The organism is Pseudomonas sp. KU26590 (assembly GCF_026153515.1).
In the GTDB taxonomy this organism is placed as follows: Bacteria; Pseudomonadota; Gammaproteobacteria; order Pseudomonadales; family Pseudomonadaceae; genus Aquipseudomonas.
This window is the reverse complement of record NZ_CP110644.1, coordinates 763,187-878,529: the sequence shown is the minus strand read 5'-3', so window position 1 is coordinate 878,529 and position 115,343 is coordinate 763,187. Positions and strand designations below refer to the sequence as shown.

The window sequence follows — 115,343 nt, the reverse complement described above, 5'->3', positions numbered from 1 at the left end:
CACCCGCTGCTGACCGCCACCCAGGAAGGTAACTACAACAGTACCGAAGGCCTTGGTGCGATTCCGTTCACCGGTATATTGCTGGCTCACTCCAACGAATCGGAATGGCACAGCTTCCGCAACAACAAGAACAACGAAGCCTTCATCGACCGGATCTACATCGTGAAGGTGCCGTACTGCCTGCGGGTCAATGACGAGATCAAGATTTACGACAAGTTGCTGTTCAACAGCTCGTTGGCCAAAGCCCACTGCGCGCCGGACACCCTGAAAATGCTCGCGCAGTTCACCGTGCTTTCGCGGCTTAAAGAGCCTGACAACTCCAACATCTATTCGAAGATGAGGGTCTACGACGGCGAGAACCTCAAGGACACTGACCCGAAAGCCAAGTCGATTCAGGAATACCGCGACAGCGCCGGTGTCGACGAAGGCATGAACGGACTCTCGACCCGGTTTGCGTTCAAGATCCTGTCGAAGGTCTTCAACTTCGACCCGCACGAAATCGCCGCCAACCCGGTTCACTTGCTGTACGTGCTGGAGCAGCAGATCGAGCAGGAGCAATTCCAGGCTGAAACCCGCGAGCGGTACCTTCGCTTCATCAAGGAATACCTGGCACCCCGCTACATCGAGTTCATCGGCAAGGAAATCCAGACCGCCTACCTTGAGTCTTACAGCGAATACGGTCAGAACATTTTTGACCGCTACGTGCTGTACGCAGATTTCTGGATTCAGGACCAGGAATATCGCGACCCGGAAACCGGCGAGATCCTCAATCGCGTGGCGTTGAACGAGGAACTGGAGAAGATCGAAAAACCCGCTGGCATCAGCAATCCGAAAGACTTCCGCAACGAGATCGTCAACTTCGTGCTGCGTGCCCGCGCCAACAACAACGGCAAGAACCCGACCTGGCTGAGCTACGAGAAGCTGCGGGTGGTGATCGAGAAGAAGATGTTCTCGAACACCGAGGACTTGCTGCCGGTCATCAGCTTCAACGCCAAGGCCAGCAAAGAGGATCAGCAGAAGCACAACGACTTTGTCACACGAATGGTCGAGCGGGGCTATACCGATAAACAGGTAAGGCTTCTTTCCGAATGGTACCTACGGGTCCGGAAATCGCAGTAAGGCAGCTGCAAGCGTCAAGCTACGAGCTGCAAGAAGAAAGCACGTCTAATCTGACATCCGGGTGATTGCTTCTCCTTGCAGCTTGCAGCTCACAACTTGAAGCTCCCCGGAGGGGCCTATGAGCTATGTGATCGACCGACGTCTCAATGGCAAGAACAAGAGCACGGTAAATCGGCAACGCTTTCTTCGCCGTTACCGTGACCACATCAAGAAGGCAGTTGAAGAAGCCGTCAGCCGGCGCTCCATTACCGACATGGAGCACGGCGAACAGATCAGTATTCCGGGGCGGGATATCGACGAGCCGGTGCTGCACCATGGTCGCGGCGGCAAGCAAACGGTGGTTCATCCGGGTAACAAAGAGTTCACCACCGGTGAGCACATCGCACGTCCCCAAGGTGGTGGCGGCGGTAAAGGCCCTGGCAAGGCGGGCAATTCCGGCGAAGGCATGGATGAGTTCGTGTTCCAGATCACCCAGGAAGAATTTCTCGAATTCATGTTCGAGGACCTGGAGCTGCCCAATCTGGTCAAGCGCAACCTGAGCGGCACCGACACCTTCAAGACTGTGCGCGCGGGTATCAGCAACGAAGGCAACCCTTCACGCATCAACATCATCCGCACGTTGCGCTCGGCACATGCGCGGCGTATCGCGCTGTCCGGCAGCAGCCGGGCCAAACTGCGGCAAGTACAGGCTGAACTCGAACGGCTGAAGATCGAAGAGCCGGACAACTTCGGTGACATCCAGGAGCTGGAAATCGAGGCCGCGAAACTGCAGGCGCGCATTCGCCGCGTCCCTTACCTGGACACCTTCGACCTCAAGTACAACCTGCTGGTCAAACAGCCGAACCCCAGCTCAAAAGCCGTGATGTTCTGTTTGATGGACGTTTCCGGGTCGATGACCCAGGCGACCAAGGACATCGCCAAGCGCTTCTTCATCCTGCTGTACCTGTTCCTCAAACGTAACTACGACAAGATCGAAGTCGTCTTCATCCGCCACCACACCAGCGCGCGGGAAGTCGACGAAGAGGAGTTTTTCTATTCACGGGAAACCGGCGGCACCATCGTTTCCAGCGCATTGAAGCTGATGCAGGAGATCATGGCCGAGCGCTACCCCACCAACGAATGGAATATCTACGCAGCGCAAGCCTCGGACGGCGACAACTGGAACGATGACTCGCCGATTTGCCGCGACATCCTGATCAAACAGATCATGCCGTTCGTGCAGTACTACACCTACGTCGAAATCACCCCGCGCGAACATCAGGCGCTGTGGTTCGAATACGAGCGCATCGGCGAAGCCTTCGCCGACACGTTCGCCCAGCAGCAGCTGGTCTCTGCCGGTGATATCTATCCGGTGTTCCGTGAACTCTTCCAGCGCAGGTTAGTGACATGACCGCTAGAGAGCAGAAGCGCCAACCCCTCTCCACGGGTTCAGAGTGGACGTTCGAGCTGATCCAGGCCTACGACCGGGAAATCAGCCGCATTGCCGAACGTTATGCGCTGGACACTTACCCCAACCAGATTGAGGTGATCACTGCCGAGCAGATGATGGACGCCTATGCGTCCGTCGGCATGCCGCTGGGTTATCACCATTGGTCCTACGGCAAGCACTTCCTCAGTACGGAGAAATCCTACTCGCGCGGGCAGATGGGTCTGGCCTACGAGATCGTCATCAACTCAGACCCGTGCATCGCCTATCTGATGGAAGAGAACACCATCTGCATGCAGGCGCTGGTTGTGGCCCATGCCTGCTACGGCCACAACAGCTTTTTCAAAGGTAACTACCTGTTCCGCACCTGGACCGACGCCAGTTCGATCATCGATTACCTAGTCTTCGCCAAGCAGTACATCATGCAGTGCGAAGAGCGCCACGGGATCGACGCGGTTGAGGACCTGCTCGACTCATGCCACGCGCTGATGAACTACGGCGTCGATCGCTACAAGCGGCCCTACCCGATCTCGGCGGAGGAAGAACGCCGCCGCATGAAGGACCGGGAGGAGCACCTGCAGAAGCAGATCAACGACCTGTGGCGCACGATCCCGAAAAGTGCGAGCAAAAACGACAAAGAGGATTTCTCGCGCTTTCCCGCCGAGCCTCAGGAAAACATCCTCTACTTCATCGAAAAACACGCCCCACTGCTGGAGCCCTGGCAGCGTGAGGTGGTGCGCATCGTCCGCAAGATCGCCCAGTACTTTTACCCGCAGCGTCAGACCCAGGTCATGAACGAGGGCTGGGCAACGTTCTGGCATTACACGCTGATGAATGATCTGTATGACGAGGGGCTGGTGACCGATGGCTTCATGCTGGAATTCCTGACCTCCCACACCAGTGTTGTCTACCAGCCGGGCTTCGACAGCCCTTACTACAGCGGTATCAACCCCTACACGCTGGGGTTTGCGATGTATCAGGACATCCGGCGGATGTGCGAGCACCCCACCGAAGAAGACCATCACTGGTTTCCTGATCTGGCCGGCACCGACTGGCTGACGGCGGTCAAGTTTGCGATGAGCAGCTTCAAGGACGAGAGCTTCATCCTGCAGTACCTGTCGCCCAAGGTGATCCGTGACCTGAAGCTGTTCAGCATCCTCGACGATGATCAGAAGGACGATCTCCTGGTGCCCGCCATCCACGATGAAACCGGCTACAAGGTGATTCGTGAAACCCTCGCCGCGCAGTACAACCTCGGCAACCGTGAACCCAACGTGCAGATCTACAGCATTGACCGTCGCGGCGACCGCTCCCTGACCCTGCGCCATCAACAGCACGACCGCAAACCCCTCGGCGACTCTACGGACGAAGTGCTGAAACACCTGCATCGACTGTGGGGTTTTGATATCCATCTGGAAACGCTCCAGGGCGACCAGGTGATGAAAGTCCACCATGTTCCGCCGAGAAGCGAACACGCTGACAGTGAATATCCCCGGCTGGACCTGGCGGTCGTCCACTTATAAACCATGAGCGTTTCCAGCCTCCGCGATCGCGACTTAAGGTTTATCCTGTCGCCCTCACGGAGGCTTTTTTATGCAGATTTATAAAGTTGGCGGCGCGGTACGCGATCGCCTGCTTGGCAAACCGGTCACTGACATCGACTGGGTAGTAGTGGGTGCGTCGACCGAGGAAATGCTGGTCAAAGGCTACCGGCCAGTGGGAACGGACTTTCCCGTCTTCTTGCACCCGCTGACCGGTGAGGAATACGCGCTGGCCCGTACCGAACGCAAGACCGGCAAAGGCTATGGCGGCTTTGTTTTTCACGCCCATCCGGACGTCACCCTGGAGCAGGACCTGATCCGCCGCGACCTGACCATCAATGCAATTGCCGAAGACAAGAACGGCAACCTGACTGATCCCTATCAGGGCCAACAAGACCTAAAAGACCGGATTTTACGTCACGTTTCCCCCGCGTTCGCCGAAGATCCATTACGCCTCCTGCGCGTGGCCCGCTTCGCCGCGCGCTATGCCCCCGATGGCTTTACCATCGCCCCGCAGACCCTCGAACTCATGCGTCAGCTGAGCGGCTCGGGTGAGCTGGAAGCGCTGACACCGGAACGCAGCTGGAAGGAAATTTTCCGCGCTCTGATGGAAAAAGAACCCCAGGTGTTCATCGACGTCCTGCGTGAATGCGGCGCACTGAAAGTGCTGATGCCAGAAGTCGACGCGCTGTTTGGCGTGCCTCAGCCGGAAGCGCATCACCCTGAAATTGATACCGGTTTGCACGTCCTCAGCGTGTTGCATCAGGCTGCCGTGCACCGTCAGCCGCTAAGCGTGCGTTGGGCGTGCTTGCTGCACGACTTGGGCAAGGGACTCACCCCGCAAGAGGAGTGGCCGCGTCATATCGCCCACGAACACAAAGGTCTCAAAGCGATCAAGGCGGTGAACCAGCGTTTCAAGGTGCCAAGGGATTGTCAGGAACTGGCGCTGCTGGTGGGCGAATATCACACCCATGGCCATCGCGCGCTGGAATTGAAGCCGTCGACACTGCTGGATTTGCTGCAGAGCTTTGACGTGTATCGCCGACCGCAGCGTTTCGAGGACTTCATCGCCGCCTGCGAAATGGACGCCAGAGGCCGCAAGGGGCTCGAGGAGCGCACGTATCCGCAAGCCGAATATCTGCGCGGCGCTGCCGAAGCGGCGCGGCAAGTGGCGGTAAAGCCGCTGCTGGAGAAGGGTTTTCAGGGCCCGCAATTAGGCGAAGCGCTCAAGCGAGAGCGGCTGGATACGCTGAAGGTGTACAAAGCGTCGTATCAGCTCTAACCCGCCAGGTTGGTCGCGGCTGACCGGGCGGCCTGTCGAACGCCTGTTACACCGCAGCCAGCAGGGTGGCCGGGGTGAGTGGCTCGCTGCGCCATTCGAATGCAACCGGCCAGAGTTTCTGATCGATGTTCGCTTCAGCCCACAGCCGGGCAAACGGCACGCCGGCTTCAGGGTGCATGCGCTGCGGCGCGATCAGCGACAACGGCCACAGCACGAACGCGTTTTTGAGGATTTCGGCGCGGGGCAGAATCAGGCCGTCGAAGTTGCCGACCTGCTCGTCATACAGCAGGACATCAATGTCCAGCGGCAGACCCTTGCGATCGGGGGCATAACGTCCGTTATCGGCTTCAATGAATTTGAGGCGACGGTCCAGTTCGGTCAGCGGAAGGTCGGTCAGCGCGGAAACCACCAGATTGAAAAACGGCCCGCTCTTGATCCCCACCGGATGACTTTCGAACACCGGCGAGCAGGTCATGTCGATGAGAAAGCCGGCAAGGGCGTCGAGGCCGGCGCACAGATGGCGCTCCCGCTCGATATTGCTGCCCAGCCCCAGAAAAATCCGTGTCAGCGACATCCGCGCTCGATCTCCACCCCAACGCCCTTCGCCGCTGGCACGGCTCCCGGCTTGGTCAATTTGAGGTGCAGCCAGGGAATATTGAACTCGCTCATCAGCACTTCGGCCAGGCGCTCGGCGAAGGTTTCGACCAGCTGGAATTGAGACGCTTCGGCGAACGCCTGAATCCGCGCGGACACACTGGCGTAATCGAGCGCTTTGCTCAGATCATCGCCTGCGGCTGCAGGCCGATTGTCCCAGGCAAAACTCAGGTCCAGACGCAGGCACTGGCGAATGCCACGCTCCCAGTCGTAGGCGCCGATGACGGTATCGACCTCCAGACCTTCAATGAAAACTCTGTCCAAGCCTGTCTCTCCGCTGCACGACAAGGGCGCAATGCGCCGTTAGAATCAAGGCATCCTCGCCCGGAATGGTTAGCATGTTTTGGTTACTGGCGGTCCTCGCCTACCTGCTCGGCTCACTGTCCTTCGCCATCCTGATCAGCCGTATAACCGGCCGCCCGGACCCGCGCGCCAGTGGCTCAGGCAACGCCGGCGCGACTAACATGCTGCGCCTGGCCGGCAAGAAACTCGCTGTGCTGACCCTGATGGGCGACGTCTGCAAAGGCATGATCCCGGTGCTGATCGCCCGAGGTCTGGACCTCGACCCACGCCTGCAAGCCTGGATCGGACTGTGCGCCGTGTTGGGGCATCTGTTCCCGCTGTACTTCCGCTTCCGCGGCGGCAAAGGCGTGGCCACTGCTGCCGGCATGTTGCTGGCCTTGTATCCGCCCGCCGCCCTGCTCGCTATCAGCGCCTGGCTGCTGACGTTCTACCTGACCCGCACCAGCTCACTGGCCTCGTTGATCGCCACGCCGCTGACGCTGCCGCTGCTCGCATGGCAGGAACCCCACGCGTTACTGCCGATGAGCGTGTTAACGCTGCTCATCGTCTGGCGCCATCGGGGCAATCTACGCGACCTGTTTGCCGGGCGCGAACGGCATTTCTGAAGCGACACTCCGTCACAGCCCCAACCGGGCGCTTACACCACTTTGCCATCAAAGACCGGGCAATTGCTCCATCGGCCAGCGCGCCTGCACGGTGATGCTCAGGCTTTCCCTCTGCCCTGCCTGCAAACGCTGGCAGCCGGCAAAGGCGATCATCGCGCCGTTGTCGGTGCAGAACTCAGGCCGCGCGTAGTACACATTCCCGCCCAGGCCACTGAGCATCTGTTCCAGCGACAGGCGCAACGCCTTGTTCGCACTCACGCCGCCGGCGATGACCAGACGCTTGAGCCCGGTCTGCTTCAGCGCGCGCTTACATTTGATGGTCAAAGTGTCCACCACCGCCTGCTGGAAGGCCAGCGAGATGTCGCAACGGGTTTGCTCGCTGTCGTCTCCAGCGCTCTGGCACTGCTGCCAGGTGTTCAAAGAGAAGGTCTTCAAGCCGCTGAAGCTGAAATCAAGGCCCGGTCGGTCCGTCATAGGACGCGGAAAGACGAAACGCCCGGCTACACCGGATTGCGCCAGCCGGGAAATTTCAGGGCCGCCGGGGTAATTCAGGCCCATCATTTTCGCGGTTTTGTCGAATGCTTCGCCGGCAGCGTCGTCCAGGGTCTCGCCAAGCAACTCGTAAAGACCAATGCCGTCGACACGAACCAGCTGCGTGTGGCCGCCGGAAACCAACAAAGCGACGAACGGAAACTCAGGGGGATTTTCCTCCAGCATCGGTGCCAGCAAATGCCCTTCCATGTGGTGAACACCCAGTGCCGGGATGTCCCACGCGAAGGCCAGCGCCTGCGCGCACGAAGCCCCGACCAGCAGCGCTCCGACCAATCCAGGGCCCGCGGTATAAGCGATGGCATCGATCTCGGTCACGGCGCAGTCGGCCTCGGCCAACACCTGACGAATCAAGGGCAGCATGCGTTTTACGTGGTCACGCGACGCAAGCTCCGGCACCACGCCGCCATAGACCTGGTGCAGGTCGATCTGGCTGAATAATGCATCGGCAAGCAACCCGCGTTCGCTGTCGTACAGCGCTACGCCGGTCTCATCGCAGGAAGTTTCCATTCCCAGTACTAGCATGGGGTACGCCTTGTGGAGGCTGAATTCGAAGGCGCGCATAATAGTCGCCGCTCATGCCTGCGACCAGTGCTTTTCGATCAGAGGCTTTGCATTCCGCGAAGCAAGGGGTTAACATCCGCAACCCTTAAAAACCGACGTACTTAGTGCAAGTGTTGCAGTAAGCGTTGACCCCGGTAATGAATGAAGGTAGCTCTGGATGCCAGCCGTCAAAGTTAAAGAGAACGAACCCTTCGACGTAGCTCTGCGTCGTTTCAAGCGCTCCTGCGAAAAAGCCGGTGTTCTGGCTGAAGTTCGTAGCCGCGAATTTTACGAGAAGCCGACTTCTGAGCGTAAGCGTAAAGCAGCAGCTGCTGTTAAGCGTCACGCCAAGAAAGTACAGCGCGAACAGCGCCGCGCCGTTCGTCTGTATTAATACAGACGTCTGACGCAAGCTTCTGCCTTGCCCGGCCTTCAAAGCCGGGCTGTCGGCAGTTGCAGTTCTAGCCTCAAGCAACACCGATCAAGCAACACAAGACAGAGGCTGTTGACGCCGCAGATGCGACCGAGACAAACCCCGTCAATTTCTTCCAGCCTGATTCAGGCCGCGTTGACCCGTCTACACTGACCAAGCAACCGTCGTTACGGTTTGGATTCGCCACGATCTTTCTGGCGGGGCGCCTGATGATGAGAACGCCATGGCCGGACTGATTCCCCAAGGTTTTATTGACGACCTCCTGAACCGCACCGACATCGTCGATGTTGTCAGCTCACGCGTTCAATTAAAAAAGACCGGCAAGAACTTCAGCGCCTGTTGTCCTTTCCATAAAGAGAAGACACCGTCGTTCAGCGTCAGCCCGGACAAACAGTTCTATTACTGCTTCGGCTGTGGCGCGGGTGGCAATGCCCTCGGCTTCATCATGGACCACGACAACCTGGATTTCCCCCAGGCCGTCGAAGACTTGGCCAAAGCCGCCGGGATGGAAGTCCCACGCGAACAAGGCGTCAAAGGGCAAAAGCCCCGGCAGCCTACCGATTCGCCGCTCTACCCTCTATTAACAGCCGCTGCCGATTTTTACCGGGCCGCGCTGAAAAGCCATCCAACGCGAAAATCCGCGGTGGAGTACCTGAAAGGCCGCGGTCTGTCAGGCGAGATTGCCCGCGACTTCGGGCTGGGCTTCGCCCCTCCTGGCTGGGACAACCTCTACAAGCACTTAAGCAGCGACACCCTTCAACAGAAGGCGATGATCGATGCTGGCCTGCTGATCGAAAACGCCGAAACCGGCAAACGCTACGACCGCTTTCGCGACAGGGTGATGTTCCCCATTCGCGACAGTCGCGGCCGTGTGATCGCATTTGGCGGGCGCGTGCTGGGTGACGACAAACCCAAATACCTGAACTCTCCTGAAACCCCGGTGTTTCATAAGGGTCAGGAGTTGTACGGTTTATTCGAAGCTCGCAAATTTAACCGTAACCTGGACGAGATTATCGTCGTCGAAGGCTACATGGACGTCATTGCACTGGCCCAACAAGGCTTGCGCAATGCCGTCGCGACGCTGGGTACGGCGACCAGTGAAGAGCATTTGAAGCGGCTGTTTCGTGTGGTACCGAACGTGCTGTTCTGCTTCGACGGTGACCAGGCTGGCCGAAACGCCGCCTGGCGTGCACTGGAAGCGACGATTCCTGGCTTGCAGGACGGCCGGCGCGCGAGGTTTCTGTTTCTGCCCGAAGGGGAAGATCCCGACACCCTGGTGCGCGCAGAAGGCACCGACGCGTTCAAGGCGAGAATCAACCAGCACGCACAACCGCTGGCTGACTATTTCTTCGAGCAGCTGACCAAGGAGGCCGACCCGCGCTCCCTGGAAGGCAAGGCGCACATGGTGACACTGGCCGCGCCGCTGATCGAAAAAGTGCCGGGCGCCAATTTGCGCGAGCTGATGCGTCGACGCCTGAAAGAGATCACCGGGCTGGACACCGCTGCAGTCAATCAGTTGATGCAGTCCGCTCCGGCGGAAGCTCAGCCCAATTACGATCCGGGGTTCGATTACGAGGCCGTGCCGGATTACGGCGATTACCAGCAGCACGATTACCAGGCGCAGCCGGAATGGACACCGAACGCCCCGGGCGGTCAGCAGAAGAAATGGGACAAGAAGCCGTGGGACAAGGGTAAGAAATGGGACAAGAACGGTAAGCGTCCTGATTTCGAACCTCGTGGCCCACGCACACCGGCGACGGTCGAACCACCGGCACTGACAGCACTCAGAACGTTGCTGCATCACCCTGAGCTGTCAGCGCAGGTCGCCAACGCCAGTACGTTTGCCGATGAAGAGAATGTGTATTCGCAGCTTCTGGTGGCACTGATTGACGCTACACAGAAAAACCCGAAGCTGCGCACGATGCAGTTGATTGCCCGCTGGCATGGCACCGATCAAGGACGATTGTTGCGTCAACTGGCGGAAAAGGAATGGCTGATATCGGCCGATAACCTTGAACAACAGTTTTTCGACACTATAACTAGCTTGTCTGCCCGCCAACGCGAGCGACATCTGGAGCAACTGATCAGGAAGGAACGGCAGTCAGGCCTGAGCGCAGAAGAAAAAGTTCAGCTGCTCAACCTGTTAAATCGCAAAGTTCCTGCACAAACCCCGACCTCAACTGGCGCGTGAGGTCATAGCTCGGGTATAATCCCCGGCTTGTTTTTTGCCCGCCAAGACCTTCAGTGGATAGGGTGTTATGTCCGGAAAAGCGCAACAGCAGTCTCGTATCAAAGAGTTGATCACCCTGGGTCGTGAGCAGAAGTATCTGACTTACGCAGAGGTCAACGACCACCTGCCTGAGGATATTTCAGATCCAGAGCAGGTGGAAGACATCATCCGCATGATCAACGACATGGGGATCCCCGTACACGAGAGTGCTCCGGATGCGGACGCCCTTATGTTGGCCGACGCCGATACCGACGAGGCAGCCGCTGAAGAAGCCGCTGCTGCGTTGGCCGCGGTTGAGACCGACATCGGTCGCACGACTGACCCTGTGCGCATGTATATGCGTGAAATGGGTACCGTCGAGCTTCTGACACGCGAAGGCGAAATTGAAATCGCCAAGCGTATCGAAGAAGGCATCCGTGAAGTGATGGGCGCCATCGCGCACTTCCCTGGCACGGTTGAGCACATTCTCTCCGAGTACACTCGCGTCACCACCGAAGGCGGTCGCCTGTCCGACGTCCTGAGCGGCTATATCGACCCGGACGACGGCATTGCGCCGCCAGCCGAAGTCCCGCCGCCCGTCGACCCTAAGGCCGAGAAGGTCGAAGGTGCAGATGAGGAAGAGGAAGACGCCACCGACGATGAAGAGGACGAGGTCGAAAGTGGCCCGGACCCAGTCATCGCCGCGCAGCGATTCGGTGCGGTCGCAGACCAGATGGCTATTGCCCTCAAGGTTCTGAAAAAACACGGTCGTGGCAGCAAGCAGGCCAATGCAGAACTGCTGGCTCTGGCAGAGCTGTTCATGCCGATCAAGCTGGTTCCCAAGCAGTTTGAAGGTCTGGTTGAGCGTGTTCGCGGTGCCCTTGAGCGTCTGCGTGCACAAGAGCGCGCCATCATGCAGCTATGTGTTCGTGATGCACGCATGCCGCGCGCCGACTTCCTGCGCCAGTTCCCGGGCAACGAAGTTGACCAGAGCTGGACCGATAGCCTGGCAAAAGGCAAAAGCAAATACGCTGAAGCCATTGGTCGTCTTCAAGCCGACATTCAGCGTTGCCAGCAGAAGCTGACCGCGCTGGAAGAAGAAACCGGCCTGACCATCGCGGAAATCAAGGACATCAACCGTCGGATGTCGATCGGTGAGGCCAAGGCCCGCCGCGCGAAGAAAGAAATGGTTGAAGCCAACCTGCGTCTGGTGATCTCGATCGCCAAGAAGTACACCAACCGTGGCCTGCAATTCCTCGATCTGATCCAGGAAGGCAACATCGGTCTGATGAAGGCGGTGGACAAGTTCGAATACCGTCGTGGTTACAAGTTCTCGACGTACGCCACCTGGTGGATTCGTCAGGCGATCACTCGCTCGATCGCTGACCAGGCACGCACCATCCGTATTCCGGTGCACATGATCGAGACGATCAACAAGCTCAACCGCATTTCCCGTCAGATGTTGCAGGAAATGGGTCGCGAACCGACGCCGGAAGAGCTGGGCGAACGCATGGAAATGCCTGAGGATAAAATCCGCAAGGTATTGAAGATCGCTAAAGAGCCGATCTCCATGGAAACCCCGATCGGCGATGACGAAGACTCGCACCTGGGTGACTTCATCGAAGACTCGACCATGCAGTCGCCAATCGATGTCGCCACGGTAGAGAGCTTGAAAGAAGCGACGCGTGAAGTGCTGTCGGGCCTCACCGCCCGTGAAGCCAAGGTCCTGCGTATGCGTTTCGGTATCGACATGAACACCGACCACACCCTCGAGGAAGTCGGTAAGCAGTTCGATGTTACCCGTGAACGTATCCGTCAGATCGAAGCCAAGGCGCTGCGCAAGCTGCGTCACCCGACGCGAAGCGAGCACCTGCGCTCGTTCCTCGACGAGTAAGCGACACGTCATACCAAAACCCCCGGCATCGCTGGGGGTTTTGCGTTTTAAGGAATAAATTTCCGGCAGAGTGCCACTGCTGTCCAGCCCGGCTACACTCGATTGATTCTCTTCAATGAATCACCGAGGCTGCCATGATTTGGATGCCGGCCATTGCTCTCTTGTGCTTGCTCGCCCCCACTGCTGTCACCGCCCAAACAATGCCTGGCGTGAGTGAAAACGGTCAAGCGATGCATCAAGAATGGCTGCCCGGCGAGGAGACCGAATCCGGGAATGCAGCCGGGATAAGCCGCTACCTTTCCACAGTGTTGATCAGCGACCGATTCGCAGGTGCCGATCAACGTCCCCAACCCGAGCAATTCAGCGGACTGGACGATCCGCCTTCCGCATCGCAGGCGGCCACTCACTCCAGTGAGCGAAGCAAGCTCTGGCACGAATTCCTGCTCATCGGACTCCCCGGATTGCTGTTCCTGACGACGGTGCTGGCCATTGTGGTGCGGATCAATCGCCGTCTCAGTTCGGAAATCTCCCGCCGAATAGCGCTCGAACAAGAGCTACGCAGCAGTGAATATCACTATCGCGGCATGATCGAGAGCCTTTCGGCCATCGCATGGGAAGCCAATACCCACGACTACTCCTACAACTACGTCTCGCCCCACGCGCAGGACTTGTTGGGGTATCCGCTGCACCAATGGCGAAGGCCCGGATTCTGGCGAAGCATCGTTCACCCGGAAGACATCGACTACGCCCAGGCCTACTGCGACCGCGAAATGGCGGAGGGCAACGATCACAGCCTCGATTATCGGGTCCTGAGCGCCGACGGCAGGGTGGTATGGATTCGTGACATCGTGAGCATGATCGGCTACGGCCGAGAGCCCGTGATGCGCGGGCTGATGATCGACATCAGTGAAGCCAAGCAAACCGAAGAAGCGCTGCGTCTGTCGGAAGGAAAGTTCGCGTCGGTGTTCGCGCAATGCCCTGACATGCTGGTCATCGCGCGTCTTTCCGACGGCTGCTTTCTGGAGGCCAATCCGGCATTCGCGGAGCAGATCGGCGTCAGCCCGGCCGATGTCGTAGGACGCGTGCCTTCAGAGCTGAATATCTGGGGGATTCCCGACATTGGGCACAGTCTGCTGCAACGCCTTCAGAAGGGCAGCATACGCAACCTGGAAATGCCGTTTCGGCGCAGTGATGGCCGCCTGTTCACCGGGCTTCTGTCTGCCGAGCCCTTCGATCTGGACTCCACTGCGGCAGTCGTTCTGGTGGTGAGGGACATCACGCCGCTCAAGGAGGCCCAGCAGCAACTGCAGATGTCGGAGGAGAAATTTGCCAAAGCGTTCCACTCTTCCCCCGACGGCCTGCTGATCACACGGCAAAGCGACGGGCTGCTGGTGGAAGTGAACGACGGTTTTAGCCGTATCACCGGTTATCACAGCTCGCTGTCGCTAGACCGCACCACCCTTGAGCTGGGCATCTGGGTAGACCTTAACGAGCGACAGCAATTACTTGAGCAATTGAGCCGCGATGGCTTCGTGAAGGACTTCACCAGCCACATCCGTCGCAGGGATGGTCAGATTCGCCGGTGCGAAATTTCCGCGCGGCCACTGCCGATTGCCGGTGAAGACTGCATGCTCACTATTGCGCGCGATATCACTGACCGCCACCAAATGCAGGAGAAACTGCAATTGGCCGCGACGGTATTTGAGAGCACAGCGGAGGGCGTACTGATCACCGACACACGGCAGCGGATCAATGCCGTCAACCGCGCCTTCAGCGAGATCACCGGCTACAGCGAAGTGGAAGCGCTCGGCGACACGCCTCGATTGCTGGCGTCCGGACTCCACGACAGCGCGTTCTACGCCGCCATGTGGTACCAACTGACAGCAGAGGGTCACTGGCAGGGAGAGATCAGCAACCGGCGCAAAAATGGTGAGATCTATCCGAGCTGGCTGACCATCAGTGCCGTGCGCAATCGCGACAAATTCATCACCCACTTCGTCGCGGTGTTCGCTGATATCTCCAGTTTGAAGCAGGCTCAGGCCCGGCTGGATTATCAGGCGCACCACGACCACTTGACCGGCCTGCCGAACCGGACGCTGTTCGAAAGCCGGCTGCACGCCGCGCTGGCTCACTCAAGAGCGGCTCACAGCGTTGGCGCGGTGTTGTTTCTGGACCTGGACCGCTTCAAGCACATCAACGACAGCCTCGGCCACCCGGTCGGCGATCTGCTGCTGAAAAGCATCGCGGTACGCCTGAAGGAGAACCTGCGCGACATCGACACCGTCGCACGACTCGGTGGCGATGAATTCATCATCCTGCTGCCTGGCCTGCAGAACCCAAGTGACGCCGAAGCAGTTGCAACCAAGCTGCTCAACAGTTTTTCAGCGCCGTTTCAGGCCGGCGAACACGAATTCTTCATGAGCACCAGCATCGGCAGCGCGCTCTTCCCAACCGATGGCACCGATGTGGCCACGCTGATCAAAAATGCTGACGCGGCGATGTATCGCTCCAAGGCGAAGGGGCGCAACCGCGTCGAGCACTACACGCGGGATCTGACCGCTCAGGCCAGCGAGCGGATTGCCCTGGAGCACGAGCTGCGGCGCGCCATCGAGCGTAACCAGTTCACCCTCTCCTACCAACCCAAAATCAGTTTGCTGACGCACCGGTTGGTCGGCGCCGAGGCGTTGATACGCTGGTTCCACCCCGCCTTCGGCGATGTACCGCCCGAGCGGTTCATCCCGCTGGCAGAAGAAAACGGCATGATCCTGCAGATCGGCGAATGGGTGCTGGATACGGCCTGTCAGCAATTGCAGGAATGGAACCAGCGCTACGACGTGTTCGGCCCCTTGTCGGTGAACCTTGCCGGCGCCCAATTGCGTCAACCCAACCTGGTAAACAGGATCGAGCGTCTGCTGCTCCAGCACCAGTTACAGCCAGGGTGTCTGCAGCTGGAGATCACCGAGAACTTCATCATGTCGCAGACCGAGGAAGCGCTTTCAGTGCTGCATCGCCTGAAAAAACTTGGCGTGCAACTGGCGATTGACGACTTCGGCACCGGCTACTCCTCGCTCAGTTACCTCAAACGCCTGCCGCTGGACATCCTCAAGATCGACCAATCATTTGTGCGCGGTTTGCCTGATGACCCCCATGATGCTGCCATTGTCCGCGCAATCATCGCGCTAGGACGCAGCATGCAACTGACGGTCATCGCGGAAGGCGTCGAGACCCTTGAGCAACAGCAATTCCTGGCAGACGAAGGCTGCGAACAAATCCAGGGCTACCTCGTCAGCCTGCCCCTGCGCGCGGAGGAATTCTGCACGACATTTCTTCGTACAACCGTTTCAGACGTTTCGGATAGCACAGCGCGCAAACCGTCGTTATAATCCGCCGCCTACTGAGGGCCTATAGCTCAGTTGGTTAGAGCAGGGGACTCATAATCCCTTGGTCCACGGTTCGAGTCCGTGTGGGCCCACCATACTCAAAGCCGCGCATTGCGCGGCTTTCGCGTTTCTGGCGGAACCATCGCGGACACAGTCCTATGGTCCAAGGTTACAATTTAGGTACAGTGCTGGTTCGTCAGCCGCCTACGAGCCCCTCTCATGGCTACTCTCGTCAAAACCCCTTCCGGCACTTGGAAGGCACTAATTCGTAAAAATGGCTGGCCCACTGTCGCCAAAACCTTCCGCACAAAGCGTGATGCGGAGGACTGGTCGAGGCGTACCGAAGAAGAAATGGTGCGTGGCGTGTACATCCGGCGCAGCGGCTCGGAGAAAATGACGCTAGAGGCCGCACTCAAGCGCTATCTGAGCGACATAACCCCAACTAAAAAGCCCACTACTCAGCGTGGCGAAACCTCGAAAGCCAAGAAACTCATCGAGCACCTGGGCAAATACTCACTGGCTGCCCTCTCCGCTGAAATCATCGCCGGCTATCGTGACAAGCGCCTGAACGAACCCAGCCGTGGTGGGACCATCAGCAACAACACCGTGCGCCTTGAACTGGCCTTCAATTGATGCCACCTGAAGGACGCCACACCGTACTCCCGTAGCAGCGTCACCGAGGTATAGGGTCTCTGGAGTACTTGCAGGTATCGCCCATCTAACAGAGCGAACCACTCATCCTGTCGCTTTGCTGGTTCTATGAGCTGAATTCGTTCGGGAGCAGGATAATTCTGCTTATCAACCCAGGCAGCAATGGGTTTATTACCATGCGTACGCATGAATGCAACACGATGCTTACCTTCATGCGCAGTCAATATAGCCAAGGGCTTGTACCAAGTATAAAGAGCCTTGTTGGACCATGTGAAGTTAGTCGAGTAGCTCTCAACTCGCGCCCTTCCCGCTCGCGGGAAGGGCGGGGGGATGGGCGACTCTAAAAACCGTTAACCGATTGTAAATAAACGACTAATACCAAAAACAAGACAGTTTCAGCGCGCCTCTGATTCATGTTTAGTCATAAGGCGCATTGAACCCGCCCCGGACACAAAGCTCACGGCAGGCGAATGCACACGACTACGAAAACTCCGCGCTCCGCTTGGGCAACCCCTTCGGTTGCATCCCGTGTCCGAACTTGCCGGACTGGCTGCGGGGGCAGGTACGGCGGGCAGAGCCCTTGACCTTCCCCTTACCATAGGCTCAGCGCTTCCCGTGGCATCAAGGGTCCGGCTACGCCCGGCATCCTCACCCGTTCGGTGCTCGCCTTCGGCTCCGCTCCGCATGCGGCCTCCGGTGCCGCCCTTGACACCACATCCAGCAAAAACCTTGGTACTTTGGTACGCACCTAAGACTAGAGCGGATGCGCTCCTGCGTTCAACCAAACAGCGAGAAACCCACATGACCTCAGAAAACCAAGAGCCAACGCAGCATCAAGGAAGCACCGAAATCTTAGCCGGTGATGGGAAGACCCCGGAGCATCAGATTTCTGAGGCAGAGCAGAACCAGCGTAAGAAAGCTGTCGCCCTCGCCGATGCGTCCATTGGTCTTTCTGGATTCAAAACCTCAGAAGGAATGAAACACCTTGGTCAGCGCTACATCACCGGCGAAATTGACCTATACGAATTCGTGATGCTCTCGCAGAAGATGCTTCCTGACACGGGCGATTCTCAGCCATCAGGAACGCAGTGAGCTTTGCTAAAAGCTTGTTCATGAAAAAGAACTAAAGCGAGTGGAGATCTAGCGCAGGATAGGCTTCCACCGGTAATATGACACCCACTACGCCTGCCTTCGCTCTACCCCAACTATCCGACATACCGCATCAAGGAAAGCTTGTTCATGAACAAATGTTTGGGGGATATGAGACCTAGTGCAGGATAGGCTTTCACCGGAAAGCTGTATTACACAACGCCATCTCCACTACGGTTTTTCCTTGTTCATGAACAAATTTTAAAGACGGTGAAGCACTAGTGCAGGATAGGCTAACCTCCGGTAAACTACCCCGGTAGTTTGTTTCTGCCCCTTGGGGCGCTGGTGTTTAGAGGGGACGTAGCTTGTTATGGAGAAATCGAAGGTATCTAAGGCGAACCAGTACATGGACGTGTACTTAGGTGCGCTCAAAGAACCGTGGGCCGAACACTGCAAGGCACTGGGCAAGAAGCCCGGCGCAGCAATCAAGGAAGCAATAGAGCTACAGCTAAAAAAACTCAATCGCTCCCACCCTCGAGAACCTACCAGCAAACAAAGCCCATCCCATATGAAGAGCCAAAGGTTCGGTTTGAGATCCTGCTGACACCATCCGAAAAGGCGGCTCTTACAGAACGGGATGAGGCCGAACGATGCTCACAACGTCGATGGATCATTGATGCAATTCGGGCCGGACTGACAAATGAAGCGCAGTTCGGCATGAGTGATATTGAGGCACTGGGTGAGTCCAATTACCAACTGCTTGCTATTGGACAAAATTTGAATCAAATCGCGAGAAAGCTAAATGAGGGTGTCCATGATCCTGTTCAGACAGAATTGATAAAGGGGTTAAGTGCAATTATCGACAGGCACACGCATATCGTGAACGTAGCTATCCGAGCCAGTCTTGAGCGTTGGGTTCTTGAATGAGTATGCTCACAGTGCGATCACCGACCCACAAGTCACTACTCGTAAACTGGCCGAGGCGTTGGTTACCGTATTGGTCAGGCACACACGTAAATTAGTTACCAAGGAGCGTCAATGTCACGTTACAGTTTTTTTAAGATCATCAGCGCACCGGATGAAGATAGCGATCTTGAAGACTTGCTGGGTTACGGTTTGTATGACTGGCTTAATCACGGAGTCGTCGGCCACGATACTGATCTCCAGACATATTTCTTCAACTTGGAAGGTTCGTGGATATCCGGAACTACACCGAGTGAAATCCTAACCATTTCCGACTTACAGTCCATTCTCTCTGCCATATTCGATGGCGCTAAGCTTCCCTTCAACCCTGAGGGATTGTTACGAATCGCTGAGGATGGAGAGAGCAATCCAGTTATTCTTACTCCGGCTGAGGCTGCGGCGCAATCGAGTCAGGTCAGCAAGCAATACCTCGCGACCCTGCTTACTTTGGCGAAAACCTGAAATAGGAAAAAACTGATGACTTGTGAAAACGCACTACCTTTGAACAAAGAAATACGCGATTGCACAGACGTCGAACTAGTAGCACTCCAGAACGCGACTACTGTCGAGTTGAAACGCCGGGTACGTGAAAACTTAGAAAGCGTTGCCGATCAATACATCTATTTGTTTGGAAAAAAAGAGGGGATGGAGGAAATAGGAGAAGACCTGTGCCGATTGGTTGCGCCTAACAGACACCCCGGCGGCTGGTGCGGCCTCGTGCAGCACCTGGTAAAAATTAGCGGGTAGACAAAAGCGCAGGGGGCGTTATCAGCGGAAGATACGTAGGGCACTCACTGATTCGTGAGAAGGCTCAGCTACCCACGGGGTAAATATCTAGGAAAATTTCGTTATCCTCGGATGCTGCCGGGAATGTGACGCTCACTACGCCAGCATGAAGAAATCAGACCTGCTGCGGGATAGGTTTTCACCGGAAAGCTGTAGTACTCAACGGCTTCTCAAGGAATCCGGGATTCAACAGCATTAAATGGGGTAAAGCACTAACCAAATACCCTGTTATGCATTAGGATCACCCCATTAGAAAGACAGGGACGCCTGATGCACTCTCTTACACCCGACTTCCTCTCAGGGCTACGCTATAACGGTCTTCAGATTGCTACGTTGCGCTCACTCGGCGAGCTTCGGGGCAAGCAACAGCTATTCGTAGCTCACCGTCCACGGATTCTCAAAGGCCTCAAACAACTCGCGGCCATTGAGTCCTCCGAGTCATCGAATCGCTTGGAAGGTGTGGTTGTAGCATCTGGGCGGCTGAAATCGCTCATCATGAAAAATGCGGAGCCCAAAACCCGCTCAGAACAAGAAGTAGCCGGATATCGCGATGCTCTTGCTTTAATCCACGAAGCAGCAGCCGTATCGCCGTTATCTGAGGGTATCATCCAGCAGCTAAATAATATGCTTTGCCGGTATCTGCCACAGGAAGAGAACTATGGGAAAGCGACAACAAACAACACAATTGATTGTCCCCCTGCTGGCAGCTCAACCGTTGGCTCACATCCGCTCGAAGGACATTTTCGGCCAATGGCGATGGCCGATACGATCATTCGCTACCAGACTGCGTTAGACCAGAATCTAGCCGACCCGTTGGTCCTAGTACCACTTAGTATCCTCGATTTTCTCTGCATACATCCGTTTTCAGATGGGCATGGCCGCGTAGCGCGACTGCTTACCTTGCTACTGCTTTACCAGCTTGATTATTCCGTAGGCCGCTTCATCAGCATTGAGCGTATTTTCGAGGACTCTAAGGAGAGCTACTACAGAACCCTTGAAACAAGCTCACAGGGCTGGCATGAAGGTGAACACGATGTCCAACCATGGCTCAACTATTTCTGGGGAGCTTTGCTACGTGCTTACAAGGAGTTTGAGGTGCGCGTAGGCACTATTGACTACCTTCCTAGAGGAAAGAGCGCCAGAGTTCGAGCTGAAGCACTTAAGCGCACCGGACTATTTTCGATTTCAGAGATCGAAAAGTCTTGCCCCGGCGTGAGCCGGGACACCGTACGTTTGGTTCTCCGCTCATTAAAAGCAGGCGGTTTAATTGAGCCTACAGGAAAAGGACGTAATGCAAAGTGGAAAAAACTAAGCAGTATGCATTCGACACCTAGCGATTGCCCCGCAACCACCGCCCTAATACTGACGCCTCCGCGAGAAACACATGAATAACAGCGACATCGTCCAGAAGCTATGGACTCTCTGCGATATCCTCCGCGATGACGGCATCAATTACAGTGATTACGTTACCGAACTTGTGCTACTTCTATTCATTAAGATGGAATATGAGCAAGTCCAGAACAATGTTGATTTCAGCCACAAGCTACCGGTCGGTGCCCGATGGCCAGATCTAGCAGAAAAAACTGGACAACAACTGCTCGACCATTACAGGCAGTTGCTAGTTGATCTTGGAAATAATAAGGACCCATTGATCGCGGCCATTTATGCCGAAGCTCAAACGCGCCTGAAAGAGCCACATCACCTTGAGCAACTGATCAAGAGCTTGGACAGCATTGACTGGTTTAGCGCCCGAGAGGATGGGCTTGGCGACCTCTACGAAGGATTGCTGGAAAAGAACGCCAATGAAACCAAATCAGGAGCAGGTCAGTACTTCACGCCGCGCCCACTGATTGACAGTATTATTCGATGCGTACGACCACAAGCCGGCGAAACTATTCAAGATCCAGCATCGGGAACCGCTGGCTTTTTAATCGCCGCCGACGCTTATATCAAAAGCCAAACTGACGATCTCCAAAAGCTGAGTGAGAAAGCACGTAATTTTCAGAGGTCTCGCGCATATTCTGGCATCGAACTAGTACCAGGTACACGCCGATTGGCACTTATGAATACATTGTTGCACGGTATGGAAGGTATTGTACATTTGGGCAGCGCTCTCGGCCCAACCGGTGCGAATCAACCAAAGGTCGACATAATTCTTTCAAATCCCCCATTTGGTACTGCCAAGGGGGGCGGGGGCCCGACTCGCGATGATCTCTTATTTAAGACCAGCAACAAGCAATTAGTTTTTTTGCAGCACATCTATCTAGGGCTTAAACCCGGCGGGCGTGCTGCCGTTGTACTACCGGATAACGTATTGTTTGAAGCAGGCGTCGGGACCGACGTTCGCCGCGACTTGTTAGAAAGGTGCAACCTACACACCATATTGCGTCTTCCCACCGGCATATTCTACGCTCAAGGTGTCAAAACAAATGTGCTCTTCTTTCAACGAGGTACTGTCAACAATCCACGACAGGAAAAGAGTTGCACTAAAAGGGTTTGGATATATGACCTTCGCAGCAATATGCCAAACTTTGGAAAACGTACGCCTTTCAGTGAAAACAACCTCAAAGCCTTCGAGCACGCATACGGCGAGGATGCTAACGGTAATAGTCCACGCTCCGAGAATGTTGAAGGTGTCGGTGAGCTTAGCCGATTCCGGGTTTTTACCCGTGATCAGATCCGAGAGCGAGGCGATTCTTTGGATATCAGTTGGCTCAAGTCCGCTGAAAGTCTTTCGTCTTCAGACCTATCCACACCGGAAGCGCTAGCCGGCGAAGCTTTGGCCGAACTGACCGACGCATTGCGTGAGCTTGAACAGCTAATAGAAGTACTCGGGGCGGGGTATGAAGTGTCATCGCAAAAACAGTTGATGTCAGAGGTAATGGGATTAGGCGCGGATGAAGGAGCGGCTGAAGATGAGTGAGCTGCCACAAGGGTGGCTTGCAGTGACACTCGGAGAGGTTATCGATTTCAAATACGGTAAATCTCTACCTGCAGCTAATCGAGATGGAGGCAAATTTCCCGTTTACGGTTCGAACGGTATCGTGGGCCATCACTCATCTTGGCTCTCAGCAGCACCAACCATTATTATTGGACGTAAAGGCAGTGTTGGAGAGGTATGCTTTTCAGAAAAAAATTGTTCTCCTATAGACACGACTTATTATGTCGATAATTTTGATTATCTTAGCCCAAAATTCTGCTTTTATTTACTGAAGCAACTAAGGTTGAGCGAGCTGAATAAGTCTACCGCCATACCTGGATTAAATCGCCAAGACGCGTATAACTTAACTATTCCGCTACCTCCATTAAAAGAACAAATTCGTATCGCTGAGAAGATTGACGCTTTACAGGATAAACTCAAAAACATCAAAACTCGTATAGATAATATTCCAGAGCTGTTTAAACTTCTCCGTCAATCCATCCTGTCAGCTGCAACATCTGGACAATTAACAGAGGATTGGAGAGGAGGTTTTTCTCCATCTATGAGTGCCATAGAGCTTCATAAAAAAATCAAGAAGGCGCACGAAACCGAAGGCGGACATGCACGTAGCAATGCATCAGAGCCGACAGAGAAGGCTCATGACCTTTCCGCTAATGATTTGCCAGAAGAGTGGGAGATCGCAGTTCTAAGAGATATTTGCACCCCTGGCAAACCAATTACTTATGGAATTCTTAAACCGGGCCCAGAGTTAGATGAAGGCGTCCCCTACATTCGCGTTGCCGACTTTCCAGGGAATAAACTAAATATTGAGGGGATCAAGAAAACAAGCCCAGAAATTGATACCCAATACAAGCGCGCACGGCTATCCGCGGGAGACTTGCTCCTCTCGATTAGAGGAAGCGTTGGAAGACTAATCAAAATTCCGACAGAGCTAGAAGGAGCAAATATCACACAGGACACGGCACGTCTGTCGATATCACCCGAGATATCAACAAATTATGTCTATCTGGTTTTGCTTGCAAACTCAACTCAACGCCGGATGAAAAACGCAATACGAGGAGTTGCAGTTCGCGGGATCAACATCGGCGATGTTCGCGCCCTTCAAATTCCTCTCCCTACGCTAGACGAGCAGATCGAAATCGCCCGTCGCGTTGAAAAAATTTTCGCGTTAGTGGATGTGCTGGAATGCAAGGTCCAAGCTGCCAAAATCCGTATCGATCGATTGAGCCAAAGCATCTTGGCTCAAGCATTCCGAGGAGAATTAGTCCCTCACGACCTTAATGACGAGCCGGCCGCCGCTTTACTTGATCGCGTCAAGACTCAACGCTCTACAACACCTAAAATAATGCGAGCAATCAATAGTATGATTCTAGACAAAGAAGCAGCTCAGAAAGAAATCATCTCTGTTGTTGACGCGCTGGTTCAGGCAGGCAGCCCTTTAACAAGCCTAGAACTTCTTAAATTCGCCGGCTATTCAAGCGATGCTGGCACTGACCAGATGGAGCAGTTTTTTCTTGACTTAAGAAAACAACTATTTCTAACAACAATCATTAAACACCGCCCCAAAAACAGTCACGAAGACTGGTTTTCACTGACCAACATGGAAAACGCGGAATGAAAGTTGACAAACTACACATTCGATCCCGATTTAAAAATCTAGATAATGTTAGAGTTGACTTTGACGAAGACAATTTAATGACCGTCATTGTTGGACGTAATGGTTCTGGAAAATCCAACGTACTAGAGGCACTTGTTTCTATTTTTCGCAACCTAGATCTAGGAGAGCCACCACCGTTCTCTTACAGCATCACTTATAGACTAGGCGAAGAAAAGTCCGACCGATGGGAAGAAATTACAATCGACGCGGACCCTGAAAGGGGCACACTGGCGAAGCAGTACCTCGTAACGGCGAAAAGCTTGAAAGCATCCGAAATTCAGATCATTCCATTTTCAAAAGTAAAAAGAAACAAAAAGACTGGGGTTGCGGCCTATCTACCAAAATATCTATTTGCATATTATTCAGGCCCTAGCGACCGACTTGAAAAATACTTCCGAAAGCATCGCACAGATTTTTATCAAAAATTATTAAAAAACAATGTAAATTTAAAAGGGGATATACGCCCACTTTTCTATGCAAAACCGAACCACAGCCAATTTGTATTACTTTCTTTCTTTCTCGCAGAGCAAGACAGCCCAGAAAGAGTATTCCTGCGCACACACCTTGGCATTGAGAGTTTAGATAGCATCCACTTTGTGATGCGCCAACCTTCTTGGGCGAAGGACAAAAATGAACTATTTTGGGGCGCAGATGGCGTTGTTCGAAAATTCTTAGACGCCCTTTTCCCATATGCCTTAGCGCCGACAAAAATAACAAGAAAAGAGGATATTACTCTAACTGGGAAAAATATAAAAAATGAATTTTTTCATTTATTTTTGCCAGATTTAGAATCTTTAAAAACATTCGCTAAAGACCTGACACCCGACGAACTTTTTAAAATGCTAGAAAGCACTCTTTTGTCCGAAATCATTTCCGAAGTTAGCATTAGAGTCAAAGTAACTAATAGTGAACTACCCCTAACATTTAGAGAGCTCAGTGAGGGCGAACAGCAGCTCCTCACAGTTTTAGGCCTGCTTAACTTCACAGGAGGTAAAGATTCTCTATTTCTACTCGATGAGCCCGACACGCATCTCAATCCATCATGGGCTGTTAAGTATCTTAATTTTTTGCGGGAGTTCGTGCCAAACCATGAGACCAGCCATCTATTAATGGTGACTCACCACCCATTAGCCATTGCAGAGCTTGAGCGCGGTCAGGTTCAGGTTATGAAAAAAGACGCAAACCGCATTACCGCAGAAATACCATTAGAAAGTCCGCGCGGAATGGGTATAAACCTCATGCTACGGAGCGATATGTTTGGTCTAAAAACCACACTGGATGGTATTACCCAGGACAAACTAACTCGGAGAAATTTTTTAGCCAGCAAAGAAAGTATAACCAAGGAAGAAGAGGTAGAGCTCAGAGAAATCAACGCCGAACTCGATGAGTTAGGATTCAGCCTTTCAACAGATGATGTAGACTATATGGATTACCTAGTCCAAAAGTATCATAGCAAGCTAGGAGAAACACTCTAATGCGCTGGATTTGCAAGGAAGACATTCAAGAATGTTTAACGGAGCTTTGGCGTAATACAGCCGCTGAAGCTTTGCAGAAGCTGCAAGAAGCTGAGTCGGTCGATAAACGTAAAGAAATTCTAAAAAAAACAAGTTCCACAGATATCTGGAGAGATTTCTATGCCTCTCTCCCAGAGAACCTAAAGAAAAAATGCTGGTACTGTGAGGCCGAGGATATTCGCGCCGACATGCCAGTGGATCATTTCCGGCCTAAGAACAAAGTTGAAAATGATAAAGAACACGACGGGTACTGGTGGTTAGCATTCAATTGGGAAAACTATCGCTGCGCGTGTACCTTCTGTAACAGTAGAAGAAATTTTGAACTAACTCAAGGAGGAAAGGCATGTAAATTCCCTCTCGTCAACCCTGAAAAAAGAGCTTATTCGCCTGAGCAGCCGTGGCAAGAAGAACAGCCAGACTTCCTTGATCCATTCGACCCTGACGATTGGAAGCTGCTTTGGTTTGATGGGGACGGTCGACCCGAAGCGAAGCCTGAAGCAAACTTAGAAGAACAACGTAAAGTTTCTAATTCAATAGATATCTTTCATCTACATGAAACACGTATCAACAGAGCGCGCAACAGAATAAGGATAGAAATAGAAAAACAAATAAAAACAATAAAATATGGAGCTCCAAACGAGGTTCTGCAGGCAAAGTTGACACTAAGAGCAATGACTAGAGAAACTACAAAACTCTCGAGGGCCGCAATCGTGTATCTTCGTCAACACAGGGAGTTAGTGGCCGTTAAGCAAATTCTCGACCTCGACTAGTTGCTCTTCATCTAAAATTAGCCCCTGCCTACTACGGACATGATTTACACACCGGTTTCAGCAGAGGCCTACAACAAGATGAATCAGCCTAGATTGGATTCCCAGGTAGCATTAGGCTTCACCAGTTGATTCAGCTGTACCCGCGGCCTTCTTCAAAGGAGCAATGAAGCTCGTCTGCCAAGAGCGCGCTATGCGTCTTTCGAGCTCTTCACGCAGGTCCATGTGTTCTTCAAACCAAGCACGCAACTTATCCTTGACCCCCGCACGGTATCCACCCAAGCCGTAGCCGTATTCTTTTTCGCAATCATCCCAAAGTTCGCGGTCTTGACTAAGTGCTAGTGTATACACGGCGATAGCGTGATGACGAGCAGCATTAACGAAGTCGGCGTCCCACTGAGCAGCGTCGGCCTGCACTTGCTGCAGGAAGCCCCGCACGCTTTCGAGCTCCTCGTTATCCAGATCGGATTCGATAACGGCGGTTAAGCCAGCAAGTATTGCTGATGATCTAAACTTGGCTTCAGCAGCCGCGCCGTCGCCCAAATATTGATAAGCGCTGAAGTTCCAGAAGCGACCAGCCCGCCGAGTTGCAGCCCAAACTGTTCGAGCATGGAGCTGGCCAACGACCCCAAGAAGGAGATCGTAAGCAGGACGGCGCATGCCGCATAACTGAGCATTGCGATTTGCAAATCGATCAAGATTACCGCTTACCGTATTCAATGCTGCCATCGCGGTAGCCTGTGCACGGTTTTCAATCATCTGATCAATGGTAGCAATCGTTGCCTTTGCGGAGTCAGCCTGTGTGCCCCGCATTGCCGAAATGCGATCCAACACGAAGTGCGTCAGCGAAGAAGGGTCATCAGTGCTGGCATCAAAAGCAAATGCTTCAATCCCTGCTAAGCCGATTTTCTGAAGAGCATCCTCGATTTGGCCAATTTTAATGTCGTAACCTTCGTCAATATCTTCAGCAGCATCCCCCGAATCATGCCGCATCGAAAGCGCGTCACCCTGGCGGGCGAGCGCGACAATTGACACTCGCTTGAGTAGTGCTGGATCGGCGTCTGTCTCATTAACGTGCGTAAGGAGGGCTTGAACACTGGGGTCTGGCGCACTGCCCCACTTGGAGCACAAAAGCGTAATTGCTCTAGAGTCTTTCAGATGCTCAAGAATGTCGGGGCGAACCGCACTGCCATCGACTCCTCGGGTATCAATCATGGCAATGGACAAGCGCGAGTCAGGTACTAAGGCGAATGGTACGGTGATTGTGACACGGCCAGGTAAGGAGAATTCTTCGTGCCTGCCGTTGTTGATTGCAGTAAAGGTGGAGCGTAGCCACTGACGGCCGTCCTTCTCATCCACGCCTTCGAATTCTATAGTCCGTCGGCTGCGACGCCACAAGGTAAGCCTTGCAGCAAACTCAGCAGCAAACGCGTCCAGAGAGAGGAAGCTTTTCGATAGTTCAATTGCAGGATCAGGTGCCGTTACTTGGCCTTTGCGAGCGCGCGTAGGGCGATGCAATCCAGCCATATTACGGAGGGCTCGCTCGACCTCTTCTGCCGGCTTGAACTCAACGGTGCTTTGAGAAAACTCACCTGAGGCCCTTTCGTAAAGGCTCCGGCAAATCTCTGTGACCAACTTGTAAACTTCCTCATCGCTGACAGGCTCTAGAATGAGCGCAAAGCGTTCACCTGGCTCAACGCGCACATCGCATAAAGTAGTACGGCCACCGCCGGTATCTAGCAGCATCCCTTTTAGATCCGCAGCAGTAGCCTCATCCACGACTAGTCCCGCCTGCCGGCAAGCAGCAGTTGTCTTGCCGACGCCAATCTCTCCAACGTAAACGACTTCATGATCTAGCGAAAGTAGATATCTTCCTGCTTCCTCCAGACGCCGATCAAGCAATTGTGCTTGGCCTGCGAGAACCGTGGAGACCTGCCCGTCATTTAGAAATGCCCGAACGCGCGCAAGACCCTGCTCTACGGCTACCAACGTTTCAAGGTCGCGATGACGGAGTGATGGTCGGGGCAGGTTGTTCCAACTCTGTTTTAGCAGTTCACGTAATTGCTCTGCTTGCTGGGTGCCAACTGCGGTGAGATAAGCATCGACGTCAGCAGCATCGCCGTCACCAGACTCAATCCTTGACACACGTGTTTGATTACCGCTCATCCGCTCAGCTATCTGCTTCTGTGTAACCCCTGACGCGCTACGCACCTCAGCCAAAAAAGTACCCGTTTCAGTATTCATGATCGTCCTCAAATATATTCAAGCCTAATCTGAATATATTCAATATTAAAATGAATGCAAGGATATTTTGCCTGTGACTCTGTTTTATTTGCCACCCGCCTGTCCTAAAGGTGGTTCATTCGGTACATCTCCAGTACAGTAATCAGCTAAGATAATCTCATCAAAATTACGGTCAACACCACGTATCACGGGGTCTCCAGCTATGCCAAGCTACGCTCACTTACGAACGTTTTGTCTAGGCATATCAGCTCGCCCACCAACTCATAATCCCTTGGTCCACGGTTCGAGTCCGTGTGGGCCCACCAAATAAAAAGCCGCGCATTGCGCGGCTTTTTTGTTCTTGCGCGGCACCCGCACCGGTGCTCATCACAACCTCAATCAATCACCACATGCGGCAAAAACCGGCTGCTGTCCTTGGTGATCAAGCTGTCGTCCTCCCGAATCCCAATCCCCGAAGCCGTATCACCCACCACCCACGATCCGATCAGCGTGTAGCTGTCGCCAAAACGAGGCAACGGCGCGAACGCCTGGAGGATGTAGGGCGCATCGTTGTAGGGGCCGTCTTCGAAAATGACCTGGTCGGTCGGGGTGCGGATTTCGATGTTGGCGCCTTCGCGGGAAAAGTACGGTTTGCGCACCCAACCCTTTGGCACTGCGGATTGTGGGTGTTTATCGACAAAGGACGGCAGCAGATTGGGATGCCCTTCGTTGAACTCCCATAGCAACGGCAGGATGCCTTTGTTGGAAATGATCGCCTTCCAGGCAGGTTCGATGAATTGCGTGTCGCACTGCGGGATGGCTTGGCCGTGGGGCTCGTGGAAGACATGCTCCCAAGCGTGCAGTTTGAAGATGCGTTCGATCCAGCGGCCTTCGAGGTCGACAAATCGGCCGCTGGCGTTCAAGCCGATGTCTTCGATGTCGATGTGGCGGGTTTCGATGCCAGCGTGCTCGGCCATTTTGCGCAGGAATTCGGTTGTCCCTCGGTCTTCAATCGAGCCTGACATGCACGAGAAGTAGAAAGGCCCGCCTGCCCTGATCGCCGCAAAAGCCCGGACCAGATCCTCCGCCATCGAGTTGAACTGCGAAGCGTGGGCCGGCAATACGCCGCGCTGGATCTGCTCTTCAAGCCAGATGAGCTGAAACGCGCCCGCCTCATAGGCTGAGGTAGGCGTGTCCATGTTGGCTTCCAGCAGCTTGGCCGGGTTGACGCCGTCATAGCTGAAGTCAAAACGGCCATACAGATGCGGGTGACCTTCCTTCCACGAGGTGCGGACCAGATCGAAGAACGCCGGCGGAATGGCCAGCCGGGTCAGCAGCTCTTCACTCTCGACAACCTTTTCCACGATGTCCAGGCACATGGCATGAAGCTCCTGGGTCGGCGCTTCGATGTCGCGTGTGATCTGCGCTTCGGTGAACTGGTAGTAGGCCCGCTCATCCCAGTAGCGCTCGCCGTCGATGGTGTGAAAGTTGAAACCCTCACGCTCGGCCGTCTGCCGCCAGTCAGGACGTTCCTGGATGCTGATCCTTTTCATGGGTAACGTCCCTGTTATCCGCCGAAGCTTGAGCCGCTGCTTTTGCCGCCCCAACCGCTGCGAGCGGTGGCCTGGCTGCCGAAACCGCCACGGGAAACAGACGACGAGACGGAGGAGTTACGGCCAAGGGTGCTTTTGCTGTAAGTGCCGGTCGAGCTGCTTCGCGCCTGGGTGGAGTTGCCGAAGGTTTTGCCCTGCTCGATCTGGCGCGAGAGTGTGGAATACCCGTATCCACCCCGCGAGTCCCGCTCCTGATAAATGGGTTGGGCGTAGTAACGACCGCCACCGCCGGAGAATCCGTTGACCATGTTGCTGACGAGCATGCCCATCAGGAACCCGTTCACCCCGGAACCGAAGCCACCACCACCGCCGCCACCGGACTGGTTAGCCTGTGCCTTCGCTGCGTCGACCTGGGACTTGGGCAGCTCGCCGGAAACCTCCAGCTGGAAACCGCCGAGCTTGGGCGTGAACTTGCCATCGGCATTCTGCTGGCAGTAATCGGGGACAAAATCTGCTTCGCAAGCAGTCTTGTCGTCGTAGGTCGGGGCAATGCGGCGGTGCTCCGCCAGCGCGTTCATGTAAGCGTCCGAGCAGATGTCGACCGGGACTTTCTGATCCACACAGGCCTGGACCGACGGATAGGTCTGCTGCGCGGAAACCTCTACGGTGTCGGATTTGCTGCATGCGCTGATCGCCAGCGGCAGGGTGCTGGCCAGGACCAGCTTGAGGGAACTACGTCTCATCGATAACTCCTTTCGATAACGGGCGATCAGGTCGACGGCGTCATGCAGGCCGAGTTGAGAAAACCGACACTGATCGAGACGCTGGCGGCGTAGATGGCCGCCGCAAGCTCGCCTCGGGTGATGCGTGCGGAAAGATCCTTGAGCACCATGCTGGTGGCGGTGAAGGCCAGCAGCTGTACGACTGCCGCAATGACTGCCCAGATCACCACATCCAGTACGCTGATGCTGTAGGTGATGACATTGCTGGCAGGCAAGGCGAAGCCGATCAGCGCACCGGCCAGGGCGACGGCGGCGGCAACATTGCCCTCACGAATCTGGGCGAATTCCTTGTGCGGCGTCAGCCGCGTGTAGGCCATCTGAAACAACGCGAATAATCCGCCGGCCACAATGATGTAGATCACAAAACTCAGCAACGACTGGAAGCTGACGGACATACGAAGCGCTTCAAGCATTTTTTACTTCCTTTTAAATGACGGTGAAATCAGTGGACTGCAGGGTCACGCCGACCGACGTGGTGAAGGAGACAATGCCCTCCTCATCTTCCTCGACAGACAGCAGCAGAAACTCGCGACGATCCACCAATCCGGTGTCCCGCGCGTACAGCATGCTCAGGTGTTTGATGCGGTAAGCACCGTCAGGACTGACGACCTGCTCGTCCATGGGCGTGAGCTCGGTCTGGCCTTGTTCCGTGCCCCACTGACGCCCGTACTCCCAGCCGTCGTGCTCAAACACCGGAAGACCGACCTTGGAGGCTGGCCCCACCAGACGCTTAAGCTCCGCCTCGCTGTTGATGGTCACGACGCTGCTGTAGCCGAACAGGATGATGTCCTGAACGTCTTCGGCGGCAGGCCCGTTCATCATGACCTGCATCCAGTAATCTTCGTCTTCGAAATAGAAGCGCACCAGACGGACCGATTGCCCGAGGTCGACCTGCCCTACTGACCAGACCACTTCTTCATTGGGGACCACCAGCTCGGACTGGCCGTCGAGCATCAGCTTGAGCGAGTCGTCGAGGTCGAGCATACGACCGGTAGCCAGCCCGAACGGATTAGCCAGGCTTGCACCGGCGAGGGGATTGGAGCCGCCCGAAGGATTGGGTGATTCCAGGCCTAAAGCGCGTTTGATCCAGCTCATGTTTCATCTCCTTGAATTCGCGCCGAGGCGAGGTAAAAAGTTCTGCCACTCACTGCGCCGGACCTCGCTCGACAAGCCGCCGCGAGTGCATCAGCCAGGCCGTCACAATACCGGCAAGCGCGCCACACAGGTGTGACTCAATCGATACGCCCGGTACCGGGATGAAGCCGAAAATCAATCCGCTGTAGCCCAGCAGGGTCACCAGCGCAATCGCGAAACTCGCCAGGCTGCGTTGATACCACGCGCGCGCCAGCAGGTACGCCCACAAACCAAAGATCAGCCCGCTGGCGCCCACATGGATGACCGGCCGGCCAACCACCCAGACCATCATCCCGCCCAGCACAACGATCAGCAGCACCACACGGACGTAACGTTGAAGCCCCTCGGTCGCAACCAGCCAGCTCAGCACCACAAAAGGCAGAAGGTTGCTCAGCAGGTGACGGACCGAACCATGCAAAAACGGGGAGAACACGATGCCTTGCAGGCCGGAAAACGTTCTCGGCACCAGGCCGTGGGACAGCAGGCTGTTGGCGGTCAGGGAGTTAACCATCTGCACAACAATCATCAAAGCGGCAAGGCAGAGTATCGTTCGTAGTCCATTTCCGATGTTCATCTGCACACCGCTGAAACCCAAAAACTGAAACCGAAAAAAGGCAGACGGAAACCCGGCTGCCTCTGTTCAACGGTGCTTATTGCCCAGCGTTACCGCTCTGGTTTTGCGCTTTCAAGCGGGCCAGAACGTCAGCTGCGCCGCCCGTTTTTGCGCCGATCCCGGCATCTTGAAGACGACGCTCCAGATCGCCGCCATTGGCAGCCTCGGTCAGCTCATCGGCCGCTTCAAGCCTGGCGTCCTGTTCATCCTGACGCTGCTTGATACGTGCCAGCGAACCCACTGCGGTTTCGAGTCGGCCATTGGCGCCGCCCGTTGCAGCCGCCGCGTTGATCTGCGCCTTTTGCACGCTGTCGCGGGCCTTGGCCATATCGGTCTGCTGACGCAGGCCTTTGATCTGGCTTTCGGCTTTGATGACCTGCGCGGTCAGCTTGGCCACATGCACGCCAAACTGGTCGGCGGCAAGTTTCTCTTGATCGCGCAGGGCCGTCAGTTCGGCCACTTTCTCGGCACACTCGAGGGCGAGGGCTTCTTCGCCTTTATTCATCGCCGCGAGCGCTTTCTGCTCCCAGTTGGCGATGTTCTTGTCGTGCTCTTCGACGCGCTGCAGCGAGAGCTTGTGCTTGGCTTTGATCTGGATCAGCTGGTTGCGCGCCGCGAGCATTGACGCGTCGGCGTCACGGATTTCCTGGTCGAGGATTCGCAGTGCCTGAGCATCGACGATGGCTTCACCCACCTCGGAAGCCCCACCACGCAGCGCTGTGACCATTTTTTTCCAAAGGCTCATAGATGTGTCTCCCGATTACTGTGAATCAACTGTTAGAAGGTCTTCGTAGGCATCAGCCGCACGAATCACGTTGTCTGCCAGCGTGAGCACTTCGTGGACGATGACCGTCAGCGAAGAGGCAGCGCTCAGGGCGCCGAACATGCTGTAGACGGTTTCACCGTTTGGCATGGTCTCGATGCCGATCGACGACAGCGGGAAAAGGTCTCGACTGCGCAGAACTGTCTCGTTGAAAGACTTTGGGTCTTTGACCTGAGAGGCGTAGACCAGGACGGAATCAACCAGGATCTGGTCGCCCGCGATGGCAATGATGATCGGCAAGCCGCCGAACTGATTCATGACCAGACTCAGACTTGGCTCGGCGCCTTGAATGAGGGTCAGCTCGATCTCTTTGTCTTTCACCACATCCAGTTCGGCGAACGCCGAATGAAGTGTGTTGATGGTCCAATTGGTATTCTCAGTCATGAATCCCTCCAGTTTGATCCGGTTACCCAAGTAGGGCTGGCGCAGCACTTTTTCGATGTCTCTCAATACTTCCGCGTTTTCTGGAAGTACGTACAGCTCTCGTTTCACGTACCCGGCAGCGGTCAGCCGAGCGCGCATTTCGCGCATGTAGTCGGTTGAAGTTTTCCGAGCCATTGAAGTTTTTCCCGAACATCACATGTGATAGCAACGCACCCTACGCGCATTCAGGCAGGCGCGCAACATCTCACATGTGATGGATTTATGAACGAGTTTACTGAGGTAGTGACGCGCTGCTTTAAACGGGCTTCGGATATATTCACCTTCCCCATGGTCTGTAACCCCATGAACACAGCCTCCCTACCCTCTTGGCTTCGCCGCGCCCTGCGTCCGCTTCTGGACCCATACCGCCGCTATCGCCATGCCCGCTACATTCACGCCGGCCGCATCGTGGTCGGGTTACTGGTGTCGATTCTTCTGACGACAGGGATTAATTTGCCCCACGGTGAGTGGGCGTCGGTGACAATGCTGATCGTGATTGGCGGGTTGCAGCACCACGGCAATATCGGCAAAAAGTCGGTGGAGCGGGCTTACGGGACATTGATCGGTGCGGCGCTGGGCCTGGCGATCGTGGCGCAGGAAAGCTACCTGGGCATGCCGCTTTTGACGTACGTGGTCATGTCGCTGATCTGCGGTTTCTTCGCCTATCACGCGATTGGCAAGGGTGGTTATACGGCGCTGCTGTCGGCGATCACCCTGTTTATCGTGGCGGGGCACGGTGACAACCCGATCACAGACGGGCTGTGGCGGACGGTGGACATCCTGATCGGCATCGCCCTGGCGTTGGCGTTTTCGTTCGCGCTGCCGTTGTACGCCGTGTATTCGTGGCGCTACAACCTGGCGAGTGGCCTGCGAGACTGTGCCCTGGCCTACGACCGCATCGCCAGCGGGCAGTCGATCACTGCGGATGAGCACGTGAAGCTGACGGCTCGTATGGGCGCGACGCTGTTGCAGCTGCGCTCGCTCATGCCGTCGGTGTCCAAGGAAGTGAAGATTTCGATCGTTGAGCTGGACGCCATTCAGCGCCATTTCCGCATGTGCCTAAGCATCCTCGAGATTCTTTCGAACCTGCGTCCGGCAGACACTGGTAGTACAGGCGTGACGGCGGAGCAACGCCGCATTCGTCGCATGTTGATCGGCATGGCCCGCGCGCTGCAGACCGGCGCGACTGAGCGTTTGCAGCGGCCGACCGAGAGCTTGACCGTCGGGCCTGACGTTCCGACCGCCTCGACCGAGGTGCTCGGTTATCAGCTGATGACCCGCCAGTTCACGCAGAATCTCGAAAGCCTGCAACAGCGACTGGCGAAAACAGCGCCGGGGTGGAAGATCTGAACCACGCCAGCGCTGTGATCAATACACTGGCGGAACGACCATCTCGCGGGGCACTGGTGCGCGCAGGTAATTGGCGTTGTACTCGCGCTCCGGCAGCACCACTTGCGGTGTCTCGGTATCGCCGCGCGGGATCTGCTCCAGCAGGTGATGAATGCAGTTCAGGCGCGCCCGCTTCTTGTCGTCTGCTTCTACGATCCACCACGGCGCGACGTCGGTGTGGGAACGGGTGAGCATTTCTTCTTTCGCGTTGGTGTAGTCCTCCCAGCGACGACGGGATTCAAGGTCCATCGGCGAGAGCTTCCACTGTTTCAGCGGGTCATGAATGCGCATCAGAAAGCGCCGGTACTGCTCGTCGTCGGTGATGGAGAACCAGTACTTGATCAGGATGATGCCCGAGCGCACCAGCATTTTTTCGAACTCGGGGACGGTGCGAAAGAACTCTTCGTACTCATCGTCATTGCAGAAACCCATCACCCGCTCGACGCCGGCCCGGTTGTACCAACTGCGGTCGAACAGCACCATTTCGCCGGCCGCAGGCAGGTGCGCGACGTAGCGCTGGAAGTACCACTGCGTGCGCTCGCGCTCACTCGGCGCGGTCAGTGCAGCGACGCGGCAAACCCGCGGATTGAGCCGCTGAGTGATGCGCTTGATCGCACCGCCCTTGCCTGCCGCATCCCGGCCTTCGAACAGCACGACCACCTTGAGCTTCTGGCTCACTACCCAATCTTGCAGCTTCACCAGCTCGCCTTGCAGGCGCAGCAGTTCACGGAAGTAAAGGCGGCGATCAATCCCTTTGGGCACCTCCTCACCTAAGTCAGCCAACAAGCCATCCAGGCGCGCGTCGTCGTACTCCATTTCCAGTTCTTCGTCGAAGCTGTCGAGGATGTCGGCCTGGATGTAGCGGGCGGTTTCGGAGAAATCCAGAGTCATGACGAGGCTCCCGGCGTGGATTCAAAGGGATGGGGAGAGAATTTAGGCACGCCGGGGGTGACAGAAGAATGACAAAACCCTTACAGCACAGAAAAGTCTTACACAACCGACGCTAGTTCTCTGACGCCCATTCGTGCTGGACGAACAGCGCAAAACGCTTCAGCTGATGGTGAGCATTGCCGTTCGAATATCACCCACACCCCAACAGAATCTCCTAACATGCCCCGCTTGCCGAAGGAGATCCGCCCTTGCCTGACATTCATCCACCAGCGCTCGACGACATCGACCGCAAACTGATCGCCGCGCTGCAAATCAATGCCCGGGAACCGGTCGCCAACCTGGCTCGGCAATTGGGCATCGCGCGGACGACCGTGACCTCGCGTCTGACGCGCCTGGAAAAGGCCAAAGTCATCACAGGCTACGGCGTGCGTCTGGGTCAGCGGCTGGTGGACGGTGGTCTGCAGGCATATGTCGGGATCACCGTGCAGCCTCGCTCCGGCAAGGAAGTGTTGCGGCGGCTGAGTGCGCTCGCGCAGGTGCAACAGTTGTGCGCCGTGAGTGGCGAATTCGATTACGTCGCCTGGCTGCGCACGGATTCGCCGGAGCAGCTGGACCAGATGCTCGATCTGATCGGCAGTGTCGATGGCGTCGAGAAGACCACCACGTCGATCATCCTGAGCAGCAAGATCGACCGCGGCCAGCCGTCCTGACTTGCCGTTTCTGACAATGTGACGAAATACTCCGTCACTTTGACGGCATTCTCGACACAACGACGACACTCTGCGTCTTATTAACGTCCCAACTGTTATCTAGACTTGTCCACTTTCGCGCACCAGTCGAACAAGGTCAGTCATGAAGAACAATCGTCACCCTGCCAACGGAAAGAAACCGATCACGATTTTCGGCCCGGACTTCCCGTTCGCCTTCGATGACTGGATCGAACACCCGGCGGGCCTGGGCAGCATTCCTACGGAAAACCTCGGCAAAGAGGTGGCAATTGTGGGCGCCGGCATCGCGGGGCTGGTGGCGGCTTATGAGCTGATGAAGCTGGGCCTCAAACCTGTCGTTTATGAAGCCTCCAAAATGGGCGGCCGTCTGCGTTCGCAACAGTTTGAAGGCGCTGAAGGCATCATCGCCGAGCTGGGCGGCATGCGCTTCCCTGTCTCCTCCACCGCTTTTTATCACTACGTGGACAAGCTCGGCCTGGAATCCAAACCCTTCCCCAACCCGCTGACGGCTGCGTCCGGCAGCACGGTGATTGACCTGGAAGGCAGCACCCACTACGCACAGAAGCTGTCGGACTTGCCTGCGCTGTTTCAGGAAGTCGCCGACGCCTGGGCCGACGCGCTGGAAGACGGCTCGCAGTTCGCCGACATTCAGCAAGCCATCCGCGACCGCGATGTGCCTCGGCTGAAAGAGTTGTGGGACAAGCTGGTGCCGTTGTGGGACGACCGCACGTTCTATGATTTCGTCGCCACGTCCAAAGCCTTCGCCAAACTGTCGTTCTATCACCGCGAAGTGTTTGGTCAGGTCGGTTTCGGCACCGGTGGCTGGGACTCGGACTTCCCGAACTCGATGCTGGAGATCTTCCGCGTGGTCATGACCAACTGCGACGATCACCAACACCTGATCGTCGGCGGCGTCGGGCAAGTGCCAATCGGCATCTGGCGCCACGCCCCTGAGCGGTGCGCGCATTGGCCCGAGGGCACCAGCCTGTCGACGCTGCACCGGGGCGCCCCGCGCACGGGGGTCAAGGGCATCAGCCGGGCCACCAACGGCCAGTTCGCGGTCACCGACAATCTGGGTGACGTTCGCCATTACGATGCGGTTCTGGCCACGTGCCAGACTTGGTTGCTGACCACCCAGATCGAGTGCGAAGAATCGCTGTTCTCGCAGAAGATGTGGATGGCGCTGGACCGCACGCGCTACATGCAGGCGTCGAAGACTTTCGTCATGGTCGACCGGCCGTTCTGGAAGGACAAAGACCCGGAGACCGGCCGCGACCTGATGAGCATGACCCTGACCGATCGCCTGACCCGTGGCACCTATCTGTTCGATAACGGCACCTATTCCAACGGCGTCGAAAAGCCGGGCGTAATTTGCCTGTCGTACTCGTGGATGAGCGACGCGCTGAAAATGCTGCCGCACCCCGTTGAAAAACGCGTCAGCCTGGCGCTTGGGGCGCTGAAAAAGATCTACCCGAAGGTCGATATCGCCGCGCGCGTCATCGGAGACCCGATCACCGTGTCGTGGGAATCCGACCCGCACTTCCTCGGCGCTTTCAAAGGCGCGCTGCCGGGCCACTACCGCTACAACCAGCGGATGTACGCGCACTTCATGCAGAAGGACATGCCTGACGAGCAACGCGGCATTTTCATCGCCGGCGACGACGTCTCCTGGACACCCGCCTGGGTCGAGGGCGCAGTGCAGACGTCGCTGAATGCGGTGTGGGGCATCATGACCCACTTCGGCGGCAAGACTCACGCCGAGAACCCGGGACCCGGCGACGTGTTCCATGAAATCGGCCCGATCGTTTTGCCAGAATAAGGAAGCCCCAAATGCGCGTCGCCCTCTACCAATGCCCGCCATTGCCGCTGGACGTCAGCGCCAATCTTCGGCGCCTGGAAGCCCAGGCGATTAAAGCCTCGGCGCAGGGCGCGAAGCTGCTGGTCTTCCCGGAGATGTTTCTCAGCGGCTACAACATCGGTGCCCAGGCCGCGCGGGAGTTGGCGCAAGCGAGCGACGGCCAGGCGGCGCTGAAGATTGCCGAGATCGCTAAGGCCGCGGGCGTCGCAATTTTGTACGGCTACCCGGAGTTGAGCGGCGACGATCAGGTTTACAACGCCGTGCAGTTGATCGACGCGCAAGGTGTTCGGCTCTGCAATTACCGTAAGACCCATCTGTATGGCGAGCTGGACAACGCGATGTTCAGCGCGGGCGATGAGCACTTTCCAGTGGTGGAATTCGAGGGCTGGAGGCTTGGTTTTTTGATCTGCTACGACGTCGAGTTTCCCGAGAATACGCGGCGTCTGGCTCTGGCCGGCGCAGACCTGATCCTTGTACCCACCGCCAACATGGCGCCCTACGATTTCGTCGCGGAAGTCACCGTGCGAGCCCGCGCGTTCGAAAATCAGTGTTATCTGGTTTACGCCAATTACTGCGGCAGTGAGGGCGAGATCCATTACTGCGGTTTGAGCAGCATCTGCGCGCCGGACGGTCGGCAGATCGGTCTTGCGGGTCAGGATGAAGCCTTGGTGATGGCGGACCTGGATCGTGGAGCGATGAGCGAATCCCAAGCGATCAACACATATTTCAAGGATCGCCGGCCGGGCTTTTATTCGGGGCTGGGTAAGCCGTAGGGTCATCATCCTGCGTCGCCACTGCGTATCTCCCACACCGGCACCCCCGTTTATCCGCTAGCATGGCCGCTTAGTCATCAAACACCACAAGCGCCATGCCCAACCCCATCAGCCAACGATCCCTGACCCTGCCCAACGGCTTGAAAGTGGCGCTTGTTTCCGCACCGCGTTTGAAGCGTTGCGCTGCGGCCTTGCGGGTGGCCGCAGGCAGTCATGATGTTTCAGCTCGATGGCCGGGGCTTGCGCACTTCCTCGAGCATCTGTTCTTTCTCGGCACCGAGTGCTTTGCGGGCGACGAAAAGCTGATGGCGTTCGTGCAGCGTCATGGCGGGCAAGTGAACGCCAGCACACGCGAGCGCACCACTGACTTTTTCTTCGAACTGCCGCGCGCCGTGTTCCCCAGCGGTCTTGAGCGGCTGTGCGAAATGCTCGCCCATCCGCGTATGACGATTCCAGATCAGCTGCGAGAACGAGAGGTCTTGCACGCGGAATTCATCGCCTGGTCGCGAGACGATGCCTCCCGCGATCTGCTGAAACGCCTGCAGCCCTTGTCGGCGGCGCATCCCCTGCGCGGATTTCATGCAGGGAATCGCTTCAGCTTTCCAGTGCCGAGTCAGGCGTTTCAGCATGCGCTGCAGGATTTCTACCGACGGTTTTATCAGGCCGAGCAGATGACGTTGAGCCTCGCGGGGCCTCAATCGCTGGATGAACTGGAGAAGCTGGCGGCGCAGTTTGGCGGGTATTTCGCTCAAGGCATTCGGGTTCATCAACAGCAACCGCCTGCATTGCTCAATGAGGGACCGAAGCCACATGCGGTCCCTGACCAGCGTCGGATGCATCTGACTTTTGCGTGCGAAGGACTGCCGGCAGGGCAGGAACAAGCTGCCGCATTTCTCTGCACCTGGATGAATGACCCGCAAGAGGGAGGCCTGGTGGCGCAACTGCGCGAACGAGGGTTGATTGAATCGCTGAAGGCCGAGGTCATGTATGAGTTTGGCGGCCAGTCAGTAATCGACATCGAAGTCGCATGGGCTGCGAAGACTGCAATTGCGTCATCGCAGGTATCAGCGCTGGTGTTCAGCTGGATCGCCTTCTTCAGATCCCGTTACCACCCTTTGTTCGAAGAATACGCGCGGCTGGAACAACGGCGTCTGGCCGTCAGCGGTGCGCTGTCGCTGGCGCGCTATTTCAGCGCTGAAGCTAATGCGGCGGGCCTGTCGGAAGATGTGGTCGACGCACTGCTCAGCCAGCTCACACCACAGACGCTGTTGCAGGCGCAAGGCGAGTCTTCGGCGTACGAGGCCTCAAGCGTCCATTGGCGGTTGCCCGAACCCAATCCCCTTCTAAAGCAGGCAACGCCAGCCACTGCGCCGAACCTGCACTTGCCTGCGCTGACATTCAGCGATGCGTTGCCAGAAAACGGCGAGGCCGCGCTGTACCTGCGATGGACGCTCGTCGCTGCGCAACCAAAGCTCGCACGGATGCTGGAGGAAAGCCTGAAACCACTGGCCGCTCAAGCCAATCAAGCGGGGGTCACCCTGGCATTCAGTTCCTACGGCAGGTTCTGGCAATTGAAAGTCTCAGGCTTGGCGGAAGCGTTGCCCGCCGTGCTGGAACAGGCGCTGCGTCTGCTCGTCCAGCCGGATGCGCAGACCCTCGCGCGATACGCTGCGCCAGCTAATGAACCGGCCCTCATCCCGATACGTCAGCTGTTGAAGACCTTACCTGATCATTATTTGAACAGCTCAGTCACCCAGCAGACTGACAATCTGCAGCGCGTCTGGGCAGAGGCGTTCTGGACAGGGTTTGCCACGGGCTTTACACCCTCAGCGCGAAATGTGTTGAGCCACGCCGCCCGGCTCATCCACGGTCTCCCGGAGGGTTCGGCACTCGCGACACCTCGAGCCACAGGCACAGGCACAGGCACACGGTGGCAAATCGAACCGTCAGAATCTTCCGAAACTGCGGTGTTGATGTTCTATCCAGCGCCATCCGATTCTCTCCGCGACGAAGCCACGTGGCGACTGTTCGCACAACTGATGCAGGGGCCGTTCTATCAGCGCCTACGGGTCGAATTGCAGTTGGGTTACGCGGTTTTCAGCGGTTTCCGACAGATCGCAGGGCATGGCGGTCTGTTGTTTGGTGTGCAGTCGCCCAGTGCGAGCGCGGAACAGCTTGTCGCGTACGTAGAGACGTTCATCGAGCATCTGCCGACATTAATCAACGCCGCAGACTTACCCGCGCAGGTAAACATCCTGCAGGACCAGCTCGATACGGCTGACATGGAACACTCGCAAGCCGCCGAGCTGCTCTGGCAAGCGCATCTGGCAGGCCACGGCAGCGACTACGGCGCCCGCCTGCAACATTCGCTTGCACATCTTCAGCAAGCCGCCTTGCTCGAAGCCGCCCGTCGCCTGGCACAACCGGACGGCGCGCGGCTCTGCCTGTCGAACCGCCCTGTCTCGTTCTAGCCCGCCCCTGCAGCGGCCCGCAAACAGCTGATCATTGCCCGTTGTGCAAGGATCTTTATCGGATATTTCATCATTGGCCCTCCGATAATTTTAGTAACATAGGCCCCTAAGCATTTGAACGTCTCCGCTCGCAGGAGCACTAACAAATGTACTCACCCACCGCTGCACTAACCCAGAAGGAGTCAACTATGTGGACTAAACCTGCTTACACTGATCTGCGTATCGGCTTTGAAGTCACCATGTACTTCGCAAGCCGTTGATTGTTGCGCGGTGAGAAGCCTCGGTTCGCCGGGGCTTTTTTATTAACGCGATTCAGATTTCAGGGCCGCCTGGCCCGTCGCTACGGGGTTCACATGCACATCCAGATTCTCGGTTCCGCCGCCGGCGGTGGTTTCCCTCAGTGGAACTGCAACTGCGCCAATTGCGCAGGCTTTCGCGACGGCAGCTTGCGGGCGCACGCGCGCACCCAGTCGTCCATCGCGCTGTCGGACGACGGTGTGAACTGGATCTTGTGCAACGCCTCTCCCGACATCCGCGCACAACTTCAGGGTTTTGCCCCGATGCAGCCCAATCGTGGTCTGCGCGATACCGGGATCAGCGCGATCATTTTGATGGACAGCCAGATTGACCACACCACCGGGCTGCTGAGCCTGCGTGAAGGCTGCCCGCATCAGGTCTGGTGCACGGACATGGTCCACGAGGACCTGAGCACGGGTTTCCCACTGTTCAACATGCTCACACACTGGAACGGCGGCCTGGCCCGGAATCGCATCGAGCTGGAAGGCAGCTTTATCATTCCGGCCTGCCCGAATCTGCGCTTTACGCCGTTTCCGCTGCGCAGTGCGGCACCGCCCTACTCGCCACGCCGATTCGACCCGCACCCGGGCGATAACATCGGCTTGATGGTCGAGGACCTGAGCACGGGCGGCAAACTGTTCTACGCGCCGGGCCTGGGTAAAGTCGACGATGCCCTCATGGAGAAAATGAGCGGCGCCGACTGCCTGTTGGTCGACGGTACGATGTGGGATGACGATGAAATGCAGCGCCGTGGCGTCGGCACCCGCACCGGGACGGAAATGGGTCATCTGGCGCAAAACGGCCCCGGCGGCATGCTCGAAGTGCTGGAGAAGCTGCCGCAACAGCGCAAGGTGCTTATCCACATCAACAACACCAACCCGATCCTCGACGAAGACTCGCCCGAGCGCGCTGAACTGGCGCGGCGGAACGTCGAAGTGGCGTTCGATGGCATGAGCATCGAGCTTTAAGAACGCTGAATAACCGACTGTGGGGCTAAGTTTGCTCATGAAGGTGTCAGGTCAGCCTGCCGATACGGCCCCGGTAGATCGCCTTCGTGAGCAAGCTCACTCCCACGGGATCTGCGGACATTCTTGACGAGAACTGCCGACATGAGCGATGCAACGCCGCTGTCCCCCGCTGAATTCGAACAGGCCCTGCGCGCCAAGGGCGCGTATTACCACATCTATCACCCTTTCCATGTGGCGATGTATGAAGGGCGCGCGACCCGCGAGCAGATTCAGGGCTGGGTCGCCAATCGGTTCTACTATCAGGTGAATATCCCGCTGAAGGACGCCGCGATCCTGGCCAACTGCCCGGATCGGGAGATCCGCCGCGAGTGGATTCAGCGTTTGCTCGACCATGACGGCGCGCCCGGCGAAGACGGCGGCATCGAAGCCTGGCTGCGTCTGGGCCAAGCCGTGGGGCTGGACCCAGACCAACTGCGCTCGCAGGAACTCGTCCTGCCCGGTGTACGATTTGCCGTCGATGCCTACGTAAACTTTGCCCGTCGCGCCAATTGGCAGGAAGCGGCGAGCAGTTCGCTGACCGAGCTGTTTGCGCCGCAGATTCACCAGTCGCGTCTGGACAGCTGGCCGCAGCACTATCCATGGATCGACCCGGCCGGCTACGAATACTTCCGCACCCGCCTGGGTCAGGCCCGCCGCGACGTCGAGCATGGTCTGGCGATCACGCTGCAGCACTACACCACGCGGGAAGGCCAGCAGCGCATGCTGGAAATTCTGCAGTTCAAACTCGACATTTTGTGGAGCATGCTCGATGCCATGAGCATGGCGTACGAGCTGAAGCGCCCGCCCTATCACAGCGTGACCGACCAACGCGTCTGGCACAAAGGAATCGCCCTATGAGCTTCAATCGTGAGCAGGTGCCCAGCTGGCGCCGCGGTTATCGTTTCCAGTTCGAGCCCGCGCAAGACGGCCACGTGCTGCTCTACCCCGAGGGCATGATCAAGCTCAATGACAGCGCCAGCGCGATTGGCGGCCTGATCGATGGTCAGCGCAGCGTCGGCGCCATCATCGCCTCGCTTGACGAACAATTTCCCGGCGTTCCCGAGCTCGGCACTGACGTCGAGCAATTCATGGAGGTCGCCCGTGCAGAACTCTGGATCGAATTTGCCTGACTCAGTGAACACCCAGTCCGACATCTACATTCCGCCCACGCCCCCGGTCGGGCTGCCATTGTGGCTGCTCGCCGAGCTGACCTACCGCTGCCCGTTGCAGTGCCCGTATTGCTCCAACCCGCTGGATTTTGCCAAGCAGGGCAAGGAGCTGAGCACCGAGCAGTGGTTCAAGGTCATGGCCGAAGCCCGGCAGATGGGCGCGGCGCAGATCGGCTTTTCGGGTGGCGAACCACTGGTGCGTCAGGATCTGGCCGAGCTGATCGCCGAAGCTCGGCGGCTGGGCTTCTACACCAACCTGATCACCTCCGGCATCGGCCTGACCGAGCAGAAGATCATCGACTTCAAGGAAGCCGGACTGGACCACATTCAGATCAGTTTCCAGGCCAGCGACGAGCAAGTGAACAACATGCTGGCCGGTTCGAAGAAGGCTTTCGCGCAAAAGCTGGAAATGGCCCGCGCCGTGAAAAAGCATGGCTATCCGATGGTGCTCAACTTCGTGACCCACCGGCATAACATCGACAAGATCGACAAGATCATCGAGCTCTGCGTGGCACTGGAAGCGGACTTCGTGGAGCTGGCGACCTGTCAGTTCTACGGCTGGGCACACCTGAACCGGGTGGGTTTGCTGCCAACCAAAGACCAACTCGTGCGCGCCGAGCGCATCACCAACGAGTACCGGGTCAAGCTGGCCGCTGAAAACCACCCGGTGAAGCTGATCTTCGTCACCCCCGATTACTACGAAGAGCGCCCAAAAGCCTGCATGAACGGCTGGGGCAACCTGTTCCTGACCGTGACACCGGATGGCACTGCCCTGCCGTGCCATGGCGCGCGGCAGATGCCGATTCAGTTCCCCAATGTGCGCGATCACACGATGCAGCACATCTGGTATGAGTCTTTCGGCTTCAATCGCTTTCGCGGTTACGAGTGGATGCCAGAGCCTTGCCGCTCCTGCGACGAGAAGGAAAAGGACTTCGGCGGCTGCCGTTGTCAGGCGTTCATGCTCACCGGCGATGCGAGCAACACTGACCCGGTGTGCAGCAAGTCGCCGCAGCACCACTTGATCACCCAGGCCCGTGATGAAGCCGAGTATGCTAGCCAGACCATCGAGCAACTGGCCTTCCGCAATGAACGAAACTCACGCCTCATCGCCAAGTCCTGAACTTCTTTCTGCCGCCCAGGCTGTGGCGGCAGGCACCGATTTCGCCGAACTCAGCGTCAGCCCTGCGGGGCTTTTCTGGAGTGAGTTTCGCCCGCAGGATGCCGCGACACGCATCTGGCGCTGGCAAGACGGCGCGGCGGCTTGCCTGACGCCCGAGGGTTTCAGCGTGCGCAGCCGGGTGTATGAGTATGGCGGCGGGTCGTTCTGCCTCACCGACGATGCGGTGGTGTTCGTCAACGAAGCGGACCAGCAGATTTACCTCCAGCCCTTCGACGCTCAAACCCCTCACCCTCTAACCCAAGGCGACAAACTCTTCGGAGATGTCCGCTATGCGCGTGGGCAGATTCTGGCGGTTGAGGAGGATAAGGATACTCACCGGTTGGTCGCGATCGACGTAGCCGACGGCCGCCGCCACGTACTGGCCGAAGGCGCGGACTTTTATGCATCGCCCACCGTCAGGCCGGATGGCAATCGGCTGGTGTGGATAGAGTGGTGGCGGCCCCATCAGCCATGGACGTCCTCACGCCTGATGAGCGTCGAACGCCAGGCGGACCTCGCATGGGGCCGGCCGCACTGTCTTGCAGGCGGACTGGGGCTGGAATCGCTGCAGCAACCCCGTTTCGATGAAGCGGGCCGCTTGTATTGTTTGACCGACCGCGCCGGGTTCTGGCAGCCGTGGGTTGAGACGCTGGATGGCTTTGAAGCGCTGCCCGCCGCCCCTGCCGATCACGCTTCGGCGCCCTGGCAGCTGGGCGCGTCGACTTGGGCGCCGCTCGGCGACAGCGCGTACCTCGCCGCCTGGTTCGAGGACGGCAAAGGCCTGCTCGGCGTGCGCTCGGCGCAGGGTTCAGTTGAAGATTTCAGCGGCGATTACAGTCGTTTCAGAAGCCTCGCGGTCGATGCGAATTACATTTACTGCATCGCGGCGTCGCCGGTCAGCCCTTCTGCGGTGATTGCCATCGGTCGTGCTGACAAGCGCGTTCATGTCTTGGGCGGCGGCGTGAGCCCGCTCCCCGTCGAACGCATCAGCCAGCCGCAAACCCTGCGTTATCCGAGCGGCACCAGCGAAGCCCACGGGTATTTTTATCCAGCGATGAATGGCGACGACAAGCCGCCGCTGGTGGTATTTATCCACGGCGGCCCGACCTCCGCCTGCTATCCGGCGCTGGACCCGCGCATTCAGTTCTGGACGCAACGGGGCTTCGCCGTCGCCGACCTCAACTATCGCGGCAGCACCGGTTATGGCCGCGCCTATCGCCAGGCACTGTTTCTGGAATGGGGCGTTGTCGATGTCGAAGACGCCTGTGCAGTGGTTGAATATCTGGGCAACCAGGGCCTGATCGACCCGGCAAACGCATTCATCCGCGGCGGCAGTGCAGGCGGCTATACGACGCTGTGCGCATTGGCGTTCAAGGATGTGTTCCGCGCAGGGGCAAGCCTGTATGGGGTGAGTGACCCGCTCGCGCTGGCGGAAGCCACGCACAAGTTCGAAGCGGATTATCTGGACTGGCTGATCGGCGACCCCGACGTCGACATGGCGCGCTACCGGGAGCGCACGCCGCTGCTGCATGCAGACCAGATCAAAGTGCCGGTGATCTTCTTCCAGGGAGAACTCGACGCAGTCGTCGTCCCCGCTCAGACCCGCGACATGCTCAATGCGTTGCTGGAAAACGGTATACCGGCGGAAGGGCACTTCTATCCTGACGAACGCCACGGCTTCCGCAAAGCCGCCAACCTGGCCCATGCACTGGAAACCGAGTGGGCGTTTTACCGGAAGGTGATTAATGGTTGAGGTGTCAGGCATTTGCCGTCCCAAGTGTTGATGGCGGCCCGAAATTCGTAGGAGCCGGCTTGCTGGCGAACCGCGCGTCCAGGCGACACTGCGGCGTCTTACATGACGCTTTCGCCAGCAAGCCGGCTCCTACACAGTGCATTTGGCCCTGGAATTACCAGCGACCAAAGATGTTGCTCTGTTTGATTTGAACCTGCGGGCCCACTGAAACAACGAACACATGCACTCAGCCATACACGTGCAGCGCCACGGCACCGATCAATACCAGCCCTACCCCGCAGACCTGAATGGCGCTGAGCCGCTCTTTGAAGAACAGGAAGCCAAGCACGGCGGCGATCCCCCCTGAGAGGGTGCTGATGACGGTGACCACGGAAATCGACCCCACCATCGCGCCATACGAGAACGCGGAGAAACCACCCAGGTTCAGCAGACTCGCCGCCACAAGGGTTACCCCGGCGCGCGCAGGCGGCAGCTTCAGGGCGTCTTTCATCCGCAAAATCATCGGCGACAACACGGCGAGGCCCACCAGATACCCAAGCCAGAGCATCGTGACGGGGCCCAGTGCTGGCAACGCGTAACGGCCCTGCATCCAGAAGCTCGACCCGTACAGCAAGGCGGCGCCCAGTGCGTAAACGATCGCTTCCCGGTTGTGCTTTTTCGCCGTGGAATCTTCGCCAGACGTGATGCTCGACAGAACGACTCCCAGCATGCACAACGCGATCAACAGCAGCTGCGTCATCGAGATCTGCTCGCCGCTCGCCCACGACAAGAGCGTGGTGAATACGCCGTACGACGTCACCAGAGGAGCAACGATTGAGGCCTTGCCGAGCGCGAACGCTTTGGATAGGGCCAGCGCGCCGCAGACCGTGAAAACCGAGGCCAGCACACCCAGAAGCCAAGCAGGCCAAGGGGCAGAGAATGATTTGGAGAGGAAGGCCGGGTAGCACAGCAAGAGCACGCACATGATCAGGAAGCCAAGCGCCTGACCGAAATAAACCGCCCGCTTGACCCCTACCGCTCGGGCGTTGAGCCCAACCAGAAAGTCTGTGCCGCCCCAGAACAGAGCGGCGAGCAATCCCAAAACAACGTCCATCCCTGACCGTCCTGATCATAAAGTCCGACGTCGGACTCTATGTCAGCTGACCTGAGACAGGAAGGGCGGTGTTTACCGGATCGGGTTACTTGCGACTGACAATGATGTAGATCGCGTGGATGATCCCCGGGATGTAGCCCAGCAAGGTCAGCAGGATGTTCAGCCAGAATGCGCCAGCGAAGCCGACTTGCAGGAACACGCCCAAGGGTGGCAGCAGGATGGCGATGATGATGCGAATGATGTCCATGGGTGGAGCTCCTGATTAATGGCCCAATGTGGCCGCACAGCTAATCGACCTTGGGCCGTTACAGGGGTTCCGCGACACATATCATCAAGCCATTACCTTCGCGCTGACACGTCAATCGAAGCGGCCGTAGGGCTAGCCCTTTTCCAGGACGCAGAAAAAAGAAAACCCCGCCTAAGCGAGGTTTTCCAGACTGTTTCCCATGACTTCCATTTCTTCCCGCCATCCTGGCAGGCAATCCCTTACGTGTCCCTGTTATCTGTTGCGCGTCCTGCGCTACGTCCATGTGAGTAGATTAAACTTGGATCCACTGAAGCGATAGAGCCGATTGCCATCACGTCATGTAAGCAAATGCTTACACGCATTTCCCAGTGTCAGAACTGTGACGCCTCCAACAGGTACAGTGACTCGCTGCCCGCCTTAACAGACGCCGAAAGTGACTGAATCCGCGGCAGCAGACGCGCGAAGTAGAAACGCGCAGTGCCTAGCTTGCCGGCATAGAAATCTTCCTGAGCTTCTTTGCCCCACGCCGCTTTTGCCATCATCGCCCACATATAGGCGTAGGCCGTGTACCCGAATGCATGCAGATACTCAACGGACGCGGCACCGATTTCATTCGGGTTGCTACGCGCCCGGTCCAGCACCCAGTCGGTCAATTCGTCCAGCGTAGTCAGCGCTGCGGCCAATGGCTTGGTGAACTCGGCCTGCGAGCTGTCGGACGAAGCGATGAATTGACGGACTTCGTCGGAGAACAGCTTGTAGTACGCCCCGCCACTGGCGACGACCTTCCGGCCCATCAGGTCCAGTGCCTGAATGCCGTTGGTGCCTTCGTAGATCTGGGTAATGCGCACGTCACGCACCAGTTGTTCCTGTCCCCACTCACGAATGTAACCGTGACCGCCGAACACCTGTTGACCGTGCACAGTGATCTCCAGGCCCATGTCGGTGAGGAAGGCTTTGGCGACCGGCGTCAGCAGCGCAACCAACGCATCGGCGCGCTGACGCACGTCGGCGTCTTCGCTGTACTTGGCGGTGTCCAGTTGCATGGCGACGTACGTGGAGAACGCGCGACCACCTTCGTTCAGCGCCTTCATGGTCAACAGCATGCGACGCACATCGGGGTGAACGATGATCGGGTCAGCAAGGGTGTCCTTGGACTGCGCGCCCGTCGGGGCCCGGCTCTGCAAGCGGTCGCGGGCATACTCGATCGCGTTTTGATACGAACGCTCGCCGGACGCCAGGCCTTGAATGCCGACACCCAGACGCTCGTAATTCATCATGGTGAACATCGCCGCGAGGCCTTTATTCGGCTCGCCGATCAGATAGCCCGCGGCCTGATCGAAATTCATCACGCAGGTGGCCGACGCCTGAATGCCCATCTTGTGCTCGATAGACCCGCAGAACACCGTGTTGCGCTCACCCAGGCTGCCGTCGTCATTGACCATGATCTTCGGTACGAGGAACAGCGAAATGCCCTTAGGCCCCGCCGGGGCGTCCGGCAGCTTGGCCAGTACGAGATGAATGATGTTCTCGGTGAGGTCGTGCTCGCCGCCGGTGATGAAGATTTTAGTACCGCTGATCTTGTAGGACCCGTCAGCCTGGGGCTCCGCTTTCGTGCGGATAATCCCGAGATCAGTGCCGGCGTGGGCTTCGGTCAGGCACATCGAACCGGCCCATACGCCCGCGTACATGTTAGGCAGGTATTTGGCTTTCAGCGCTTCGCTGGCGTGGTTATTGATCGAGACGCAGGCGCCGGACGTCAGCATCGGGTACAGCCCGAATGCCAGGCTGGCGGAGTTGACCATCTCTTCAACCTGAGCCGACACCGCTTTGGGCATGCCCATGCCGCCGAATTCCGGGTTACCGCCGACGCCGACCCAGCCACCTTCCGCGTAGGTTTTATAGGCCTGAACGAAACCTGCCGGGGTGGTGACGACGGTGTCTTTCCAGTGACAGCCTTCTTCATCGGCCGCGCGGCTCAGGGGTGCAACGGATCTGCCAGTGACTTTGCCCGCCTCTTCGAGAATCGCCTCGACGGTCTCGGCGTCCACAGTTTCAGACAGTTCGGGAAGCGTGGCCCAAAGTCGGGAGACTTCGAACACTTCATTGAGGACGAAGCGCATATCGCGCAAGGGCGCTTTGTAGTCAGCCATGGCAAACCTCGTTTCAGCGGCAAAGAACTCGGGGGAGGAGCGGCACAGCAGGGATGTTGCGGCGCCGGTGTGTCAGTGGGACGAGTGTACCTGAACACCATTTGCGACACATAGGGTCAACGCGTGACTATTATCAAAGATCTGGTCACGCTCAAGCAACAGTCAAGCCCACCCCCGCGCACCGCCGCCTGCGCGTTCGTCCAATGATGAAAAAAAGGAGGTTTTAGCCAGCGGCGGCCATGCGAACAGCGCCGCGTTTGCTGGTCTGTGCGTGACTGATGACGCAGTTACGCCCGGCGCCTTTGGCGGCATACAACGCCTGGTCAGCGGACTTCAGGACTTCATCCGGATTACGGTGCTCGGGCAGACGCTCCGCCACGCCGATGCTGACCGTGACCGACACCGCTGAAGCCTGGGACCCCGCCCGACGCTGACGCCCTTGCAGGTCATCATTCGGGCGATTGTCCTGATTGCGCAGCTGAATCTGATAACTGGCAATGGTTTCGCGGATGACCTCAAGGTGCGGCATGCATTCTTCGAGGGTTTTTCCGGCGAACACGATGGCAAACTCTTCGCCGCCATAGCGATAGGCGCGCCCGCCGCCGTTGCTGATCTTCGACAATTTGCTCGCCACCAGACGCAGCACCTGGTCGCCGACGTCGTGACCGTGGGTATCGTTGAATTTCTTGAAATGATCGACGTCGCTCATCGCCAGCACGTAATTACGGCCCAGTCGCTGCATCCGCTCGTTGAGTGCGCGTCGGCCTGGCAGCCCGGTGAGCTCATCACGGAAAGCCATTTGGTAGGCCTCGTGCGCGACCGCCGCCGCAATCATCAGCATCACCTGACTGCACATGATGTTCAGGGTGAATGGCAGGATGAAGGTTTTGGGTAATGCCCAGAACATCCCGAGCAACCCCACCAGTTGCGCCGCATGCAGGGGGCGCGGCTTATAAACGTACTGCGTGATCAACACGGCGAACGCGATGAGAAAGGTTACGTAGGAAAGCTGGATCAGGCTCATCCATTCCCCGTGCAGCGCCGGCCAGCGGATGTCGGCGAGCCAGGCCAGCAGCCCGGCGGGAAAGCTCTGTTCGAGACCTAGCGCGACGCTGCCGACTGCGACCAGGACGGCCAGCCGTGCAACCAGGTCCTGAAACAGATGGGTCCGCTCTTCCCACGCCGCGTACAGCCCGAACAGGACTGGCAGCAAGAGGCAACACAGATGAAACACCACGGCGGCGTCCTCTCGGACTTTTCCGTTATCCCGGTAGTAATCAGTCTGTGTATCGAGCAGGAAATAGGCGATGTACACGGTGATCATCAGGAACAGCTCACGTTGTCGCTTGTACACGCCGCAATATGCGCCACCCAGCAACAGCACCAGCGTGGGCAGTACGTTGAAGAGTGAGGTGAAGAAGACGTTGAGGTCTTTCACGTACGCGGCCGCCAGTCCGGCAATCAGCAAAGCCAGAGAGGGTAAGAAATGACTGATGCGTGCGGCGGAGGGGCGCAACAAAAGGACTATCTCCTGACCGAATGATGCGAGTGCTGATGAAATGGCATTGTGCCTGTATCGGCCGCGTCATGCATAGGATGAGGAAGGATGTGCGCGCCTTGAGGCGACAATAGGCCAGACACAAAAAAGCCGCTTGTCCTGAAGGACAAGCGGCTTAGCGTTAAACCCTTCTGGTGACTCAGTAAGCCAGGCCGAAGTGCTCTTCGTGCATGTCCATCAGGTTGCTTGCGCCCGACAGCATGGTCGCCACGTGAGTGCGGGTGCGCGGCAGGATGCGCTGGAAGTAGAAGCGCGCTGTCTGCAGCTTGGCGGTGTAGAAGGCTTCTTCGCTGGTGCCAGCCGCGAGTTTCTCGGCGGCGACACGGGCCATGTCAGCCCAGAAGTACGCCAGGCAGGCATAACCGGAATACATCAGGTAATCCACCGAAGCGGCACCGACTTCTTCACGGTCTTTCATGGCCGCCATGCCGACCTTCATGGTCAGTTCGCCCCACTCTTTGTTCAGCGCAGCCAGCGGTGCCACGAATTCGCTGATCGCTTCGTTGCCTTCCTGGGACTGGCAGAACTTGTGGACGATCTTGGTGAAGCCCTTGAGCGCCTCGCCCTGAGTCATCAGCACTTTACGGCCCAGCAGGTCGAGTGCCTGAATACCCGTGGTGCCTTCGTACAGCATGGCAATCCGGGCGTCGCGCACGTTCTGCTCCATGCCCCACTCGGCGATGAAGCCGTGGCCGCCGTAGACCTGAACGCCGTGGTTGGCGGCTTCGAAACCGACTTCGGTCATGAACGCCTTGGCGATCGGCGTCATGAACGCCAACAGGGCATCGGCTTGCTTCTTGGCTTCGGCGTCGTCGCTGTACTTGGCGATGTCGACCTGCTTGGCGGTGAAGTAAACCATCGCACGAGTCCCCTCGGCGAAGGCCTTCATCGTCAGCAGCATGCGACGTACGTCCGGGTGAACGATGATCGGGTCAGCGGCTTTTTCCGGCGCTTTCGGTCCGGTCAGCGAACGCATCTGCAGACGCTCACGGGCGTATTTCAGGCCGCCCTGGAAACCGATCTCGGCGTGGGCCAGACCTTGCAGCGCAGTGCCCAGACGTGCGGTGTTCATGAAAGTGAACATGCAGTTCAGGCCCTTGTTCGGCGGGCCGATCAGGTAACCGGTGGCGCCGTCGAAGTTCATCACGCAGGTGGCGTTGCCGTGGATGCCCATCTTGTGTTCCAGCGAACCGCAATTCACAGCATTGCGTTCGCCGACGCTGCCGTCAGCGGCCGGCACGAATTTCGGCACGATGAACAGGGAGATGCCTTTAGTGCCGGCAGGTGCATCGGGCAGGCGGGCCAGCACGATGTGGACGATGTTATCGGCCATGTCGTGTTCGCCAGCGGAAATGAAGATCTTGGTGCCGGAGACTTTGTAGGTACCGTCAGCCTGCGGTTCGGCCCTGGTGCGCAACATGCCCAGGTCGGTGCCGCAGTGAGGCTCGGTCAGGCACATGGTGCCGGTCCACTCGCCCGAGACCAGCTTGGTCAGGTAAGCGTCCTGCTGTTCTGGGGTGCCGTGCTCTGAGATGGTGTTCATCGCGCCATGGGACAGGCCCGGGTACATGCCCCACGACCAGTTGGCTTCGCCGACCATTTCACTGACCGCCAGACCCAGCGACTCGGGCAGACCCTGACCGCCATGGGCGACGTCATGGGCCAGGCTCGGCCAGCCGCCTTCGACGAACTGCTTGTACGCTTCCTTGAAGCCGGTCGGGGTTTTAACGCCGGACTCGCTCCAGGTGCAGCCTTCGATGTCACCCACACGGTTCAGCGGCGCCAGGACCTGCTCACAAAACTTGGCGCCTTCCTCGAGAATGGCGTCAACCATGTCAGGCGTGGCGTCCTGGCATGCTGGCAGACTCTGATAGTGCGCTTCGTAGCCAAGCAGCTCGTCACGGACGAAGCGAATATCACGCAAGGGGGCCTTGTAGTCAGGCATAGCGATAAACCTCTGCTGGTGAATCCTGGAATTGGATGACCGTGTGGTCACTGTGGGGCGTTGCCCCGGCGCCGGCGTTTGGGATCACGCGGCGATCAAACAGGTGTTTGAAACATACGTTTACGCCTATACCTTGTCAAGGGACGCCCTGCACCTTTCATCACTTGCCTATGCGCAAACTGCAGACGTGCGCATACGCCGCCAGGCGGTTCAGACCGGTACGTTGAGTCTAGAGGGCGTTGGGAATACACAGGCCACAGCGCCCGGAGGATGGGCGTGTGAATGAGGCGTTATTCAGAAAAGAGTAAGCGACCGGCAACGTGCGCCGCAGCGCACGCAGGGAGGAGAATCAGGCGAAGGTATCGATCAGCGTGCCGAGCATTTCATCGCTGGCTTTTTCGACTTTGACGCCAGCCTGGACTTGAATCCGGCCTTGGGTCAGTTCAACCACATTGGTGGCCATGTCGGAGCGTTGCGGGCGATCAACGGAGCGAAGGCGCTCAAGCTGGAAATCCGAAGACTGACTGCGTCCGGACACTTCGGTCGCGGGGCTGGCCAGTTGCGTCGCAGCCTGGTCCACACGGCTCTGCCCGACCTGCATTGCGCTAAGGCCTGGGTACAGCGTGTTGTTCAGTGAGATTTGCATGAGCACGATCCTCTGTTCATGAAACGAACTCTGCGATTAAAGCAGTAAAGCGCGCGGATTACTGTGCGAGGCGACTAGTGGCATTGCGCCTTGTGACGCGCCTCACACTCGGCAACACCTAAACGATTAATCCAGCAACTCCAGATGCAAATGCTCGGCGATCATTTCTGCGGTCGCTTTCTTCATGAACGGCACTCGACCCAGGCACGGCGCCGGCAGACGTTCTGCAAGCGTGGCGAGGTTTTCCTCAAGCCGTGACGTTTTGGGATCGATGATATTCGCCACCCAGCCCGCCAGTTGCAGACCATCGTTGGCGATCGCTTCAGCTGACAGCAATGCATGGCTGATACAACCCAGGCGCACGCCCACCACCAGAATCACCGGCAGTTTCAGCGCAATGGCCAGGTCGGACAGATTGGCTTGGTCGGCCAGCGGAACGCGCCAGCCGCCAGCACCTTCGATCAGCGTGAAGTCGGCCTGCTTATCGAGGATATGCTGCATAGGGCCGAGCAAGGACTGGACGGTCAGGGCGACTCCCGCCTCCCGCGCGGCCAGATGGGGCGCGATCGCCGGCTCGAAGGCCACCGGATTGACCTCGTTGTAGGTCAGCTGGATCGAACATTCGGCACGCAAGGCGACGGCGTCCGAGTTGCGCAACCCCTTGGGTTTGACGTCGCAGCCTGAAGCCACCGGCTTGCCGGCCGCCGTGCTCAACCCCGACTGCCGCGCCGCGTACAGAAGCCCCGTGGCGATGGTGGTCTTGCCAACGTCGGTATCGGTTCCCGTGATGAAATACGCAGCGCTCATCGTGGCGACCATCCGTTCAGATATTTCAAACTATTGCCTGCTTACTATAGCGTTCGTGTGACGGACTGACTGAATAGATCATTCTTTAATCAATGCCGGGTTTCACCAGGATGGCGTACACCACTTGGTACGTGGCGGGCAGGCCTTTCTCTTGACGATACCTTTCGTATGCATCCATCAAGGCCTGAATCCTGGCACGCCCAGTCAGGCCGCCCGGTCGACCCGGATTGATGTTGTGCGCGCCCAGCGCCTTGAGTTCGTGGGTCAAGCTGCGCACGTCGGGATAGTGCAGCACGTGTGGCAGGACTTCGAGGCTGCGTACTTGCAGACCGCTGGCGGCGCAGAGAAGTTGATAATCCTCGCGTTCGCGGAAGCGGTTGACGTGGACCATGCCATCCACTGCCTGCCAGCTGTCGCGCAGTTCGAACAAGGTGCCCACGCAGAGGCTGGCGAAGGCGAACACGCCGCCCGGTTTCAGCACACGACCCGCTTCGCTCAGCACCGCAGAAAAATCCGGGCACCACTGCACTGCCAGGCTGGAGAACATCAGATCAACGCTCGCGTCGCGCAGCGGCAGGTTCTCGGCGTCGCCTGCCACGTAATGAGTGGCACCGCCCAATGGCCGTGCATAACGCAGCATGCCTTCGGCGAGGTCGAGCGCAACGCCTTCGCTTTGCGGATACGTCTGCGCCAGCGCACGACTGAAACAACCGGTGCCGCTGCCCAGGTCCAGCCAGCGGGAAGGCGTCAGATCCGGCAAACGTGTCATCAATTCGGTGCCGACGGCGCGCTGCAAGTCGGCCACGCTGTCGTAACTGGCCGCCGCCTTCGAGAAGGACGCCGCCACCTGACGCTTGTCCGGCAAGGTGTGTTGGCCGGAGACCTGTTGCTGTTTCACGGCCTTCAGCACCGCGCAGTGGGAAAGATCAGTCATCACCGGACTCGTGTAAAAACGCATGAACTGCAGCGGCGACGCCGTGCGGGTTTTCCAGAATGAAGGCGTGACTGGCCTGCTCGATCACGCCGACCTCGATGTCAGGCTGGAGGGTCAGCAGGTCCGCCGACGCCTCTGCCGGTACCAACGCATCAAGGCCGCCGAACAGGTGCAATTGAGGACCGCGAAATGCTTGCAGCGCTTTGCGCGTGTCCATTTGCTCAAGCAGCTTCAGGCCTTCGATCAAGCCTGCGCTGGTGCCGTGGGGGGCGCAGGCTTTCAATTGTCTCGACAACGCCCGTGGCTCTTCGGCGCCTTGCACGCACAACAGAGTGAAGCGCTTGAGCGTTGCGTCCAGGTCGGCTTTGCAACCGGCAATGAACGCGTCGAAATCCGTTTGCGGCATTGCGTTGAGCCACTCGCTGCGGGCCACGAAGCAGACGTTGCTGGCGAACGTTGCCAGTCCGCAGCAGCGCTCGCCCCGGCGCGCAGCCAGTTCAGTCGCCAGCATGCCACCCAGCGACCAACCGCCCAGCCAGACGTTGTCGGGCAAGGTCGCATCCAGCTCGTCGAGCCATTCGTCGAGGTTGTCGTTATCCATGTCCGGTAACGGCTCGATCACGACACGCAGATGTTCGTCGAGCCCTCGCAGCGCTGCGGCCAGCGGCTCAAGGGGCGAGACGCCAAGGCCCCAGCCCGGCAACAGGATCAACTGATCACGCATGGTCCAGCTCCGATGATTCGTCTACGCCCAGCAGCGGGTAACACTGCTCCAGTGCCTGCAACAATAGCTGCACCTGCGCCTCGCTGTGGGCGGCGGACAATGTCACGCGCAAACGCGCGCTGCCCGCAGGCACCGTCGGCGGGCGAATGGCGGTGACCATCACACCGCGCTCTCGCAGCAATTGTGAAAGCCGCAACGCGCGGCCGCTGTCGCCAATCAGGATCGGCTGAATGGGCGTGAAACTGTCCATCAGCCTAAGGCCTAGGGCTTGAGCACCGGTGCGAAACTGCTTGATCAGTGCCGTCAGGTGCTCACGCCGCCAGTGTTCGCTGCGCAGCAGCTCGAGGCTTTTGAGGGTCGCGCACGCCAGCGCCGGCGGCTGACTGGTGGTGTAGATGTAGGGCCGGGCGAACTGGATCAGCGTTTCGATGAGTTCTTCGCTGCCCGCAACGAACGCGCCAGCCGTGCCGAAGGACTTACCCAGCGTGCCGATCAGCACGGGGACGTCATCAATACCAAGGCCGAAGTGCTCGACGATGCCTGCACCGTTTGCACCCAGCGGGCCGAAGCCATGGGCATCGTCGACCATCAGCCACGCGTTTTTGGCTTTCGCGGCCTTGGCCAGCGCGGGGAGGTCAGCGACGTCGCCGTCCATGCTGAACACGCCGTCGGTGACCACCAGGGTGTCACCGACCGCTTTGTCCAACCGGCTGGCGAGGCTTTCGCAGTCGTTGTGCAGATAGCGGGAGAAACGCGCACCGCTGAGCAGGCCGGCGTCGAGCAACGAGGCGTGGTTAAGGCGATCTTCCAGCACGGTATCGCCCTGGCCCACCAACGCAGTGACGGTGCCGAGGTTGGCCATGTAACCGTTGGAAAACAACAGCGCGCGGGGCCGCCCGGTAAACTCGGCGAGGGCTTCTTCGAGGGCGTGATGGGGCGTGCTGTGGCCAATCACCAAATGCGAGGCACCACCGCCGACACCCCAACGCTCGGCGCCGGCTTGCCACGCAGCGATGACCTCGGGATGACTCGCCAGCCCCATGTAATCGTTATTGCAAAACGCCAACAGTGGCTTGCCGTCGACAATGACTTCAGGCCCCTGCGGGCTTTGCAGCAAGGGCCGCTGACGATAAAGGTGCTCGGCACGACGGGCAGCGAGACGTGCGTTCAGATCAAAGGACATGCAAGCCTCGGGTCAAGCCATTGATGAGGACTCAAACAGCCGCGTCGTAAAACAGCTCGCTGCTTTTCTGCTCGATCAGCGCCTGCTCGATAGCGGCCTGATGCACCTCGTCCGAATGCTCTTCGCGCGCTTCAGGCTGAATGCCCAGACGGGAGAACAGCAGCATGTCCTTGTCGGACTGCGGGTTGGCGGTGGTCAGCAGTTTGTCGCCGTAGAAGATCGAGTTGGCGCCGGCGAAGAACGCCAGGGCCTGCATCTGGTCATTCATGGCTTCGCGGCCGGCGGACAGACGCACGTGGGATTGCGGCATCAGGATGCGCGCGACGGCCAGCATGCGGATGAAATCGAACGGATCGATATCCTCGGCGTTTTCCAGCGGCGTGCCGGCGACTTTCACCAGCATGTTGATCGGCACGGATTCCGGGTGCTCTGGCAGGTTGGCCAGCTGGATCAGCAGATTGGCGCGGTCGTCCAGGGATTCGCCCATGCCCAGGATGCCGCCGGAGCAGATCTTCATCCCCGAATCACGCACGTACGCCAGGGTCTGCAGACGCTCGCTGTAGGTGCGGGTGGTGATGATGCTGGTGTAGAAATCCGGCGACGTGTCGAGGTTGTGGTTGTAGTAATCGAGGCCAGCGTCGGCCAACGCCTGGGTCTGGTCCTGATCCAGCTTGCCGAGGGTCATGCAGGTTTCCAGGCCCATGGCCTTGACGCCTTTGACCATCTCCAGCACGTAGGGCATGTCTTTGGCCGACGGGTGTTTCCACGCCGCGCCCATGCAGAAACGGGTCGAACCAATGGCCTTGGCGCGGGCGGCTTCTTCCAGCACTTGCTGGACCTGCATCAGCTTTTCTTTTTCCAGACCGGTGTTGTAGTGCCCCGATTGCGGGCAGTACTTGCAGTCTTCAGGGCAGGCGCCGGTTTTGATCGACAGCAGGGTCGAGACCTGCACGCGGTTGGCGTCGAAGTGAGCGCGGTGCACGGTTTGCGCCTGAAACAGCAGGTCATTGAATGGCTGTGTGAACAGCGCCTTGACCTCGGCTAGATTCCAGTCGTGACGCAGGTTGGCATTGATGCTGGCGCTCATGGGCGGCTCCTTGATGTTTTCTGGACGATGACCCGGGCGGCTTCACCCATCGGCGAAACCGGAAAGCCCACAGGCGCAACACGGATGTTCGGCATATTTAAGGAAGCAACATGCGCTGTCAACCATATAACGGGCACGAGGTTTACATCTGGTTAAAAAACGCACAAATGTGTTTGTTGTGCGATGAAGCGACTGATTCAAGCACCCCGATCTGCATGCCCTGTGAGCGCGAACTCCCGTGGCTGATTGACCAATGCGACCGTTGCGCACTGCCCATGCCGATGTCCGGCCTGACCTGCGGGGCGTGCAATCGCCAACCTCCTGCATTTAGTGAAGTCGTCGCGCCGTGGCTTTACGACTTCCCCATCGACGCGCTGGTCACACGCTTCAAGCATCAAGGGAAATGGCCACTTGGGCGACTGCTGGCGGAGCTGTTGGGCGAGACCTTGCAGCATCGCTTCAATGACGGCCTGCACCGACCCGACTTTCTTATCCCGGTGCCACTGGCCAAAAAACGGCTGCGCCAGCGGGGCTTCAATCAGGCAGCGATGTTGGCGAACTGGCTCGGCGCCCGACTGAGACTGCCTGTTGATGAGCGCGTGATCCGCCGCGTGAAAGAAACACCTTCACAGCAGGGGCTGGATGCAAAAGCCAGAAAGCGCAATCTGGCGTCCGCCTTTGCGCTGAGGGACGCCACGCCGATTATCGGCAAGCATCTCGCGCTGATTGATGACGTACTGACCACCGGCTCGACGGCGAATGCGTTGGCCGGCCTGTTACGCAAAGCCGGCGCCCGGTCGGTGGACGTGTATTGCCTGGCGAGAACGCCGAAGCCTGGGGACTAAGAGGCCGGGCGATTAAGAAATCCGCAGCATTCGGGCGCCAGGCGTTTTGGCTTACACTCCGGCGTCATCACTTCCAGCGCATCCGACCCCTATGTCACTACCGCCTTCCCTCACCCAGCACATGGTCCGCCGCCCGCACCGCATCGCGCTGTTGCAGCACATTGCCGAGCAAGGTTCGATCACCCGTGCGGCGAAAAGCGCGGGCCTGAGTTACAAGGCGACGTGGGATGCCATCGATGAGCTGAACAATCTGGCGCACAAACCGCTGGTCGAGCGCAGTGTCGGCGGTCGGGGTGGCGGCGGCGCCAAATTGTCGGCTGAAGGCGAGCGCGTGCTGCGGCTTTATCAGCGCTTGCAGGCGTTGCAGACCCAACTGCTGGAAACCTCGGAGGAATCCGATGACCTCGCCCTGCTCAGCCGTTTGATGCTGCGCACCAGCGCGCGGAATCAGCTGCATGGTCAGGTCAGCGGCGTTCGTTCTCAGGGTCGCAACGACATGATCACTTTGCAGCTCGCGGGCGGTTTGTCGATCGAGGCGCAGATCACCCACGACAGCACCTTGCGACTAGGGCTTGAGATCGGCACGGATGTGTTCGCCCTGATCAAGGCCGGCTGGCTGGAATTGCTGGCGCCCGAGCAATGTGAAACAACCGGACACAATTGCCTCACCGGGAGAATCGAGGAAATTCTCGACGCGGAGGATGGCCCCAGCGAGGTCAGAATTGTCCTTCCCAGCCTTCAGATCCTCTGCGCAGTGGTCGACGCGGCCCGGCTGCACGCCTTGCAGCTTAAGGTCGGCGGTGAGATTAAGGTTCAATTTGCGCCTTCCAATATTCTGCTCGGCACGCCGCTTTAAGCGCCGCTTGCACCCAAGACCGAAGCCCGACTCGTCATCTGACCGACACAATAACGTCATCCGAACTGCATAGGGTTTCGCCCTAAACCGCAGGGAGCCCGTGATGACGCTATTAAAAGATAACCAATCCACCGACCTCGAAAATATGGTTGGCTTGACCCGACGCGGATTCATCAGCGCGGGCGCCCTGTGCGGCGCGGCGATGTTCCTGGGCGGCAACCTGCTCAGCCGCAGCGTGATGGCCGCCAGTGTCAGCGCCGCCAATAGCACGCTGCTCGGCTTCGACAGCATCCCCTCCTCTACCGCCGACAGCATCAGCCTGCCGCCGGGCTATCGCTCCTCGGTCCTGATCAGTTGGGGCCAGCCGCTTCAAATGAATGGCCCGGCTTTCGACCCCAGCGGTAAAGGCACCGCGAAGATGCAGGAGCTGCAATTCGGCGACAACAATGACGGCATGAGCCTGTTCACCTTCCCCGGCGACAAGCCGGAGACGGCCAGCCGCGCGCTGATGGCGATCAACAACGAATACACCAACTACCGCTACCTGTTCGATCACGGCAAAGACCCGCAATCGACCGAAGACGTGCACAAGGCCCAGGCCAGCGAAGGCGTCTCGGTGATTGAGGTCAAGCGCGAAGGTCAGCAATGGGCATTCGTGCAAGGCTCCAGATACAACCGGCGCATCCACGGCAACACACCGATTCACCTGAGCGGCCCGGCTGCCGGCCATGAATGGTTGAAAACCGCCGCCGACAAGAACGGTAAAAACGTGCTCGGGACGTTCCAGAACTGCGCCAACGGCAAGACGCCTTGGGGCACCTATCTGACCTGCGAAGAGAACTTCACCGACTGCTTCGGCAGCAGCGATCCGGCACAGACCTTCGACGCCGCGACCAAACGTTATGGCGTGACAGCCGCCAGCAAGGAAGTGAACTGGCACCTGCACGATCAGCGCTTCGATGTCGCTAAAAACCCCAACGAACCCAATCGCCATGGCTGGGTGGTCGAGATCGACCCGTTCGATCCGAAATCCACGCCGGTCAAACGCACCGCGCTGGGCCGCTTCAAGCACGAGAACGCCGCGCTGACGGAAACGAAAGACGGCCGCGTCGTGGTGTACATGGGCGACGATGAGCGCGGCGAGTTCATCTACAAGTTCATCAGCCGCGACAAGGTCGATCACAAAAACCTAAAGGCCAACCGCGACATCCTCGACCACGGCACGTTGTATGTGGCGCAGTTCGACGCTGGCGACAGCAACCCCGATCACCCCAAAGGCCAGGGCAAGTGGATTGAGCTGAGCCACGGCAAGAACGGCATCGACGCGGCCAGCGGGTTCGCCAATCAGGCTGAAGTGCTGATTCATGCGCGCCTGGCGGCCAGCCAGGTCAAGGCGACGCGGATGGACCGGCCCGAGTGGATCGTCGTCAGTCCCAAGGACGGCCAGGTCTATTGCACGCTGACCAATAACATCAAGCGCGGCGATGAAGGGCAGCCCGTGGGCGGGCCGAATCCCCGGGCGAAAAACCAGTACGGGCAGATTCTGCGCTGGCAGGAAACAGGGTCGGACGCCGCCGCCATGGATTTTGCGTGGGACTTGTTTGTGGTCGCCGGCAACCCGGGCGTGCATGCAGGAACGCCACAGGGCGGATCAAACAACATCAACCCGCAGAACATGTTCAACAGCCCGGATGGCCTGGGTTTCGACACGGCCGGGCGGCTGTGGATTCTGACGGATGGCGACTCCACCAACGCCGGCGACTTCGCGGGGATGGGCAATAACCAGATGCTGTGCGCTGACCCGGCCAGCGGAGAAATTCGCCGGTTCATGGTCGGGCCGGTGGGCTGTGAAGTCACCGGCATCAGCTTCGCGCCCGATCAGAAAGCGCTGTTCGTCGGCATTCAACACCCAGGCGAAAACGGCGGTTCGACCTTCCCCGAGCACTTGCCGAATGGCAAGCCGAGGTCCTCGGTGATGGTCATCACGCGGGAGGATGGCGGGGTGATCGGCGCCTGACGCGAGCGCTTCCCCATCCCGGAAAGGGTGCAATCGGAGTGACGGGGAATCCAGTGAATCAGAGGCACCGGGCGTAACCCACTGTGTCAGGTGTAACACGCCTGAGTTACCATGACTGGCCCGACGCGGCAGCCTGCTGCGCGCAGGAGTTAGCATGGCCCACCCGTTCGCAACACTTACACCTGACCTGGTGCTGGACGCCGTCGAGAGCATAGGGTTTGTCTCCGACGCCCGTATTCTCGCGCTCAACAGCTATGAGAACCGCGTCTATCAGGTCGGCATCGATGAACAGCAACCGCTGATTGCCAAGTTCTACCGGCCCGGTCGCTGGACCAACGAAGCCATTCTCGAAGAACACAGTTTCACCGCCGAACTCGCCGACGTCGAAATCCCTGTAGTCGCCCCCCTCGTGCACAACGGCGAAACCTTGTTCGAGCACGCCGGTTTTCGTTTCACCCTCTTCCCCCGTCGTGGCGGCCGCGCGCCAGAGCCCGGCAATCTCGAACAGCTCTACCGTCTCGGCCAGTTGCTGGGGCGCATTCATGCTGTCGGCGCCACGCGCCCGTTCCAGCACCGCGAAGCCCTTGGCGTGCAGAACTTCGGCCACAACTCGCTGAACTACCTGCTGGACAACAACGTGATTCCGCGCAGCTTGCTGCCGGCCTATGAGTCGGTTGCCAAAGACCTGCTCAAGCGCGTGGAAGACGTCTACGCCGCCACGCCCCATCAGAACATCCGCATGCACGGCGATTGCCACCCCGGCAACATGATGACCCGCGACGACATCTTCCACATCGTCGATCTCGACGACTGCCGCATGGGCCCGGCGGTGCAGGACGTCTGGATGATGCTCGCAGGCGATCGTCAGGATTGCCTGAGTCAGCTCTCGGAACTGATGGACGGCTACAACGAGTTTCACGACTTCGATCCCCGTGAACTGGCGCTCATCGAACCGCTGCGGGCCTTGCGCCTTTTGCACTACAGCGCCTGGCTGGCGCGTCGTTGGGACGATCCGGCCTTCCACCACAGCTTTTCCTGGTTCGGCACCGAACGCTATTGGGGCGATCAGGTGCTGGCGCTGCGCGAGCAGTTGTCCGCGCTGAACGAGGAGCCGCTGAAGCTGTTTTAACAACGATGACCCCCTGTAGGAGCGCGCTTGCCCGCGAATGGAATTCTCCAGCACCTGCCATGCCATTGATCCACCGCGATCGCGGGCAAGCGCGCTCCTACACCTGCTCATTAGCCTGACACCACAACAAAAAACTTGCCGAAGGACCACTCATGCAAGCTGCCAACCCGCGTCGCGGGTACATTCTGGGCCTGAGCGCCTACATCATCTGGGGACTGTTTCCGATCTACTTCAAGGTTCTTGCCACCGTTCCCTCGCTGGAAATCATCGTCAATCGGGCGATCTGGTCGGCCATCTTCGGCTCGCTTCTGCTGCTGGTCTGGAAGCATCCCGGCTGGTGGCAAGAGCTGCGGGACAATCCTAAACGCCTCGCCATTCTCGCCTGCAGCGGCACGCTGATCGCCGCCAACTGGCTGATTTACGTCTGGGCCGTGAACAACAACCACATGGTCGAAGCCAGCCTGGGCTACTTCATCAACCCGCTGATCAACGTGATGCTCGGCATGGTGCTGCTCCGTGAAAGACTGCGGCCGTTGCAATGGGTCGCCGTGATGCTGGCGTTGATCGGTGTGCTTCAACAGGTCTGGCAGGTGGGGAGCCTGCCGTGGGTGTCGCTCGCGCTGGCCTTCACTTTCGGCTTCTACGGCCTGATTCGCAAACAAGCACCGGTGGCTGCATTGCCCGGGCTGGTGGTGGAAACCTGGATTCTGGTGCCGCTGGCCGTGGGCTGGCTGATTTTCAACCCACTTGCCCACAGCGCACAGTCGGCGTTCTGGACCACCTCTCAGGCGCTCTGGCTGGCGGCGGCCGGTCCGGTGACCCTCGTGCCGCTGGTGTGTTTCAACGCCGCAGCAAGGCATTTGCCCTACGCGACATTGGGCTTCTTGCAGTACATCGCGCCGACCCTCGTGCTCGCGCTCGCGGTTGTGCTGTACGACGAACACCTGCCTTCTGCCACTTTGGTGACGTTTGCCTTCATCTGGTCCGGGTTGGTCATCTACAGCTTCGACGCCTGGCGCTCGTTGCGCAAACGTTCCCAAGCCTGATCGAGTCGGATAAGTCGCTGTAGGCCTTTTGAAAAGCGGGGCCTACAGCGACTGTTTTATCTACTCGTCCGTCGGCAGATGCAGCTCCACCATCAGGTCATCCGCCAGGGTTTCCAACCGCTGCTGTAGCACATCCAGCGACAGGTCCATCGGCAATCCCAACTCGGCATGGGCGCGAAACAGCGTTTCACTGCTCATGGGCGCGGGTTCGACGCTGGTCACCAAGTGCTCCAGGTTGACGCCTTGCTCGGTCAGCACGCGGGTAACGTCACGCACGATCCCGGGACGATCATTGCCCACCAGGTCCATGGTGATGGGCTTCCACTCAGGTGTGGTTTCAGGCACGACTTCGGCGAACAGGACGCGGATGCCTTTTGCCGAGAGGCCTTCCAGCGCGCTGCGCAGAGGCTGATGCGCATCGACTGGCGCGCTGACCCGCAGGATCCCGGCGAACTGCCCGGCCATGTGTGACATGCGGCTTTCCAGCCAATTGCCATCGTGATCGGCAATGCATTCAGCGAGCTGCTCGACCACGCCTGGCTTGTCCAGCGCAGACACCGTGACGATAAGATGATCCACAAACGACTCCTTATATCTGCAGCGACTGAGGCCTGTTTAATACCACGCCTCCTGGATTGCGGGGGGTTGTGGGGAGTATAGGCACATCTGCCCGGCCCGAAGCGGGGTCAGCGAGCCAGGATTTTTGTGTACGATCCCAATAATTTTCTGGAACAATCTGATCGCGCTTTGAGAACATCCGATACCGATGCGTAACCGAATGCCTACATCCGGTCGATCGGTGCGAATCAAGTCTGATTTTCACGCCGCAAACCGTCATGTAGTATCGCCTCGCGTGCACTACATAGATGTCAAATAGCTGAGCAGAGTGAGGCAAGCAATGACTGAACACGTTCAAGTCGGTGGCCTGCGGGTCGCCAACGTCCTGCTGGATTTCGTGAACAACGAAGCCATCCCCGGAACCGGCCTCGACGCCGCGGCATTCTGGGCCGGTGCCGATGCGCTCATCCACGAGCTCGCGCCGAAGAACAAAGCCCTGCTCGCCAAACGCGACGAATTCCAGGCGCGTATCGACGCCTGGCATCAGTCCCATGCCGGCACCGCCCACGACGCAGCCGCCTACAAGGCGTTCCTGCTGGAAATTGGCTATCTGCTGCCAGAAGTGGCGGACTTCCAGATCACCACGCAAAACGTCGACGAAGAAATCGCGCGCATGGCCGGCCCGCAATTGGTGGTGCCCGTCATGAACGCGCGCTTCGCCCTGAACGCATCGAATGCCCGCTGGGGCTCGCTGTATGACGCGCTATATGGCACCGACGCCATCAGCGAAGCCGGCGGCGCGGAAAAGGGCAAAGGCTACAACCGCGTCCGCGGCGACAAAGTCATCGCCTTCGCCCGTGCCTTTCTCGACGAAGCCGCCCCTCTGGCGGCCGGCTCCCACGTTGACTCCACCGGCTACAAGCTGGTCGACGGCATGTTGATCGTCAGCCTCAAGGGCGGCAGCAACACCGGCCTGCACAACGACGCTCAGTTGATCGGCTTCCAGGGCGACGCGTCGGCGCCGACCGCGCTGCTGTTCAAGCACAACGGCCTGCACTTCGAACTCCAGATCGACGCCACGAGCCCGGTGGGCCAGACCGATCCGGCCGGCGTCAAAGACGTGCTGATGGAAGCGGCGCTGACCACCATCATGGACTGCGAAGACTCCATCGCTGCTGTCGACGCCGACGACAAGGTTGTCGTGTACCGCAACTGGCTGGGGCTGATGAAGGGCGATCTGTCCGAAGAAGTCGCCAAAGGCGGTACTAGCTTCACCCGTACCATGAACGCCGACCGCGTCTACACCTCGCCCACCGGTGAACCCGTCACGCTGCATGGCCGCTCGCTGTTGTTCGTGCGCAACGTCGGTCACCTGATGACCATCGATGCGATTCTCGACAATCAGGGCAACGAAGTGCCGGAAGGTATTCTTGACGGCCTGCTGACCAGCCTCGCGGCGATCCACAACCTCAAGGGCAATACCTCTCGCGCCAACAGCCGCACAGGCTCGATGTACATCGTCAAACCGAAGATGCACGGCCCGGAAGAAGTGGCATTCACCCACGAGTTGTTCGGGCGTATCGAAGCGGTGCTGAACCTGCCGCGCAACACGCTGAAAGTCGGCATCATGGACGAAGAGCGCCGCACCACGATCAACCTCAAGGCCTGCATTCAGGCGGCGAGCGAGCGTGTGGTGTTCATCAACACGGGCTTCCTGGACCGCACCGGCGACGAGATTCACACCTCCATGGAAGCGGGGCCTGTCGTACGCAAGGCGCAGATGAAGGCTGAAAAGTGGATTGCCGCGTACGAAAATTCCAACGTCGATATCGGCTTGAAATGCGGCCTGCAAGGGCGCGCGCAGATCGGCAAGGGTATGTGGGCGATGCCCGACTTGATGGCCGCGATGCTCGAACAGAAAATCGCCCATCCGCTGGCCGGCGCCAATACCGCCTGGGTGCCTTCACCCACCGCCGCCGCGCTGCACGCGCTGCATTACCACAAGGTTGATGTGTTCGCGCGTCAGGCGGAGCTTGCCCAGCGCGCGCCGGCCTCCGTTGACGACATTCTGACCATTCCGTTGGCGCCGAACACTGACTGGACGACGGAAGAGATTCAGAACGAGCTGGACAACAACTCGCAAGGCATCCTCGGTTACGTGGTGCGCTGGATCGACCAGGGCGTAGGCTGCTCGAAGGTGCCGGACATCAACGACATCGGCCTGATGGAGGACCGTGCCACGCTGAGGATTTCCAGCCAACACATTGCCAACTGGCTACGCCATGGCGTCGTCAGCGAGCAGCAGGTGATGGAAAGCCTCAAGCGCATGGCACCGGTGGTGGACCGTCAGAACGCAGGCGACGCGCTGTATCGCCCGCTCGCACCGGATTTCGACAGCAATATCGCGTTTCAGGCAGCGGTTGAACTGGTGATCGAAGGCACACGGCAGCCCAATGGCTACACTGAGCCGGTGCTGCACCGCCGCCGTCGCGAGTTCAAGGCGAAACACGGGGCGTAATCAGCGCCCAAACAAAAAGGCGGCGTCCGCGTAAATGGACACCGCCTTTTCTGTTTCACCACTCAGTCCATTGTAGGAGCGCGCTTGCCCGCGATTGCGGTATGACTGTGATGGAGATATCGCCTGCCAGATTGCATTCGCGGGCAAGCGCGCTCCTACAGTGGATACGGTCATACAGGCTGAAGGTGCTCAACCCGTCGGCGCCCCTATCAAACAGGGGGCACTCTTACGCCATTTCCAGTTCCCGTTTCACCAGTCGCAACAGCTGCTTGGTGTTGATCGGCTTGAGCAGAAAATCCACCACGCTCAAATGCATCGCATCGATGGCATCGCGGACGTTGGCGTCGCCGGACACGATAATGATCGGCAACTCCGCACGGTCCGATTCGCGCACCCGACGGATCAGATCCAGCCCGTCGCACGGTGCCATGCGCAGATCGGTGATCAGCAGCGCAATGGACGGCCGGGTTTGCAGCAAATGCATGGCGCTGGTGCCGCCGGCGGCGGTGATGCAGCTGATGTCATTAAGACTGAGAATTTCGGCCAGAACTTCCCGAGCATCCTTGTCGTCATCGACGATCAACACCCGTTGTGGCGATTGTGAGGCAGGCGCGAGCATCACCTCATTGAGGGCTTCGCGCTCTTCATCACTCAAAATACTGTGATCGAACATACCCGTCTCATCTTCCTGTCGACTTCAATTCTGACAGCGCAAACGATTGATACGCTGCACATCCTGTCGGCTTCATGCCGGGCCCTGAGGCCTAACGCTAACTGCATCGCTGCGGTTTCACACCTTGGTTCGATGCAACCCAACGCCTGTGCAGTCACCTAAGACTTACGTCCAATGGGCACTGCCCGATAAGCGGTCGACCATGGGGTCAATAAAAACAAGCGGTATCGGTCATGAGCAAAGCGGACGCTTTTACCCAGGCAGGCAAAACAGCCGTTCTGCAGAACATCCACGGCACGATGCAGTTCCTGCAAAAATTCCCGCCGTTCAACCAGATGGAAAACGCCCATCTGGCCTACCTTGTCGAACAGTGTCACCTGCGTTTCTACGCTACAGACGAGAGCATCATCAAGCCTAGCGATGGGCCAGTAGAACATTTTTACATCGTCAAGCAAGGCCGCGTAGTGGGTGAGCGCCCTCATTCTGCAAAAGGCGGCACCGAGACCACGTTTGAAATCACCACGGGCGAGTGCTTTCCCCTCGCCGCGCTGCTCGGCGAACGCGCCACGCGCACCGAGCATCTGGCGGCCGAAGACACCTTCTGCCTGCAGCTGAACAAGCAAGCCTTCATCAAGCTGTTTGCGCTCTCCAATGAGTTCCGCGACTTCGCCCTGCGCGGCGTCAGCAGCTTGCTCGATCAGGTTAATCAGCAAGTAAAGCAGAAGGCGGTGGAAACACTCGGCACGCAATATTCGTTGAACACGCGGCTGGGTGAACTGGCGATGCGTCATCCGGTGACGTGCTCCCCCGATACGCCGCTGCGTGAGGCCGTGCGCCAGATGGACGAGCAGCAAGTCGGCAGTATCGTCATCGTGGATGAGGCCAAAGCGCCGCTGGGTATCTTCACGCTGCGCGATCTGCGCCAGGTCGTCGCAAACATCGACGCCGACTTCGGCGCGCCCATCGAACGCAGCATGATTCAAGCGCCGTTCTACCTGAGCCCGGACGCCAGCGCCTTCGATGCCGCCATTGCCATGACCCAGCGCCATATCGCCCACGTCTGTCTGGTCAAGGATCAGCGTCTGTGCGGCGTGGTGTCCGAGCGCGACCTGTTCTCGCTGCAGCGCGTGGATCTGGTGCATCTGGCGCGCACCATCCGCAGCGCGCCGCGCATCGATTCGCTGGCCAACCTGCGCGGCGACATCGTTCAGTTGGTGGACCGAATGCTGGCCCACGGCGCCTCGTCCACGCAGATCACCCAAATCATCACGCTGCTCAACGACCACATGGTCTGCCGCGTCATCGAACTCACGCTGGAAGAGAAAGGCGATCCCGGCATCGCTTTCAGCTGGCTGTGCTTTGGCAGCGAAGGCCGGCGCGAGCAAACGCTGTACACCGATCAGGACAACGGCATTCTGTTCGAAGCCAGCGACGCCGCCGAAGCCGCCGAGATTCGCGGACGGCTTTTGCCCATCGCCGAGCGAATCAATCAAAGTCTGGCGGTGTGCGGATTTGCCCTGTGCAAGGGCGGGATCATGGCGAGCAATCCGCAGCTGTGCCTGTCGCGCATCGAGTGGGCCCGGCGGTTCGGCTCGTTCATTCGCGAAGCCACGCCGGAGAACCTGCTGTCGTCTTCGATCTATTTCGATCTGCGCGTGGTGTGGGGCGATGAAAGTGGCGGCGATCAATTGCGTCAGAGCATTCTCGCGCAGGTGGCAGACAACGCCTTGTTCCAGCGCATGATGGCCGACAATGCCTTGCGTCAACGCCCACCAGTGGGCCGTTTCAAGGATTTCGTGGTCGCCCGCAAAGGCAGCGAAAAAGACACACTGGACCTGAAAACCCAGGGCCTGACGCCCTTTGTCGACGGGGCGCGGTTGCTGGCGCTGGCCAACGGCGTCGAGGCGAACAACACGCTGGACAGGCTGCGTCAGCTGGTGGCCAAAGAGGTCATTGATCCGTTGGACGGTGCGGCGTATGAAGAGGCCTATCACTTCATCCAGCAAACCCGGATGCAGCAACATCAGCAGCAGAACCGGCAAAACCTGCCCTACTCCAATCGCATCGACCCGGATGTGCTCAATCATCTGGACCGGCGCATTCTGCGTGAGTCGTTCCGTCAGGCGCAGCGGCTGCAGACCAGCCTCACCGTGCGCTACCAACTGTAAGCGACTGACCATGAATTTGTTCCGCTGGCTCAAGCCACCCAAACGCGCCGTCGCCCCTGAACTCACGCCTGAACAGCACCTGCGCCTGCGCGCCCTGCCCGGCCCGGGCGCGCTGGATCAGAACACGCTACGCCAGCAACGCTGGGTCGTGGTCGATCTTGAAACCAGCGGGTTGAATCTGCAGCGGGACGAGGTGCTGTCGATCGGCGCAGTGGTCATCGAAGATGGCGCGATCGACCTGGGGCAGCAGTTCGAGCGCACGCTGATGCGCGCCGATCACAAACTCAGCCCGAGCGTGTTGATTCACGGGCTGGGGCCGACCGCGATTGCGGCAGGCAGCGAGCCGGTCGAAGCGCTGCTGGATTTCATGGCGTTCGTGGGTGACAGCCCGCTGCTGGCGTTCCACGCGGCGTTCGACGAGCACATGTTGGGGCGTGCATTAAAGGAAAGCTTGGGCTATCGCCTGCAGCATCCTTTCATCGATGTCGCTCATATCGCGCCCTTCCTTTGCCCGAACGCAAATCTGCGTCAGGCAGGACTGGACGACTGGACGCGATTCTTCGGGCTTCACGCCGAAGAGCGTCATCACGCCAGCGCCGATGCACTGGTGACCGCCGAACTCGCGCTGATCCTCTTCAGCCACGCCAGGCGACAAGGGATCGAAACCCCTGCACAGCTTGAGCAAGGCGTGGCGAAATGGCGACGGCAGCAGCAGTCGCACTCTTTTTAGTGTTCACCCTCCCCGCCTGCATCTAAATCCCCTCTCGCCCTACAAATCGAATAGTCGATTCTTACGTCAACCGTTCGGCTTGTTCCTACAAGGACCAATTGCCAGCATTGGGCGGCTCTGACACAATCGCGAACAATTCTCGTTAGCCCCTTTGTTCTCCTTGGTGCGTTTGTGTCTTCACTCCAAAGTCCCCAACAGCAGCTCGTCGGAATGCTCTATCGCGACCATCGCGGCTGGCTGCTGGGCTGGCTCCGACGCAACGTGGCCTGCCCCCATCGCGCCGAAGACCTCAGCCAGGACACGTTCATTCGCCTGCTGGGCCGCGAGCAATTGCTTGAACCCCGCGAACCCCGGGCCTTTCTGGTCTCGATCGCGAAGGGATTGTTGTTCGACCACTTCCGCCGGGCCGCGCTGGAACAGGCGTATCTGGAGGAACTGATGCTGATTCCGGAGGGCGAACAACCTTCGCTGGAAGAGCAGCAACTGATTCTCGAAGACCTCAAAGCCATCGACCGTCTGCTGGGCAAGCTGTCCAGCAAGGCGCGCGCCGCCTTTTTGTACAACCGCCTTGATGGCATGGGTCACGCAGAGATCGCCACAACGCTCGGCGTCTCGGTGCCCCGCGTGCGTCAGTACCTGGCGCAGGGTTTGCGCCAGTGCTACATCGCGCTGTATGGCGAGCCGACATGAGCCGTATTTCCACCCGACCTGTTTCATCCCACGTGCTGGACGCCGCCATCGCCTGGCAACTGTGCCTGGACTGCGGCCGGGGCAGCGAAGCCGAGCGTGAAGAGTTCGCCAAGTGGTACGCCGCCAGCGACGAGCATGCGCGCGCCTGGATGCAGTTGGGCATGGTCGATCAGCGCTTCGCCGGCACCACCGGCCCGGCACGCTCCGCGCTTTTGCGTTCCCGAGATGGCATGGGCTTGCGCCTGCGCAAGCTCGGCCGCGGGGTTGCAGGGGTCGCGCTGGCGCTGGGCTTGACGGTATTCATGGGGGATCGCCTGCTGCCGGTGGATTACTGGCTGGCGGATCTGCGCACCGCCACCGGCGAGCAACGCACGATTCGCCTGTCGGACAACACGCTGATTCGGCTCAATACCCACAGCGCGCTAGACGTGCGATTCGACGACAAACAGCGAAGGATCGTGCTTCAGGAAGGCGAAATCTTCGTGGAGACCGGGAGCCACAACGACGCGCGTCCTTTCATCGTCGAAACCCCCGAAGGCCAGATGCGCGCGCTGGGCACGCAATTTCTGGTCAAGCGGCAGGCCGACGGCACGCTGTTGAGCGTGCTGCAATCAGCCGTCGCCGTGCATCCGCAAGCGTCGAGTCATGAAAAGGTGCTGAACGAAGGGCAGCAGATGTTGATTCATCGCAACAGCCTCGGGCCCATGCTCGCCCTTGCGCCCGGTACCGGCGCCTGGATGCGCGGCATGCTGGTGGTCGATAACGCCCGCCTGGCCGACGTGGTCGCGGAGCTTGCCCGTTATCGTCAGGGCCATCTCGGCGTAGCGAAAGACATTGCGGACCTTCGCATCACCGGCAGCTTCCCGTTGACCAACACGGATCTGGCGCTCAAGGCACTGACGCCGACCCTACCGGTGCAGATCGAATCGCGCACGCAGTGGTGGGTAACGGTGGTTGCCAGCGAGAAGAGGCCTGCCACGGCGCTGTGAATCGGGGTTCGCCAGCAAGCCGGCTCAGGTAATGGACTGTCGTAGCCTACGGATTCAACGCAGCTCACTTGTAGGAGCGCGCTTGCCCGCGAACGGGGATTATCAGCCACTGGATAAGTCGGCTGGCCCACCGCAATCGCGGGCAAGCGCGCTCCTACAGTGTTTTGCGCCTGGCGCCGGAGAACTCAAGCTGTAGCCGGTTTGCTGGCGAATGCGTCGGGTCGCTCAGCGTAGATATTTCTGGTCTGTGATCAGCCAAGAAGATCCTTGCGCTCGCCAATCAAAATTATTTTCGCCCGGCCCTATCACTTTTCAGATCTCGTTCGGCACATAGGCATTGAGAACCATTTCCATCGAGGTGCCGTTCATGTCCCGCACGCTTCAAACCCTTCTGCGACCCAGCCTGCTGGCTATCGCCGTCGCCATTGCCGCACCGATGCTCAGTGCGCCGCTGATGGCCGCTTCCCAGGCTTCCAGTGTCCGCGCCTACGATCTGCCCGCCGCACCGTTGTCGACGACGCTGACGCAAATTGCCAGTCAGTCGGGCTTGGCGTTGTCGCTGGATCCAGCACTGGCAGCGGGCCGTATGTCGGCGCCGGTTCAGGGCCAGTTCGACGCTTCAGGCGCGATGGGCCAGGCACTGCGCGGTACCGGCTTGCAATTGAACCTGACCACGGCGGGGACCTACACGCTGGTGGCAGCACCTGAAGGTGCGATGGCATTGCCGGCCACCAGCATTCAAGGCAGCCAGGAAAGTTTCGAAAGCGCGTGGGGCCCGGCGCAGGGATATGCCGCCAGTCGCACCGCAGCGGGCACCAAAACCGACACCGCACTGGTTGAAACGCCGCGCTCGATCTCGGTCGCGACCCGCCAGCAGATGCAGGATCGCGCGGTACAGAACCTGGACGACGCCGTTCGCTACATGCCGGGCGTGGTTGCCAGCAGTTACGGCAGCGACAGCCGGGCCGAATGGCTGAAGGTCCGCGGCTTCGAACCCACTCAATTCCTCGACGGCCTGCCGCTGCCGAAAGGCGCCTACGTGATGCCGAAGATGGAAACCTGGGACTTGGAGCGCGTCGCCCTCCTGCGTGGGCCGGCGTCTTCGGTGTATGGACAGACGCCGCCGGGCGGCATGCTCGACATGGTCAGTCGTCGACCCGAAGCCGAAGCCAGCCACGAAGTGCAGGTTCAGGTCGGCACTTACAACCGCAAGCAGATCAGCTTCGACAGCACCGGCAAGATCGACGACGCCGATAATTTCGAGTACCGCGTCAGCGGCGTCGTGCGCGACAGCGGCACCTCGGTGGACCACATCGATGACAAGCGCTACAACATCGCGCCGAGCCTGACCTGGAACATCGACCCAGACACCAAGCTGACTTTCCTCAGCCAGTTCAACCGTGACGATACCGGCATCACCAGCCAGTTCCTGCCGATTCAGGGCACCAAATACCCATCGGCCGCGGGCCGCGTGAAGTACCACGAAAACCTCGGTGATCCGGACTGGGAGTTCTACGATAAAACCTATTACGCGCTGGGCTATGCGTTCGAGCATCGTCTCAACGACGTCTGGCAGTTCAAGCAGAACGTGCGCTACACCAAAAGTGACCTGTCCTTTCAGGGAATCACGGCAGGCGGTTATTTCGGCTCGGTGTCCGACGATGGCACCGTTGCTCGTGGCGCCAATGTCGTGAACGAGGACATTTCCCAGTTCGCACTGGACAACAACCTGCAAGCCGACTTCGACACCGGCGCTCTCAAACACACCGTGTTGCTGGGGCTCGACTATCAGCGCGTGAACCACAACTACAAGTGGCAATACGGCAACGCGCCGACCAGCAACATCGTCAAGCCGGTCTACGGGCAGGACTTCAGCAACGTCGATTACACCGCCTATCAGGATTACAACCAGAAAACCCAGGACGTCGGGGTTTACATTCAGGACCAACTGGCCCTGGATAACTGGCGTCTGACCCTGGGCGGCCGGCAGGATCTGCTCAAGACCGAATCGAAGTTCTACAACAGTGACCAGTCCGACGACCGCACTGACAGCGCGTTTACCGGCAACGCCGCGCTCAGCTACGTCTTCGATTCCGGCTTTACGCCGTACATTTCCTACGCTGAGTCATTCCAGGCAGAGCAAGGCGGGGCCAATGGCGTGGCGTTCCAGCCGGGGACGGGCAAGCAGTACGAAGTGGGCCTCAAATACCAGCCGCCAGGCAGCAACATCCTCTTCACCGCGGCCGCCTACGACCTGACCCGCCGCGACATCGTGCTCAGCGACATCCTCGGCGTGCAGCGTCCTCTGGGCGAGGCGAAGGTGCGCGGCTTCGAGCTGGAAGCGGTGGGCAATGTCACCGACAACCTGAAAGTGACCGCGTCCTACACGTACGCCAATAGCAAGATGACCAAGGTCACCGACCCGCTGGACAAGAATCGTCCACTGCCACTCACGCCTGAAAACCAGGCGGCGATCTGGGGTGATTACACTTGGCACAATGGCGTGCTCGACGGTTTCGGCGTGGGCTTTGGTGCGCGCTATATCGGCGAAACCGACAACATTGCGATCGGCAGTTACGGGTTCGTCGCCGATTCCAACTACGGCCACAGCAATGCCTACACCGTCTACGACGCCGCCGTGCATTACGACCTCGGCCGCATGAACAACTCGTTCAAGGGCGTGAGCGTGTCGGTCAACGCCAACAACGTATTCGACAAGGAATACATTTCCACCTGCGACGGCTTCTATTGCTACTACGGCGACCGTCGTACGGTGCTCGCGAGCGTAGACTACAAATGGTAATGCTTTAAACTCTCATTACCTGAAACAAGGGCCGCTCCCACACAGCGGCCTTTGTTGCATTCGCTTACTCCGGATTTCCACATGAAAAGCCAAACCATTCGCCGCTGGTCTTTCATCCACACGTGGACCAGCCTGATCTGCACGGCATTCCTGCTGATGCTGGCGATCACTGGCTTGCCGCTGATCTTCAGTCACGAGATCGCTCACTTGACGGGGGATGCACCGGAATTCAAGGAAATGCCGGCCGGCACCCCGCATCTGGACCTCGAGCAACTGGTCCGCTCGGCCGAAGCCCACCGCCCCGGCGACGTGATGCAGTATTTCGGCTGGGACGACGATGACCCCAACGGCGTCTACGCCATCATGGGCAAGACCGCCGGCGGCGACCCTAACGAATCCCACAGTTTCATGCTCGACGCGCGCACTGGCGAAGCGATGGAAACGCCGAGCGCCAATGGCGGTTTCATGATGATCATGCTGCGCCTGCACGTGGACATGTATGCAGGGCTCCCGGGCAAGCTGTTGCTGGCATTCATGGGACTGCTGTTTGTCATGGCGATCGTGTCCGGCGTCGTGTTGTACGCCCCTTTCATGCGCCGACTGGATTTCGCCACGGTGCGGCCGAATAAATCCAAGCGAGTACGTTGGCTGGACCTGCACAACCTGATCGGCGTCGTCACGCTGACCTGGGCCATGGTCGTCGGCCTGACTGGCGTGCTCAACGCCTGCGCCGATCTGGTGATCGCGCAATGGCGCACCGACGCGCTGATGACCATGATCGCCCCGTACAAGGACGCCCCGCCCCTGGCCGAGCGCGCACCTGCGACCCGGCTGATCGACATTTCCAAAGCCACTGTCCCCGGCGCCGAGCCGAGCTTCATTGCGTTTCCCGGCTCGCGCTTTTCCAGCGAGCATCACTACGCCGTGTTCATGAAAGGCGACACGCATCTGACGTCCCATCTGCTGACCCCTGTCCTGATCGACGCCCAGGACCTGCAGGTCACCGCAACACTGGGACGCCCGTGGTACATGGACGCCCTGCTGCTGTCGCAACCGCTGCACTTCGGCGACTACGGCGGCATGCCGATGAAAATCCTCTGGGCCGCGCTGGACGTCTTGACCATCATCGTGCTCGGCAGTGGCTTGTACCTGTGGTGGGTCCGTCGTCGCGCTGCCGTCGCCGTTGCGAAAGCGGTCGCCGTAGAGGCAGAAGTGGCATGACCCGGCACAAAAAGCATTCGGCGTTCTGGAAGACCTTCGGCACGCCCGGCTGGATCGCCCTGCTGACCGCAGTCGGCCTGTTCGCCGCGCTGCTCGGCGACGGTGCGTGGGATGTACTTGCCTGGGTGGGCATGGCCATTCCGACCTGGTACAGCTGCAAAGGATTGATGGCACGCAAGCGGGTTTGATTCACCGAACCCTGCTTCTACATGATTTACATCGGATCGTACCCAATGAACCGGTTTGCCTTGACGATGGCAGGGGCGCGCGCATCCGCAGTAAAGCATCGCATCCTGCCTGGCATCCCTTAGTTATAAGCCGAACAAGTCTGTAAGAAGCTTCCCTCAAAACAACAGTAAGCGTCCTGCATGCTCCGACACCCAGGCTGACCTCCCCTGCGAGTCACCCTCCCGATAATCAATATTCCGCCCTGGCAGGGCATCCACAATATCCATCGGGAAGACCCACCATGGCGCTCGACGCATTTTTGAAGATTGACGGCATACCTGGCGAAGCACTGGATGAGCAGTGCAAAGACTGGATTGAAATCACCGGGTATTCGTTCGGCACCTACCAGTCCGCGTCCGTTACAGCCAGCACGGCAGGCGGCGCAACTTCCGGGCGTACCACACTCAGCAACCTGACGCTGACCAAGATGCTCGACAAGTCGAGCTGCAAACTGATGGCAGCCAACTGCGCCGGAGAGCACTTCAAGGAAGTAAAGCTTTCCGTCCACCGTGCAGGGGGCGACAAAATGAAGTTCTACGAAATCATTCTCGAAGAAGTGATCATTGCCGAATACAACCAACTCGCCAACGACGGCATTCCCACCGAACTCATCCAGCTCAACTACGGCCGTATCCGCTCGACCTACACCCTGCAAAAAAGAAACGACGGGAGCGCGGCCGGCAGCGTAACGGGCGGATGGGACAGGATCGGCAATAAGCAATATTGCTGAGCGAGGGACATGTCATGGACTTCGAACGTACCCAACATGTCGGCCATTACGGTGTCGTGTTTACGCTTATTCACTTCACCGTGCAGCCGGACGATGCCGCATCGTTGAGAACGATCAACCTACCGGAAATAACCAAGGGTCATTTTGAGGTTATCCGGTTGATTGAGGAAACCTACGAGCGAATGCTTGCACAGGGGCGGCCTTGCCGGATGGTGCTTGCGGTGTCTAATCGCCTTAGCCGGAATACTGCCGATCTATTAAATGATCAACGAGTGAGAGTGGGTGGCGCCATATCCTCGCTGAGCGGCAAAGCTGTTACAGAGGTGTTCGGTCCGTTAGTAGGAGGGATGGCGGGCATGTTCTCAGGAGGGAAGATCAAACAAGGAATCCCGACCTACCACGTCGGTGATGTAATAGTCAGTATCGACGCTCAAGTCGCGGGAGGTATTGGCCCTCAGAGATCCTCGTCAGCATTGCTGCTTAAAAACAACGGTGATGGCTAGATGGCGTTTTATATCTCGTTAATCATCGTCGCGGCTGCCATCTGGAGCGCCTGTCGAGTCACAAGACGCTGGCGCTATCAGTGGGTGCTTGGCCTCGCCATCATCGTCTTTTGGTTTTCTTACGTTGTCCCTTGGGTCGTGAGAGCGGAAGCAATTGAAGATGAGCAATTTCTTGATTATGAAATATTGCTCGAAGGCCTGCTCTACGTAGGGTTGGGATTACTGGGCGACAACTGGTGGCGTGACGACGAACCAAAGTAGCGAATCGCATTGACTCACCCACCCACTGGCTTGTCCCACGCTCCACCTCGCGCGGGGCGAGCACCTCCCGCCGTTCCAGTCATCACATGACCTCCCTCCATTTACAAATCCGGTAGGCCTGCCTTCTGCCCGAATCTCACGACTCCACAGGCACTCCATCACCCAAAACCCAGCCCCGCCGGTGACAATCCAGTTACATATAGAAATACAATGGCAATTTATGGGTATTTCAATTGACAAAAAAACGTGAGTTTGACTAAATCCAGTCGTACGACGACGTATAACGATCGCCGCCAAATAAAAACAATACCCAGAGTGGACTCGATGAAAATCAAAGGCATCCGTTGGTGGATGGTCGCGCTGATAACCGGCGGTCTGATCGTCAACTATCTCGCGCGCAACACCCTCTCCGTCGCCGCTCCCACCATGATGAGCGAGCTGAACATTTCCACCGAACAGTACTCGCACGTCGTCATCGCGTGGCAGATGGGCTATGCCTTCATGCAGCCGGTTGCCGGCTATGTGATCGACGCCATCGGCACCAAGATCGGCTTTGCAGTGTTTGCCATCGCCTGGTCTGTGGCGTGCGCATCAGCGGCCATGGCCACCGGCTGGCAGAGTCTGGCGTTCCTGCGCAGCTTGCTGGGCATCACTGAAGCAGCGGGATTTCCGGCAGCAATCAAAGCGACCACCGAATGGTTTCCGGCCAAAGAGCGCTCCGTCGCTATCGGCTGGTTCAACATCGGTTCTTCGATCGGTGCGTTGCTGGCCCCTCCCCTCGTGGTCTGGGCGATCCTGCACAGCGGCTGGCAGATTGCGTTCATCATCGTCGGTGGGCTGGGTCTGCTGTGGAGCGCGGGCTGGATGTTCTTGTACAAGCACCCGCGCAATCAGCGTTTGCTGGGTGACGAGGAGCGCGATTACATTCTTGCCGGTCAGGAATCCCACCTGAAGGACGCGCCGACCAAGCACGCCAGCTGGAAGAAGATCGTCGGTACGCGCAATTTCTACGCAATCGCCTCCGCCCGCATGCTGTCGGAGCCGGCCTGGCAGACGTTCAACGCCTGGATTCCGCTGTACCTGATGACCGAACGCCACATGAACATCAAGGAAATCGCGATGTTTGCCTGGCTGCCGTTTCTCGCCGCCGACATTGGCTGCGTATTGGGCGGTTACCTGAGCCCGTTCTTCTACAAGCACTTCAACGTGTCGCTGCTGACGTCGCGCAAGATGGTGATGGTGTTGGGCTCGCTATGCATGATCGGCCCTGGCTGCATCGGTCTGGTGGACAGCCCTTATGTCGCGATCGCGCTGCTGTGCGCCGGCGGCTTTGCGCACCAGACGCTGTCGGGCGCCTTGTACGCAATCACGTCGGACTCCTTCGGCAAGAACGAAGTGGGTACCGCAACGGGTCTGGGTGGCATGTTCGGGTTTCTGGGCGCGGCGCTGTTCACGCTGGTGCTCGGGATCATGGTCACCAAAGTAGGCTACAGCCCACTGTTCGTGGCGCTGGCGGCTTTCGATCTCATCGCCGCCACCATCATCTGGTTTGTTGCCAAGCCGCTGTTGACCGGCACACCCTCGGCGCAATCCGGCAGTGCATCGGCTGATTCTGCGGACGTCGTTCCGACGGTCTGACATCTATGGCCGGGCCGTCGCAAATCGGCCCGGCATTGCATCCGGATATTGCACAGCGTCGTGGCCCTGACTAGTCTGGAGGGCCAGGTCGATCAGAGGAATGTCCATGTCTGCGCCCAACATGACGTTGTATTACAACGCTGCTTCGCCCTTCGCGCGCAAGGTGCTGATCTTGCTTCATGAAACCGGACAGGCAAACCGGGTCAGTCTCAAAGCCGTTGCGCTCACCCCCGTCAGCCCCGACGCTGAAATTTGTCGCGACAACCCCTGCGGGAAGATTCCGGCGCTGTGTCTGGCCGACGACAACGTCATCCATGACAGCCGTGTGATTCTCGAATACCTGGACCAGCAGCATGTCGGCAACCCCCTCATTCCAAAAGAAGGCTCGGCGCGCTGGCGGCGATTGACGCTCGCGTCACTGGCCGATGCCCTCATGGACGCTGCGCTGCTTATCCGTTACGAGACCTTCCTGCGCCCCGAGGAGAAACACTGGTCGGAATGGCTCGACGCCCAGCAGGAAAAAATCACTCGCACGCTGGCCTATTTCGAAGCCGAAGCTGTCACTGAATTGAGTTCGCACTTCGACGTTGCGTCGATCAGCGTGGCATGTGCAGTGGGCTATCTGGATTTCCGCCAGCCAAACCTGGGCTGGCGCAGTAGCTACCCGCGATTGGCGAGCTGGTATTACGAAGTCAGTCAGCGGCCGTCGATGCTGGAGACTCAGCCGCCTGCGTAGCGAACGTTGGGAAGTATGCGAAGGCGTTGAGTCAGTCGATATTCTCAGCGCTGACCCACCGCGTTCGCCAGCAAGCCGGCTCCTACGGATTGCGTGTACGCCTGAAATTTCGGGAGCTGCGAGATCCATTGTAGGAGCGCTCTTGCCCGCGAAGGCGGTGGGTCAAACGATGTTGAGGGCGAAGGCTGATCGCATTCGCGGGTTCCTCGAAATCATCACAGCGCTCATCAGCACTCAGGCTTGTCGGCCGTATAACGACGGGCCGGGTTAACCGCCGCGCCGAATTCGCGCAGGGCTTTGGCGCCGATCAGCAACGGATAGTTGAAGTGGCTGCGGTCGACGAGGTTGACCTCCACGGTGCGTTTCACGTTGCCCAGGCACAGTTCGAGGTCAACAACCGGGCGCTTGGTGGGATCGGCCGGTTCTTCGTCATCGTCACCTTCGGAACGGCCCTTGATCCGGCTGATGCGCGAGACCTTGTGCTCGTACACTTTGCTGTCAGCGTCTTTGGTGGCCAGACGGAAGCGCACCCAGTCATCGCCATCGCGTTTGAACAGTTCGATGTCCTTGGCCGACAGCGATGCGGTCAACGCGCCGGTGTCCATTTTGGCCTTGAACGTCTCGCCAATCTCCGAGACCTGGATGTATTCGTAACGGCCATACAACGTCGGTTCGGCAGCCATGACAGGCAACGCCAGCAAAGACATAAGCGCCAGAAGGGATTTCACGTCACAGATTCCTCGTGATGGATGGGCGAGAGTGTGTGCCCGATTTAGACCGTAACTTTGCCGATGGTTCGCGCCAGACTTCGCGCTCAGCGGCAAGCGGGCCAAGCATACGTAGCGTACCGACAAAGGCGTGAAACATTCGTCGGTATCACCAGGATTTTGCGCCCGGCGCCCGGCCTGCTTATCATTGCGCGCCACCCTGTCGACCGCGAGTGCCTTATGCGTCACCTGCTCACCGGAATTGCCGTCACGCTGCTGCTTCTGCTCAATACGCTGGTGCTGATAGGCCCGCTGATGGTCTTTGCGCTGCTCAAGTTGGTGTTCCAGAGCGAGATGCGCGACAACTGCTCGGCGGCCGTGATGTGGATTGCCGAGACCTGGTGTGAAATCAACAAGCTGATTTTCAAAATTTGCCTGCCGACCCGGTGGGAAATCCGCGGCGACGAAGGCCTGCGTGGCGAAACTTCCTATCTGGTCATCGGTAACCATCAGTCGTGGGTCGACATCCCGGCGCTGGTGCAGGCGTTGAATCGACGTACGCCCTTCTTCAAATTCTTCCTCAAGAAAGAGCTGATCTGGGTGCCGTTTCTGGGGCTGGCGTGGTGGGCACTCGATTACCCGTTCATGAAGCGCTACACCAAGGCGTTTCTGGCCAGGCATCCCGAGCTCAGGGGCAAGGATCTGGCCATCACCCGCGAGGCATGCGAGCTGTTCAAACGTCAGCCGGCGACGATCGTGAATTACCTGGAAGGCACGCGCTTCACCCCGTCGAAAAAGGCCCAACAGGCTTCGCCCTACCGCTATCTGCTCAAGCCCAAGGCAGGCGGCGTCGCATTCGTGCTGGCAGCGATGGGTGAGCAACTGGACGCCGTGCTTGATGTGACGGTGGTCTATCCGAGCGAGCGCATTCCGGGGTTCTGGGACTTGCTATCAGGACGAGTGCCGCGGGTGATCGTCGACATCAAGACCCGCGAACTCGACCCTGCGCTGTGGCAGGGTGATTACGAGAACGATCCGGTGTTCCGCGTGTATGTGCAGAACTGGGTCAACCGGCTGTGGGAAGAGAAGGATGCGCGGATTGCCGAGTTGCGGGATAACCCGGCAGACGCATGCCCCTTGTAGGAGCGCGCTTGCCCGCGAATGGTATTTGTGACGACAGAGCTTCATCGGATATACCTATTTTCGCGGGCAAGCGCGCGCCTACAGGGTAGGTGTCGCTCAAAAGCCGTGTTCAGTAAGCGAAATCACTTGGCGCCCCAGACGCCACTCAACGCCTGCAACGCCGAACCGCCCGCGCCCTGCTGACCGAGGTATTGCAGGATCACCGGCACGAACTGGCTGACCATGCTGCTGTTCATGCCCAGCGCGCTGAAGGCCTTGTTCACGTCGCCCATGCTCTGCACATTGCCCAGCGCGCTGTCCAAGGCAGAGTTGCTGCTCCCGGAATTACCCAGCAGTCCGCCCAGACCACTCAGGCTGCCAAGGGCCGAATTGCCGGCCAGTTGGTCGAGGCCTGGCACCGATTTGCTCAGTTGCGAATAGTCATTGCCGGCGAGCTTGTTCTTGGCCAGACCCAACAAAGCGCCGGTCCCGCCCACCGCTTGCTCCGGCGTGACGTTCAATTGCGTACCCAGCGTGTTCAACAGCCCGGCTGCCTCAGGTGCGGCGGTTGCCTTTTGCTGACCGCCAGTGGCGTTAGAAACAGCATTGGCTGCGTCATTCAGATTGAAAGCGAAGACCGGCGTCGCCGCCAACGCCATCAGGCTCGCCAGCGCAGCACCACGTATATTTCTCAGTGAAACTTTCATCGCAACAACCTCGTTTTCCGGAGGACCGGCCATGGCCGGGTAAACACGCGTTGGACCGCCCCTCGAAGGGAAGTTCCACGCAAGGCCTCAGGGTTTGCTGACATAAAACAAACGCTGCGGCTCAAACGTCCGCGCCAGCCGTCGATCCGCAGCCGTCGAGCCCGCCCGCAAGAGCCGGTGGCGAATGAACGCCTTATCGAAATGCTCACCGCTGTGGAGCTTCTCGCGCAGGCTGATCAAGCGCGTGCCGCCCTGATGATCGTCGGCCCGATAAAGCGGTTCACTGAAGAGGCGCACTTGGGCGTCGGGGTTAGCTCCGGTGGATCTCAGCTGCACCTGGGTAATGATCGCGAAACCGGACAGCCAGGGCGACCATAGCCGGGAGACATCCGCGGCGAAACACTCACCCGGCGTGAAGTCAGCCTCGCAGTCCGACAGCTCACGGTAGGTCGGTGCCACTCGCACATGCTGGCGATACGCAGCGCGGTATCCGGTCTCGCAGACCGGCGGCGCAACCCCGGCCCAGATGCAGGCGTTGGCGTTTTCAAAGAACAGCTCTGACGATGCCCAGCCCGATGAAACGGGCTCAAGGTGAGCGCTCGTCAGCCTGGCAGGCAAGACAATGAGCGGCATTGCGAAGACGAAATGAATCGATGTTCTAACCCACCAGACAAGCATGCATGACCCGCCAACTGAAAAACCGGCCGGACAAATAACACGGAGATAAGGCCGCTGAAACAAGCAGGAATGGAATTCAAACGCTCCTCAATCATTTTCAGAAACGCCCTACAAATGTCGGGTTAGAGCCCTACGTCAGGCATAAAAAAAGCGACCCGAAGGTCGCCTTTTGTGAGCGTCAGAAGATCACGCGGCGCTGAACAGTTTGTGTGGATCGATGACGAATTTCTTCGGCACACCGGCATCGAATTCGCCGTAACCGCGCGGGGCGTCGTCGAGGCTGATGACTTCCACGCCCACCACGTCGGCGATGTTGATGCGGTCCCACATGATGGCCTGCATCAGTTGGCGGTTGTACTTCATGACCGGCGTCTGGCCGGTGTGGAAACTGTGGGATTTGGCCCAGCCCAGACCGAACCGAATGCTCAGCGCGCCGACCTTGGCGGCAGCGTCCACGGCGCCCGGGTCTTCCGTCACGTACAGGCCAGGAATGCCGATCTTGCCGGCGACACGAACAACGCCCATCAGCGAGTTGAGTACGGTGGCCGGTGCCTCGGCTTTGGCGCCCGCATGTCCATGACCGCGCGCTTCAAAGCCCACGGCATCGACCGCGCAGTCCACCTCCGGCTCACCCAACAGATCGGCGATCTGCTCGTGCAGCGGGGTGTCCTTGGACAGGTCGGCGATCTCGAAACCCTGGGCCTTGGCGTGCGCCAGACGCACCGGATTGACGTCACCGACGATCACCACGGCCGCGCCGAGCAAGCGCGCTGAAGCGGCGGCGGCAAGACCCACCGGACCTGCGCCAGCGATGTACACCGAGCTGCCCGGACCCACACCGGCAGTCACCGCGCCGTGATAACCGGTTGGCAGGATGTCGGAGAGGCAGGTCAGGTCGCGGATCTTCGACATCGCCTTGTCGCGATCGGGAAACTTGAGGAGGTTGAAGTCGGCGTACGGCACGAGCACGTATTCGGCCTGGCCGCCGGTCCAGTCGCCCATGTCGACATAACCGTAAGCACCGCCGGCGCGGGCCGGGTTAACAGTCAGGCAGACGCCGGTGTGTTGCTCTTTGCAGGAGCGGCAACGGCCGCAGGCGACGTTGAACGGCACGGAGACCAGATCACCGATCTTGAGGTTCTCGACGTCGCTGCCCTTCTCGATCACTTCACCAGTGATTTCGTGGCCGAGCACAAGGCCGACCTGGGCCGTCGTCCGGCCACGCACCATGTGTTGATCGGAACCACAAATGTTGGTGGAAACCACGCGCAAGATCACCCCGTGCTCGATCTTCTTGCCGCGCGGGTCCTGCATCTTGGGATAGTCGATTTTCTGCACTTCGACCTTGCCTGAGCCGAGATACACCACACCACGATTACCAGACATGCCTTCACCTCTTTATTTATTGTTGGATAGAGAGTGGATCGGGTTTCGAGCGGCAAGCTACAAGCCGCAAGAAATGTGCACACCGCCTTTTCTTGCGGCTTCAAGCTTGAAACTTGCAGCTACCACCTAAAGCACCACGGTTCTGTTGGCATTGAGAAACACACGTCGCTCAATGTGGTAACCCACTGCCCGCGCGAGGGTTAGGCCTTCGATGTCGCGGCCCTTGGCGATCAGGTCTTCAGGGTAGTGACTGTGGTCTACCACCTCCACGCCTTGGGCGATGATCGGCCCTTCATCCAGGTCGTTGTTAATGTAATGCGCTGTCGCGCCGACCAGTTTCACGCCCTTGTTGTAGGCTTGGTGATACGGCTTGGCGCCCTTGAACCCCGGCAGCAGCGAGTGATGAATGTTGATCGCCTTGCCATCGAGCTTGCGACACAGCTCCGGCGACAGCACTTGCATGTAGCGGGCGAGCACCACCAGTTCCGCGCCGGTGTCTTCGATGACTTTCATCACCTTGGCTTCCTGCGCCGGTTTGTCGTTGGGGTCGAGGGGGAAATGGTAGTAGGGAATGTCGTGCCAGCGCGCCAGCGGTTCGAGGTCCGGGTGATTGGAGACGACGGCGACCACGTCCATGGACAGCTGATTGATGCGCTGGCGGTAGAGCAGATCGTTGAGGCAGTGGTCGGCCTTGGAGACCATGATCACCACTTTCGGGCGGTAGTTCGGGGCGGTGAGTTCGAAGATCATGCCGAACGATTCGCCCCGCTCGGCCAGGCCTGCCCGGAAAGACGCGACGTCAAATCCCTCAGGCTGGCGGAACTCGACGCGAATGAAAAAGCGGCTGGACAGTCGATCATCGAACGAATGGTGCTCGGTGACGTAACAGCCTTGCTCGAAGAGGTAACGCGTCACCGCGTCCACCGTGCCCAGCACGCTGGGGCAGTCGGCGGTCAGAATCCAGGTATCGGGGGCGCGGCTCATGGGGTGTTGCTCCTGTGATCGTTCCCACGCTCTGCGTGGGAATGCAGTTCGGGACGCTCCGCGTCCATTGTCGAGTGACGCAGAGCGTCGTGGGCGGCGTTACCACGCGGAGCGTGGGAACGATCAACAACGATCAGCATAAGTCGCGTGGTCAACCTGGACTCAGGCGGCGACACCCAGACCATACTCCGCGCTCGCGTCCTGCAGCCACAGCCACCAGTAATCAGCGAAGCTGCGGCGGATGACCAGTTCCCAGGTCTCTTCGCCGGTACGGCGGATCACCAGCTGCGATTTGGCGAAAACCGTGCCGATGGCCTTGCCCACCGGGAAGCTGTTCGGGTGCACGTCGTAGCTGGTGGATTTCATCAGCACTTCGCGGACCTTCGGGCCGGTCAGCTCCAGCAGCGATTGCCCGCCGCTGACGTTGACGATAGCGATGTGCAAACCGGCGAGCGCTTCACGCAGCTTCTGCTCAACGGCGAATTCTTCACCGGTTGGCACAATCAGCAGCCACTCGTCCGGGCCAAGCCACTGGATCGAGCTATCGCCGCTGGACACCAGCGCCAGCGCACCCGGTAACTCCATGCCCAACGCCTTGTGCACGCCGGCAGCGAACGCCGGATCGTGACCGTTGCCGCGGATGGTCAGGTGGCCAAGCAGTTTTTTCTCCCGCAGCACGATGCCCGGATTGCTGCGGCCTTTGCCGATCAGGCTTTGAAGGTCAGCATGAAACAGCGGCGACTCGGCTTTGGCGTCGGTCGCTGGTCGCTGTTGGTAAACGTTGGCTGTGGTCATAGAGCACCTGTGTTGAATTCTGTTGTTTCAGTGAGCGCAGACCTTGTAGGAGCGCGCTTGCCCGCGAAGGGTATTGCTGACGACAGAGCTTTATCGGATGTACCTGGTTTCGCGGGCAAGCGCGCTCCTACAATTGATCGCGTTCCTCTGTAGAAGCCGGCTTGCTGGCGAACCGATCCGGCAACGCGACGTGTAAGACACACCGCGCTCGCCCACCCGATCACTCCACGTTCTGCTGATCACCCTTCGGATCGAAGAACACCGAGGACACGATCTCCGCCTCGATCACCGATCCATCCGCCAGCGGCGCGAACACCCGCTCGCCCATGCGCTTCAGCCCGCCCTTCACCACGCCCATCGCAAACGAATAGCCCAACGAGTTCGATGCGTAACTCGACGTCACGTGGCCCACCATCTTCATCGGGATCGCCTGCTTCGGATCGAACACCAATTGCGCGCCTTCCGGCAGCCACTGGTTCGGATCAACCGGCTTCAGGCCGACGAGTTGCTTGCGATCTTCCCGCACGCAGTCCTCACGGTTCATGCCGCGCTGGCCGATCCACGAGAACGGCTTGGTACGGCCGACACACCAGCCCATGTTCAAATCGTCCGGGGTCATCGAGCCGTCGGTGTCCTGGCCGACAATGATGAAGCCCTTCTCGGCCCGCAGGACGTGCATGGTTTCAGTGCCGTACGGGGTCAAGTTGTACTGTTTGCCCGCTTCGGCGATTTTTTCCAGAACGCCCATGGCGTAGTCGGCCTGGATGTTCACTTCGTAGGAAAGCTCACCGGTAAACGAAATCCGGAACACCCGCGCCGGCACACCGCCCACCAGACCTTCTTTCCAGGTCATGAACGGAAATGCTTCACGGCCCAGGTCGATGTCAGTCACTTCGCTGAGGAGCTTGCGGCTGTTCGGGCCCGACAGGGTCAGGGTCGCGTAGTGATCGGTGACAGAGGTGAAGTACACCTTCAGGTCCGGCCATTCGGTCTGTTGATAGATTTCCAGCCACTGCAGCACGCGTGCAGCGCCACCGGTGGTGGTGGTCATGATGAAGTGGTTGTCGGCGATGCAGGCGGTAACGCCGTCGTCGAAGACCATGCCGTCTTCTTTGCACATCAGGCCGTAACGCGCTTTACCCACATCCAGCTTGGTCCAGGCGTTGGTGTAGATGCGATTCAGAAACTCCCGAGCATCCGGGCCTTGAATGTCGATCTTGCCCAGCGTCGATGCGTCCAGCAGACCGACGCTGTCGCGCACGGCCTTGCATTCGCGGCGCACGGCGGTGTGGATGTCTTCACCGGCTTTCGGGAAATACCACGGGCGTTTCCACTGCCCGACGTCCTCGAATTCGGCGCCGTTCTTCACGTGCCACGCATGCAGCGCGGTGAAGCGCACAGGCTCGAAGACGTGACCGCAGTGACGTCCGGCAATGGCGCCGAAGGTCACCGGCGTGTAGTTCGGACGGAACATGGTGGTGCCCATTTCCGGGATCGACACGTTCAGCGAACGGGCGGCAATCGCCAGGCCGTTGACGTTGCCGAGCTTGCCCTGATCGGTACCGAACCCCAGCGCGGTGTAGCGTTTGACGTGCTCGACGGATTCGAAACCCTCGCGGGTCGCCAGCTCGATGGCCGCTGCGGTGACGTCATTCTGCAGGTCGACGAATTGCTTCGGCGCCCGGGCAGTGCCCTTCTCGTGCGGTACTTGAAACAGCGCCAGGGTCGGTTCTTCCACGCGGCTCAAGGCTTTGGGCAGTACGCCCTCGACCGGTTTGAACCCGGCTTCGCTGGCGGCACGCACACCGCCTTCAAAACCGTCGGCCAGCGAGTCGCCGAGCGCGTAAACGCCGTTCACACCGCCGACGCAGACGCGTTTCTGCGGCGCTTCGCCCGGCACGAAACCGAGGATGTCTTCGCGCCAGACCGGCTTGCCGCCCAAGTGCGACGCCAAGTGAACGATCGGGCTGTAACCGCCGGAGCTGGCGACCAGATCGCAGTCGAGCCACTCGCCCGGGCTGGTGACCTTGTGGGCTTTGACGTCGATGGCGGCCACGCGGGCGGCACTGACGCGCTTGCTGCCACGGGCTTCCACCACGGCGCTGCCGGTCAGGATACGAATGCCTTTGGCACGGGCTTCTTCCACCAACGCACCGCGCGGGTTGTGACGCGCATCGGCGACGGCGACCACGTGCAGGCCAGCGTCGAGCCAGTCCAGCGCCACGCGATAGGCGTAATCGTTGTTGGTCGACAGCACCAGTTTCTTGCCCGGCGCCACGCCATAACGGCGCACGTAAGTAGAGACGGCGCCGGCCAGCATATTCCCCGGCACATCGTTGTTGCCGTAAACCAGCGGACGCTCATGGGTACCGCTCGCCAGCACCACACGCTGGGCGCGAACCCGGTGCATGCGCTGACGTACCTGGCCAATCGGTGCGCGGTCACCGAGGTGATCGGTCAGACGCTCATGAATGGTCAGGAAATTGTGGTCGTGATAACCGTTCACCGTGGCGCGCGGCAGCAGGGTGACGTTGGGCAGGCCTTTGAGTTCGGCCACCACCGTCGCCACCCAGTCAGCCGCCGGTTTGCCGTCCAGACTTTCGCGGCTGTCCAACAGGCTGCCGCCAAATTCTTCCTGCTCGTCTGCCAGGATGACCCGGGCACCGCTGCGCGCGGCGGCCAGTGCAGCGGCCAGACCTGCAGGGCCGGCGCCGACCACCAGCACGTCGCAGTGCTGGTTCATGTTGTCGTAGGTGTCCGGGTCGAGCTCAGTCGGCGAACGGCCCAGCCCCGCTGCCTTGCGGATGTACTTCTCGTAGGTCATCCAGAACGACTGGGGGTACATGAAGGTTTTGTAGTAGAAGCCCGGCGGCATCAGCTTGCCGCCGACCTTGCCGAGAATGCCCATCATGTCGGTGTTCACGCTCGGCCAGCCGTTGGTGCTGGTCGCGACGAGGCCCGAATAAAGCGCCTGTTGCGTGGCGCGCACGTTGGGGATCTGCGTGGCTTCGGTCGCGCCGATCTGCAGCACGGCATTAGGCTCTTCGGAACCTGCTGCAAAGATGCCGCGAGGTCGGGAATATTTGAAGCTGCGGCCAATGATGTCGACGCCGTTGGCGAGCAAGGCGGCGGCCAGGGTGTCGCCTTCAAAGCCCTGATAGGTCTGGCCATTGAAGTTGAAATTCAGGACCTTGCTGCGATCGATGCGGCCGCCGTTGGGCAAGCGATTGGACTGGCTCATACCTGATCCCCCTTTCTGATCGCAGGCGCCGGATTGACGAACTGAGGCTGCGTGCCAATCGGATAGGTTTCGAGAATTTCGTAGGTCACGGTGTCACGCGTGGTGTTGAAGTACTGACGGCAACCCGCTGCGTGAATCCACAACTCGTGGTGCAGACCGCGCGGGTTGTCGCGAAAGAACATGTAGTCGCCCCACTCCTCGTCGGTGCACGCAGCCGGGTCGAGTGGACGCGGGATGTGGGCCTGACCGGAGACGTGGAATTCCTCTTCGGAGCGCAGTTCGCCACAGTGAGGACAGAAGATGTGCAGCATGGGATTTCTCCTGTGAGTGGGTTAGTGCGCAACCGCAGCGGCGCCGTGCTCGTCGATGAGCGCGCCGTTGTGGAACCGGTCGATTGAGAAGGGTTTGGCCAGCGGGTGCATTTCGCCTTTCGCCAGACTGGCAGCAAACACGTTGCCCGAGCCCGGCGTCGCCTTGAAGCCACCGGTGCCCCAACCGCAGTTGAAGAACATGTTCGGCACCGGCGTCTTGGAAATGATCGGGCAGGCGTCCGGCGTGGTGTCGACGATGCCGCCCCACTGGCGGTTCATGCGTACCCGGGACAGCACCGGGAACATCTCGACGATGGCCTGAATGGTGTGCTCGATCACCGGGTACGAGCCGCGCTGGCCATAGCCGATCCAGCTGTCGATACCGGCACCGATCACCAGGTCGCCCTTGTCGGACTGGCTGATGTAGCCGTGCACGGCGTTGGACATGATCACGCTGTCGATAATCGGCTTGATCGGCTCGGACACCAGCGCTTGCAACGGATGGGATTCGACCGGCAAACGGAACCCGGCGAGCTTGGCCATGTGGCCGGAGTTGCCGGCCGTCACCACGCCGACGCGCTTGGCACCGATAAAGCCCTTGTTGGTTTCGACGCCGATGCACACGCCGTTTTCCTTGCGAAACCCGGTCACTTCGGTCTGCTGAATCAGGTCCACGCCCAACGCATCGGCGGCACGGGCATAGCCCCAGGCCACGGCGTCATGACGCGCCACACCGCCGCGACGTTGCACAGTCGCGCCAATGATCGGGTAACGGGTGTTTTTCGAGCAGTCGAGGTACGGAATTTCTTCAGCCACTTGCTTGCCGTTGAGCAGCTCGCCGTCGACGCCGTTCAAGCGGTTGGCGCTGACGCGGCGCTCGGAATCACGCATGTCCTGCAGGGTGTGGCACAGGTTGTAAACGCCGCGCTGGGAGAACATGACGTTGTAGTTGATATCCTGAGACAGGCCTTCCCACAGCTTCATCGCGTGTTCGTACAAGTGCGCGGATTCGTCCCACAGGTAGTTGGAACGCACGATGGTGGTGTTACGCGCGGTATTGCCGCCGCCCAACCAGCCTTTTTCGACCACGGCCACGTTGGTGATGCCGTGTTCTTTGGCCAGGTAATACGCCGTCGCCAGACCGTGGCCGCCGCCGCCGACGATGACTACGTCGTAGACCTTTTTCGGGGTCGGCGTGCGCCACATGCGCTGCCAGTTTTCGTGGTGGCTGAGGGAGTGTTTGAGGAGGCCGAAGCCCGAGTAATGCTGCATGGTGCGACTCCTGACTCAGCGGTAAACCGGGAAATCGGCGCACAGCGCGGCGACCTGCTCGGCAACATTGGCCTCGACATCGGCGTCGCCGAGGTTGTCGAGGATGTCGCAGATCCAGCCGGCCAGCGTGATGCACTGGGTAACTTTGAAACCGCGCGTGGTCACCGCCGGGGTGCCGATGCGCAGGCCCGAGGTCACGAACGGCGACTGCGGGTCGTTCGGCACGGCGTTCTTGTTGACGGTGATGTGCGCTCGACCGAGCGCAGCATCGGCATCCTTCCCGGTCAGGCCCTGACGAATCAGGCTGACGAGGAACAGGTGGTTATCGGTCCCGCCCGAAACAACGTCGTAACCTCGATCGATAAACACCTGGGCCATGGCCTGGGCGTTGTCGATCACTTGCTGTTGATAGGCTTTGAATCCGGGCTCCATGGCTTCTTTGAAGCACACGGCCTTGCCGGCAATCACATGCATCAGCGGACCACCCTGGGAACCCGGGAACACGGCGGAATTGAGTTTCTTCTCGATCTCTTCGTTGGCCTTGGCCAGGATCAAGCCGCCACGCGGACCGCGCAGGGTTTTGTGGGTGGTGGTGGTGACCACATCGGCGTACGGCAGCGGGTTCGGGTACAAACCCGCAGCGACCAGACCGGCGACGTGGGCCATGTCAACGAACAGCAACGCGCCCACTTTGTCGGCGATCTCGCGAAAGCGCGGGAAATCCAGGGTTTTGGAGTAGGCCGAGAAACCGGCAACGATCATCTTCGGTTTGTGCTCGACGGCCAGTCGCTCGACTTCGTCGTAATCGATCAGGCCGGTGGCAACGTCGATACCGTATTGAACGGCGTTGTACAGCTTGCCCGAGGACGACACTTTGGCGCCGTGGGTCAGGTGACCGCCATGGGCCAGGCTCATGCCCAAAAGCGTATCGCCCGCTTGCAGCAGCGCCAGATAAACCGCGCTGTTGGCTGACGAGCCCGAGTGCGGCTGGACGTTGGCGTAGTCGGCGCCAAACAGCAACTTGGCGCGATCGATCGCCAGTTGCTCGACCTTGTCGACGTGCTCGCAGCCGCCGTAATAACGTTTGCCGGGATAACCCTCGGCGTATTTGTTGGTCAGGCCGCTGCCCTGTGCCTGCATCACGCGCTTGCTGGTGTAGTTCTCCGAGGCGATCAGCTCGATGTGGTCTTCCTGACGCTGCTCCTCGGCACCGATCGCCGCCAACAGTGCATCGTCATAACCCTGGATCTGGTCTTGCTTGCTGAACATCGCGGTTCTCCCAGCGGCGGCGCGGCGCCTGAATGATCGACAGGGCCTTGAACTGCCCTTTGGCCACGATGGTAGGGCTGACGATGACAGCCCAGATGCCTACGCACGCCACACAAAGGCGCGTTTACGACATCGTCGTCATGCAGAGATACGTCGGGCCATGGGCCGGGAGTGATGCACCACACTCCGCGTGGGGGCCATCATCTCCTCGGCTGTTAGCCAAGGGCCGGCAAGACATCTGCACTCACAGACCCAATCGTGAAAAAGCTAACTTCCAAGCGGTGCCCCTGCTTGCTGCTCGCTTACAAACCCCCTGTGAGTTATTGGCCAGTTCCCCAGGGGTAGCAGCAGTACAGGAGAAGCAGTTGCATATCTGCCAGCATTAAAAATTAATGACCAATAAACACAGTATTGAACACCCTTTAAACATACAGGCATATTCTGCAACAGATCAAACATAACGTTTATTGAGTTGAATATTAAAGAGAAGATAGGGTCGCAAGCCCAGCCAATGCTAGGCGATAGGTCATGTCAACAATCAAAAAACCTTATTACACAATGGAAAGAGCTTTGTTTCGTGGGAAAGTATGGAAGGAATACAGTGGTTCATTAGGCGCAGTCCCGATTAACACAACCCAGAAAATATCTTATAGTCAGCTTCCACCAGGAACGCTGCCTGAATCCGAGACTGATCAAGATAAGGTAGAAAGGCAAGAAACAAAAGAACCGGAGGTTGAGCGACCAATGCAAGTTAAACCCGTGCAGCCCGCGCAACTAAAAACCCATGACGCCGAGGATAAAGACAAGCTTCCCGAATTTGACATTCAGGACATACCAGACGCCATGGACAGAATCGGATGGCCTGTCGCCGCAAAGCTAGCGAGAGTGTGGTTTTCCACCCCGAAGAATATTTGGGACAACAACTTGAACTCAACCCAGCCCGTTAATAGCTCAATCGTCACTATCGACTGGGCTCTGAGCTACGGAAACCTCAGAGATAAATTCAACAAACTAATCGATGAAGATATTTATTCCGATAAAGCCGTTTCTCTAATCAGGAAAAAAATATTTCAACACGTCACAACACAATTCATCGAGACACAGAGCACAAGCCCAATCCTAAACTTAGAGACATCAACAGGCATAGCAGAGCTGAGTAAATTTCATTCACAATGGCAAGTCCAACAAAGAAGAATAAGCACCTTCGACACATTAGATGGCTTGTTAATGACTGACCTTTCTGCCGCACTTGGGAACTTCGTCCTTTACGCTGCCATTGGGAGAGCTGAGGTTAAAAGCGAACGCTACTTCGACTACCAAACCCATCCTTATCAATATTGCGCCGAGGCCACCGCCCGAGTGACACATGTCTACATTTACGTGAAGGATAACTACTCCTTCAATGACAAAGACCCAACAAATAGCCAATATCTCGGTCACTGGAACAAAAAGAATATGATCCTTTCATACACCGTTGCAGCAAATGACCTGCTGGGGCAGTATGCACCCGAATGGAAAGTTAAAAGTTTGAATAGTAGCGACGAAATTGAAAGGACAGAATTAAACTGGGACTACCTTATCAACAGATCAGAAGTAGACAAACCTATTGACAAGAGAACAGGCATCGTCAGAAAATTCATCGAAAAAGACATTTACTGGCCGGTATACAACAAGTCTTACAATGAATGGAGAGAGCAGCATGCGAGGGGTGGAGACTTCATGATTTTCAGCGAACCAAAACTTTACAAGCTAAAAAAACCTATCTCATTCAAGCTGGACCGAATATGCAGACCGTACGACAATACCTCCACACATCGGTAAAGAAAATCGCCCTAACTATTGCTTCAGTGATAATTTTTAGTGTGTTTTTTTTCGCTGCTGACTGGGCACTATCCGGAAAGTTTCACAACGGACTCATCATCGCTGGCCTGTCATTCGCCAGCGAACTTTCGCTTCCTCTGGGGTTGGCCATTTTGTCCTTTTTCGGATATAAAGCCACTAAAATTATCAGAGAAGAGAAATCCCCACGCCAAGAATTCGTAAAAATGATACCTGCGGCCAGCATATGGCTGAGCATCCTATTATTGACGATAAACTTTTTTGCGGGCCGCAGCATAACGGACTGCCAAAAATTCAATTACAACAACACGCTAAACGGCGGAATCAAAGAATTCAACGGCAAGCAATACACTGTCAATATCTGCGGAAGTGGAGTTAGCAACAGTCACTTTTTCGGTGATGGACTGGATGCCGTTCAGTTGACTATCATCGATGATAAAGGTGATGAATTAGCGAAGAGGAGCTACAAAGTCTCTTGGGACACTCAACCGGGGCATGAACCCCTTACCACAGAGAAAGATAGCATTACATACCAAGATGATGAGGACCAGCGGAGTTACATTATCAGCATGCCGCCAACACTTATAGACCGGATACAAGCAAGAGTTCCGCTTTTTAGAATTTGGGAATAGCTGTCCCCCATGCGTCATACGCTGGGTTTGAGTGCCCGTATTCAGTAGCCACACCGGTATAAGCGCGTTTGCCCGCGATTGGCGGTGAGTGAGGCGCCTTTACTGCGTCTGGACAAATGCTTTCCTCGGCAAGCGCGCTCCTGCAAAAGACTGCGACGCACACAAAAATCCCCGGTCGAGGCCGGGTTTTTTTTATGAGGCGATGTCGCAATCAGACAGATTTTGCAGGCAGCTGCCCGTCGGTCCTGAGCCTGCCGCGAATCATCGGCAACCCACCACACTTCCACCAGCGGGCATGAACACTGTCAACATTGACAGTATTCAACCAGCGATGGCGGAGCTACTTTTAAGCCAACGGAACGGCTGGCAGCCACTCACTCAAGGAATGATCATGGGCACAATCGCAAGGTCGCATAAGCTAACTCCCCAGTTATGGAAAACCTTGAGGGCGAAATCCGCCAGTCGACAAGGACCCGCTACGGAACCGCTGCTCTTTCTGACTCAAGGCGTGTTTCATACGGTGGATATTGAAGGCTCGGTCAAGCTGAGGATCATTCGAGAACTGAACACGCTTGAGGCGCTGATTGCCGTATACGTCGAGGATTCGGACCAAGTGCTTTCGACCACCGTTTCAGTGGGCGACGCCAGGCTTTATGCCACCCCCCAAGACATCGTTCACCAGGACGGAGGATTCTTTTCGGTCATTCTCAAGATCATTTCCTATCCGGACGCAGAGGTGGTCGCCGATATCTATCTATGGGAAATACCACCCATCGCCGCACCCGAGGCCGTCGAATCCGACCTTGCGCTGTATCTTCCCAAAGGCTCGACTTTCTACGTAAGTCCCTCTGAAGAGGACATTGTCATGGACAGAACGTTAAGACTCTCGGAAGACCGCCAGGTATCGGTGAACATCCGTACTGTTGAAGGGCGCAGCTACTCAACAACAGTCACGCAAGCCGAAGCCATTCGATGCGCCGCGCCCGGTGATTATTATGTGGAAAGCGGTTCCAATGAGCTGTCGGTCATATATGGCATCACCACTCATCCCGAATTACCGTTATCACCGATCCTCAAGCATATGCCGCTGCCGGATGTGCCGAGGTCCCGTCATGACCTCGGCACATGAGTGACGACATTCAGTTCTTTTGCGTAATTAACCCGTCAGCCCGGAACATGCTGCGAATGCCGCGAACGGCCTGACGAATCCGGTCCTGGTTCTCGATCAGGGCGAAGCGCACGTGGTCGTCGCCGTACTCACCGAAACCGACACCGGGAGAGACGCAGACCTTGGCTTCGGCGAGCAGCTTCTTGGCGAATTCCAGCGACCCCAAATGCGCGTAGGTTTCAGGGATCTTGGCCCAGACGTACATCGAGGCTTTCGGGTTTTCGACCATCCAGCCCAGTTCATGCAGACCTTTGACCAGCACGTTACGGCGCTGACGGTACTGCTCAGCGATGTCGAGCACGCATTGCTGGTCACCTTCCAATGCCGCGATGGCGGCCACTTGCAGCGGCGTGAACGTGCCGTAGTCGTGGTAGCTCTTGATCCGCGCCAGGGCATTGACCAGCTCGGGGTTGCCGACCATGAAGCCGATCCGCCAGCCCGCCATGTTGTAGCTCTTGGACAGGGTGAAAAACTCCACCGCGATGTCCTTCGCGCCGGGGACCTGCATGATCGACGGGGCTTTCCAGCCGTCGTAGACGATGTCGGCGTACGCCAGGTCGTGAACTACCAGCACGTCGTACTGCTTGGCCAGCGCAACGACGCGCTCGAAGAAATCCAGCTCGACGCATTGAGCGGTCGGGTTGGACGGGAAGCCCAGAATCATCATCTTCGGTTTGGGGATCGAGCCGCGAATGGCTTTCTCCAGCTCGGCGAAGAAGTCCACGCCCGGCACCAGCGGCACGGAGCGCACCTGAGCCCCGGCGATGACGGCGCCGTAGATGTGAATCGGGTAACTAGGGTTGGGCACCAGAACGGTGTCGCCCTGATCCAGCGTGGCCAGCATCAAATGCGCGAGGCCTTCTTTGGAGCCGATGGTGACGATGGCTTCGTCTTCGGGATCGATGTCGACGTCGTAGCGCTTTTTGTACCAGCTGGAAATCGCCCGACGAAGACGCGGGATGCCACGCGAAGTCGAGTAGCCGTGAGTGTCTTCACGTTGAGCGACGGTGACCATTTTTTCGACGATATGCGGCGGCGTCGCCCCATCGGGGTTGCCCATGCTCAGGTCGATGATGTCCTCACCACGACGGCGAGCAGCCATTTTCAGCTCGGCGGTGATGTTGAACACGTAAGGGGGGAGTCGATCGATGCGCGCAAAACGGCGCGGCGAGACAGGATCTGCCATGTGAACCTCTGAAGACGTAAGCGCCCGGAACCGTCCGAGCGACGCTGGCCACTGCGGTGGCCTGAGGCGAAAGATACGGGCGGGGATGGCGGTTTGTCTACATGGATCAAGCGGCATGCCACAAATTCCGGATACACCACGAATCCTGTAGGAGCGCGCTTGCCCGCGATGCGTCAGATCAGGTACATCAATGGTGACTGACACCCTACATTCGCGGGCAAGCGCGCTCCTACAGGGAACTGCGTCAGGTGAAGACCTGCCGCAGCCCGAAAAGCACCAAAAAATGCACCGGATAAATCAGGTACGCCCAGCGCCGCATCGGCCACACACCGAATGCCGGGCGTCCGCGCAGAATCGTCAACCCCAACAGCGGTGCCAGCAGACAGGCCACCAGCGCGCCGATGGAAATCGGATCGCCCCACAGCATGCCGTCGATAATTTTCGGCCATTCGTTGCTCAGTAAACAGACAATCCCCGGCACAATCGCCAGCCATAACGAGGTGCGCAGCACGAGCACAAACGCCAGAGGCAGCAAAACCCCATACACTCCGAACATCAACTGCGGCCCAAACAGAACACCAATAGCCAAGGCAGCGATACCCAGCAGCCTCACCGGCCATGACCGACTCAATCCGCCCTGCGCGATCAGCAAACCCAGCGCCAGCGTCGGCAATACATTCAGCGTCGTGACCTCACCCGCCATGTAAATCCTGTACGGCAGCTCCGCGATCACAGAAAACACCGCCAGCCAGGTCAGATATTTCCATTTAACCGAAGACTCGATATCCCGTCGGCCGTTGCGCACGACGTTGACGGCAATCGCCAGGCAAAACCATGGGAATGCCAGGCGGCCCGGGACATAGAGCCAATTGGCGTGCCAGCCGACATAGCGCAGGTGATCCATCACCATGCTCAGCATCGCCAGCCACTTGAGCAGGTCCAGCGCGCGATTGCGCACGGGTGCGGTAATTGATTTCGTTTCGGTCATATTGCTTCGCTGTCTGGCTGAATTTTCTGACGCAAGAATGCATGACCAAACCGATCAACTTTGGTTACAGTCGCAGGCTTCGATTACAGGGAACCGGCCATGTCAGACCAAAGCCAGCAGTTTGCCAGCGACAACTATTCGGGAATTTGCCCGGAAGCCTGGGCGGCCATGGAGCAAGCCAACCACGGGCACCAGCGTGCCTATGGCGACGACCAGTGGACAGCGCGCGCGGCCGATCAATTCCGTCAGTTGTTCGAAACAGACTGCGAGGTGTTTTTCGCCTTCAACGGCACGGCGGCCAACTCCCTGGCGCTGTCGTCGCTGTGCCAGAGTTATCACAGCGTCATCTGCTCGGAAACCGCCCACGTCGAAACGGACGAATGCGGCGCGCCGGAGTTCTTCTCCAACGGCTCCAAACTGCTGACCGCACGCAGCGAAAACGGCAAGCTGACACCCGCTTCCATTCGTGAAGTCGCGCTCAAACGCGCCGACATCCACTACCCAAAACCCCGCGTGGTCACACTGACCCAGGCCACGGAAGTAGGCAGTGTCTATCAGCCGGAAGAGCTCAAAGCCATCAGCGAGACCTGTAAAGAGCTGGGCCTGAACCTGCACATGGATGGCGCCCGCTTTGCCAATGCCTGCGCCTTCCTCGGTTGCTCGCCTGCCGAGCTGACCTGGAAATCAGGGGTTGATGTGCTGTGCTTCGGTGGCACCAAAAACGGCATGGCGGTGGGCGAGGCGATTCTGTTCTTCAACCACAAGCTCGCCGAAGACTTCGACTATCGCTGCAAACAGGCCGGTCAACTCGCCTCGAAGATGCGTTTTCTGTCGGCGCCGTGGGTGGGTTTGCTGGAAAACGACGCCTGGCTCAAACACGCACGCCACGCTAACAGCTGCGCGCAGTTGCTGGCTGATCTTGTGAAGGATATTCCCGGCGTTGAATTGATGTTCCCGGTGCAGGCCAACGGCGTGTTCCTGCAACTGTCGGAAGCGGCCATTGCCGCGCTAACTGCGCGAGGCTGGCGCTTCTACACCTTCATCGGCGTCGGCGGAGCGCGCTTCATGTGCTCATGGGACACCGAAGAAGCCCGCGTGCGGGAACTGGCAGCGGACATCCGGCGGGTGATGGGCGCCTGACCAGGCACTGCATGGCGTTTAGAGGCGCGCTTGCCCGCGATCAACGACGATGCGGATATCTTACTGCGGCGCCTTAAGTCAGTCGCACGAGTCCTTCACCCCTGCGCAATCACCTTCTCGATCACCTCGACCGTCGCGCTGACCTTGTCTTCATAACGGCTCAGCGCTTCGGCGTGTTGCTGCTTGAGTTCGATCTGCTTCGAACACAGGTTCAGCGCGGCCAGCACCAGCAAACGATCGCCGATCAGCGTCGGGTAACTGCGCTTGGTTTCAAACAATGCCGACTTCAGCATCGACACAGCGTCCATCAAGGTCTGCTCTTGGCCGGCAGGTGCCTTGATCGTGTAGTCGTTGCCAAGGATGGAAATAACCTTGGCACCGTCCTGATCCGTGATCATGCGTCAACCGCGCTGACGCTGGTGGCGCGATCAACCAGCGCTTGAATACGCGCAGCCGTCGCACCCTGTTTCTCTTCCTGCTCCATCAGACTCAGCTGCAGGCTGTCGTTGTCATCCCTGGCGTGCTTCAACTCTTCGGCGAGTTGTGCGTTCGTGTTCTGCAGTTCCTGATTGTGCTGTACCAGGTCACTGACGAGCTTTTCCAACTGGCTTAGGGATGCTTCCAACATTTTGATATCTCAGGCAAATTTCAAAGGGCGCGTACGATAAAGAAAAGTCACTTTAGCTACCAGTGAAATCAGGGCATTCACGCCACTACACCGACCAACAAGCATCTCTACAACTCTATTGCGCAAACGCATAACGGCCCTGATTGACTCCATTTTTGCGATCTTGTTCCTGCTGTTCGTCAGATCAGCCGGCTGCGACATAACCGCACAGCGCAGACAAGCGGCATCAAGTCCACATGAAACCTACCGATAAAGCGTGCATCTCTGTCACTTCTCTCTTTCGCCTCGCATGGATCGCGGCCTTCCTGGAACCGTAATGTCCCTACGTAATTTGAATATCGCGCCCCGCGCCTTTCTTGGCTTTTCCATCATCGGCCTGCTGATGCTGATTCTGGGCATCTTTGCCCTGTCGCAAATGAACAAGATCAACAACGCCAACGTCGATATGGCCACCAACAGCATGCCGAGCATCAAGGCACTGGATAAGTTGACCGAAGGCAGCATCCGCCTGCGTGTTCTGTCCTACCGCCTGATGCTCAACCGCGACCCCGACACACTGCAGAAAACCAGTGACTTGTTTGCCATGCGCAACAAGCAGATCGACGATGCCCGGGCCGTCTACGTCAAGCTGATTTCCGAGCCGGCGGAGCAGTCGGCCTACGACCAGTACGTGCAGTTGCTCAACGACTATCGCCAGCTTGAAAACCGCATGAAGACGCTGAGTCAGGCAAACGACATGGCCGAACTGATCCGTCTGCTCAGCGCCGATCTGCAGACCAACTCGGACCAGATGAACACCGCACTCGCCAAGTTGATCGAGATGAACACCCAACAGGTCAATCAAGCCAGCGCGACGGCGACTCAACAGTATTCGACCGCGTTCAAGATGGTCGTCACGCTGCTGATCATCGCCACTGTGCTGACCTTGCTCTTCGCTTGGTTGCTGACCAACAGCATCACCCGCCCCATCGCTTCGGCACTGAATGCGGCTGAGGATATCGCCGAAGGCGACCTGACTCGCACCATCACGGTGGACGGTACAGACGAAGCCGGCCGTTTGCTGGCCGCGATGCTGAAGATGCAGTCCAGGCTGCGCGACACCCTGCAGCGCATTTCCGGTTCGGCGACCCAGCTCGCTTCTGCAGCCGAGGAGCTGAACGCTGTTACCGACGAAAGCGCGCGTGGCCTGTCCCAGCAGAACAACGAAATCGAACAGGCCGCCACCGCGGTCAATCAGATGACCAGTGCCGTGGAAGAAGTCGCGCGCAACGCTGTGAGCACCTCGCAAGCGTCGAAAAACGCTACGACGTCGGCGAGCGATGGCCGCGATCTGGTGCAGGAAACCGTCAGCGCCATCGAACGCATGAGTACCGACGTACAGAGCACCTCCACCCTTATTGGCAATCTGGCCGGCGAATCTCGTGACATCGGCAAGGTGCTGGATGTGATCCGCGGCCTGGCGGACCAGACCAACCTGCTGGCGCTCAACGCCGCCATCGAAGCTGCCCGCGCGGGTGAAGCCGGTCGCGGGTTTGCGGTGGTTGCCGACGAAGTCCGCGCCCTCGCCCACCGCACCCAGCAGTCGACCAGCGAAATCGAGCGCATGATCGGCAGCATCCAGGGCGGCACCGAACAGGCGGTGAACTCCATGCGTAGCAGCACCGAGCGGGCGGAATCGACCCTCAACATCGCCAAGGGTGCCGGCCTTGCGCTGGACACCATTAACAGCGCGGTCGTGGAAATCAACGAACGCAACCTGGTGATCGCCAGCGCGGCGGAAGAGCAGGCCCAAGTCGCTCGGGAAGTGGACCGCAATCTGGTGAACATCCGCGATTTGTCGACCCAATCCGCGACCGGCGCCAATCAGACCAGCGCAGCGAGCAACGAGCTGTCGCGCCTGGCCGTGGATCTGAACGGCATGGTTGCGCGCTTCAAGGTGTAAGCAACCCGTCGATCACAGTGTAGGAGCGCGCTTGCCCGCGAAAAAAACAACGCGGTCTCTCAGGTAGACCGCGTCATCGTTCATCGCGGGCAAGCGCGCCCCTACACAGGTCGATCAATACTCGATCCGCACGTCACCCTTCGGCACACTGCAGCACGACAGGATGTACCCCTCCTCTACGTCGTCATCGGTGATGCCGCCGTTGTGCTCCATCTCGACCTCCCCGCTCAGCTTCATCACCTTGCACGTACCGCAGATGCCCATGCCACACGCCTTCGGAATCATCAGGCCCAGCTTGGCAGCGGCGGCGTGGACGGTTTCCCCCGGCGCAACGCGAATGCTCTTGCCGGTGTCGGTGAATTCCACCTGATGCAGTTCAGCGACATCCAGATCCGGCGCATCGGCGGCCTGTTCGGCATGCTCCACGGCGTCGGCACGCGCTTCCGGAGGCGTCGCGCCAAAGGACTCTTCGTGGTACTGCGCCATGTTGAAACCGTTGGCTTCAAGCAACCGCTTGACCGCACTCATGTACGGCGTCGGTCCGCAGCAGAACACTTCCCGCTCCATGAAATCCGGCGCCATGAGTTCGAGCATCTTCTGATTCAGATAACCCCGATAACCCGCCCACGGCTCACCCAGCCCGTGTTTTTCACAGACGATGTGCAGGGCGAAGTTATTGATTCGCGACGCCATCTGCTCCAGCTCACGGTGGTAGATGATGTCTTTGGGCGAGCGCGAACTGTGCACGAAGACCATGTCGACGTTGGCGTTGGTGTCGTAATACCAGCGCGCCATGGACATGACTGGCGTGATGCCGACGCCGCCGCTGAGGTAGAGGATTTTCGGGTTCGGGAAGTCGATGGCGTTGAACAGCCCCACCGGCCCGTGCACCGCCAGCTCCTGCCCTTCGTGCAGCGTGTCGTGCAGCCAGTTTGAGACCTTGCCGCCGGGCACACGCTTGATGGTGATCGAAAAGCTGTACGGCACCGAAGGCGAACTGGAGATGGTGTACGAGCGCATGATCGGCACGCCGTCGATTTCCAGCTCCAGGGTGACGAACTGCCCGGGCTTGAAAAAGAACAGAATCGGCTGGTCGGCCATGAAGCAGAACGTGCGCACGTCCCAGGTTTCCTGAATCACTTTGACGACCCGCACCAGGTGGCGGCCGTTGGCCCACGTCTGGGTGTTGACCGGGCTGAGGAAACTCTGGGACATACTCACTCTCCACGGCCGACGGTCGGCCTCTCATGATGGCGATTCTGCGTAACGCACGAGCCGCCTATTTACCTATCAGCGACATTCACATACTTATGGCGACCAGCCCCGGTCTATAGGGGTCGGGCCGTCGGAAACGGATTCGGCCATGTCGCCCATGGATAAGGTTCAGGTCGCGCCCGGCTCCACACTCGCCATCAATTCATTACAGATTCTTTATCCATCGGCCTGAGCGTCAGAAATCACTGCCGCCTCGCGCGCTTCGCTGCAAACCCACCGTATCAGCCACATTCGTAGACTGCGCAAAGCGCGGCCTGAGGACTTGAAAGATGGACGTCACCGCAACTCTGAGCTTGGGCGATCCGCTGGAACCTGCGCGCAAGGCGACTGCCGAGATGCTGCACACCCGCGAGCGCACTTACTCGCTGCCGCAGCCTTTCTACAGCGATGAGCGGCTGTATGAAATCGATATGCAGGAAATCTTTCAGAAAGAGTGGCTGATCGCGGGCATGAGCTGCGAAGTGCCGGCCAAAGGCAACTTCCTCACCCTCCAGATCGGCAAGAACCCGATCCTGGTGGTGCGCGGGCCGGACGGCTCGATCAATGCGTTCCACAACGTCTGCCGTCACCGTGGCTCACGCCTGTGCACCAAGGAAAAAGGCAAGGTTGCCAAGCTGGTTTGCCCTTACCACCAGTGGACGTACGAGCTCGACGGTCGCCTGCTGTACGCGGGCACCGAGATGGGTGCGGACTTCGACATGAAGCAGTTCGGCCTCAAGCCAGTGCATTGCAAGGTCGCGGGCGGGTATATTTTCATCAGCATGGCGAGCAATCCGCCTGCCATCGACGCGTTCCTGCAGACGCTGAACCACTACATGGAACCGTACGACATGGAGAACACCAAGGTGGCGGTGCAAACCACCTTGATGGAGAAAGCCAACTGGAAGCTGGTGCTGGAAAACAACCGCGAGTGCTACCACTGCAATGCGTCGCACCCCGAACTGCTGAACACCTTGCTGGAGTGGGACGACGTTACCGACCCGCGCGCCGATCAGGCCTTCAAGGACCACGTCGCGGCCTCCGCTGCCGCCTGGGAAGCCGAAAAAATCCCGTTCGCCCACGCCAGCTTTGGCCTGCGCAACCGCATCGTGCGCATGCCGCTGCTCAAAGGCACCGTCTCGATGACGATGGATGGCAAGCAAGGCAGCAAGAAGCTGATGGGCCGCATCCAGAACCCGGACCTAGGCTCGATGCGCATCCTGCACCTGCCCCACTCGTGGAACCACTGCATGGGCGACCATGTGATTGTGTTCACCGTGTGGCCGATCAGCGCACAGGAAACCATGGTCACCACCAAGTGGCTGGTGCACAAGGATGCTGTGGAGGGCGTGGACTACGACGTCGCGCGCCTGCGTGAAGTCTGGGACGCCACCAACGACCAAGACCGCCGTCTGGCCGAAGAAAACCAGCGCGGCATCAACTCGATCGCTTACCAGCCGGGGCCATATTCGAAGACCTACGAGTTCGGCGTGGTGAACTTCATCGACTGGTACAGCGCCAAATTGCTGGAGAACATGGGCGCCGAACCTGCTTCGTATTTGAAGGGCGTGGCGGTTAACCACGAGTAGGGTTTTACCTGTCGGGTTTGAGCTGACACTGTCGCGGGCAACCGCGCTTCTACAGACATTCACCTGTAGGAGCGCGCTTGCCCGCGATGCGTTTTGGATGGGTGAGTGGAAATCCGGGTGAACGTCTCTGGATCTGCTTCTGGTTCTGCGTTGATCAATACCCAGAGGAGACACCTGCTCATTTTTTGATCATATCGCTCAACCTGCCGGATTCAGGGGCGCAAGCCTGACCGCGAACATGTTATCCACAGAACAGCCAACAGCCTATGTGTGTAAGTATGCCGACTGCTGTGGAAAAGCGTGAAAAGGGCTTAGTACAGGAGACAAGCAGAGCAAATCGACGCTCGATAGCTGTTATTGGTTAAATTTTGAACAAAGCTTTGGAGGCCACGAATTACAAGGGCCGCAGCGAATCACGAACATGTTATCCACACGCACGCGCACAGACAATGTGGGTAAGAACACGCGCCGACAAGGCTGGCTTGTGGAAAAAATCCATAAGAATCCGCCAGATAGAGCGATCAAAAATCAACCAGCCGGCTGAGAGCGACGCCAGCAAAGGGCTGTAGCAATACGCAAACAGTTTATCCACAGGCGGATCAACAGCGATTGTGGGTATGTATACATAGACATTTGGGTGGGTACGTTTAGGAAGCGTCTGACATCCATGCCCCGGACAGCTCGGTACACTCAGCGCAAATCAACCGGCGGCAAGGAGCACCCTCATGCATCACTGGACACCGTTCTCACACAAAGTCGTCATTGAGGCGAACAGCAGGCTATGTAAACGTAAGCAAGGGGCTTCGTTTGCTCTGCCCAAGGAATTATTGGGCATTATCAGCTTTAAACCCAAGACCACAGAAGAAATCAGGGAAGCATTCCGATCGGCCTCCCGCAGGCTCCGGCAGGAGTGATCTCACATGACCGAAGAGCGCTACAACTACATCTTCAGCGAGTTAGTGAACGATGAAGACGACATACTCGGCCAACTGGCCTACTCGGTGTATAAACGGCAAAAAATCGAGTATATCCACGCGTTCAAAGAGAGAAACGGCACTGATCCGCTAGATTGCGATCTCGTTGCGTTTCACGATATCAGCAACAGCAGTTCGCAACTTGAAGCCTATCGAACCCAGGCGACCCGGCTGGCGACAAACTTTCTGGAGTCCTCACTGAGTACCGAAACGGACGAGTTGGCAGCGTTTTGCTCCTCAAGAGCCGCCAACGACATCCGAATGGCGCGGCCAGGGTTTTGGAAGGGAGCTGCGCAGAGCCTCGTTGGTTCGGGCTTGTTCACTTTACTGGTTGGGTGTCTCGTTTTCTTCGCATGGAGTTTGAAACAGGGGACGCGTCAGGTCATTGAGCAGGTTTTCGACGTTGTGATTGTTGATGCAGATTCCAGGGGTCAAAAAATGCAGCCAGATACGCCTCAGTCGTGAACGGAGAAAAGGCGCCATCGTGGCGCCTTTCGGTGCTCAACGCACCACCCCCTCCTCCACCAGCAACTTCAAAATCGCAGCAGCCCCCTCCTGAGCAGTCACTCCCTTGAGAACCTGCCCACCGCCTCCGCTCGCTTTCGCCGTTGCGGCCTTCATACGATCAGCGCCGCTCTTGGCTTTGATGACCTTCAAGCGCTTCGGCCGTGGCTTGGCGGGCGTCAGCTTAGCGTCGATGAACACTTCGTCGATGACCACTTCAATCTCCTCCACATCCAGCAAACCGCGTTGCGCCGGGCCGTAGGCGCTCTGGCGGGGTTTCGGTGCAGAGTTATCCACAGTCGCCAAAAACGGCAGGCGGACTTTAAGTCGGCGGCGTTGACCTCGGGGGAGCGCCTGCAGCACCTGGGCGCTGCCGTTGCTCATGGACTCGACCTCGGCCAGGCCCACCACCAGCGGCCAGCCGAGCTTTTCAGCCAGCAAATACGGGAGCATGCCGGAGCCTTCGCCGGTTTCAGCCTGACTGCCGGTCAGCACCAACTGCACCCCGGACTCGCGCACATAATCCGCCAGTCCGGGCAACGCGTCCGCACCCGGCGGCTGAGCCAGCACGTGAAGCTCGTCCACGCCCATGCCCAGGTAGCCACGTAATGCGGGCTCTTCGGCATCACCGGCATGCAACACATGCAAGTTATCCCCAGCCAGTTGCAAACCCAGCTCAACCGCCCGGGCGTCCTGCTCGGCGCGACGCGGCCGGCCAGACGTCGGATGAGCGCCGACAGAGACGAGGCTGATCACGTGCAACGCACCTTTATCCACAGAGCTACCCATTTCAGGCTGCATCGCGCTTCGCCCCATTCCGGTAGGTGTCGACCGCTTCAACCAGCGCTTCGAGAATGGCAGCGCTCTCGCCGATCACCGACAAATCAGCCCGTTTGATCATGTCGCAGGTCGGATCGAGGTTGATCGCCACCACCTTGTCGCAGGCGCCAATGCCCTGTAGATGCTGGATCGCGCCGGAAATCCCGACCGCCACGTACACCCGGGCAGTGACCCAGGTTCCGGACGCACCGACCTGGCGATCCCGGGTCATGAAGCCATCGTCGACGGCCACACGGGATGCGCCTTCTGTAGCGCCAAGGGCGACGGCAGTGCGGTGAAACAGCGACCAGTCCTTGACCCCGTTGCCGCCTGAAAATATGAATTCAGCTTCGGACATGGGGATAAGCGCAGGATCGACCGCCACGGCGCCGAGGTCCTCGATGCGCGGCAAGCTACGCGCGACAGCTGTGGATAACTCCATAGGCAGCGCTTCATGCCGCGTTTCACTGACAGGCTCTGCGCATTCCGCTTGAGCAAGAATCAGGCGTGATACGGGACGCAACAGGTCCTCCGCGCCAGCACCTGCACGACCGATGCACTGTTCGCCAGCCACTTGCCAGACGCGTGTCGACGGACGCTCGCCCAGGCTGGCCGCAAAGCGGCGCCCCAACTCGCCCCCACCGTTTCGGCTGTCGGGCAGTAGCCAGTGATGCGGGTCGAACTGGTTATCCACAGCCCGCAGACCCTGCACACGCTGCTCGGGCGAATAGCCACTGAACGCGCTGCCTTCCAGTACCAACAGACGATCTACGCCAGCGGTATCGAACGCGGTCTCTTTGTGCTCGCCAAAAATCACCGCCAGGACAGCGCCCTCGGTGCCAGCCAGCCCGTGGGCCAAGCCCAGCAGATCGCGGTCATGGCTGCTCAGACGGCCGCCGACCATGTCGGGCACAACAGCGATGTAAAAGGCCGGCGTTGCAATTCGATGCAACGGCAATGGCACGTCCACCGATGCGGAGCGTTTGACCGCGCCCCCTTGCTGCGCCCCGCTTCGATCAATGCGCTTAACCCCGTTGGGACCGATAAAACCGATGCCATGCACGTTTTTACGCAGCACACCGTTGGGGCCCATCCAGCTGGATTGGGCCGGTTGCATGGAAGCGTGCAAGGGATGCAGGCGGTTTCGCGCGATCCACTCAGCGCGCGGGTCGCGGCGGATAATGTCGCTCATCAATGGGCCTCCGCAGGTTCACGTCGGGCCGCTGCCGGTTTTGCAGGCGCGGTGTCTTCAAGCAGCGCGTCAGCCACCAGTTCGGCGATGTCCTTGATCATCGGCCGTGGCTCGACCACGCCTTCAAGCATCGCGGTGCACTGTGGACAACCCACGGCCACCAATTCGGCGCCGGTCTCGCGGATGTCATCCATGCGCATGTCCGGAATCCGTTGCCTGCCGGGAATGTCGGTGATCGGAGCGCCACCACCGCCGCCGCAGCAACGTGAGCGGAATCCGGACCGCACCATTTCCTTGACCTCGATGCCCAGCGCACGCAGCACATCGCGCGGCGCCTGGTATTCGCCGTTGTAACGACCGAGGTAGCAGGGATCGTGATAGGTGACGCTGGCACCTTTGTGCTGGCCCAGATTCAACGCGCCGTTGACTATCAGCTCTGCCAGATAAGTGCTGTGGTGCTGTACGACGTAGTGGCCGTCGAACGCACCGTATTCGTTTTTCAGCACATGAAAGCTGTGCGGGTCGCAGGTGACGATGCGCTTGAAGTCGTACTGCGCCAGCGTCTGGATATTGCGTCTGGCGAGCATCTGGAACGTCGCTTCATCGCCCAGACGCCGCGCAACATCACCGCTGTCACGCTCTTCAAGACCCAGCACCGCGAAGTCGACCTTGGCGGCTTTCAGCACCTTGACGAACGCGCGCAAGGTGCGCTGATTGCGCATGTCGAACGCGCCATCGCCGACCCAGAACAGCACGTCCACGGTTTTCCTGTTGCTCATGACCTCAAGGTTCAGGTCTGCTGCCCAGTTCATGCGTCCACCCGGGGCGAAGCCGCCTGGGTTGTCGGTCGCAATCAGGTTTTCCAGCACCTCGGCGCCCTTGTTGGGCGTTGCGCCCTTTTCGAGGGTCAGATGCCGACGCATGTCGACGATCGCGTCCACGTGCTCGATCATCATCGGGCACTCTTCCACGCAAGCCCGGCAGGTCGTGCACGACCACAGGGTGTCGGCGTCGACCAGTCCATTGACGATGGGTTGATGGGGATTGCCGCCATGCTCACCGACAGGCTTGCCTTGGCCGTCAAGGGACGGATAGGGACTTCCCGCAAAGTTTGCATCAGTGCCGCCCGCCAGCCCGACGACCATGTCTTGAATCAGCTTTTTCGGGTTCAGCGGTTGGCCGGCGGCGAAGGCAGGACAGGCAGCTTCGCACTTGCCGCACTGCACGCATGCATCGAAACCGAGTAGCTGGTTCCAGGTGAAATCCTTGGGTTTTTCGACGCCCAGCGGTGCGGTTTTGTCTGCCAGATCGAGGGGTTTCAGCCCTGTCGAACGGCCCCCGCCGAAGCGCTCCGGGCGACGGTGCCATGCCAGGTGCAGCGCGCCGGCGAACGCGTGCTTCATCGGCCCGCCCCAAGTCATGCCGAGGAACAACTCGCAGACGCCCCAGAGCACGCCGATGCCAAGAATGATCGCCAGCAGCCAGCCGCCAAAGTTCGCAGGCAAAATGCCCGCAACCGGCAACGTGACGATAAAGAACGAGCCCGAAAACGCCAGCAGGCTTTTTGGCAGGCGCATCCACGGGCCTTTTGACAGCCGACTCGGCGGCTGACCACGACGCAGGTACATGAAGATCGCGCCAACAAACATCACGGCCGACATCAGCAGCAGCGCGTAGCCAAGGACCCGGTTATGCAGGCCAAAACCGTGCACCAGAATCGCAAGGATGATCGACGCAACCGCGCCGCCCGCCGTGGCGACGTGGGTGTTGGCGATGTATTTGTCCCGCGCGACGACGTGGTGCAGATCGACCATGTAGCGCTTGGGCATCGCCAGCAGGCCGCCGAGCAGATCGACCCTGGACGCACGCCCGTTGCGCCACAGGCTCACCCGCCGCAGCGCGCCAAGGACCGCAAGGCCCAAGGCAGCGAAGAGCAGGATGGGAAGAAGGGTGTTTAGCATGTGGAGCTCCCAAAAAACCTCGGGTGTCACAAGGGCCTTGTAGGAGCCGGCTTGCTGGCGAACCGGGCGATGCGGTGTCTCTTAAGTTCCGCGTCATCGTTCTTCGCCAGCAAGCCGGCTCCTACAGAAGCTCGCCGTCTTCTGCGGGGCGCACTGTTAAAAGTCCTTGCAGAGCCGCAACGCGTCATAGATCGCCGCATGGGTATTGCGCTGTGCCACGCAGTCACCGATGCGGAACAGCAGATACCCGTCACCCGGCTGACTCAACGACGGCTGCGGCTGAATCGCGAACAGGGCGTCGATGTCGATCTGGCCCTTGTTGCGCGAACCTTCCTTCATCCCGTAATAGAGCTCCTCGTCAGGACGCACGCCGTTCTCGATCACGACTTGGTCGACCACCCGCTCCTCTTTGGCGCCGGTGTATTCGTTCTCCAGCACCGCGACCAGCTTGTCGCCCTCGCGGTAGACCTTTTCCAGCATCATGTCGCCGGTCATGATCACTTCCTTGGGGTACATGCTGCGGTAGTAGGTCGGGAACGACGTACCCCCGATGGCAACGCCGGGTTTGATGTCGTCAGTAACGATCTCGACCTGGCAGCCTTTGTCGGCGAGAAAGTCAGCCGTGGACATGCCCGTGAACTCGCAAATGGTGTCGTAGACCAGCACGTTCTTGCCCGGCGCGACTTTGCCGTCAAGGATGTCCCAGCTGCTGACAACCAAGCCTTCGGCGGCCCCCCAATGCTCGTTCTGCTCAATGAACGGATGACCGCCCACCGCCAGCACCACCACGTCTGGACGCAGGTCCATGATGGTCGCGATGTCTGCCGCCGTGCCCAGACGCAGATCCACTTTCAAGCGCGCCAGCTCAAGCTGAAACCAACGCGTGATGCCGGCGATCTGATCGCGCTGCGGTGCTTTCGAAGCGGTTGTGATCTGTCCACCGATGGCGTCTTTCTTCTCGAACAAGGTCACGTCGTGGCCCCGCTCGGCCGAAACGCGCGCCGCTTCCATCCCCGCAGGCCCGGCCCCGATGATCACCACCTTGCGCTTCACGCCGGTGGTTTTTTCGATGATGTGCGGCACGCCCATGTATTCCCGGGATGTGGCGGCGTTCTGGATGCACAGCACGTCCAGGCCCTGGTACTGACGGTCGATGCAGTAGTTGGCACCCACGCACTGCCGAATCTGGTCGATCTGGCCCATTTTGATCTTGGCGATCAGGTGCGGATCGGCGATGTGCGCGCGGGTCATGCCGACCATGTCGACGTAGCCGCCTTCGAGAATGCGGGTCGCCTGATTCGGGTCCTTGATGTTCTGCGCGTGCAGCACCGGCGCCTTGACCACTTCCTTGATGCCGGCCGCCAGGTGCAAAAATGGCTCCGGTGGATAACTCATGTTCGGGATGACGTTGGCAAGGGTGTTGTGGGTATCGCATCCTGATCCGACCACACCGAGAAAATCGATCATGCCGGTCTGGTCGTAGTACTTGGCGATCTCCTTCATGTCCTCGTGACTGAGGCCGTCCGGGTGAAATTCGTCGCCACAGATACGCAGGCCGACGCAGAAATCAGGGCCGACTTCTTTGCGCACGGCCTTGATCACTTCCAGGCCGAAACGCATGCGGTTCTCGAAGCTGCCGCCCCATTCATCGGTGCGCTTGTTGACCCGCGGACTCCAGAACTGGTCGATCATGTGCTGGTGAACTGCCGACAGCTCGACGCCGTCCAGGCCACCGGCCTTGGCACGCGCCGCCGCGCTGGCGTAGTTGCCGATCACGCGCCAGATTTCTTCCGGCTCTATGGTCTTGCAGGTTGCGCGGTGAACCGGCTCGCGGATGCCCGAAGGCGACAGCAGCGTCGGCCAATGATCGCCGTCCCAACGCGAACGACGGCCCATGTGAGTAATCTGGATCATGATCTTGGCGCCGTGCTTGTGCATGGCGTCAGCGAGGTTCTGGAAGTGCGGAATGATCTTGTCGGTCGCCAGGTTGACGGACTTCCACCAGCCTTGCGGGCTGTCGATCGCCACGCTGGACGAACCGCCGCAAATGGCCAGACCGATGCCGCCCTTGGCTTTCTCCTCGTAGTACTTCACGTAACGTTCGGTGGTCATGCCGCCGTCGGTGGCGTAGACCTCGGCGTGCGCAGTACTCAATACGCGGTTGCGTATGGTCAATTTACCGATCTGAATCGGTTGAAACATCGCTTCGAAAGCCATGACGGAAACCTCGACTTACAACGGCTTGACGACAAACAGGCCGTCGTCGTGGCCTTCTTCGGATCCGCCGTAAACCTGCTCGGCCACGGTGCGGATTTTGCTTCCGCTGGCTTCGAGGACCTGGTCCATGGCGCCGGCAAACCAGCCGGTGAACATGTAATCGACCTTGCGCCCCACTTTGCCGTAGACGTAAACGAAGGCCGAGTGCTCGAGCTTGACGCTGGCGGTGCCTTTTTCCAGATCGATGTCCTGAATCTTGAACAGCCCCCAACCGCGCTGGGACAGACGATTCATGTAGTGCTCGAACACGGCGACGCCTTCGATGCCGTGGCATTCGGCTTCTTTCTCGCACCAGTGCCAGGCCGATTTGTAGCCGGCCTTGTAGAGGATTTCGGCATAGGCGTCGGCGCCCAGCACTTCTTCGATGCCCATGTGGTTGTTAACGAAGAAATGGCGCGGCACGTACAGCATCGGCAGGGCGTCGGAGGTCCAGACACCGGTCTCGCTGTCGACTTCGATTGGCAATTGCGGGGCGATCTTGGCCATGGAAACTTAACTCCGGAAAATTCGTGTGGATGCCCTCTCCGCGATGGGAGAGGAAAAAATTCAGTGATCGGCGCGTGGGGCCGCAGGCTTATTCGCCCCAGACGTCGCCCAGGATGCGAACCCAGTTTTCGCCCATGATCTTGCGCACCACGCGCTCGGAGTGGCCGCGTTTAAGCAGGGTTTCGGTGAGGTTCGGGAATTCGCCGACGGTTCGGATGCCCAGCGGG

Annotated in this window: 100 protein-coding genes, 1 tRNA gene and 3 pseudogenes (2 of these 104 running past the window's edge); 58 read left to right on the top strand and 46 right to left on the bottom strand. The window is 58.6% G+C overall.

What is annotated here, in order from left to right:
* The 4 genes from OKW98_RS03990 to OKW98_RS03975 form a co-directional block, all read left to right on the top strand.
* Positions 1-1,119: the 3' portion of a PrkA family serine protein kinase gene (locus tag OKW98_RS03990; protein WP_065991332.1), read on the top strand. 804 nt of this gene lie to the left of the window's left edge; only the last 1,119 of its 1,923 coding nucleotides appear in the window; the start codon falls outside the window, past its left edge; its stop codon occupies positions 1,117-1,119.
* Between the two features lie 118 nt (positions 1,120-1,237).
* Positions 1,238-2,509, top strand: a complete 1,272-nt coding sequence (locus OKW98_RS03985; protein WP_237251525.1) for a YeaH/YhbH family protein — start codon at positions 1,238-1,240, stop codon at positions 2,507-2,509.
* The gene (locus OKW98_RS03980) at positions 2,506-4,068 is read left to right on the top strand and encodes a SpoVR family protein (protein ID WP_265388066.1); all 1,563 of its coding nucleotides are present in this window, start codon (positions 2,506-2,508) and stop codon (positions 4,066-4,068) included. Before OKW98_RS03985 ends, OKW98_RS03980 begins: the two co-directional genes overlap by 4 nt.
* A 70-nt stretch (positions 4,069-4,138) precedes the next feature.
* A complete protein-coding gene (locus OKW98_RS03975) occupies positions 4,139-5,368 on the top strand; it encodes a multifunctional CCA addition/repair protein (protein WP_265388065.1) in 1,230 nt (409 codons plus the stop codon).
* 46 nt (positions 5,369-5,414) lie between these two features.
* Here OKW98_RS03975 and folK read toward each other — a convergent pair whose 3' ends face one another.
* Together folK and folB are read right to left on the bottom strand one after the other, a co-directional pair.
* Complete coding sequence (gene folK, locus OKW98_RS03970; RefSeq protein WP_265388064.1) at positions 5,415-5,942, bottom strand: 2-amino-4-hydroxy-6-hydroxymethyldihydropteridine diphosphokinase; 528 nt, start codon at positions 5,940-5,942, stop codon at positions 5,415-5,417.
* Positions 5,933-6,286, bottom strand: coding sequence for a dihydroneopterin aldolase (gene folB, locus OKW98_RS03965; protein WP_074886956.1), 354 nt, complete (start codon positions 6,284-6,286; stop codon positions 5,933-5,935). The genes folK and folB overlap by 10 nt, the downstream gene beginning before the upstream one ends.
* Positions 6,287-6,360: 74 nt before the next feature.
* Here folB and plsY point away from each other — a divergent pair, with 74 nt between their 5' ends.
* Positions 6,361-6,930 carry a glycerol-3-phosphate 1-O-acyltransferase PlsY gene (plsY, locus tag OKW98_RS03960; RefSeq protein ID WP_265388063.1) on the top strand — a complete coding sequence of 190 codons (570 nt, stop codon included), beginning with the start codon at positions 6,361-6,363 and terminating at the stop codon, positions 6,928-6,930.
* 48 nt (positions 6,931-6,978) lie between these two features.
* Here plsY and tsaD read toward each other — a convergent pair whose 3' ends face one another.
* Positions 6,979-8,004: a tRNA (adenosine(37)-N6)-threonylcarbamoyltransferase complex transferase subunit TsaD gene (tsaD, locus tag OKW98_RS03955; protein ID WP_265388062.1), complete on the bottom strand. Its 1,026-nt coding sequence runs from the start codon at positions 8,002-8,004 to the stop codon at positions 6,979-6,981.
* 196 nt (positions 8,005-8,200) lie between these two features.
* On the opposite strand from tsaD, the gene rpsU reads away from it, so the two are divergent.
* From rpsU to OKW98_RS03880, 15 genes and pseudogenes are all read left to right on the top strand, one after another.
* Entirely contained in the window at positions 8,201-8,416 is a 216-nt protein-coding gene (rpsU, locus tag OKW98_RS03950; protein ID WP_002551877.1) for a 30S ribosomal protein S21, read from the top strand.
* A 262-nt stretch (positions 8,417-8,678) separates the two neighbouring features.
* Entirely contained in the window at positions 8,679-10,646 is a 1,968-nt protein-coding gene (gene dnaG, locus OKW98_RS03945; RefSeq protein ID WP_265388061.1) for a DNA primase, read from the top strand.
* 67 nt (positions 10,647-10,713) lie between these two features.
* Positions 10,714-12,558 carry an RNA polymerase sigma factor RpoD gene (gene rpoD, locus OKW98_RS03940; protein ID WP_265388060.1) on the top strand — a complete coding sequence of 615 codons (1,845 nt, stop codon included), beginning with the start codon at positions 10,714-10,716 and terminating at the stop codon, positions 12,556-12,558.
* A 440-nt stretch (positions 12,559-12,998) separates the two neighbouring features.
* A pseudogene (locus OKW98_RS03935) lies at positions 12,999-15,941 on the top strand (EAL and GGDEF domain-containing protein); the annotation flags it as partial.
* Positions 15,942-15,956: 15 nt separating this feature from the next.
* A tRNA-Ile gene (locus OKW98_RS03930) sits at positions 15,957-16,033 on the top strand.
* Positions 16,034-16,157: 124 nt separating this feature from the next.
* Positions 16,158-16,562, top strand: a pseudogene (locus OKW98_RS03925) (site-specific integrase); the annotation flags it as partial.
* 828 nt (positions 16,563-17,390) lie between these two features.
* Complete coding sequence (locus tag OKW98_RS03920; protein WP_265388059.1) at positions 17,391-17,681, top strand: antitoxin VbhA family protein; 291 nt, start codon at positions 17,391-17,393, stop codon at positions 17,679-17,681.
* 435 nt (positions 17,682-18,116) lie between these two features.
* On the top strand, positions 18,117-18,605 hold the full coding sequence (mobC, locus tag OKW98_RS03915) for a plasmid mobilization relaxosome protein MobC (protein WP_265388058.1): 489 nt from the start codon (positions 18,117-18,119) through the stop codon (positions 18,603-18,605).
* Positions 18,606-18,716: 111 nt separating this feature from the next.
* Positions 18,717-19,103: a hypothetical protein gene (locus tag OKW98_RS03910; RefSeq protein ID WP_265388057.1), complete on the top strand. Its 387-nt coding sequence runs from the start codon at positions 18,717-18,719 to the stop codon at positions 19,101-19,103.
* Positions 19,104-19,118: 15 nt separating this feature from the next.
* Positions 19,119-19,388, top strand: coding sequence for a hypothetical protein (locus OKW98_RS03905; RefSeq protein WP_265388056.1), 270 nt, complete (start codon positions 19,119-19,121; stop codon positions 19,386-19,388).
* Between the two features lie 309 nt (positions 19,389-19,697).
* Complete coding sequence (locus OKW98_RS03900; RefSeq protein ID WP_265388055.1) at positions 19,698-20,819, top strand: Fic family protein; 1,122 nt, start codon at positions 19,698-19,700, stop codon at positions 20,817-20,819.
* Positions 20,812-22,350, top strand: a complete 1,539-nt coding sequence (locus OKW98_RS03895; RefSeq protein ID WP_265388054.1) for an HsdM family class I SAM-dependent methyltransferase — start codon at positions 20,812-20,814, stop codon at positions 22,348-22,350. Before OKW98_RS03900 ends, OKW98_RS03895 begins: the two co-directional genes overlap by 8 nt.
* A complete protein-coding gene (locus OKW98_RS03890) occupies positions 22,343-23,986 on the top strand; it encodes a restriction endonuclease subunit S (protein ID WP_265388053.1) in 1,644 nt (547 codons plus the stop codon). Before OKW98_RS03895 ends, OKW98_RS03890 begins: the two co-directional genes overlap by 8 nt.
* Positions 23,983-25,500 carry an AAA family ATPase gene (locus OKW98_RS03885; RefSeq protein WP_265388052.1) on the top strand — a complete coding sequence of 506 codons (1,518 nt, stop codon included), beginning with the start codon at positions 23,983-23,985 and terminating at the stop codon, positions 25,498-25,500. The genes OKW98_RS03890 and OKW98_RS03885 overlap by 4 nt, the downstream gene beginning before the upstream one ends.
* Positions 25,500-26,309 (top strand): HNH endonuclease, encoded by an 810-nt coding sequence (locus tag OKW98_RS03880; protein WP_265388051.1) that lies wholly within the window; start codon positions 25,500-25,502, stop codon positions 26,307-26,309. The genes OKW98_RS03885 and OKW98_RS03880 overlap by 1 nt, the downstream gene beginning before the upstream one ends.
* A gap of 111 nt (positions 26,310-26,420) precedes the next feature.
* Here the strand turns inward: OKW98_RS03880 and OKW98_RS03875 are convergent, their stop codons facing one another.
* The 8 genes from OKW98_RS03875 to OKW98_RS03840 all read right to left on the bottom strand — a co-directional run bounded on the left by OKW98_RS03875 (position 26,421) and on the right by OKW98_RS03840 (position 33,992).
* A complete protein-coding gene (locus OKW98_RS03875; protein WP_265388050.1) occupies positions 26,421-28,550 on the bottom strand; it encodes a helix-turn-helix domain-containing protein in 2,130 nt (709 codons plus the stop codon).
* A 374-nt stretch (positions 28,551-28,924) separates the two neighbouring features.
* A complete protein-coding gene (locus OKW98_RS03870) occupies positions 28,925-30,082 on the bottom strand; it encodes a glutathionylspermidine synthase family protein (protein ID WP_265388049.1) in 1,158 nt (385 codons plus the stop codon).
* Positions 30,083-30,096: 14 nt separating this feature from the next.
* A complete protein-coding gene (locus OKW98_RS03865) occupies positions 30,097-30,825 on the bottom strand; it encodes a DUF1190 domain-containing protein (protein ID WP_265388048.1) in 729 nt (242 codons plus the stop codon).
* A 26-nt stretch (positions 30,826-30,851) separates the two neighbouring features.
* Positions 30,852-31,277, bottom strand: coding sequence for a DUF350 domain-containing protein (locus OKW98_RS03860; RefSeq protein ID WP_265388047.1), 426 nt, complete (start codon positions 31,275-31,277; stop codon positions 30,852-30,854).
* Between the two features lie 13 nt (positions 31,278-31,290).
* Positions 31,291-31,959, bottom strand: coding sequence for a DUF2491 family protein (locus OKW98_RS03855; RefSeq protein ID WP_265388046.1), 669 nt, complete (start codon positions 31,957-31,959; stop codon positions 31,291-31,293).
* A 49-nt stretch (positions 31,960-32,008) separates the two neighbouring features.
* Positions 32,009-32,572: a rhomboid family intramembrane serine protease gene (locus OKW98_RS03850; protein ID WP_265388045.1), complete on the bottom strand. Its 564-nt coding sequence runs from the start codon at positions 32,570-32,572 to the stop codon at positions 32,009-32,011.
* Between the two features lie 76 nt (positions 32,573-32,648).
* Complete coding sequence (locus OKW98_RS03845; RefSeq protein WP_074886925.1) at positions 32,649-33,356, bottom strand: PspA/IM30 family protein; 708 nt, start codon at positions 33,354-33,356, stop codon at positions 32,649-32,651.
* Between the two features lie 15 nt (positions 33,357-33,371).
* On the bottom strand, positions 33,372-33,992 hold the full coding sequence (locus tag OKW98_RS03840; protein ID WP_265388044.1) for a YjfI family protein: 621 nt from the start codon (positions 33,990-33,992) through the stop codon (positions 33,372-33,374).
* Between the two features lie 168 nt (positions 33,993-34,160).
* Between OKW98_RS03840 and OKW98_RS03835 the strand changes: the two genes are divergently transcribed.
* Complete coding sequence (locus tag OKW98_RS03835) at positions 34,161-35,207, top strand: FUSC family protein (RefSeq protein ID WP_265388043.1); 1,047 nt, start codon at positions 34,161-34,163, stop codon at positions 35,205-35,207.
* 18 nt (positions 35,208-35,225) lie between these two features.
* Here OKW98_RS03835 and ppk2 read toward each other — a convergent pair whose 3' ends face one another.
* Positions 35,226-36,137, bottom strand: a complete 912-nt coding sequence (gene ppk2 / locus OKW98_RS03830) for a polyphosphate kinase 2 (protein WP_416147991.1) — start codon at positions 36,135-36,137, stop codon at positions 35,226-35,228.
* A gap of 248 nt (positions 36,138-36,385) precedes the next feature.
* Here ppk2 and OKW98_RS03825 point away from each other — a divergent pair, with 248 nt between their 5' ends.
* The 10 genes from OKW98_RS03825 to OKW98_RS03780 all read left to right on the top strand — a co-directional run bounded on the left by OKW98_RS03825 (position 36,386) and on the right by OKW98_RS03780 (position 47,352).
* On the top strand, positions 36,386-36,847 hold the full coding sequence (locus OKW98_RS03825; RefSeq protein ID WP_265388042.1) for an Lrp/AsnC family transcriptional regulator: 462 nt from the start codon (positions 36,386-36,388) through the stop codon (positions 36,845-36,847).
* Positions 36,848-36,989: 142 nt separating this feature from the next.
* A complete protein-coding gene (locus OKW98_RS03820; RefSeq protein ID WP_265388041.1) occupies positions 36,990-38,684 on the top strand; it encodes a flavin monoamine oxidase family protein in 1,695 nt (564 codons plus the stop codon).
* An 11-nt stretch (positions 38,685-38,695) separates the two neighbouring features.
* Positions 38,696-39,496: a carbon-nitrogen hydrolase family protein gene (locus OKW98_RS03815; RefSeq protein WP_265388040.1), complete on the top strand. Its 801-nt coding sequence runs from the start codon at positions 38,696-38,698 to the stop codon at positions 39,494-39,496.
* Positions 39,497-39,591: 95 nt separating this feature from the next.
* On the top strand, positions 39,592-41,967 hold the full coding sequence (gene pqqF, locus OKW98_RS03810) for a pyrroloquinoline quinone biosynthesis protein PqqF (RefSeq protein WP_265388039.1): 2,376 nt from the start codon (positions 39,592-39,594) through the stop codon (positions 41,965-41,967).
* Between the two features lie 188 nt (positions 41,968-42,155).
* Positions 42,156-42,227, top strand: coding sequence for a pyrroloquinoline quinone precursor peptide PqqA (pqqA, locus tag OKW98_RS03805; protein ID WP_008365141.1), 72 nt, complete (start codon positions 42,156-42,158; stop codon positions 42,225-42,227).
* Positions 42,228-42,320: 93 nt separating this feature from the next.
* Positions 42,321-43,232: a pyrroloquinoline quinone biosynthesis protein PqqB gene (gene pqqB, locus OKW98_RS03800; protein ID WP_265388038.1), complete on the top strand. Its 912-nt coding sequence runs from the start codon at positions 42,321-42,323 to the stop codon at positions 43,230-43,232.
* Positions 43,233-43,373: 141 nt separating this feature from the next.
* Positions 43,374-44,129 (top strand): pyrroloquinoline-quinone synthase PqqC, encoded by a 756-nt coding sequence (gene pqqC / locus OKW98_RS03795; protein ID WP_265388037.1) that lies wholly within the window; start codon positions 43,374-43,376, stop codon positions 44,127-44,129.
* On the top strand, positions 44,126-44,401 hold the full coding sequence (gene pqqD, locus OKW98_RS03790; protein ID WP_265388036.1) for a pyrroloquinoline quinone biosynthesis peptide chaperone PqqD: 276 nt from the start codon (positions 44,126-44,128) through the stop codon (positions 44,399-44,401). The genes pqqC and pqqD overlap by 4 nt, the downstream gene beginning before the upstream one ends.
* Positions 44,373-45,560 (top strand): pyrroloquinoline quinone biosynthesis protein PqqE, encoded by a 1,188-nt coding sequence (pqqE, locus tag OKW98_RS03785; protein WP_265388035.1) that lies wholly within the window; start codon positions 44,373-44,375, stop codon positions 45,558-45,560. Before pqqD ends, pqqE begins: the two co-directional genes overlap by 29 nt.
* Positions 45,526-47,352, top strand: a complete 1,827-nt coding sequence (locus OKW98_RS03780) for an alpha/beta hydrolase family protein (RefSeq protein WP_265388034.1) — start codon at positions 45,526-45,528, stop codon at positions 47,350-47,352. The genes pqqE and OKW98_RS03780 overlap by 35 nt, the downstream gene beginning before the upstream one ends.
* A 226-nt stretch (positions 47,353-47,578) precedes the next feature.
* Here the strand turns inward: OKW98_RS03780 and OKW98_RS03775 are convergent, their stop codons facing one another.
* The 11 genes from OKW98_RS03775 to bioB form a co-directional block, all read right to left on the bottom strand.
* Complete coding sequence (locus OKW98_RS03775) at positions 47,579-48,445, bottom strand: DMT family transporter (protein WP_265388033.1); 867 nt, start codon at positions 48,443-48,445, stop codon at positions 47,579-47,581.
* A gap of 85 nt (positions 48,446-48,530) precedes the next feature.
* Positions 48,531-48,692 carry a YqaE/Pmp3 family membrane protein gene (locus OKW98_RS03770; protein WP_037019089.1) on the bottom strand — a complete coding sequence of 54 codons (162 nt, stop codon included), beginning with the start codon at positions 48,690-48,692 and terminating at the stop codon, positions 48,531-48,533.
* A gap of 371 nt (positions 48,693-49,063) precedes the next feature.
* Complete coding sequence (locus OKW98_RS03765; protein ID WP_265388032.1) at positions 49,064-50,842, bottom strand: acyl-CoA dehydrogenase C-terminal domain-containing protein; 1,779 nt, start codon at positions 50,840-50,842, stop codon at positions 49,064-49,066.
* Between the two features lie 223 nt (positions 50,843-51,065).
* Complete coding sequence (locus OKW98_RS03760) at positions 51,066-52,361, bottom strand: GGDEF domain-containing protein (protein ID WP_265388031.1); 1,296 nt, start codon at positions 52,359-52,361, stop codon at positions 51,066-51,068.
* Between the two features lie 178 nt (positions 52,362-52,539).
* Entirely contained in the window at positions 52,540-54,345 is a 1,806-nt protein-coding gene (locus OKW98_RS03755; RefSeq protein WP_265388030.1) for a phenylacyl-CoA dehydrogenase, read from the bottom strand.
* A gap of 349 nt (positions 54,346-54,694) precedes the next feature.
* The gene (locus OKW98_RS03750) at positions 54,695-54,991 is read right to left on the bottom strand and encodes a pyrroloquinoline quinone biosynthesis protein PqqE (RefSeq protein WP_265388029.1); all 297 of its coding nucleotides are present in this window, start codon (positions 54,989-54,991) and stop codon (positions 54,695-54,697) included.
* Positions 54,992-55,117: 126 nt separating this feature from the next.
* Positions 55,118-55,798: a dethiobiotin synthase gene (gene bioD, locus OKW98_RS03745; protein WP_074886878.1), complete on the bottom strand. Its 681-nt coding sequence runs from the start codon at positions 55,796-55,798 to the stop codon at positions 55,118-55,120.
* Between the two features lie 85 nt (positions 55,799-55,883).
* Positions 55,884-56,732: a malonyl-ACP O-methyltransferase BioC gene (gene bioC / locus OKW98_RS03740; protein ID WP_265388028.1), complete on the bottom strand. Its 849-nt coding sequence runs from the start codon at positions 56,730-56,732 to the stop codon at positions 55,884-55,886.
* Positions 56,725-57,456 (bottom strand): alpha/beta fold hydrolase, encoded by a 732-nt coding sequence (locus OKW98_RS03735; protein ID WP_265388027.1) that lies wholly within the window; start codon positions 57,454-57,456, stop codon positions 56,725-56,727. Before OKW98_RS03735 ends, bioC begins: the two co-directional genes overlap by 8 nt.
* Positions 57,449-58,639, bottom strand: a complete 1,191-nt coding sequence (bioF, locus tag OKW98_RS03730) for an 8-amino-7-oxononanoate synthase (protein WP_265388026.1) — start codon at positions 58,637-58,639, stop codon at positions 57,449-57,451. Before bioF ends, OKW98_RS03735 begins: the two co-directional genes overlap by 8 nt.
* Before the next feature lie 31 nt (positions 58,640-58,670).
* Positions 58,671-59,726 (bottom strand): biotin synthase BioB, encoded by a 1,056-nt coding sequence (gene bioB, locus OKW98_RS03725; protein ID WP_265388025.1) that lies wholly within the window; start codon positions 59,724-59,726, stop codon positions 58,671-58,673.
* 110 nt (positions 59,727-59,836) lie between these two features.
* On the opposite strand from bioB, the gene OKW98_RS03720 reads away from it, so the two are divergent.
* From OKW98_RS03720 to rarD, 5 genes are all read left to right on the top strand, one after another.
* Positions 59,837-60,571 carry a ComF family protein gene (locus tag OKW98_RS03720; protein WP_265388024.1) on the top strand — a complete coding sequence of 245 codons (735 nt, stop codon included), beginning with the start codon at positions 59,837-59,839 and terminating at the stop codon, positions 60,569-60,571.
* 91 nt (positions 60,572-60,662) lie between these two features.
* The gene (locus OKW98_RS03715; RefSeq protein ID WP_265388023.1) at positions 60,663-61,427 is read left to right on the top strand and encodes a TOBE domain-containing protein; all 765 of its coding nucleotides are present in this window, start codon (positions 60,663-60,665) and stop codon (positions 61,425-61,427) included.
* A gap of 103 nt (positions 61,428-61,530) precedes the next feature.
* Positions 61,531-63,444 carry a PhoX family protein gene (locus OKW98_RS03710; RefSeq protein ID WP_265388022.1) on the top strand — a complete coding sequence of 638 codons (1,914 nt, stop codon included), beginning with the start codon at positions 61,531-61,533 and terminating at the stop codon, positions 63,442-63,444.
* A gap of 154 nt (positions 63,445-63,598) precedes the next feature.
* The gene (locus OKW98_RS03705) at positions 63,599-64,573 is read left to right on the top strand and encodes a serine/threonine protein kinase (protein WP_265388021.1); all 975 of its coding nucleotides are present in this window, start codon (positions 63,599-63,601) and stop codon (positions 64,571-64,573) included.
* A 152-nt stretch (positions 64,574-64,725) separates the two neighbouring features.
* Positions 64,726-65,619, top strand: coding sequence for an EamA family transporter RarD (gene rarD / locus OKW98_RS03700; protein ID WP_265388020.1), 894 nt, complete (start codon positions 64,726-64,728; stop codon positions 65,617-65,619).
* 60 nt (positions 65,620-65,679) lie between these two features.
* Here rarD and OKW98_RS03695 read toward each other — a convergent pair whose 3' ends face one another.
* The gene (locus OKW98_RS03695; RefSeq protein ID WP_265388019.1) at positions 65,680-66,198 is read right to left on the bottom strand and encodes a glycine cleavage system protein R; all 519 of its coding nucleotides are present in this window, start codon (positions 66,196-66,198) and stop codon (positions 65,680-65,682) included.
* 319 nt (positions 66,199-66,517) lie between these two features.
* Between OKW98_RS03695 and OKW98_RS03690 the strand changes: the two genes are divergently transcribed.
* Positions 66,518-68,695: a malate synthase G gene (locus tag OKW98_RS03690; RefSeq protein WP_265388018.1), complete on the top strand. Its 2,178-nt coding sequence runs from the start codon at positions 66,518-66,520 to the stop codon at positions 68,693-68,695.
* A gap of 226 nt (positions 68,696-68,921) precedes the next feature.
* On the opposite strand, the gene OKW98_RS03685 is transcribed toward OKW98_RS03690, so the two are convergent.
* A complete protein-coding gene (locus OKW98_RS03685) occupies positions 68,922-69,368 on the bottom strand; it encodes a response regulator (protein ID WP_163022123.1) in 447 nt (148 codons plus the stop codon).
* A gap of 233 nt (positions 69,369-69,601) precedes the next feature.
* Between OKW98_RS03685 and OKW98_RS03680 the strand changes: the two genes are divergently transcribed.
* The 12 genes from OKW98_RS03680 (at position 69,602) to OKW98_RS03625 (ending at position 82,065) form a co-directional block, all read left to right on the top strand.
* Entirely contained in the window at positions 69,602-71,536 is a 1,935-nt protein-coding gene (locus OKW98_RS03680) for a putative nucleotidyltransferase substrate binding domain-containing protein (protein ID WP_265388017.1), read from the top strand.
* A gap of 10 nt (positions 71,537-71,546) precedes the next feature.
* Positions 71,547-72,266, top strand: a complete 720-nt coding sequence (locus tag OKW98_RS03675; RefSeq protein ID WP_265388016.1) for a PolC-type DNA polymerase III — start codon at positions 71,547-71,549, stop codon at positions 72,264-72,266.
* 210 nt (positions 72,267-72,476) lie between these two features.
* Positions 72,477-72,956 carry an RNA polymerase sigma factor gene (locus OKW98_RS03670; protein WP_265389641.1) on the top strand — a complete coding sequence of 160 codons (480 nt, stop codon included), beginning with the start codon at positions 72,477-72,479 and terminating at the stop codon, positions 72,954-72,956.
* Complete coding sequence (locus tag OKW98_RS03665; protein ID WP_265388015.1) at positions 72,953-73,945, top strand: FecR family protein; 993 nt, start codon at positions 72,953-72,955, stop codon at positions 73,943-73,945. The genes OKW98_RS03670 and OKW98_RS03665 overlap by 4 nt, the downstream gene beginning before the upstream one ends.
* Positions 73,946-74,312: 367 nt before the next feature.
* Positions 74,313-76,748: a TonB-dependent siderophore receptor gene (locus tag OKW98_RS03660; RefSeq protein ID WP_265388014.1), complete on the top strand. Its 2,436-nt coding sequence runs from the start codon at positions 74,313-74,315 to the stop codon at positions 76,746-76,748.
* Between the two features lie 81 nt (positions 76,749-76,829).
* Complete coding sequence (locus tag OKW98_RS03655) at positions 76,830-77,969, top strand: PepSY-associated TM helix domain-containing protein (protein ID WP_265388013.1); 1,140 nt, start codon at positions 76,830-76,832, stop codon at positions 77,967-77,969.
* Positions 77,966-78,157, top strand: coding sequence for a hypothetical protein (locus OKW98_RS03650; RefSeq protein WP_074886829.1), 192 nt, complete (start codon positions 77,966-77,968; stop codon positions 78,155-78,157). The genes OKW98_RS03655 and OKW98_RS03650 overlap by 4 nt, the downstream gene beginning before the upstream one ends.
* 281 nt (positions 78,158-78,438) lie before the next feature.
* Positions 78,439-78,927 carry an Hcp family type VI secretion system effector gene (locus OKW98_RS03645; RefSeq protein ID WP_265388012.1) on the top strand — a complete coding sequence of 163 codons (489 nt, stop codon included), beginning with the start codon at positions 78,439-78,441 and terminating at the stop codon, positions 78,925-78,927.
* A gap of 14 nt (positions 78,928-78,941) precedes the next feature.
* Positions 78,942-79,430, top strand: coding sequence for a hypothetical protein (locus OKW98_RS03640; RefSeq protein ID WP_265388011.1), 489 nt, complete (start codon positions 78,942-78,944; stop codon positions 79,428-79,430).
* Positions 79,431-79,691: a hypothetical protein gene (locus OKW98_RS03635; RefSeq protein ID WP_265388010.1), complete on the top strand. Its 261-nt coding sequence runs from the start codon at positions 79,431-79,433 to the stop codon at positions 79,689-79,691.
* 324 nt (positions 79,692-80,015) lie between these two features.
* Entirely contained in the window at positions 80,016-81,329 is a 1,314-nt protein-coding gene (locus OKW98_RS03630) for an MFS transporter (RefSeq protein WP_265388009.1), read from the top strand.
* Positions 81,330-81,435: 106 nt separating this feature from the next.
* On the top strand, positions 81,436-82,065 hold the full coding sequence (locus tag OKW98_RS03625) for a glutathione S-transferase family protein (RefSeq protein WP_265388008.1): 630 nt from the start codon (positions 81,436-81,438) through the stop codon (positions 82,063-82,065).
* 227 nt (positions 82,066-82,292) lie between these two features.
* On the opposite strand, the gene OKW98_RS03620 is transcribed toward OKW98_RS03625, so the two are convergent.
* Positions 82,293-82,793, bottom strand: coding sequence for an ATP-dependent zinc protease (locus tag OKW98_RS03620; protein ID WP_065991278.1), 501 nt, complete (start codon positions 82,791-82,793; stop codon positions 82,293-82,295).
* A gap of 219 nt (positions 82,794-83,012) precedes the next feature.
* Between OKW98_RS03620 and OKW98_RS03615 the strand changes: the two genes are divergently transcribed.
* Complete coding sequence (locus tag OKW98_RS03615) at positions 83,013-83,915, top strand: acyltransferase (protein WP_265388007.1); 903 nt, start codon at positions 83,013-83,015, stop codon at positions 83,913-83,915.
* A gap of 122 nt (positions 83,916-84,037) precedes the next feature.
* Here the strand turns inward: OKW98_RS03615 and OKW98_RS03610 are convergent, their stop codons facing one another.
* The 9 genes from OKW98_RS03610 to glyA form a co-directional block, all read right to left on the bottom strand.
* Positions 84,038-84,601, bottom strand: a complete 564-nt coding sequence (locus OKW98_RS03610; protein WP_265388006.1) for a DUF2780 domain-containing protein — start codon at positions 84,599-84,601, stop codon at positions 84,038-84,040.
* Between the two features lie 87 nt (positions 84,602-84,688).
* On the bottom strand, positions 84,689-85,234 hold the full coding sequence (locus OKW98_RS03605) for a DUF1190 domain-containing protein (protein ID WP_265388005.1): 546 nt from the start codon (positions 85,232-85,234) through the stop codon (positions 84,689-84,691).
* Positions 85,235-85,465: 231 nt separating this feature from the next.
* Complete coding sequence (gene fdhA, locus OKW98_RS03600; protein WP_265388004.1) at positions 85,466-86,665, bottom strand: formaldehyde dehydrogenase, glutathione-independent; 1,200 nt, start codon at positions 86,663-86,665, stop codon at positions 85,466-85,468.
* 126 nt (positions 86,666-86,791) lie between these two features.
* Positions 86,792-87,649: a formyltetrahydrofolate deformylase gene (gene purU / locus OKW98_RS03595; protein ID WP_265388003.1), complete on the bottom strand. Its 858-nt coding sequence runs from the start codon at positions 87,647-87,649 to the stop codon at positions 86,792-86,794.
* Positions 87,650-87,811: 162 nt separating this feature from the next.
* Entirely contained in the window at positions 87,812-88,444 is a 633-nt protein-coding gene (locus OKW98_RS03590) for a sarcosine oxidase subunit gamma (protein ID WP_265388002.1), read from the bottom strand.
* 220 nt (positions 88,445-88,664) lie between these two features.
* Entirely contained in the window at positions 88,665-91,685 is a 3,021-nt protein-coding gene (locus OKW98_RS03585; protein ID WP_265388001.1) for a sarcosine oxidase subunit alpha, read from the bottom strand.
* On the bottom strand, positions 91,682-91,996 hold the full coding sequence (locus OKW98_RS03580; protein ID WP_074886785.1) for a sarcosine oxidase subunit delta: 315 nt from the start codon (positions 91,994-91,996) through the stop codon (positions 91,682-91,684). The genes OKW98_RS03585 and OKW98_RS03580 overlap by 4 nt, the downstream gene beginning before the upstream one ends.
* A gap of 21 nt (positions 91,997-92,017) precedes the next feature.
* The gene (locus OKW98_RS03575) at positions 92,018-93,268 is read right to left on the bottom strand and encodes a sarcosine oxidase subunit beta family protein (RefSeq protein ID WP_265388000.1); all 1,251 of its coding nucleotides are present in this window, start codon (positions 93,266-93,268) and stop codon (positions 92,018-92,020) included.
* A 15-nt stretch (positions 93,269-93,283) separates the two neighbouring features.
* Positions 93,284-94,537, bottom strand: coding sequence for a serine hydroxymethyltransferase (gene glyA / locus OKW98_RS03570; protein WP_265387999.1), 1,254 nt, complete (start codon positions 94,535-94,537; stop codon positions 93,284-93,286).
* A gap of 528 nt (positions 94,538-95,065) precedes the next feature.
* Between glyA and OKW98_RS03565 the strand changes: the two genes are divergently transcribed.
* The 3 genes from OKW98_RS03565 to OKW98_RS03555 all read left to right on the top strand — a co-directional run bounded on the left by OKW98_RS03565 (position 95,066) and on the right by OKW98_RS03555 (position 98,137).
* Positions 95,066-96,358, top strand: coding sequence for a DUF6402 family protein (locus OKW98_RS03565; RefSeq protein ID WP_265387998.1), 1,293 nt, complete (start codon positions 95,066-95,068; stop codon positions 96,356-96,358).
* Positions 96,322-97,008 (top strand): hypothetical protein, encoded by a 687-nt coding sequence (locus OKW98_RS03560; RefSeq protein ID WP_265387997.1) that lies wholly within the window; start codon positions 96,322-96,324, stop codon positions 97,006-97,008. Before OKW98_RS03565 ends, OKW98_RS03560 begins: the two co-directional genes overlap by 37 nt.
* A 295-nt stretch (positions 97,009-97,303) precedes the next feature.
* Positions 97,304-98,137 (top strand): hypothetical protein, encoded by an 834-nt coding sequence (locus OKW98_RS03555; protein WP_265387996.1) that lies wholly within the window; start codon positions 97,304-97,306, stop codon positions 98,135-98,137.
* 10 nt (positions 98,138-98,147) lie between these two features.
* Here the strand turns inward: OKW98_RS03555 and alaC are convergent, their stop codons facing one another.
* Together alaC and OKW98_RS03545 are read right to left on the bottom strand one after the other, a co-directional pair.
* Positions 98,148-99,362 carry an alanine transaminase gene (gene alaC, locus OKW98_RS03550; RefSeq protein ID WP_265387995.1) on the bottom strand — a complete coding sequence of 405 codons (1,215 nt, stop codon included), beginning with the start codon at positions 99,360-99,362 and terminating at the stop codon, positions 98,148-98,150.
* 244 nt (positions 99,363-99,606) lie between these two features.
* Positions 99,607-100,350, bottom strand: coding sequence for a TraX family protein (locus tag OKW98_RS03545; RefSeq protein WP_265387994.1), 744 nt, complete (start codon positions 100,348-100,350; stop codon positions 99,607-99,609).
* A 99-nt stretch (positions 100,351-100,449) separates the two neighbouring features.
* Here OKW98_RS03545 and OKW98_RS03540 point away from each other — a divergent pair, with 99 nt between their 5' ends.
* Positions 100,450-101,490: a low specificity L-threonine aldolase gene (locus OKW98_RS03540; protein WP_265387993.1), complete on the top strand. Its 1,041-nt coding sequence runs from the start codon at positions 100,450-100,452 to the stop codon at positions 101,488-101,490.
* 95 nt (positions 101,491-101,585) lie between these two features.
* On the opposite strand, the gene OKW98_RS03535 is transcribed toward OKW98_RS03540, so the two are convergent.
* Both OKW98_RS03535 and OKW98_RS03530 read right to left on the bottom strand, forming a co-directional pair.
* Positions 101,586-101,888 carry a cell division protein ZapA gene (locus OKW98_RS03535; RefSeq protein ID WP_065991262.1) on the bottom strand — a complete coding sequence of 101 codons (303 nt, stop codon included), beginning with the start codon at positions 101,886-101,888 and terminating at the stop codon, positions 101,586-101,588.
* Entirely contained in the window at positions 101,885-102,118 is a 234-nt protein-coding gene (locus OKW98_RS03530) for a hypothetical protein (protein ID WP_265387992.1), read from the bottom strand. The genes OKW98_RS03535 and OKW98_RS03530 overlap by 4 nt, the downstream gene beginning before the upstream one ends.
* A 289-nt stretch (positions 102,119-102,407) precedes the next feature.
* Between OKW98_RS03530 and OKW98_RS27410 the strand changes: the two are divergent.
* A pseudogene (locus OKW98_RS27410) lies at positions 102,408-103,157 on the top strand (MCP four helix bundle domain-containing protein); the annotation flags it as partial.
* Positions 103,158-103,187: 30 nt separating this feature from the next.
* On the top strand, positions 103,188-104,060 hold the full coding sequence (locus OKW98_RS27405) for a methyl-accepting chemotaxis protein (protein WP_416148418.1): 873 nt from the start codon (positions 103,188-103,190) through the stop codon (positions 104,058-104,060).
* Positions 104,061-104,174: 114 nt separating this feature from the next.
* On the opposite strand, the gene gbcB is transcribed toward OKW98_RS27405, so the two are convergent.
* Positions 104,175-105,275, bottom strand: a complete 1,101-nt coding sequence (gbcB, locus tag OKW98_RS03520) for a glycine-betaine demethylase subunit GbcB (protein ID WP_237251596.1) — start codon at positions 105,273-105,275, stop codon at positions 104,175-104,177.
* A 329-nt stretch (positions 105,276-105,604) separates the two neighbouring features.
* Between gbcB and gbcA the strand changes: the two genes are divergently transcribed.
* On the top strand, positions 105,605-106,903 hold the full coding sequence (gene gbcA, locus OKW98_RS03515; protein ID WP_265387990.1) for a glycine-betaine demethylase subunit GbcA: 1,299 nt from the start codon (positions 105,605-105,607) through the stop codon (positions 106,901-106,903).
* A 920-nt stretch (positions 106,904-107,823) separates the two neighbouring features.
* Positions 107,824-108,342, top strand: a complete 519-nt coding sequence (locus tag OKW98_RS03510; RefSeq protein ID WP_265387989.1) for a hypothetical protein — start codon at positions 107,824-107,826, stop codon at positions 108,340-108,342.
* Between the two features lie 36 nt (positions 108,343-108,378).
* Here the strand turns inward: OKW98_RS03510 and OKW98_RS03505 are convergent, their stop codons facing one another.
* The 6 genes from OKW98_RS03505 to OKW98_RS03480 all read right to left on the bottom strand — a co-directional run.
* A complete protein-coding gene (locus OKW98_RS03505) occupies positions 108,379-109,182 on the bottom strand; it encodes an electron transfer flavoprotein subunit beta (protein WP_265387988.1) in 804 nt (267 codons plus the stop codon).
* The gene (locus OKW98_RS03500) at positions 109,172-110,392 is read right to left on the bottom strand and encodes an electron transfer flavoprotein subunit alpha/FixB family protein (RefSeq protein ID WP_265387987.1); all 1,221 of its coding nucleotides are present in this window, start codon (positions 110,390-110,392) and stop codon (positions 109,172-109,174) included. The genes OKW98_RS03505 and OKW98_RS03500 overlap by 11 nt, the downstream gene beginning before the upstream one ends.
* On the bottom strand, positions 110,392-112,353 hold the full coding sequence (gene dgcB / locus OKW98_RS03495) for a dimethylglycine demethylation protein DgcB (RefSeq protein ID WP_265387986.1): 1,962 nt from the start codon (positions 112,351-112,353) through the stop codon (positions 110,392-110,394). Before dgcB ends, OKW98_RS03500 begins: the two co-directional genes overlap by 1 nt.
* Before the next feature lie 156 nt (positions 112,354-112,509).
* A complete protein-coding gene (gene dgcA / locus OKW98_RS03490) occupies positions 112,510-114,570 on the bottom strand; it encodes a dimethylglycine demethylation protein DgcA (RefSeq protein ID WP_265387985.1) in 2,061 nt (686 codons plus the stop codon).
* 15 nt (positions 114,571-114,585) lie between these two features.
* A complete protein-coding gene (locus tag OKW98_RS03485; RefSeq protein WP_133775540.1) occupies positions 114,586-115,116 on the bottom strand; it encodes a 4-vinyl reductase in 531 nt (176 codons plus the stop codon).
* Between the two features lie 88 nt (positions 115,117-115,204).
* Positions 115,205-115,343, bottom strand: the final stretch of a protein-coding gene (locus tag OKW98_RS03480) for a dipeptidase (protein WP_265387984.1). The gene runs 839 nt beyond the window's last position; the window shows 139 of its 978 coding nt (coding positions 840-978); its start codon lies off the right edge, out of view; its stop codon occupies positions 115,205-115,207.

Coding starts and splice junctions, on each gene's coding strand:
- OKW98_RS03645 (WP_265388012.1), top strand. CDS start 78,439: ATGGCGCTCGACGCATTTTTGAAGATTGACGGCATACCTGGCGAAGCA.
- OKW98_RS03850 (WP_265388045.1), bottom strand. CDS start 32,572: ATGAACATCGGAAATGGACTACGAACGATACTCTGCCTTGCCGCTTTG.
- OKW98_RS03780 (WP_265388034.1), top strand. CDS start 45,526: ATGAACGAAACTCACGCCTCATCGCCAAGTCCTGAACTTCTTTCTGCC.
- OKW98_RS03635 (WP_265388010.1), top strand. CDS start 79,431: ATGGCGTTTTATATCTCGTTAATCATCGTCGCGGCTGCCATCTGGAGC.
- OKW98_RS03920 (WP_265388059.1), top strand. CDS start 17,391: ATGACCTCAGAAAACCAAGAGCCAACGCAGCATCAAGGAAGCACCGAA.
- OKW98_RS03625 (WP_265388008.1), top strand. CDS start 81,436: ATGTCTGCGCCCAACATGACGTTGTATTACAACGCTGCTTCGCCCTTC.
- OKW98_RS03750 (WP_265388029.1), bottom strand. CDS start 54,991: ATGCAAATCTCACTGAACAACACGCTGTACCCAGGCCTTAGCGCAATG.
- OKW98_RS03875 (WP_265388050.1), bottom strand. CDS start 28,550: ATGAATACTGAAACGGGTACTTTTTTGGCTGAGGTGCGTAGCGCGTCA.
- OKW98_RS03640 (WP_265388011.1), top strand. CDS start 78,942: ATGGACTTCGAACGTACCCAACATGTCGGCCATTACGGTGTCGTGTTT.
- OKW98_RS03835 (WP_265388043.1), top strand. CDS start 34,161: ATGAACACAGCCTCCCTACCCTCTTGGCTTCGCCGCGCCCTGCGTCCG.
- ppk2 (WP_416147991.1), bottom strand. CDS start 36,137: ATGACTCTGGATTTCTCCGAAACCGCCCGCTACATCCAGGCCGACATC.
- OKW98_RS27405 (WP_416148418.1), top strand. CDS start 103,188: ATGCTGAAGATGCAGTCCAGGCTGCGCGACACCCTGCAGCGCATTTCC.
- OKW98_RS03505 (WP_265387988.1), bottom strand. CDS start 109,182: ATGCAGCCTGAAATGGGTAGCTCTGTGGATAAAGGTGCGTTGCACGTG.
- OKW98_RS03580 (WP_074886785.1), bottom strand. CDS start 91,996: ATGCTGCACATCTTCTGTCCTCACTGTGGCGAACTGCGCTCCGAAGAG.
- fdhA (WP_265388004.1), bottom strand. CDS start 86,665: ATGTCTGGTAATCGTGGTGTGGTGTATCTCGGCTCAGGCAAGGTCGAA.
- OKW98_RS03855 (WP_265388046.1), bottom strand. CDS start 31,959: ATGAGCTGGATCAAACGCGCTTTAGGCCTGGAATCACCCAATCCTTCG.
- dgcA (WP_265387985.1), bottom strand. CDS start 114,570: ATGGCTTTCGAAGCGATGTTTCAACCGATTCAGATCGGTAAATTGACC.
- gbcB (WP_237251596.1), bottom strand. CDS start 105,275: ATGTCCCAGAGTTTCCTCAGCCCGGTCAACACCCAGACGTGGGCCAAC.
- OKW98_RS03865 (WP_265388048.1), bottom strand. CDS start 30,825: ATGAGACGTAGTTCCCTCAAGCTGGTCCTGGCCAGCACCCTGCCGCTG.
- glyA (WP_265387999.1), bottom strand. CDS start 94,537: ATGTTCAGCAAGCAAGACCAGATCCAGGGTTATGACGATGCACTGTTG.
- OKW98_RS03500 (WP_265387987.1), bottom strand. CDS start 110,392: ATGAGCGACATTATCCGCCGCGACCCGCGCGCTGAGTGGATCGCGCGA.
- OKW98_RS03660 (WP_265388014.1), top strand. CDS start 74,313: ATGTCCCGCACGCTTCAAACCCTTCTGCGACCCAGCCTGCTGGCTATC.
- OKW98_RS03845 (WP_074886925.1), bottom strand. CDS start 33,356: ATGAGCCTTTGGAAAAAAATGGTCACAGCGCTGCGTGGTGGGGCTTCC.
- purU (WP_265388003.1), bottom strand. CDS start 87,649: ATGAGCCGCGCCCCCGATACCTGGATTCTGACCGCCGACTGCCCCAGC.
- bioB (WP_265388025.1), bottom strand. CDS start 59,726: ATGAGCGCCAGCATCAATGCCAACCTGCGTCACGACTGGAATCTAGCC.
- rpoD (WP_265388060.1), top strand. CDS start 10,714: ATGTCCGGAAAAGCGCAACAGCAGTCTCGTATCAAAGAGTTGATCACC.
- rarD (WP_265388020.1), top strand. CDS start 64,726: ATGCAAGCTGCCAACCCGCGTCGCGGGTACATTCTGGGCCTGAGCGCC.
- OKW98_RS03890 (WP_265388053.1), top strand. CDS start 22,343: ATGAGTGAGCTGCCACAAGGGTGGCTTGCAGTGACACTCGGAGAGGTT.
- pqqD (WP_265388036.1), top strand. CDS start 44,126: ATGAGCTTCAATCGTGAGCAGGTGCCCAGCTGGCGCCGCGGTTATCGT.
- OKW98_RS03895 (WP_265388054.1), top strand. CDS start 20,812: ATGAATAACAGCGACATCGTCCAGAAGCTATGGACTCTCTGCGATATC.
- bioF (WP_265388026.1), bottom strand. CDS start 58,639: ATGTCCTTTGATCTGAACGCACGTCTCGCTGCCCGTCGTGCCGAGCAC.
- pqqC (WP_265388037.1), top strand. CDS start 43,374: ATGAGCGATGCAACGCCGCTGTCCCCCGCTGAATTCGAACAGGCCCTG.
- OKW98_RS03605 (WP_265388005.1), bottom strand. CDS start 85,234: ATGCCGCTCATTGTCTTGCCTGCCAGGCTGACGAGCGCTCACCTTGAG.
- dgcB (WP_265387986.1), bottom strand. CDS start 112,353: ATGCTAAACACCCTTCTTCCCATCCTGCTCTTCGCTGCCTTGGGCCTT.
- OKW98_RS03610 (WP_265388006.1), bottom strand. CDS start 84,601: ATGAAAGTTTCACTGAGAAATATACGTGGTGCTGCGCTGGCGAGCCTG.
- OKW98_RS03540 (WP_265387993.1), top strand. CDS start 100,450: ATGTCAGACCAAAGCCAGCAGTTTGCCAGCGACAACTATTCGGGAATT.
- OKW98_RS03975 (WP_265388065.1), top strand. CDS start 4,139: ATGCAGATTTATAAAGTTGGCGGCGCGGTACGCGATCGCCTGCTTGGC.
- OKW98_RS03985 (WP_237251525.1), top strand. CDS start 1,238: ATGAGCTATGTGATCGACCGACGTCTCAATGGCAAGAACAAGAGCACG.
- OKW98_RS03575 (WP_265388000.1), bottom strand. CDS start 93,268: ATGCAGCATTACTCGGGCTTCGGCCTCCTCAAACACTCCCTCAGCCAC.
- OKW98_RS03685 (WP_163022123.1), bottom strand. CDS start 69,368: ATGTTCGATCACAGTATTTTGAGTGATGAAGAGCGCGAAGCCCTCAAT.
- OKW98_RS03535 (WP_065991262.1), bottom strand. CDS start 101,888: ATGATCACGGATCAGGACGGTGCCAAGGTTATTTCCATCCTTGGCAAC.
- tsaD (WP_265388062.1), bottom strand. CDS start 8,004: ATGCTAGTACTGGGAATGGAAACTTCCTGCGATGAGACCGGCGTAGCG.
- OKW98_RS03690 (WP_265388018.1), top strand. CDS start 66,518: ATGACTGAACACGTTCAAGTCGGTGGCCTGCGGGTCGCCAACGTCCTG.
- OKW98_RS03840 (WP_265388044.1), bottom strand. CDS start 33,992: ATGGCTCGGAAAACTTCAACCGACTACATGCGCGAAATGCGCGCTCGG.
- OKW98_RS03530 (WP_265387992.1), bottom strand. CDS start 102,118: ATGTTGGAAGCATCCCTAAGCCAGTTGGAAAAGCTCGTCAGTGACCTG.
- alaC (WP_265387995.1), bottom strand. CDS start 99,362: ATGGCAGATCCTGTCTCGCCGCGCCGTTTTGCGCGCATCGATCGACTC.
- OKW98_RS03675 (WP_265388016.1), top strand. CDS start 71,547: ATGAATTTGTTCCGCTGGCTCAAGCCACCCAAACGCGCCGTCGCCCCT.
- rpsU (WP_002551877.1), top strand. CDS start 8,201: ATGCCAGCCGTCAAAGTTAAAGAGAACGAACCCTTCGACGTAGCTCTG.
- OKW98_RS03880 (WP_265388051.1), top strand. CDS start 25,500: ATGCGCTGGATTTGCAAGGAAGACATTCAAGAATGTTTAACGGAGCTT.
- folK (WP_265388064.1), bottom strand. CDS start 5,942: ATGTCGCTGACACGGATTTTTCTGGGGCTGGGCAGCAATATCGAGCGG.
- OKW98_RS03590 (WP_265388002.1), bottom strand. CDS start 88,444: ATGACCACAGCCAACGTTTACCAACAGCGACCAGCGACCGACGCCAAA.
- OKW98_RS03510 (WP_265387989.1), top strand. CDS start 107,824: ATGACCGAAGAGCGCTACAACTACATCTTCAGCGAGTTAGTGAACGAT.
- OKW98_RS03705 (WP_265388021.1), top strand. CDS start 63,599: ATGGCCCACCCGTTCGCAACACTTACACCTGACCTGGTGCTGGACGCC.
- bioC (WP_265388028.1), bottom strand. CDS start 56,732: ATGACTGATCTTTCCCACTGCGCGGTGCTGAAGGCCGTGAAACAGCAA.
- OKW98_RS03485 (WP_133775540.1), bottom strand. CDS start 115,116: ATGGCCAAGATCGCCCCGCAATTGCCAATCGAAGTCGACAGCGAGACC.
- OKW98_RS03820 (WP_265388041.1), top strand. CDS start 36,990: ATGAAGAACAATCGTCACCCTGCCAACGGAAAGAAACCGATCACGATT.
- bioD (WP_074886878.1), bottom strand. CDS start 55,798: ATGAGCGCTGCGTATTTCATCACGGGAACCGATACCGACGTTGGCAAG.
- OKW98_RS03715 (WP_265388023.1), top strand. CDS start 60,663: ATGTCACTACCGCCTTCCCTCACCCAGCACATGGTCCGCCGCCCGCAC.
- OKW98_RS03775 (WP_265388033.1), bottom strand. CDS start 48,445: ATGGACGTTGTTTTGGGATTGCTCGCCGCTCTGTTCTGGGGCGGCACA.
- dnaG (WP_265388061.1), top strand. CDS start 8,679: ATGGCCGGACTGATTCCCCAAGGTTTTATTGACGACCTCCTGAACCGC.
- plsY (WP_265388063.1), top strand. CDS start 6,361: ATGTTTTGGTTACTGGCGGTCCTCGCCTACCTGCTCGGCTCACTGTCC.
- OKW98_RS03770 (WP_037019089.1), bottom strand. CDS start 48,692: ATGGACATCATTCGCATCATCATCGCCATCCTGCTGCCACCCTTGGGC.
- OKW98_RS03720 (WP_265388024.1), top strand. CDS start 59,837: ATGCGCTGTCAACCATATAACGGGCACGAGGTTTACATCTGGTTAAAA.
- OKW98_RS03565 (WP_265387998.1), top strand. CDS start 95,066: ATGTCAACAATCAAAAAACCTTATTACACAATGGAAAGAGCTTTGTTT.
- OKW98_RS03900 (WP_265388055.1), top strand. CDS start 19,698: ATGCACTCTCTTACACCCGACTTCCTCTCAGGGCTACGCTATAACGGT.
- OKW98_RS03555 (WP_265387996.1), top strand. CDS start 97,304: ATGAACACTGTCAACATTGACAGTATTCAACCAGCGATGGCGGAGCTA.
- OKW98_RS03680 (WP_265388017.1), top strand. CDS start 69,602: ATGAGCAAAGCGGACGCTTTTACCCAGGCAGGCAAAACAGCCGTTCTG.
- OKW98_RS03870 (WP_265388049.1), bottom strand. CDS start 30,082: ATGAAAAGGATCAGCATCCAGGAACGTCCTGACTGGCGGCAGACGGCC.
- gbcA (WP_265387990.1), top strand. CDS start 105,605: ATGGACGTCACCGCAACTCTGAGCTTGGGCGATCCGCTGGAACCTGCG.
- OKW98_RS03665 (WP_265388015.1), top strand. CDS start 72,953: ATGAGCCGTATTTCCACCCGACCTGTTTCATCCCACGTGCTGGACGCC.
- pqqB (WP_265388038.1), top strand. CDS start 42,321: ATGCACATCCAGATTCTCGGTTCCGCCGCCGGCGGTGGTTTCCCTCAG.
- OKW98_RS03735 (WP_265388027.1), bottom strand. CDS start 57,456: ATGCGTGATCAGTTGATCCTGTTGCCGGGCTGGGGCCTTGGCGTCTCG.
- OKW98_RS03650 (WP_074886829.1), top strand. CDS start 77,966: ATGACCCGGCACAAAAAGCATTCGGCGTTCTGGAAGACCTTCGGCACG.
- OKW98_RS03710 (WP_265388022.1), top strand. CDS start 61,531: ATGACGCTATTAAAAGATAACCAATCCACCGACCTCGAAAATATGGTT.
- OKW98_RS03655 (WP_265388013.1), top strand. CDS start 76,830: ATGAAAAGCCAAACCATTCGCCGCTGGTCTTTCATCCACACGTGGACC.
- OKW98_RS03585 (WP_265388001.1), bottom strand. CDS start 91,685: ATGAGCCAGTCCAATCGCTTGCCCAACGGCGGCCGCATCGATCGCAGC.
- OKW98_RS03630 (WP_265388009.1), top strand. CDS start 80,016: ATGAAAATCAAAGGCATCCGTTGGTGGATGGTCGCGCTGATAACCGGC.
- OKW98_RS03765 (WP_265388032.1), bottom strand. CDS start 50,842: ATGGCTGACTACAAAGCGCCCTTGCGCGATATGCGCTTCGTCCTCAAT.
- pqqF (WP_265388039.1), top strand. CDS start 39,592: ATGCCCAACCCCATCAGCCAACGATCCCTGACCCTGCCCAACGGCTTG.
- OKW98_RS03815 (WP_265388040.1), top strand. CDS start 38,696: ATGCGCGTCGCCCTCTACCAATGCCCGCCATTGCCGCTGGACGTCAGC.
- OKW98_RS03615 (WP_265388007.1), top strand. CDS start 83,013: ATGCGTCACCTGCTCACCGGAATTGCCGTCACGCTGCTGCTTCTGCTC.
- OKW98_RS03560 (WP_265387997.1), top strand. CDS start 96,322: ATGCAGACCGTACGACAATACCTCCACACATCGGTAAAGAAAATCGCC.
- OKW98_RS03755 (WP_265388030.1), bottom strand. CDS start 54,345: ATGCCTGACTACAAGGCCCCCTTGCGTGATATTCGCTTCGTCCGTGAC.
- OKW98_RS03545 (WP_265387994.1), bottom strand. CDS start 100,350: ATGACCGAAACGAAATCAATTACCGCACCCGTGCGCAATCGCGCGCTG.
- OKW98_RS03860 (WP_265388047.1), bottom strand. CDS start 31,277: ATGCTTGAAGCGCTTCGTATGTCCGTCAGCTTCCAGTCGTTGCTGAGT.
- OKW98_RS03885 (WP_265388052.1), top strand. CDS start 23,983: ATGAAAGTTGACAAACTACACATTCGATCCCGATTTAAAAATCTAGAT.
- OKW98_RS03980 (WP_265388066.1), top strand. CDS start 2,506: ATGACCGCTAGAGAGCAGAAGCGCCAACCCCTCTCCACGGGTTCAGAG.
- OKW98_RS03670 (WP_265389641.1), top strand. CDS start 72,477: ATGCTCTATCGCGACCATCGCGGCTGGCTGCTGGGCTGGCTCCGACGC.
- OKW98_RS03910 (WP_265388057.1), top strand. CDS start 18,717: ATGTCACGTTACAGTTTTTTTAAGATCATCAGCGCACCGGATGAAGAT.
- OKW98_RS03905 (WP_265388056.1), top strand. CDS start 19,119: ATGACTTGTGAAAACGCACTACCTTTGAACAAAGAAATACGCGATTGC.